General features: G+C 72.4%; 78 protein-coding genes, 1 tRNA gene, 1 pseudogene and 1 riboswitch (1 of these 81 running past the window's edge). Of the genes and pseudogenes, 38 read left to right on the forward strand and 42 right to left on the reverse strand.

From position 1 onward, the window contains the following. Positions 1-870 (forward strand): carbohydrate ABC transporter permease (locus ACFWYW_RS15740; protein ID WP_379640992.1); only part of this gene is annotated, 870 nt, incomplete at its 5' end. Continuing rightward, positions 867-1,685 (forward strand): carbohydrate ABC transporter permease, encoded by an 819-nt coding sequence (locus ACFWYW_RS15745; protein WP_379612325.1) that lies wholly within the window; start codon positions 867-869, stop codon positions 1,683-1,685. The genes ACFWYW_RS15740 and ACFWYW_RS15745, both read left to right, overlap by 4 nt. A 28-nt stretch (positions 1,686-1,713) precedes the next feature. Here ACFWYW_RS15745 and ACFWYW_RS15750 read toward each other — a convergent pair whose 3' ends face one another. Beyond that, complete coding sequence (locus ACFWYW_RS15750) at positions 1,714-2,820, reverse strand: winged helix DNA-binding domain-containing protein (RefSeq protein WP_379612324.1); 1,107 nt, start codon at positions 2,818-2,820, stop codon at positions 1,714-1,716. A gap of 64 nt (positions 2,821-2,884) precedes the next feature. On the opposite strand from ACFWYW_RS15750, the gene ACFWYW_RS15755 reads away from it, so the two are divergent. Then, positions 2,885-6,103, forward strand: coding sequence for a BTAD domain-containing putative transcriptional regulator (locus tag ACFWYW_RS15755; protein WP_379612322.1), 3,219 nt, complete (start codon positions 2,885-2,887; stop codon positions 6,101-6,103). Here ACFWYW_RS15755 and ACFWYW_RS15760 read toward each other — a convergent pair. From ACFWYW_RS15760 to ACFWYW_RS15775, 4 genes are all read right to left on the reverse strand, one after another. Further along, positions 6,070-6,732, reverse strand: a complete 663-nt coding sequence (locus ACFWYW_RS15760) for a hemerythrin domain-containing protein (RefSeq protein WP_379612321.1) — start codon at positions 6,730-6,732, stop codon at positions 6,070-6,072. The genes ACFWYW_RS15755 and ACFWYW_RS15760 overlap by 34 nt on opposite strands. Positions 6,733-6,788: 56 nt before the next feature. Then, on the reverse strand, positions 6,789-10,166 hold the full coding sequence (locus tag ACFWYW_RS15765) for a protein kinase (RefSeq protein ID WP_379612525.1): 3,378 nt from the start codon (positions 10,164-10,166) through the stop codon (positions 6,789-6,791). A 97-nt stretch (positions 10,167-10,263) separates the two neighbouring features. Then, positions 10,264-10,812 carry a GNAT family N-acetyltransferase gene (locus tag ACFWYW_RS15770; protein ID WP_379612319.1) on the reverse strand — a complete coding sequence of 183 codons (549 nt, stop codon included), beginning with the start codon at positions 10,810-10,812 and terminating at the stop codon, positions 10,264-10,266. A gap of 9 nt (positions 10,813-10,821) precedes the next feature. Beyond that, positions 10,822-11,307, reverse strand: a complete 486-nt coding sequence (locus ACFWYW_RS15775) for a shikimate kinase (RefSeq protein ID WP_379612318.1) — start codon at positions 11,305-11,307, stop codon at positions 10,822-10,824. A 30-nt stretch (positions 11,308-11,337) separates the two neighbouring features. On the opposite strand from ACFWYW_RS15775, the gene ACFWYW_RS15780 reads away from it, so the two are divergent. The 3 genes from ACFWYW_RS15780 (at position 11,338) to ACFWYW_RS15790 (ending at position 15,059) form a co-directional block, all read left to right on the forward strand. Beyond that, positions 11,338-11,598, forward strand: coding sequence for a DUF6458 family protein (locus tag ACFWYW_RS15780; RefSeq protein WP_379612317.1), 261 nt, complete (start codon positions 11,338-11,340; stop codon positions 11,596-11,598). 41 nt (positions 11,599-11,639) lie between these two features. Further along, positions 11,640-11,752: riboswitch (TPP riboswitch) on the forward strand. Next, positions 11,745-13,451, forward strand: a complete 1,707-nt coding sequence (gene thiC, locus ACFWYW_RS15785) for a phosphomethylpyrimidine synthase ThiC (RefSeq protein WP_379612315.1) — start codon at positions 11,745-11,747, stop codon at positions 13,449-13,451. Its footprint overlaps the riboswitch before it by 8 nt. 57 nt (positions 13,452-13,508) lie before the next feature. Continuing rightward, a complete protein-coding gene (locus tag ACFWYW_RS15790; RefSeq protein ID WP_379612314.1) occupies positions 13,509-15,059 on the forward strand; it encodes a Coagulation factor 5/8 type domain-containing protein in 1,551 nt (516 codons plus the stop codon). 35 nt (positions 15,060-15,094) lie between these two features. Here the strand turns inward: ACFWYW_RS15790 and ACFWYW_RS15795 are convergent, their stop codons facing one another. Together ACFWYW_RS15795 and ACFWYW_RS15800 are read right to left on the reverse strand one after the other, a co-directional pair. Continuing rightward, positions 15,095-15,244 carry a GPGG-motif small membrane protein gene (locus ACFWYW_RS15795; RefSeq protein ID WP_181019798.1) on the reverse strand — a complete coding sequence of 50 codons (150 nt, stop codon included), beginning with the start codon at positions 15,242-15,244 and terminating at the stop codon, positions 15,095-15,097. 16 nt (positions 15,245-15,260) lie between these two features. Next, on the reverse strand, positions 15,261-15,749 hold the full coding sequence (locus ACFWYW_RS15800; protein WP_379612313.1) for a DUF6328 family protein: 489 nt from the start codon (positions 15,747-15,749) through the stop codon (positions 15,261-15,263). Between the two features lie 86 nt (positions 15,750-15,835). On the opposite strand from ACFWYW_RS15800, the gene ACFWYW_RS15805 reads away from it, so the two are divergent. Beyond that, positions 15,836-16,636, forward strand: coding sequence for an SAM-dependent methyltransferase (locus ACFWYW_RS15805; protein WP_379612312.1), 801 nt, complete (start codon positions 15,836-15,838; stop codon positions 16,634-16,636). On the opposite strand, the gene ACFWYW_RS15810 is transcribed toward ACFWYW_RS15805, so the two are convergent. The 5 genes from ACFWYW_RS15810 to ACFWYW_RS15830 form a co-directional block, all read right to left on the reverse strand. Further along, positions 16,633-17,208, reverse strand: a complete 576-nt coding sequence (locus ACFWYW_RS15810; protein ID WP_379612311.1) for a GrpB family protein — start codon at positions 17,206-17,208, stop codon at positions 16,633-16,635. The two genes, ACFWYW_RS15805 and ACFWYW_RS15810, sit on opposite strands and share 4 nt — an antisense overlap. Positions 17,209-17,220: 12 nt before the next feature. Further along, positions 17,221-18,096 (reverse strand): hypothetical protein, encoded by an 876-nt coding sequence (locus ACFWYW_RS15815; protein ID WP_379612310.1) that lies wholly within the window; start codon positions 18,094-18,096, stop codon positions 17,221-17,223. Between the two features lie 53 nt (positions 18,097-18,149). After that, positions 18,150-20,333, reverse strand: a complete 2,184-nt coding sequence (gene secA2, locus ACFWYW_RS15820) for an accessory Sec system translocase SecA2 (RefSeq protein ID WP_379612309.1) — start codon at positions 20,331-20,333, stop codon at positions 18,150-18,152. Between the two features lie 111 nt (positions 20,334-20,444). Beyond that, complete coding sequence (locus tag ACFWYW_RS15825) at positions 20,445-21,485, reverse strand: DMT family transporter (protein ID WP_379640993.1); 1,041 nt, start codon at positions 21,483-21,485, stop codon at positions 20,445-20,447. A gap of 175 nt (positions 21,486-21,660) precedes the next feature. Next, positions 21,661-22,086: a cupin domain-containing protein gene (locus ACFWYW_RS15830; protein WP_379612307.1), complete on the reverse strand. Its 426-nt coding sequence runs from the start codon at positions 22,084-22,086 to the stop codon at positions 21,661-21,663. Positions 22,087-22,199: 113 nt separating this feature from the next. On the opposite strand from ACFWYW_RS15830, the gene ACFWYW_RS15835 reads away from it, so the two are divergent. Together ACFWYW_RS15835 and ACFWYW_RS15840 are read left to right on the forward strand one after the other, a co-directional pair. Then, a complete protein-coding gene (locus tag ACFWYW_RS15835; protein ID WP_379612306.1) occupies positions 22,200-22,571 on the forward strand; it encodes a VOC family protein in 372 nt (123 codons plus the stop codon). Positions 22,572-22,650: 79 nt separating this feature from the next. Further along, positions 22,651-23,541 (forward strand): DMT family transporter, encoded by an 891-nt coding sequence (locus tag ACFWYW_RS15840; RefSeq protein ID WP_379612305.1) that lies wholly within the window; start codon positions 22,651-22,653, stop codon positions 23,539-23,541. 209 nt (positions 23,542-23,750) lie between these two features. Here the strand turns inward: ACFWYW_RS15840 and ACFWYW_RS15845 are convergent. Next, positions 23,751-24,746: pseudogene (locus tag ACFWYW_RS15845) on the reverse strand (FAD-dependent monooxygenase); the annotation flags it as partial. Here ACFWYW_RS15845 and ACFWYW_RS15850 point away from each other — a divergent pair. Then, entirely contained in the window at positions 24,688-25,233 is a 546-nt protein-coding gene (locus ACFWYW_RS15850) for a TetR/AcrR family transcriptional regulator (RefSeq protein WP_379612303.1), read from the forward strand. The pseudogene ACFWYW_RS15845 and the gene ACFWYW_RS15850 overlap by 59 nt on opposite strands. A 3-nt stretch (positions 25,234-25,236) precedes the next feature. On the opposite strand, the gene ACFWYW_RS15855 is transcribed toward ACFWYW_RS15850, so the two are convergent. Then, positions 25,237-27,603: a hypothetical protein gene (locus ACFWYW_RS15855; RefSeq protein WP_379612302.1), complete on the reverse strand. Its 2,367-nt coding sequence runs from the start codon at positions 27,601-27,603 to the stop codon at positions 25,237-25,239. 24 nt (positions 27,604-27,627) lie between these two features. Beyond that, complete coding sequence (locus tag ACFWYW_RS15860) at positions 27,628-28,191, reverse strand: GNAT family N-acetyltransferase (RefSeq protein WP_379612301.1); 564 nt, start codon at positions 28,189-28,191, stop codon at positions 27,628-27,630. A gap of 105 nt (positions 28,192-28,296) precedes the next feature. Between ACFWYW_RS15860 and ACFWYW_RS15865 the strand changes: the two genes are divergently transcribed. Genes ACFWYW_RS15865 through ACFWYW_RS15875 form a run of 3 tightly spaced genes read left to right on the forward strand, consistent with a single transcriptional unit; the run spans position 28,297 to position 31,687 of the window. Next, on the forward strand, positions 28,297-29,499 hold the full coding sequence (locus ACFWYW_RS15865; protein ID WP_379612300.1) for an acyl-CoA dehydrogenase family protein: 1,203 nt from the start codon (positions 28,297-28,299) through the stop codon (positions 29,497-29,499). Continuing rightward, positions 29,490-30,641 (forward strand): acyl-CoA dehydrogenase family protein, encoded by a 1,152-nt coding sequence (locus ACFWYW_RS15870; protein ID WP_379612299.1) that lies wholly within the window; start codon positions 29,490-29,492, stop codon positions 30,639-30,641. The genes ACFWYW_RS15865 and ACFWYW_RS15870 overlap by 10 nt, the downstream gene beginning before the upstream one ends. Continuing rightward, the gene (locus ACFWYW_RS15875; protein WP_379612298.1) at positions 30,638-31,687 is read left to right on the forward strand and encodes an acyl-CoA dehydrogenase family protein; all 1,050 of its coding nucleotides are present in this window, start codon (positions 30,638-30,640) and stop codon (positions 31,685-31,687) included. Before ACFWYW_RS15870 ends, ACFWYW_RS15875 begins: the two co-directional genes overlap by 4 nt. On the opposite strand, the gene ACFWYW_RS15880 is transcribed toward ACFWYW_RS15875, so the two are convergent. Together ACFWYW_RS15880 and ACFWYW_RS15885 are read right to left on the reverse strand one after the other, a co-directional pair. Beyond that, a complete protein-coding gene (locus ACFWYW_RS15880; protein ID WP_379612297.1) occupies positions 31,667-35,005 on the reverse strand; it encodes a protein kinase in 3,339 nt (1,112 codons plus the stop codon). The genes ACFWYW_RS15875 and ACFWYW_RS15880 overlap by 21 nt on opposite strands. Before the next feature lie 49 nt (positions 35,006-35,054). Continuing rightward, a complete protein-coding gene (locus ACFWYW_RS15885; RefSeq protein WP_379612296.1) occupies positions 35,055-35,648 on the reverse strand; it encodes a TetR/AcrR family transcriptional regulator in 594 nt (197 codons plus the stop codon). Positions 35,649-35,802: 154 nt separating this feature from the next. Between ACFWYW_RS15885 and ACFWYW_RS15890 the strand changes: the two genes are divergently transcribed. The 5 genes from ACFWYW_RS15890 to ACFWYW_RS15910 all read left to right on the forward strand — a co-directional run bounded on the left by ACFWYW_RS15890 (position 35,803) and on the right by ACFWYW_RS15910 (position 44,538). Next, positions 35,803-36,567 carry a nuclease-related domain-containing protein gene (locus ACFWYW_RS15890; protein ID WP_379612294.1) on the forward strand — a complete coding sequence of 255 codons (765 nt, stop codon included), beginning with the start codon at positions 35,803-35,805 and terminating at the stop codon, positions 36,565-36,567. Positions 36,568-36,697: 130 nt separating this feature from the next. Continuing rightward, on the forward strand, positions 36,698-38,200 hold the full coding sequence (locus tag ACFWYW_RS15895; RefSeq protein WP_379612292.1) for a TIGR02677 family protein: 1,503 nt from the start codon (positions 36,698-36,700) through the stop codon (positions 38,198-38,200). Then, a complete protein-coding gene (locus tag ACFWYW_RS15900) occupies positions 38,197-39,327 on the forward strand; it encodes a TIGR02678 family protein (protein ID WP_379612291.1) in 1,131 nt (376 codons plus the stop codon). Before ACFWYW_RS15895 ends, ACFWYW_RS15900 begins: the two co-directional genes overlap by 4 nt. Continuing rightward, on the forward strand, positions 39,327-43,328 hold the full coding sequence (locus tag ACFWYW_RS15905) for a TIGR02680 family protein (protein WP_379612290.1): 4,002 nt from the start codon (positions 39,327-39,329) through the stop codon (positions 43,326-43,328). The genes ACFWYW_RS15900 and ACFWYW_RS15905 overlap by 1 nt, the downstream gene beginning before the upstream one ends. Next, positions 43,321-44,538: a TIGR02679 family protein gene (locus tag ACFWYW_RS15910; RefSeq protein ID WP_379640995.1), complete on the forward strand. Its 1,218-nt coding sequence runs from the start codon at positions 43,321-43,323 to the stop codon at positions 44,536-44,538. The genes ACFWYW_RS15905 and ACFWYW_RS15910 overlap by 8 nt, the downstream gene beginning before the upstream one ends. Here the strand turns inward: ACFWYW_RS15910 and ACFWYW_RS15915 are convergent. Beyond that, positions 44,514-47,600: a bifunctional cytochrome P450/NADPH--P450 reductase gene (locus ACFWYW_RS15915; RefSeq protein ID WP_379612289.1), complete on the reverse strand. Its 3,087-nt coding sequence runs from the start codon at positions 47,598-47,600 to the stop codon at positions 44,514-44,516. The two genes, ACFWYW_RS15910 and ACFWYW_RS15915, sit on opposite strands and share 25 nt — an antisense overlap. A 54-nt stretch (positions 47,601-47,654) precedes the next feature. Between ACFWYW_RS15915 and ACFWYW_RS15920 the strand changes: the two genes are divergently transcribed. The 5 genes from ACFWYW_RS15920 (at position 47,655) to ACFWYW_RS15940 (ending at position 52,193) form a co-directional block, all read left to right on the forward strand. Continuing rightward, the gene (locus ACFWYW_RS15920; RefSeq protein WP_379612288.1) at positions 47,655-48,203 is read left to right on the forward strand and encodes a TetR/AcrR family transcriptional regulator; all 549 of its coding nucleotides are present in this window, start codon (positions 47,655-47,657) and stop codon (positions 48,201-48,203) included. Positions 48,204-48,213: 10 nt separating this feature from the next. Further along, positions 48,214-49,047 carry a DUF72 domain-containing protein gene (locus tag ACFWYW_RS15925; protein ID WP_379612287.1) on the forward strand — a complete coding sequence of 278 codons (834 nt, stop codon included), beginning with the start codon at positions 48,214-48,216 and terminating at the stop codon, positions 49,045-49,047. An 86-nt stretch (positions 49,048-49,133) separates the two neighbouring features. Continuing rightward, positions 49,134-50,873, forward strand: coding sequence for an alpha/beta hydrolase (locus ACFWYW_RS15930; RefSeq protein WP_379612285.1), 1,740 nt, complete (start codon positions 49,134-49,136; stop codon positions 50,871-50,873). A 55-nt stretch (positions 50,874-50,928) separates the two neighbouring features. Then, entirely contained in the window at positions 50,929-51,342 is a 414-nt protein-coding gene (locus ACFWYW_RS15935) for a hypothetical protein (protein ID WP_379612284.1), read from the forward strand. Positions 51,343-51,428: 86 nt separating this feature from the next. Further along, positions 51,429-52,193, forward strand: a complete 765-nt coding sequence (locus ACFWYW_RS15940) for an NAD(P)-binding domain-containing protein (protein WP_379612283.1) — start codon at positions 51,429-51,431, stop codon at positions 52,191-52,193. 1 nt (position 52,194) lies between these two features. Here ACFWYW_RS15940 and ACFWYW_RS15945 read toward each other — a convergent pair whose 3' ends face one another. Both ACFWYW_RS15945 and ACFWYW_RS15950 read right to left on the reverse strand, forming a co-directional pair. Beyond that, a complete protein-coding gene (locus ACFWYW_RS15945) occupies positions 52,195-53,361 on the reverse strand; it encodes an MFS transporter (RefSeq protein WP_379612281.1) in 1,167 nt (388 codons plus the stop codon). 111 nt (positions 53,362-53,472) lie between these two features. Then, positions 53,473-53,793, reverse strand: coding sequence for a CU044_2847 family protein (locus ACFWYW_RS15950; RefSeq protein WP_379612280.1), 321 nt, complete (start codon positions 53,791-53,793; stop codon positions 53,473-53,475). 48 nt (positions 53,794-53,841) lie between these two features. Here ACFWYW_RS15950 and ACFWYW_RS15955 point away from each other — a divergent pair, with 48 nt between their 5' ends. Together ACFWYW_RS15955 and ACFWYW_RS15960 are read left to right on the forward strand one after the other, a co-directional pair. Further along, positions 53,842-57,267, forward strand: a complete 3,426-nt coding sequence (locus ACFWYW_RS15955) for a trypsin-like peptidase domain-containing protein (protein ID WP_379612279.1) — start codon at positions 53,842-53,844, stop codon at positions 57,265-57,267. A gap of 703 nt (positions 57,268-57,970) precedes the next feature. Then, entirely contained in the window at positions 57,971-58,396 is a 426-nt protein-coding gene (locus ACFWYW_RS15960) for a sensor histidine kinase (protein WP_379612278.1), read from the forward strand. Between the two features lie 864 nt (positions 58,397-59,260). Here the strand turns inward: ACFWYW_RS15960 and ACFWYW_RS15965 are convergent. Both ACFWYW_RS15965 and ACFWYW_RS15970 read right to left on the reverse strand, forming a co-directional pair. Then, positions 59,261-59,509, reverse strand: coding sequence for a hypothetical protein (locus ACFWYW_RS15965; RefSeq protein WP_379612277.1), 249 nt, complete (start codon positions 59,507-59,509; stop codon positions 59,261-59,263). Positions 59,510-59,765: 256 nt separating this feature from the next. Beyond that, positions 59,766-59,839 (reverse strand) — tRNA-Lys (locus tag ACFWYW_RS15970). A gap of 105 nt (positions 59,840-59,944) precedes the next feature. On the opposite strand from ACFWYW_RS15970, the gene ACFWYW_RS15975 reads away from it, so the two are divergent. The 4 genes from ACFWYW_RS15975 to ACFWYW_RS15990 all read left to right on the forward strand — a co-directional run bounded on the left by ACFWYW_RS15975 (position 59,945) and on the right by ACFWYW_RS15990 (position 64,486). Beyond that, the gene (locus tag ACFWYW_RS15975; RefSeq protein WP_379612276.1) at positions 59,945-60,775 is read left to right on the forward strand and encodes an AAA family ATPase; all 831 of its coding nucleotides are present in this window, start codon (positions 59,945-59,947) and stop codon (positions 60,773-60,775) included. Then, the gene (locus ACFWYW_RS15980) at positions 60,775-62,109 is read left to right on the forward strand and encodes a VWA domain-containing protein (RefSeq protein WP_379612275.1); all 1,335 of its coding nucleotides are present in this window, start codon (positions 60,775-60,777) and stop codon (positions 62,107-62,109) included. Before ACFWYW_RS15975 ends, ACFWYW_RS15980 begins: the two co-directional genes overlap by 1 nt. Before the next feature lie 66 nt (positions 62,110-62,175). Continuing rightward, positions 62,176-63,429: a lamin tail domain-containing protein gene (locus ACFWYW_RS15985; RefSeq protein WP_379612274.1), complete on the forward strand. Its 1,254-nt coding sequence runs from the start codon at positions 62,176-62,178 to the stop codon at positions 63,427-63,429. A gap of 142 nt (positions 63,430-63,571) precedes the next feature. Continuing rightward, on the forward strand, positions 63,572-64,486 hold the full coding sequence (locus tag ACFWYW_RS15990) for a DUF2332 domain-containing protein (RefSeq protein ID WP_379612273.1): 915 nt from the start codon (positions 63,572-63,574) through the stop codon (positions 64,484-64,486). On the opposite strand, the gene ACFWYW_RS15995 is transcribed toward ACFWYW_RS15990, so the two are convergent. Genes ACFWYW_RS15995 through ACFWYW_RS16005 form a run of 3 tightly spaced genes read right to left on the reverse strand, consistent with a single transcriptional unit; the run spans position 64,483 to position 68,364 of the window. Next, positions 64,483-66,555, reverse strand: a complete 2,073-nt coding sequence (locus ACFWYW_RS15995) for an iron ABC transporter permease (protein ID WP_379612272.1) — start codon at positions 66,553-66,555, stop codon at positions 64,483-64,485. The two genes, ACFWYW_RS15990 and ACFWYW_RS15995, sit on opposite strands and share 4 nt — an antisense overlap. Further along, a complete protein-coding gene (locus ACFWYW_RS16000) occupies positions 66,552-67,544 on the reverse strand; it encodes an ABC transporter substrate-binding protein (protein WP_379612271.1) in 993 nt (330 codons plus the stop codon). The genes ACFWYW_RS15995 and ACFWYW_RS16000 overlap by 4 nt, the downstream gene beginning before the upstream one ends. Before the next feature lie 10 nt (positions 67,545-67,554). After that, positions 67,555-68,364: an ABC transporter ATP-binding protein gene (locus tag ACFWYW_RS16005; protein WP_379612270.1), complete on the reverse strand. Its 810-nt coding sequence runs from the start codon at positions 68,362-68,364 to the stop codon at positions 67,555-67,557. A 114-nt stretch (positions 68,365-68,478) separates the two neighbouring features. Here ACFWYW_RS16005 and ACFWYW_RS16010 point away from each other — a divergent pair, with 114 nt between their 5' ends. From ACFWYW_RS16010 to ACFWYW_RS16025, 4 genes are read left to right on the forward strand one after another with little or no spacing between them, the layout of a single operon-like run. Further along, the gene (locus ACFWYW_RS16010) at positions 68,479-69,174 is read left to right on the forward strand and encodes an SRPBCC domain-containing protein (RefSeq protein WP_379612269.1); all 696 of its coding nucleotides are present in this window, start codon (positions 68,479-68,481) and stop codon (positions 69,172-69,174) included. Then, positions 69,174-69,509: a YciI family protein gene (locus tag ACFWYW_RS16015; protein ID WP_379612523.1), complete on the forward strand. Its 336-nt coding sequence runs from the start codon at positions 69,174-69,176 to the stop codon at positions 69,507-69,509. The genes ACFWYW_RS16010 and ACFWYW_RS16015 overlap by 1 nt, the downstream gene beginning before the upstream one ends. Before the next feature lie 29 nt (positions 69,510-69,538). Further along, positions 69,539-70,774, forward strand: a complete 1,236-nt coding sequence (locus ACFWYW_RS16020; RefSeq protein ID WP_379612268.1) for an RNA polymerase sigma factor — start codon at positions 69,539-69,541, stop codon at positions 70,772-70,774. Next, positions 70,759-71,820, forward strand: coding sequence for a hypothetical protein (locus ACFWYW_RS16025; RefSeq protein WP_379612267.1), 1,062 nt, complete (start codon positions 70,759-70,761; stop codon positions 71,818-71,820). Before ACFWYW_RS16020 ends, ACFWYW_RS16025 begins: the two co-directional genes overlap by 16 nt. 372 nt (positions 71,821-72,192) lie before the next feature. On the opposite strand, the gene ACFWYW_RS16030 is transcribed toward ACFWYW_RS16025, so the two are convergent. From ACFWYW_RS16030 to ACFWYW_RS16085, 12 genes are all read right to left on the reverse strand, one after another. Next, a complete protein-coding gene (locus ACFWYW_RS16030; protein ID WP_379612265.1) occupies positions 72,193-73,977 on the reverse strand; it encodes an amino acid adenylation domain-containing protein in 1,785 nt (594 codons plus the stop codon). After that, on the reverse strand, positions 73,974-74,864 hold the full coding sequence (locus ACFWYW_RS16035; protein ID WP_379612264.1) for a TauD/TfdA family dioxygenase: 891 nt from the start codon (positions 74,862-74,864) through the stop codon (positions 73,974-73,976). The genes ACFWYW_RS16030 and ACFWYW_RS16035 overlap by 4 nt, the downstream gene beginning before the upstream one ends. Positions 74,865-74,866: 2 nt before the next feature. Next, a complete protein-coding gene (locus tag ACFWYW_RS16040) occupies positions 74,867-76,141 on the reverse strand; it encodes an MFS transporter (RefSeq protein ID WP_379612263.1) in 1,275 nt (424 codons plus the stop codon). Further along, positions 76,116-80,000, reverse strand: coding sequence for an amino acid adenylation domain-containing protein (locus tag ACFWYW_RS16045; RefSeq protein WP_379612262.1), 3,885 nt, complete (start codon positions 79,998-80,000; stop codon positions 76,116-76,118). Before ACFWYW_RS16045 ends, ACFWYW_RS16040 begins: the two co-directional genes overlap by 26 nt. Continuing rightward, on the reverse strand, positions 79,997-86,266 hold the full coding sequence (locus ACFWYW_RS16050; protein ID WP_379640996.1) for an amino acid adenylation domain-containing protein: 6,270 nt from the start codon (positions 86,264-86,266) through the stop codon (positions 79,997-79,999). Before ACFWYW_RS16050 ends, ACFWYW_RS16045 begins: the two co-directional genes overlap by 4 nt. Beyond that, positions 86,263-86,448: an MbtH family protein gene (locus ACFWYW_RS16055; RefSeq protein WP_379610453.1), complete on the reverse strand. Its 186-nt coding sequence runs from the start codon at positions 86,446-86,448 to the stop codon at positions 86,263-86,265. Before ACFWYW_RS16055 ends, ACFWYW_RS16050 begins: the two co-directional genes overlap by 4 nt. 28 nt (positions 86,449-86,476) lie before the next feature. Further along, a complete protein-coding gene (locus tag ACFWYW_RS16060) occupies positions 86,477-91,861 on the reverse strand; it encodes an SDR family NAD(P)-dependent oxidoreductase (RefSeq protein WP_379610452.1) in 5,385 nt (1,794 codons plus the stop codon). Next, positions 91,861-95,295: an amino acid adenylation domain-containing protein gene (locus tag ACFWYW_RS16065; protein WP_379610451.1), complete on the reverse strand. Its 3,435-nt coding sequence runs from the start codon at positions 95,293-95,295 to the stop codon at positions 91,861-91,863. The genes ACFWYW_RS16060 and ACFWYW_RS16065 overlap by 1 nt, the downstream gene beginning before the upstream one ends. Further along, positions 95,292-98,279, reverse strand: coding sequence for a thioesterase domain-containing protein (locus tag ACFWYW_RS16070; protein WP_379610450.1), 2,988 nt, complete (start codon positions 98,277-98,279; stop codon positions 95,292-95,294). Before ACFWYW_RS16070 ends, ACFWYW_RS16065 begins: the two co-directional genes overlap by 4 nt. Beyond that, entirely contained in the window at positions 98,276-99,946 is a 1,671-nt protein-coding gene (locus ACFWYW_RS16075; protein ID WP_379610449.1) for a beta-ketoacyl synthase N-terminal-like domain-containing protein, read from the reverse strand. Before ACFWYW_RS16075 ends, ACFWYW_RS16070 begins: the two co-directional genes overlap by 4 nt. Then, on the reverse strand, positions 99,946-101,304 hold the full coding sequence (locus tag ACFWYW_RS16080) for a DUF6002 family protein (RefSeq protein WP_379610448.1): 1,359 nt from the start codon (positions 101,302-101,304) through the stop codon (positions 99,946-99,948). Before ACFWYW_RS16080 ends, ACFWYW_RS16075 begins: the two co-directional genes overlap by 1 nt. Positions 101,305-101,387: 83 nt before the next feature. Continuing rightward, positions 101,388-102,290, reverse strand: coding sequence for a hypothetical protein (locus tag ACFWYW_RS16085; protein ID WP_379610447.1), 903 nt, complete (start codon positions 102,288-102,290; stop codon positions 101,388-101,390). A gap of 545 nt (positions 102,291-102,835) precedes the next feature. Here ACFWYW_RS16085 and ACFWYW_RS16090 point away from each other — a divergent pair. After that, positions 102,836-103,741 carry a 2'-5' RNA ligase family protein gene (locus ACFWYW_RS16090; protein WP_379610446.1) on the forward strand — a complete coding sequence of 302 codons (906 nt, stop codon included), beginning with the start codon at positions 102,836-102,838 and terminating at the stop codon, positions 103,739-103,741. Next, positions 103,738-104,127 (forward strand): hypothetical protein, encoded by a 390-nt coding sequence (locus ACFWYW_RS16095; RefSeq protein ID WP_379610445.1) that lies wholly within the window; start codon positions 103,738-103,740, stop codon positions 104,125-104,127. The genes ACFWYW_RS16090 and ACFWYW_RS16095 overlap by 4 nt, the downstream gene beginning before the upstream one ends. On the opposite strand, the gene ACFWYW_RS16100 is transcribed toward ACFWYW_RS16095, so the two are convergent. From ACFWYW_RS16100 to ACFWYW_RS16115, 4 genes are read right to left on the reverse strand one after another with little or no spacing between them, the layout of a single operon-like run. Beyond that, positions 104,060-106,057, reverse strand: a complete 1,998-nt coding sequence (locus ACFWYW_RS16100) for a hypothetical protein (protein ID WP_379610444.1) — start codon at positions 106,055-106,057, stop codon at positions 104,060-104,062. The genes ACFWYW_RS16095 and ACFWYW_RS16100 overlap by 68 nt on opposite strands. Beyond that, a complete protein-coding gene (locus ACFWYW_RS16105) occupies positions 106,054-108,561 on the reverse strand; it encodes a dipeptide ABC transporter ATP-binding protein (RefSeq protein ID WP_379610443.1) in 2,508 nt (835 codons plus the stop codon). Before ACFWYW_RS16105 ends, ACFWYW_RS16100 begins: the two co-directional genes overlap by 4 nt. Next, a complete protein-coding gene (locus ACFWYW_RS16110; RefSeq protein WP_379610441.1) occupies positions 108,558-109,496 on the reverse strand; it encodes an ABC transporter permease in 939 nt (312 codons plus the stop codon). Before ACFWYW_RS16110 ends, ACFWYW_RS16105 begins: the two co-directional genes overlap by 4 nt. 1 nt (position 109,497) lies before the next feature. Continuing rightward, positions 109,498-111,021, reverse strand: coding sequence for an ABC transporter substrate-binding protein (locus ACFWYW_RS16115; protein ID WP_379610440.1), 1,524 nt, complete (start codon positions 111,019-111,021; stop codon positions 109,498-109,500). A gap of 93 nt (positions 111,022-111,114) precedes the next feature. Between ACFWYW_RS16115 and ACFWYW_RS16120 the strand changes: the two genes are divergently transcribed. The 3 genes from ACFWYW_RS16120 (at position 111,115) to ACFWYW_RS16130 (ending at position 114,785) form a co-directional block, all read left to right on the forward strand. Beyond that, a complete protein-coding gene (locus ACFWYW_RS16120; RefSeq protein WP_379610439.1) occupies positions 111,115-112,062 on the forward strand; it encodes an alpha/beta hydrolase in 948 nt (315 codons plus the stop codon). 95 nt (positions 112,063-112,157) lie between these two features. Beyond that, positions 112,158-113,285, forward strand: a complete 1,128-nt coding sequence (locus tag ACFWYW_RS16125; protein WP_379610438.1) for a PucR family transcriptional regulator — start codon at positions 112,158-112,160, stop codon at positions 113,283-113,285. Between the two features lie 87 nt (positions 113,286-113,372). Further along, positions 113,373-114,785, forward strand: coding sequence for a carboxylesterase/lipase family protein (locus ACFWYW_RS16130; RefSeq protein WP_379610437.1), 1,413 nt, complete (start codon positions 113,373-113,375; stop codon positions 114,783-114,785). Here ACFWYW_RS16130 and ACFWYW_RS16135 read toward each other — a convergent pair. Beyond that, on the reverse strand, positions 114,782-115,343 hold the 3' portion of the coding sequence (locus tag ACFWYW_RS16135) for a TetR/AcrR family transcriptional regulator (protein ID WP_379610436.1). It continues 8 nt past the right edge of the window; the window shows 562 of its 570 coding nt (coding positions 9-570); its start codon lies beyond the right edge, outside the window; the stop codon is at positions 114,782-114,784. The two genes, ACFWYW_RS16130 and ACFWYW_RS16135, sit on opposite strands and share 4 nt — an antisense overlap.

Genomic DNA, 115,343 nt, shown 5'->3' on the forward strand with positions numbered 1-115,343 from the left:
TCACGAGCCAGGCCGTGGGTGTACCTGCTGCCCACGGCGGCCGTGCTCGGGCCGATGTTCGGCTACCCGTTGTACATGCTGGGCCTGCTGTCGGTCTTCGACTACCGGCAGGCCCAGGTCAGCGGCGGGGAGCCGACCCGGTTCCTGGGGTTCGGGAACTACGCGAGGCTTCTGTCGGACGAGCGCTTCTGGAGTGTGCTCGTCCAGACGGTGGTCTTCGCGGCGGCGCTGGTGCTGGCGACGCTCGTCGTCGGCGCCGCGCTCGCGATCGTCATGGACAAGGCCGCGCCGTGGGCGCGCACCACGCTGTCGCTGGCGGCGCTCGGCGCGTGGGCGGCCCCGGCGATCACCGGCTCGACCGTGTGGATGTTCCTGTTCGACGCCGACCTGGGCCTGGTCAACCAGGTGCTCGGGCTCGACGGCTACAACTGGTTCTACGACAAGTGGGTGACGTTCGGCGTGGTCGGGGCCACGGTCGTGTGGCACTCGTTCCCGTTCGTGATGGTGACCCTGTACGCCGGGATGAAGGCGATCCCCGGCGAGGTCCTGGAGGCCGCGGCCCTGGACGGCGCCTCCGCGGTGGGCACCTTCTGGCGCGTGACGATGCCGATGCTCAGGCCGCTGGTGACGATCGTGGTGATCCAGTCGATCATCTGGGACTTCAAGATCTTCACGCAGATCTACGTCATGACCAACGGAGGCGGGATCGCGGGCCAGAACACCGTGCTCAACGTCTACGCCTACCAGACGGCCTTCGGCTCGTCGGAGTACGGCCTCGGGGCCGCGATCGGGGTGGTGATGGCGCTGATCCTGCTGGCGGTGACGCTGGTCTACATCCGCGCGCTCTACCGGACGGGGGAGAAGCTGTGAGGGGCCGCTGGATCGCCAACGCGGTGGCGCTGGTGGTCGCGCTGCTCACGGCCTTCCCGCTCTACTGGATGGCGCTGTCGGCGCTGAAGCCGGCCGGTGAGATCCAGTCGCTGGACGTACGCCCGTGGACGGCCCATCCGACCCTGGAGAACTTCGCCCGGGTCCTGACCGGCGAGGGCTTCGCCCGCTACCTCCTCAACAGCGCGCTGGTGGCGCTGGCCGTGGTGGTGCTGTCGGCCCTGATCGCCTTCCTCGCGGCGGTGGCGGTGACGCGCTTCAACTTCCGCTTCAGGACCACCGTGCTGATCATGTTCCTGATCGCGCAGATGGTGCCGGTGGAGGCGCTCACGATCCCGCTGTTCTTCGTGGTGCGCGACCTTCAGCTGCTCAACACGCTGGGCGCGCTGGTGCTGGTGCAGCTCGCGTTCTCGCTGCCGTTCGCGATCTGGATGATGCGCGGGTTCGTGGCGGCGGTGCCGGAGGCGCTGGAGGAGGCGGCCATGATCGACGGGGCCGGCCGGGCCACGGTGCTCTGGCGCATCCTGTTCCCGCTGGTCGCGCCGGGGCTCGTGGCGACCAGCGTGTTCTCCTTCATCACCGCGTGGAACGACTTCATCTTCGCCAGGACCTTCATCATCTCCGCCAAGGAGAACCAGACCCTGCCCTCGGCGCTGCTCGTCTTCTTCAAGCCCGACGAGAACGACTGGGGCGGGATCATGGCCGCCTCGACGCTGATGACGATCCCCGTGCTGATCTTCTTCGTGGTGGTCCAGCGCAGGCTCGTCTCGGGCTTGGGCGGTGCGGTGAAGAGCTGATCGCGTGAAGAGCTGATTGCGTGAAGAGCTAGGAGCGTGACGCGCCGAGCACGGCGGCGATCTCGTGCCGGTCGCCGGGGGCGAGGAACTCCAGCAGCCTCGCCCCTTCCTCCTCGGCCGCCCGCAGGTCGGCGGGGGCGAACGGCTTCCACTGGTGGATCGTGAGCGTCGAGGCGCCCTTCTCGGTGCTCACCGTCCAGTCGCCCGCGGTGAACCCGTCCACCAGGATGAGCCGCCACTGGACGTTGGCCTTGACGAACGCGCCGCCCACCTCAAGGGCCCGCGGGGTGATGAACCTCGTCCGGTCGGCGTATCCGAGGAAGACGTTGTCGAAGTCATACATGAGCCGCACGGGCACCGAAACATCGGCGGACGGCAGGGTCATGTCCGGCAGGTCGTACAGGACGCGATCGTCCTCGGCGCGGTAACGCACCAGATCCATGCCCTTGACCACGTCGGCCAGCCGGGTCAGCCCCGACCAGGTCTGCACGTCCTTCACCGAGGCCGGACCGAACGCCCGCAGATACCGCCGCACCATCTCCTCGGCGGACATCGGCGGCTCGGAGTTCCCCAGCCACGACTCGGCGGAGGTGTGCGCGATCGGCCCGCTACGCCCCCACAGGCCGCGCGGCGGCACCTGCACCAGCGGCACCAGCCAGCGCACGACCTGGCTCAGCGCGTGCGGGTCGTTGCCCGGCCAGCGCTCCGCCAGCGCCTTGCCCAGCTCGGCGAAGCTCAGCGCCCGCTCCTCCACGAGCGCGCGACCGGCCACCGCCAGCTCGTCGAGGTCGACGCCGGACAGCCGCCTGACGAAGGTCGTCCTGGTGCCCCGCTCGGCCACCGGGTCCAGCAGGGGCCGCAGCGCCAGGCAGTCGCGGGCCGTGACCAGGTGGATGGTCGAGCGTTGCAGCGCGATCCTGACCAGCTCACGGTTGTCCAGCAGCGCGGAGGCGGCCAGCGGGTCGAACCCCTCGATCCGGTTCCACAGCCCGGCGTACCAGGTGTGCGGGGTCTGCGCCTGCAGGCCGAACAGGTGCTCGACCACCTCGACCACCGACAGGTCCGTACGGCGCAGCAGCAGTTGCCGCTCCATCGCGGCCCGGTTGAGCGCCCGGAGGCTGAGGACGGGATCCATGGCCCTACCGTAGAGGCAATCGCGGCATGTCCGCTTCCGCGATTCTGGGTACGGTGGCGGTGTTGTGCTGACCTTCCAGGTGCTCGGCCCGCTCACCGTCCACGTCGACGATGAGCCCTTGGTGCTGGGACGGCCGCGGCAGCGCTCGGTCCTGGCCAGGCTGCTGGCCGCCGGCGGCCAGGTGGTGCCCGTGGACCGGCTCATCGACGACCTCTACGCCGACGAGGCGCCGCCCAAGGCGCTGGCCGCCGTCCAGAGCTACATCTCCAACCTGCGCCGGGCGCTCGAACCCGGCCGCTCGCCACGCTCCACCGGCGGGGTGCTGGTGACGGTACCGCCCGGCTACGCGGTACGGCTGCCCGCCGGCGCCGTGGACGCCTGGCGGTTCGAGAGCCTGGTGCGTGACCCGTCGGCCGACGCCACGACGCTGGCCGAGGCGCTCGCGCTGTGGCGCGGGCCCGCCTACCAGGAGTTCGCCGGTCTGGCGTGGGCCGACGCCGAGGCGGCCAGGCTGGACGAGCTGCGCGCCTCGGCCGTCGAACGGCACGCGGGGGAGCTGATCGGGCAGGGCGGGGCGGCGCGGGCCGTACCGGATCTGGAGGGGCTCGTCGGCGCGTACCCCCTGCGCGAGGGGGCGTGGGCGCTGCTGGCGCGGGCCCTGTACCGATGCGGGCGGCAGGGAGAGGCGCTGGGGGCGCTGCGGCGGGCCCGCGCCCACCTGGTGGAGGAACTCGGCGTCGATCCCGGGCCCGAGCTGCGGCGGCTGGAGGAGGACATCCTCGCCCAGGCCGCCCATCTCAGCGACCGGCCCGCCCCCGCCGCGCCGCCCGAGCGGCCGGTCGTGCCGGTGCGGCCGTACGTGGGCAGGCGCGGGGAGCTGGCCGGCGTGCTCGCGCTGCCCGCGGGGGTCGTGCTGGTCAGCGGGGAGCCCGGCGCGGGCAAGACGGCCTTCATCGAGCAGGTCAGGACCCGGCTCGTGGCGGAGGGATGGGCGGCCGGCTGGGGACGCTGCCCCGAGCACGAGGGCGCGCCGCCCGGCTGGGCCTGGGCCGAGCTGCTGCGGGAGCTGGCCGCCAGGGTACCGCCCGACGACCCCGAGGCGCTGGCTCCCTTGCTGCGCGACGCCGCGGTCCGGGGCGACGCGGCCACCGCGCGCTTCCGGCTGCACCGCGCGGTCGCCGCCTTCGCGGGCGCGGCGGCGGCCAGGCAGCCGCTCCTGATCGTCCTGGACGACCTGCACCGCGCCGACGCCGAGACGCTCGCCCTGCTCACCCACGTCATCGCCGAGAACACCGCCGCCCGCCTCCTGGTGATCGGCTCCTACCGCCACACCGAGCCCAGCGAACGCCTGGCCGACGCCCTGGCCGCGATCGCCGCCCACGGACCGCTGCGCGTCGAGCTGGGCGGGTTGTCGCGGGACGAGGTGGCCGAACTGGTCCGGGTCACCTGCGCACGCCCGGCCGCGCCCGAGGCGGTCGCCGCGATCGCCGAACGCACCGGCGGCAACCCGTTCTTCGTCAGGGAGACCGCGCGGCTGCTCGACTCCGAGGGCACGGTCGCCGTCCCCGCGGGCGTGCGGGAGGTGCTGCGCCGCCGCCTGGCCCGCCTGCCCGCGCAGGCGCGGACCATCCTGCGGCACGGCGCGGTCATCGGCAGGGAGAGCGGCGTCGCCGTCCTCACCGCCGTCAGCGGCGGCGACGAGGAGGCGGTGCTGGAGGCCATCGAGTCCGGCCTGGTCACCGGGCTGCTGACCGAGCCGGAGGCGGGCCGGCTGCGCTTCGCCCACGTGCTCATCCGCGACACGCTCTACGACGACCTGTCACGCATCCGCCGGGCGCGGCTGCACGGCAAGGTCGCCCGCGCGATCGAGGAACACGAGCCGGACGACGTGGCCGCCCTGGCCCACCACTACCTCGCCGCCGCGGAGCGGGCGAAAGCCGTTCACTATGCCAGGCTCGCCGCGCGGCAGGCCGAGCGGCGCTTCGCCTTCGCGCAGGCGGCCGAGCTGTGGCAGCACGCGCTCGACGGCTTCGACGGCACCGCCCGCGAACGCCTGGAGCTCACGCTGGCGAAGGTCTCCGCCCTGGCCAACGACGGGCGGCTGGTCGAGGCCCGCACCCACCGCACCAGGGCGGTGCGCGAGGCGCTGCCGCTCGGCGATCCCGAGCCGCTGGCGCGGGTGATCGTCTCCTTCGACGTGCCGATGTTCTGGAGCAGCAGGGAGTACGGCGGGCTCGACACGGACCTGCTCGCCGCGGTCGAGTCGGCGCTGGAGTCGCTGCCTTCCGGCGACGGCAGGGCCCGCTGCCAGTTGCTGACCACGCTCGCCTTCGAGCTGGAGGGCGAACCCACCGAACGCGGCTACCTGGCCTCCCGGGAGGCCGTCGCCATGGCCCGCCGCCTGGGCGACCCCGGCCTGCTGACCCTGGCGCTGAACGGCCGCCACCACGAGAGCTTCCGCTACGACGGCTTGGCCGAGCGCGAGGAGATCGGCCGCGAACTGCTCACCATCGCCGAGGCCGACGGCACCCTGGAGGTGGTGGCCCACCTGATGCTCATGCAGAGCGCCACCGGCCGCGCCGACTTCGCCGCCGCCGACCACCACGCCGCGCGGGCCACCCGCCACGGCCTCGCGCTGCCCGAGGCCGTGGCCGGCTTCTACCGCGGCCTGCGCGCGGCCCTGGCCGAGGACTACACCGAGGCGGAGCGCCGCTACCGCGCCGCCGCCAGGCAGGCCGGCCGCCTCGGCATGTGGCAGCACGAGGCCGGCGTGCTCCTGCTGGCCCTGTACGGCATGCACCTGATGCGCGGCGACGTCTCCCCGCTGCTGCCCGAGATCGAGCCCTGGACCGGCTACGAACCCTGGCGGGACCAGGTCACCGAGCTCCACGCGCTGGCCCTGTGCCACGCGGGCCGCGCGGACGAGGCGCGGGCCACGCTGTCCGGCCCGCCGAAGCCGATCAGGCGCGACTACTTCTGGCACTTCCTCACCGCCGTCCGCGCCCTGCTCGGCATCGCGCTCGACGACCGGCCGCGCATGGAGTCGGCCTACACCGACCTGCTGCCCGTGGCGGCCCAGCCCGTGGGCGGCACCGGCTACCTGGCCGTCTGGCCCACGGCTCAGGTCCTCGGTGACGTGGCCGCCCACCTGGGCCGTCCCGCGGACCAGCACTATCAGCACGCCCTGGAGATAGCGGAGCGGGCGGGCGTGGCCCCCTGGATCGCCGCCGCCCGCGCCCGCCTCGGCGGTCAGCCGAACAGCAGCCGCTCGCGCCGGGCGTAGCGGCCCCGGGTGAGGGCCAGCAGCACGCGGAACGGCGCGCCCGCGTCGGCCAGCAGCCCGTCCATCTCCTGCTTGGTGGCGTAGCGGGCCAGCCACGGCACGGTGAAGGTCAGCTCCTTGAGCGTGGCCCGCTTGGCCACCTGCTTCTCCACCCACGCGTACGCGTGGTGCGGCACGAACCGGGAGACGATCGGGAACAGGTCGGACTCCTCCTCGGCGATGTGCTCGTCGAGCAGCGCGAGCAGTTCCGCCAGCTCGCTCCCGAGCGTGGCCGGGTCGCCGTGCACGGCGCCGCGGCAGCGGTTCAGCAGCGGCTCCAGCATCTGGTGATCGTCGGTGAACGGGTTGAGGTCCACGGCCCGCCCGGCGGTGCTCTCGATGATGGGCCACAGCAGGTCGTCCTCGTTGGCGTGATGGTGGTCGATCTCGACGAGCAGGCTGGAGACGTACTCGCGCAGGACCGCGACCCGCGCGACGCCCAGCGACCCGGGCCGGGCGAGCAGGGCGGTCAGCCGCCGCAGGTCGGCGAGCATGGCCCGGTGGATGACGTACATCGAGGTCAGGTTGGGCTCGGGCTCCTGCCCGCCGCCGCGGCGAGGCGTGAACGTGGGGATCTGTACGGTGCTCATGCGGTCAGCATGAGCCCCCGCTCTTTCCGTCCTCTGGTGGCGTACTTGTCGCCGGATCAGCAACTGCTGCGGTAGGAGGCCTCGGGGATGAGCTTCGCCCACTCGGCCTCGCTGAGCGCGCCGCCCGCCCGCGCGCACACCTGCTCGGCCGCCAGCAGCGGGTCGATCGGCGACTGCTGCACCTCGCCGCCGGGCTGCACGACGAACAGCCGCCGCCCGTCGTCGCTGAAGGCCATGTCGGCGGGGTAGGCGTCCACCGGCGCCTGGCCGACTTCGCGCAGCGAGTCCGCCTCCCAGAGCTCCACCCGCTCGCCGCCGACGGCCAGCAGCCTGCCGTCGGGGGAGAAGCGCAGGTGCAGGGCGCCGGAGGAGACGGGCGCCGTCCGGCCCTTGCGGGCCGTCAGGTCCCACAGGAGCATGCGGCCGTCCTCGCCGAGCACGTAGCCGAGCGTGCGGCCGTCGGGGCTGAAGGCGACGGCGTCGGGCGCCAGGTTGCGCACCCCGGCGGGGTCGCGGGTGACCCGGCCGCTGCTCAGCTCGACCAGGTCGGCGCCGGCGGCCAGGGTCCTGCCGTCGGGGCTGAAGGCCAGCGCGGAGCTGCCCACGCCGGACAGCGTGCGGGTCTTGCGGCCGTCGCGCACGCTCCACAGGTCGATGTCCGGCCCGCGCACGACCGCGAGCGTGCCGCCGTCGGGCGACAGCCGTACGGCGGAGGGCTCGTGGCCGGTGTCGATGGCGTTGACGCGGCGGCCGGCGGCCACTTCCCAGATCACGACCGGGTCGGCGGCGACGGCCAGCAGGGTGCCGCCGTCGTCGAAGGCGAGGTCGCCGGTGCCCTGGATGCGGCCGATCGGCTGCTTCTTGAGCGCGTCGGTGAGCTTGATCGCGCCGGAGACCTGCAGCGCGGTCACCCTGCCGCCGGGGGAGAGCCGGGCCATGCCCATGCTGACGGCCTCCTCGTCGGGCGTCAGCTCGACGGCGCTGGAGACGTCGACGGAGACGACCGAGCCCGAGCCCTTCACGTAGCGCAGCGCGCGGCCGTCGCCGGAGAAGGCGAGCGCGGCATCGGCCTGCCTGACGGGGTACTGGCCGAGGATGCCGGCGTCGGCCACCCGCCAGAGCTGGGCCTGGTCCTCCAGCCGCTCGGCCAGGAACCTGCCGTCCGGGCTGAAGACCACGGGCAGCAGCGAGCCGCCCCTGCTCGGCAGCAGGCGGCGCCCGCCGGTGGCGGTGTCGACGAGCGTGATCCCCGTGGCGCCGGTGACGGCCAGTTGGGAGCCGTCCGGGCTGAAGGCCAGTGGCAGCTCCGCCCCGCTCTTGGCGACCGGCACGTCCACCTGCACGGTGGCGGTGCGCTTGCGGGAGCGCAGGTCCCACAGCTCGACCCGGCCGCCGTCCTCGGCGGAGCCCAGCGCGGCCCAGCGGCCGTCGCGGGAGACGGCGTAGGTCCGGCCCGTCAGATCGAGCGGGAGCGGCGCGCCGTCGGCGGGGTAGAGCTCGGTCCTGCCCCCGGCGGACAGGGCCAGCAAGCGGCCGCCGGCCAGCAGTTCCACCGCGTCGCCCTGCGGGCGGGCGGCGCCGACCTGCCTGCCCGTGGCCAGCTCGACCGTGCGTACCGTCGAGCCGTCGGAGACGGCCGCCCTGGCGCCGTCGTCGCTGATCGCCTCGACCTGCCCGCCCGGCACCCTGGCCCGGCCGGTCGCCCTGCCGGTGGCGATGTCCCAGGTGACGACCTGGTCGCCGGCCCGCTTGAGCAGGCTCTTGCCGTCGAAGGCCAGGTGGTAGGCGGCCGACGGCACGATCTCCGGATCGGTGAACACGCTCACCTCCGGCTGGGCCAGCGAATGCTGCAGCGCGGTCCTGGCCTCGAAGACCGGCGACAGGCTCCAGGCCGCCACGCTCAGCCGCATCGCCGCCCGCGGGTCCGTCGCGCGCATCGCCTCCGCCCTGGCCGCCACCGCCCGCGCGTTGGCCTGCGCGAGCTGCTCGCTGAGGTCCTGGCTCTGCCGTACGGCCAGCACCGACGCCGAGACGGCGACCGCCAGCAGCGCCGCCATCGCGGCCAGGGCCAGCCCGCGCCGGCGCCCGCGCCGCCTGGCCTGGGCGGCGCTGCGGTCGAGGAAGTCGCGTTCGAGGGCGTTGAGGTCCAGGTGGCGGCGGGTGGTGGCGGCCCAGCCGAGCGCGGTGTCCAGGGCGCTGCCGTGGTAGAGGTCGGCGGCGCGGCGGCGGTGGGCCTGCCAGTGGAGGGCGGCGCCGCGCAGCCTGCCGTGCACGGCCAGGCCGTCGCGGTCGTCGGCCACCCAGGAGCGCAGCCTGGGCCAGGCGTGGTAGAGCGCGGCGCTGGCCGGGGCGACCAGGTCGTCGGAGACGGCCACGAGCTTGCCGGTCTCGGTGTCCTCGGGGGCGACCTTGAGGCTGCGCCGTACCAGGAGACCGGCCTCCGCGAAGTGGGCCAGCACGCCGAGGTCCTCGGCCTCGTCGCGCGGGATGCGGCGGAGCGTCTCGCCGTCGAGCATCCGCAGCAGCAGGCCGGGCACGGCGCGCTGCTGCTCGGGGGTGAGCGCGGCGTAGACCTCCTCGGCGACCTCGCCCAGCGGCCGCTCGCCGCCGAGGCCGTCCGGCGGCTTGACCTCGGCCGCCAGCTCCGCGCCGGCGCTCGGCTCCGCGCTGCCCAGCAGCCCGAGCAGCAGTTCGGGTGCGGTGGGGCGCGCGGCGGGGTCCTTGGCCAGCGCGCGGGCGACCAGCGAGCGCAGCGGCTCGGCCAGGTCGCCGGGGTCGGGGTCGACCGTGAGCACCCGGTGCATGACGCCGCCGAGGCTCTCGGCCTGGAACGGGTCCTCGCCGGTGGCGGCGAACAGCACCACCCCGCCCCAGGCGAACACGTCGGCGGGCGGCCCGGCGCGGCGGCCGGTGAAGACCTCGGGCGCCATGTAGGTGGGGGTGCCGCCGATGAAGCTCGTGCTCGCCCCGTCGGTGGTACGCGCGACGCCGAAGTCGATCACCCGCGGCCCGTCCGGACCGAGCAGCACGTTCTCCGGCTTGAGGTCGCGGTGCACCACGCCCGAGCTGTGGACGGCGGCCAGCGCGGTGGCCAGCGCGACGGCCAGCCTGAGCAGGGAGTCGCCGGCGTAGGGGCCGTGGCGTTCGAGCGCCTGGCGCAGGTTGGGGCCCTCGACGAACTCGCTGACGATGTACGGCCGCTCGGCGTCCAGCCTGGCCTCGACCACGCGGGCGGTGCAGAAGGAGGCCACCCGGCCGGTCGCCGCCGCCTCCTTGGCCAGTTGCCCGCTCAGCCCGCCGTGCAGGACCTTCACCGCGAAGCGGCGGCCCTCGGCGTCGTAGGCGTCGTAGACGACGCCCTGGCCGCCCGCGCCGAGCCGGCCGGCCAGCCAGTAGCCGCCAAGCCGTTCGGGGTCACCGGGCACCAAGCGCATCGTCACTGCCCCTTAGATGCGCACAACGCGGAATTGGTTGGCAGCGGCAACGTCACAGGTCCCTCGCGCGCCTCGAGGGACCCGTGCGTCATGATCATTATGACAGGGGTTTCCACTCCGTCCGCAGCACGGACATCGTCACCGAGTCGTACCACTGTCCCTCCCACAGCAGCGCGTCACGCTGCACGCCCTCCCGCACGAAGCCGACCTTCTCGTAGACGTGTTTGGCGCGGTCGTTGAAATCGTATACGCCCAGCTCGATGCGGTGCAGAGGGGTCGTGGCGAAGGCGTGGCCGAGCACCAGGCGGATGGCCTCGGTGCCGTAACCCTTGCCGAACGCCCGCGCGCCGACCAGCGCGATGCGCAGGTTGCACGACAGGTTGTCCTTGTCGAGCTCGTTGAGCACGACCTCGCCGACGTACCCGTCCGCGGCCATGATGGCCAGGTCGAGCCGGTCCTCGTGGTCGCGTCGCGTGGTGTACCACTCCAGGGCCGCCTTGGGGGAGATCCCGTCGTGGGTGTGGGAGCCCGTGAGCCGGGCGACCTCGGGGTCGTCGCACAGCTCGATCAGGCCCTCGACGTGCTCGGGCCCGACGGGTACGAGGGTCACCCGGTCACCGGCGAGGGTGGGTTTGTTCGCGAACATTTCCCTAATTTATAGAGCCTCGTAAATGGTTGTCGCCGTGTTTTCCGGGGTGGCCGTGGAGACGTCGAGCCGCAGGTCGGCGAGCTGCAGGAAGTACGGCCCGCGCCGCGCCCGCATGGCGGAGGGCGAGAACTCCGGGCGGTGGTCGGACGAGCGCATCCGCTGGGCCAGGATCTCGTCGGGGGCGTCCAGCCAGACCACGAAGGCCGCGCGCAGCGCCTCGCGTACCCGCGGGTCCTCCACGGTGCTGGCCGCCGCCGCGATCACCTGGGGCGGCTCGGTCAGCGCGTGGAGCACGTGCTCGGCCTCCCTCCGGTGCAGCACGTCCGCGCCCTCCGCCTTCGCGATCTCGGCGGCGCTGGCGCCGTAGCGTCCGCGCAGGTACGGGTCGCTGTCGCTGAGCGGCACGCCCAGCTCGCGGGCCAGCAGTTTGCCGACGGTCGTCTTGCCCGAGCCCATGAGCCCGATCACGACGACAGGTTTGTTCTTCGACATGGGGATAGGTGTTTCCTCTGGAGGTGCATTATGACAATCGCCGGAGGCATCATCCTCATCATGCTCGGCGCGATCCTGACCTGGGCGGTCGAGTTCGACCTCGCCGGTCTTGACATCAATGTGATCGGCGTCGTCCTCATGATCGGTGGTCTGGCCGGGTTGCTGTTCGGTCTGTACCGGATGCACGTTACCCGCAGGGTGATCGAGGAGCCGATCTACGAGGACCCGCACGCGCGCCGTACGACGACGGTCTACGAGGAGAGGCGGCGGATCGACGAGCCGCCGCTGTAAAGGGTCTTGTGCGTACCCCGGGTCGCCGGGGTACGGTGGCGCGGTCCGAACGCGGGAGCCCGGTGCAACGGGCTGAGAGGACGGCTGGAGCAGCCGCCGACCGCCAGAACCTGATCCGGGTAATGCCGGCGAAGGGAGTTTGCGCGATGAGTGACGCGCGCTTTTCCAAGATCCATCTCGGTGATCTGCGGGTCCCCATGCGGCGGGTGCACCTGTCGAACGGGACGTCGGTGGAGCTGTACGACACCTCCGGGCCGGACAACCCCGACATCACGCGGGGCCTGCCGCGGTCGCGGGAGGTGTGGGTGCTCGAACGCGGCGACGTCGCCCGCTACGGCGGCCGCCAGGTGCGGCCCATCGACGACGGCTTCAAGGAGCAGCAGGCCTGGGCCCGCGCGAACACCGAGGTCTTCCCCGGCGACGGGCGCAAGCCGCTGCGGGCCACCGGGGCGCCGGTGACCCAGCTCGCCTACGCGCGGCGGGGCGTGGTCACCAAGGAGATGGAGTTCGTCGCGGTCAGGGAAGGAGTGAGCGGCGAGTTCGTGCGCAAGGAGGTGGCGGCCGGTCGGGCGATCATCCCGGCCAACGTCAACCATCCGGAGAGCGAGCCGATGGTCATCGGCCGCAACTTCCACGTGAAGATCAACGCCAACATCGGCAACTCCGCGGTCGCCTCCTCGATCTCCGAGGAGGTGGAGAAGATGACCTGGGCCACCCGGTGGGGCGCCGACACCGTGATGGACCTGTCCACCGGCCGCAACATTCACACCACCCGCGAGTGGATCATCAGGAACGCGCCGGTGCCGATCGGGACCGTCCCGATCTACCAGGCGCTGGAGAAGGTCGGCGGCGTGGCGGCCGACCTGTCGTGGGAGGTCTACCGGGACACGCTGGTCGAGCAGTGCGAGCAGGGCGTCGACTACATGACCGTGCACGCGGGGGTACGGCTGGCGTACGTGCCGCTGACCGCGCGGCGCAAGACCGGCATCGTCTCGCGCGGCGGCTCGATCATGGCGGCGTGGTGCCTGGCCCACCACCGGGAGAGCTTCCTCTACGAGCACTTCGAGGAGATGTGCGAGCTGCTGGCGAGCTACGACGTGGCCTTCTCGCTCGGGGACGGCCTGCGGCCCGGCTCGATCGCCGACGCCAACGACGAGGCGCAGTTCGCTGAGCTGCGCACGCTGGGCGAGCTGACGAAGATCGCCCGCGCGCACGACGTGCAGGTCATGATCGAGGGGCCCGGCCACGTGCCCATGCACAAGATCAAGGAGAACGTGGACCTGCAGCGCGAGATCTGCGACGACGCCCCGTTCTACACGCTGGGCCCGCTGGTGACCGACGTCGCGCCGGGCTACGACCACATCACCTCGGGCATCGGCGCCGCGATGATCGGCTGGTACGGCACCGCCATGCTCTGCTACGTCACCCCCAAGGAGCATCTGGGCCTGCCGGACAAGGACGATGTCAAGACCGGCGTCATCACCTACAAGATCGCGGCCCATGCCGCCGACCTCGCCAAGGGGCACCCCCGGGCGCAGGAGTGGGACGACGCGCTGTCGGACGCCCGCTTCGAGTTCCGCTGGGAGGACCAGTTCAACCTGTCGCTGGACCCGGTGACGGCCCGGTCGTTCCACGACGCGACGCTCCCGGCCGAGCCCGCCAAGACCGCGCATTTCTGCAGTATGTGCGGGCCGAAGTTCTGTTCGATGAAGATCACCCACGATGTCCGGAAATATGCGGAGGAACATGGATTGACGGACTCCGCGGCCATTCAGGCGGGCATGGCGGAGAAGGCGGTGGAGTTCACTGAGAGGGGTGGCGAGGTCTATCTGGATCCGGCGGACCCAAAATAGCGAGTAGGACTCACATTGGGTCTTGACTGGCGTCTGTAAGGAGCCCACGCTGAGGGCGTGATCAGCCGCATACTCGCCGTCCTGGTCGCCATCGCCCTGCTCGCGTTACCCGCCCCCGCGTCATCCCGCAGCGAGCAGCCCGTGAGCGGCTTCATCGACGCGCACAGCCATCTGATGTCCTACGAAGCGTTCGGCGGCAAGCTGCTCTGCGGCAAGCCGTTCGATCCGGGCGGCATCGCCAGGGCTCTGGTCGACTGCCTCGACCACTTCCCGAACGGCGAAGCCGCCTGGTTCGAGAACTTCACCCGCACCGGACAGCCGACCGGCACCCACGACCCGGTCGGCTGGCCCACGTTCAAGAGCTGGCCGGCGCACGACTCGCTGACCCACCAGCAGGCCTACTACACCTGGATCGAGCGCGCCTGGCGCGGCGGGCTGCGGATCATGGTGAACGACCTCGTGGCCAACCGCCAGCTCTGCGAGATCTACCCGCTGAAGACCAACCCCTGTGACGAGATGGGCTCCATCCGCCTGGAGGCCCGCCGTACGTTCGAGATGCAGGACTACATCGACCAGCAGAGCGGCGGCCCCGGCCAGGGCTGGTTCCGCGTGGTCAGGAGCCCGGCCGAGGCCCGCTCTGTCATCGCCGCCGGGAAGCTCGCCGTGGTGCTCGGCATCGAGACCTCCGAGCCGTTCGGCTGCCGGCAGACGCTCGGCATCCCCCACTGCACCAAGGCCCAGATCGACCGGGGCCTGGATGAGATGTACCAGCTCGGCGTCCGCTCCATGTTCGTCTGCCACAAGTACGACAACGCCCTGTGCGGCGTCCGCTTCGACTCCGGCACCCAGGGCGTCATCGTCAACCTGGGCAACTTCCTGTCGTCGGGCCGCTTCTGGCAGACGGAGGCGTGCACGGGACCGCAGCGCGACAACACGATCTCGCCCGCGGTGCTCCCGCCCGAACTGGCCCGCTGGCTGCCGCCCGGCGTCAGCCTGCCCGTCTACCCGCCGGGGCCGCACTGCAACAGACGCGGGCTCACCTCACTCGGTGAGCACATGGTCAAGGGCATGATGAGCCGCGGCATGCTCATCGAGGTGGACCACATGAGCGTCAAGGCCGCCGACCGGACGCTCACCCTCCTGGAGCAGGCCGGCTACGCGGGCGTGATCTCCTCGCACAGCTGGACCGACGCCCTCAACTACCAGCGGATCTACCGGCTCGGCGGCATGGTCACCTCATACGGCCACGGGGCCGAGGGGTTCGCCGACGCCTGGCGCGAGACCAAGCCCCTGCGCGACGCGGCGGGCCGCCCCGGGTTCGGGTACGGCCTCGACGCCAACGGGCTGGGCAAGCTGCCGGGTCCCCGGGCCGGCAGCGCGGTGGCGTACCCCTTCCACTCCCACGACGGCTCGGTCAGCTTCGACCGGCACAGCACGGGACAGCGGACATGGGACTACAACGTGGACGGCGTCGCCAACTACGGCCTGGTGCCCGACTGGATCGAGGACATCAGGTCGCTGGCCGGCGACGCGTTCGTCCAGGACATGGCTCAGGGGGCCGAGGCCTACCTGAGGACCTGGGAAGCGGCTGAAACGGTTGTGAGGTGAGGGTAGGCGGGCCGGTTCTGTCCGGCCCGCCTACCTCACACATTGAAGATGCTGACTCCGCCGGGACCCACGAGGAATCCCAGCACGATGAGGACGATGCCCCACAGGATGTCCCGCCGGGCCAGGATGACGTAGATCCCGGCGACGACGAGGATGACGGCGATGATCCAGAGCAATGTAGCCATGGACCTGCTGCTGCCCTCAGGACTTCTCCTCTAACGTGCCCTTGGTGCGATAGATGTCCGTGATGGGCTGGATGAGCCAGAACCACCCGGCGGTGAGTGCCACCGCGCCGCCGAACAAGGTGGCCGGCCAGGCGTTCAGCACCACTTCGGCCACCATGGCCACGGCCGCGGTCATGGCGACCAGCAGAAACGCCGCTCCCGCGATGCCCAGCGAGTTGGCGCGTTTGATCATGCGCTCCTTGAGCCCGGTGCGGAAGAACACCCGGTGCTGCGCCGCGGGCGTGATGAAGCACACCGACGCCATCGCGGCGCCCATGAGCGCGATGAAGAACAGCCACAGGCCTACGGTGTCCACTTTGCCGAAGCCTTGCTGAAAGGGAACCGTCAGCAGGAAGGCGAAGAGCACCTGAACCCCGGTGACCGCGACGCGCAGGCCCTGCAGCAACTCGGTCAGCTCGCGATCCACCCGTTCTTTGTGGGACTCGCCGTGAGAAGTGTCCGTCATGCTCGGGCGCTACCCCGCAGAGGCGCTGACATACCGGCCGGAGTCTGGATACGATCCGCGGCAACGGAACTTCGGCGGAGCCGCCCATGATCAACGAATGGATTCCACCCGGGGTCGATGCCACCCGGCCGAGCGTGGCTCGTGTATACGACGCGCTGCTGGGCGGCACCGAGAACTTCACCGTGGACCGGGCCGTGGCGGAACGCCTGACCGCCGCGGTCCCCGAGGTGGTCAGCCTCGTCTGGTGCAACCGCTCCTTCGTCGGCCGGGTCACCGACCATCTGGTGCGCGACGCCGGCGTCACCCAGCTCATCGACCTGGGCGCGGGCCTGCCGACGATCGAGAACACCCACGAGGTCGCCCAGTTCGCCAACCCCGAGGCCCGCGTCGTCTACGTGGACCTCGACCCGATGGTGGAGCCGCACGCCCGCTCGATCCTGCGTACCAACCTGCGCGCCACGGCCATCACCGCGGACGCCACGGACGTGGACGCCGTGCTCGGCGACCCCGACCTGCTCGACCTGATCGACTTCTCCCGGCCGGTGGGCCTGCTCATGATGAGCCTGCTGCACCTGTTCCCCGACGAGGACGACCCGCACGGGCTGGTCAAGCAGTACATGGAGGCGCTGCCGCGCGGCAGCTACCTGGCCGCGTCCAACATGATGACCTCCTACAACCCCAAGGCGAAGGCGCTGGAGGCGATGCTGCACGCCACGATGGGGACCGGCCGCTTCCGCACCGCCGAGTCGATCAACCGCTTCTACGACGGGCTGGACATGGTCAGCCCCGGCCTCGTCCACCTTCCCCACTGGCGTCCCGAGGGCAGTCCCGGGCCGCTGGAGACCTGGGAGGAACTCCTGCTGGGCGGCGTGGCCCGTAAGCCCTAAGGGTGGGCCGTCCAGCCGGTCTCGTCCGCCCACGCCTCGGCGACCACGATGACCAGGTCCACGACCGGATCCTTGACGTCGGCGTACTCGCCCGTCTCACGCACCGCCCCGGCCAGCCGCCGCTTGAAGTCCGCATAAGCCGGTACGGCCGCCGGATGCGCCCGGAACCAGTCGCGAAACAGCAGCGCCAGGCGGTCGTTGGGCGCGTCGAGCACCCGCACGTGCAGGTTGACCTCGTCACCGGGGCGCCCCCGCCGGGTCCAGAGCCGCTTGGCCCACCTGGCGGGGTCGTCCTCCAGCCCGGCGGGCACGTGGTCGCGCCGGTACGGCGACATCGTGAACCCCAGCGCCTCCAGGGGCCCGCCGAAGACCCGCTCGGCCTCGTCCAGGTCGAGGACGCTGACCTGGAGATCGAACAGCGGCTTGGCCGCCATGCCGGGGATCGAGGTGCTGCCGATGTGCTCCACGTGTATGGCCACCGGCCCGAGCGCGCGCCGGAGGTCGGCGCACAGGCGCGCCGCCTCCCCTTGCCAGGCGGGATCATGGGGCACGACGACAGGGCGTTCGGTCATCGGGCCAGGGTCTCAGAGGCGGCCGTTGCGCCGCAAAACGTCCACGGCGTTGACGGTGGCGACGCCGCGCCACTCCAGGGCTCCGGCGGGCGAGATCTTCGCGTACTCGACGGTCCAGCCGCCGTCCGCCTTCTGCGCGGCGGCCAGCCGGTCGAGGTCGGCCTCGATCTGGGCCGGCGTGAACAGGGCACGCGCCGGGCGATCGGGGTACGGGGCCAGGTCGAGCGGGGTGAGCTTCTCGTCGGCAGTCCCGCCCTCCACGGGGATCTCGCCGCTGTCCGGGATCAGCTTGGCCAGGCCGTCCAGGAGGGCGGCGGCCTCGGGCTCGCGGTCGTGGACGGCGTCCAGGAAGCGGATGGCGAAGGACAGCACGTAGGCGTGAGGGCGGGAGTCCAGCGCGCGGACGGCGTCCAGGCAGTAGCGGATCGCGCGGGCCGGCCACGGATGCCCCGCCACCGACGGGACGCGCAGGGCCGCCGCCGCGCTCACGGCGGTGATCTGCAGCGAGGAGGTCGTGGCGTCGCCGCCGCCCCACCACGGGGCGGTGCCCGCCCGCACGGTCAGCGGCAGCGAGAACGGCAGGCCGCCGTCGGGCAGCGTCACCGTCTCCAGCCAGTCGCACAGCTGCTCCGCCTGGACGGCGACGATCGGGGCGATCTCGGCGAACACCTCGAAGGCGTGCAGGGCGGCGCCCGGCTGGCTCTCCGGGGAACGCAGGTCGGGCTCCAGGCCCCAGCCGTAGCCGCCGTCCGGGTTGCGGTAGGCGTCCACCGCGGACAGAAGGCCGGCGGGGTCGCCGGAGCCGAGCAGGACATCGAAGCGCCGCCGGTCCAGGACACGCGCGTGCGTGGCCATGAAGTCGGCGGCGGCGGTCAGGTCAACGGTCATGACCCCATCCTTCCCGCCCGCCGCCGGACCGGTCTTGCAAGTTTCCGCCGTGTCTAGCCGCGGCGGGCGGCGGAGGTGACGCGCTTGAGAATGCGGTCCCACTCGGTGCCGAACGGGTTGTCCTGCACCAGGTAGGTCCAGGTGGCGGAGGGGCGCTTCAGGTCGGGCTCCGGCGACTCGAACGCCTCCAGCGAGCGCCGCTCGATCTCGGCCTGCAGCGACTTGTACTCCGCGACCGCCTCGCGGTGGAACTCGTCGATCGGGCTCATCCGGCCGAGCGCCCGCAGGTGGATGCCCTCGCGCAGGTCGGTGAGGAAGGCCAGGTGCTCGGTCCAGCAGGTGTCGATCGCGTGCAGGACGATCTGGCGCGCGGTCTCCTCGCGGGTGTCCTCGGGCAGCGAGTCCCAGCGCTCGGCGTCGGCCTCGGCCAGCGCCTTGGCGGCGGAGTCGGTGTGGAGGACCTTGTCGCGCCACTCCAGGATCAGCTCGCGCTGGTGTTCAAGCAGCCGGGTGTAGCGCCAGGTGTTGCGGTGGATCTCCAGGTTGACGCCTTCGGCCACCCGCTGGGCGTGGCCGACCAGGTAGGCGCCGCGGCGGTGGCGTACCAGGCCGTCGGGGTCGGCGGCGGGCGGGCGCTCGTCCGGGACGAACTGGGTGATCAGGTCGTCCTGCATGCTGACGAAGAAGACCGAGCCGCCCGGGTCGCCCTGGCGGCCGGCCCGGCCGCGCAACTGGTCGTCCAGGCGGCTGCTGACGTGGCGGCCGGAGCCGATCAGGTACAGGCCGCCGAGCTCGGCCACGCCGTCGCCCAGGCGGATGTCGGTGCCGCGGCCGGCCATCTGGGTGGAGACCGTGATGGCGCCGCGCTCGCCGGCCCTGGCGATGATCGCCGCCTCTTCCGCGTCGTTCTTGGCGTTGAGGACGACGGGCTCCAGGTTACGGCGCTGCAGGAGCTTGGCGAGGTTCTCCGACTCGGCCACGTCAAGGGTGCCGATGAGGATCGGGCGGCCGGTGGCGTGCGCCTCCTGGATCTCCTCGACCAGCGCCGCGTCCTTGTCGGGCACGGTCGGGTAGATCCGGTCGGGCTCGTCCTCGCGGATGGCGGGGGTGTTGGGGGGGATGACGGCGACCTTCAGGCCGTAGAACTCGCCGAGCTGCTCGCTGACCGCGACCGCCGTGCCGGTCATGCCGGAAATCTTGGGATAACGCTTGATCAGGCCCTGGATGGTGAGCGAGTCGAGGATCTCGCCCTTCTCGCTGGGCGGCAGCGCCTCCTTGGCCTCCACAGCCGCCTGAAGACCGTCCGGCCAGCGCTGCAGCAGCGCCACCCGGCCGCGCGAGGGGTTGATCAGCTGGACCTTGCCGTCGCGCACGATGTAGTCGACGTCCTTGGCCAGCAGCGCGTGGGCGTGCAGGGCCAGGTTCAGCTCGATGAGCGTGCCCGGCTCGTTCTCGTCGTAGAGCTCGACGTCGAGGATGTTCTCCACGCTGTCGGCGCCCTTCGGCGTCAGGTAGACGTTGCGCGCGCCCTCGTCGATCTCGTAGTGGTAGCCGCGCACCAGCGTGCGCACGAGCGCCGCCATCTCCGGTACGGCGCTGCCCTCGTCGGCCGCCCCCGCCATCACGAGCGGCACCCGGGCCTCGTCCACGAGCACCGAGTCCGCCTCGTCGATCAGCGCCACCTCGGGCTCCGGCACCACGATCGCCGCCGCGTCGGTACGCAGCCGGTCGCGCAGCACGTCGAAGCCGATCTCGCTGACCGGGCCGTAGGTGACGTCGCGGGAGTAGGCGGCGCGGCGCTCCTCGGGAGTGGAGTTCTGCCCGATCCAGCCGACGCTGACGCCCATGGCCTCGTAGAAGGGCGCCATCCACTCGGCGTCACGCCTGGCCAGATAGTCGTTGACCGACATCACGTGCACGCGCTTGCCCTGCAGGGCGTACCCGGCCGCCGCCATCGCGCCGGACAGGGTCTTGCCCTCGCCGGTCGCCATCTCGGCGACGTGACCGTGGAGGAGCGCGAGCGTGCCGAGCAACTGCACGTCGTACGGCCGCAGGCCGAGCGTCCGGTCGGCGGCCTCGCGGGCGACGGCGCAGAACTCGGCCAGATCGTCCATGGACGGCTCGGGCAGCTCGTCGAGCTTGCCGATCCGGTCGGCGCGGGTGTTCGCCGTCTTGACGATCTTCATGTACGGGCTCAGGTTCACCCCTCCTGGACGGTCCAGGAGATTCCTGATCATTCCGGTAATCGAGGCCACGGTTCCTCCAACGCGCGCTCCCTCGGCACCGTTCCCCCTGATTCCCCCGATAAGGGGTCCGGTACGGCAGGCACCGCCGTACCGGACCCTAACTCACCTTTGCCCGTGCACGGTCAGAACCACGACAGCGGCCAGCAGCAGAACGCATCCTGACCAGGCCAGAAGCGTCAGCCTTTCGCCGAACAGCACCACTCCTATCATCGCCGCTCCGACGGCCTCGCCGAGCGAGATGACCGAGACGGTCGCGGCCGGGAGCGCGGTGAGGGAGCGGAAGAACAGCGCGTAGGCCAGGGCCGTCGGGACCGCGCCCAGGAACAGCAGGGTGGCGGCCGAGGCCGGCGTGAACTCCGGCAGGATGCCCCCCGCCAGCGCGAACGGCGCCAGGCACACGGCGCCCACCACGAACCCGCCCACGGCGGTGGTCTCCGGGTCGCCGTTGTGGCGGCGGGAGTAGAGGGTGACGGCGGCGTAGCCGAGCGCGGACAGCAGCGACCACGCCACGCCCGCCGCGGCCCCTTCCGCCGGGCCGCCGCCCGTGAGCAGGGTCAGGCCCGCGAGCGCGGCGGCCAGCGCGATGAGGCCGACGCGGCTGAGGCGCTCGTTCAGCAGGAACCTTCCGCCCAGGGCGGTGAGGACGGGAGTGGCGCCCATCGTGACGACGGTGGCCAGGGCGATGCCGGACTCGGCGATGGCCGCGAAGTAGGCCGCCTGGTACACGGCCATCCCCACCCCGACCACGCAGATCCGCCACACCTTCGCCGGCCTCTTGGCCATCGCCCGGTAACCCGCCGAACCCGCGGCGCCGGTCCGCCCGTTGCCCGCCGTAACAGTGCGCCGGTTTCCGCCGTCGTCCCTTCTCGCCGATGCGGCGCCGAAAAGCGTGCGGCTTCGGGTTTGTCCGGTGTGCCCTGTGGTGCCGAAGAGTCTGGGGAGGCGGGAGTGGCCGTGGTGGGACGGCGTGGGGCGGAGGAGGAGGGGGAGGAGGAAGGCGGCGCCCAGGAGGTGGCGCCAGAACGAGACGGAGACCGGGTCCAAGGTGGTGAACAGGAGCGAGCCGGCGGCGCCGCCGGTGCCCCAGGCGGCTGCGGCGACGGCGGCGTACACCACGCCGCGGCGCGCGGAAATCGGGGTCATGACTGATCTTTCCGGATGAGGTGGATGAGGCCCGCGCGCGGGCAGCGCTCACCACCGGGGCCCAGCCTTGGGGTATCCGGGGAAGGAGGTCAGCCGCCCGCTAGAGGGCGGGCGGCGGGGAGCAGATCAGTCGTCCGTGCATGTCGCCCACCCTAATGGGCCAGGTCCCGGTACTTCATCTGGAATTCGCCCACGCGTCCGTGATCAGGCGGAAGTCGTCCAGGGAGGCCGGACGGCCGTCGATCTGGGTGCCGACCACGTGCTCGCGGAAGAGGGCGTGCAGCCGTACCACCGCGCCGGAGGCGTTGCGGAAGCCGTGCGGCGTCCCCGGCGGGACGAAGATGACGGTGCCGGGCCCCACGAGGCGGGTCTCGTCGCCGAGGAAGGCCTCGGCCTCGCCCTCGTCGATGATGAGCACCTCCTCCCCGGTGTGCCGGTGCAGGGGGATGCCCTCGCCGTCGGCCAGGTGCTCGAAGTTGAGCACGATGTCCTTGACGTAGTCGCCGTCGGCGCGGACCGGGTCCATGACGGGCCAGGTGAGGGAACGCGGCTTGGCGGGGTCGGGGAAGGGCCGGTAGTCGGGCCTGTCGATGATCGTCATGCCTCCGATCGTGGACCCACCCGAAATTTCGCGGAAGACCGCACTTTTTCCTGCTCAAGGCACTTCCACATACCTGACAGAAGATGGCAGGTACGGCGGGCAGAGTAGCCCCCATGACAACCAAGGCCAAACTTCTCGCGTTCACCCTCGACTGCGCCGAGCCCAAGCGGCTCGCCGAGTTCTACCATCAGATCACCGGCTACGAGATCCAGTACTCAGAAGACGAGTACGCCGCCGTCGGCGACGGTACGGTGTCCATCTACTTCGGCCGCGTGCCGGATCGCAAGCCGGTCACCTGGCCGAGTCCCGACAAGCAGTTCCACTTCGACTTCCGGGTTCCGGACGTGGAGAAGGCGGTCGCCGAGTACGTGGAGCTCGGAGCCACGAAGCCCGAGTTTCAACCGGGTGTGACCGAGGAAGGCACCCAATGGGTGGTGCTCCAGGATCCCGAAGGACATCTCTTCTGTGTATGCCCTTCCTCCTAAAGGCTGATCCGGGAGCGGACACCGAGCCATAAGCTGGGTCAATGCTCTTGAAAGGTTCCTTGCCCCTCTGCGGGCGCCCATGACGTGGGTCGGTCTGGCGATTGCTCTGGCAGGGGCACTGGGATACGCGCTCGGCGCGGCGCTGCAACAGTACGAGGCGGTCGCTCAGGGGGCGACGCTCAAGCTCGTCAAACGCCCGCGCTGGTGGATCGGGGGCGTCATCGGGTTCACCGGCGCCAGCCTGCACGCGGTGGCGCTGAGCTTCGCGCCGCTCGTCGTGGTGCAGCCGATCAGCGTGGCCACGCTGGTGTTCGCGGTGCCGCTGGCGGCGTTCATGTATGGGCGCAAGCCGTACAAGGCGGAGATCTTTGGTTCTGTCGCGGTCGCGGTGGGGTTGCTGTGGCTGATGCTGCTTGTTCCGCAGCAGCACGTGACGCCGCGGCTGGGGACGCCGGCGGCGCTCGCGTTCCTGGCGGTGATCGGCGTCGTCGTGCTGATCACGCAGGTGGCGGCGCGGCGGGTCGAGGGGGCGAACAAGGCGCTGCTGCTCTCGGTGGGGGCGGGCGCGGTCACGGCCAGTGTGTCCACGTTCGTACGCGTGGTCGGGGGCGGGCTTGAGGGCGATCTGAGCAGGCTGCTGCACTGGTTCACGCTGGCGGTGCCGGTCCTGCTGATCTGCGCGGTGGTGCTGCTGCAGAAGTCCTACGCGGTGGGATATTTCGGTATCGCCTACGCCGGGGTGCAGGTGATCGACCCGATCACCTCGGTACTGGCCGGCGCGATCCTGCTCGGTGAGCCGCTGCCGACCAGCCCGTCGACCGCCGTGCCCGCGATCATCGCCGCGGCGCTGACCGTCGGCGGCACGATCACGCTCGGCCGGTTGACGCCCGACCACTCGAAGGACCGGCCGGCGAAGGTGGCCGCCAGCCCAGAACCGAGTCCATTGCCCGCAACATCAGATCTGAGCTGAACCGGCCCGCCGCCCTCATGCCGAGATCCCGCAGCCCGATCGCCACCGGGTTGCGGATCTTCGTCACCCTGCAGATCGCCATGGACCTGCGGACGATCTCCGCCGTACGGCCCAGCCGCGCCTCGGTGTAACCGGCCAGGTCCCCCGCCCGCGTGGTGCGCGAGCACGACCGCGTCCTCGATCGCCTGGCAGGCGCCCTGCCCGAGGTTGGGCGTCATCGGGTGGGCCGCGTCGCCGAGCAGCGCCACCCGGCCCTGGTGCAGGCGAGGCAGCGGGGCCCGCATGGAGTACACGTCGTTGCGCAGGATCGCGCCCGGATCCACCGCCTCCAGCATCGCGGGGATCGGCTGGTGCCAGCTCCCGAAGCGCCGCAGCAGCTCGGCGCGCTCGTCGTCGGACCGCCCGCCAGGGGCGGCGAGGTCGGTGGCGTAGAAGTACACGATGTCGCCGGCGAGCTGATGAGTCCCGAACACCAGGCCGGAGCCCCAGCTCTCCGCGCTGTGGACGGTCGCGCCCTCGGGCCGCCGCAGCAGCCCGCGCCAGGCGGTGACCCCCGAGTAGACGGGCTCCGGGTGTCCGGGGAAGAGCCGCCGCCTGGTCCCGGAGCGGATGCCGTCGGCCGCGACGACCAGGTCGGCCCGGAACGTCTCCCGCCCGGTCTCAACGGCGCCGCCCTCGGGGTCCAGATCGGTGACCTCGGTGTTCAGGCGGATGTTCGCCCGGCCGAGTCCGTCGGCCAGCAGGTCCACGAGCACGCGCCGCAGCATGAGCACGACGCCGTCGCCGTAGCGGACCCGCGCGCTTTCCTGCGAGGTCTGTGACAGCCAGCGCCCGTCCGGCTTGCGCACCCCGGCGGCGCCCTGCACACGGGCCAGTTCGCGTACCGGGTCCCCGAGCCCGACGGTGTCCAGGGCGTGCAGCCCGTTCGGGGAGACGGCCAGTCCCGATCCCACGTTCTCCAGCGCGGGGGCCCGTTCCAGAACCGTCACGTCCCAGCCCTTGAGCCGGAGCGCCAGCCCCGCGGTCAGCCCGCCCACGCCGCCGCCGATCACCACTGCCGTCGCCATCGCCCACTCCCTCACTACGCCTGTAGTTCGCGACGGTACTACAGGCGTAGTTTCGACTACAAGTGTAGTATCCGGTGCCGTGAACCGTTCCGAGCTCATCGCGGACACCGCGATCGCATTGCTGTCCGAGCGGGGCATGCGCGGCCTGACCCACCGCGCCGTGGACGAGGCCGCGGGGCTCCCGCCGGGCTCCACCTCCAACCTGGCCCGCACCCGCGCCGCCCTCCTGGAGCTCACGCTGAACCGCCTCACCGTCCTGGAGCGCAGAACGTTCGAAGCGGTGATGGAGCCCGGCACCGACCCGATCGACCTGCTCGCCACCGCCCTCCACAAGCAGCTCCAGGACAGCCGCCGCACGCTGGCCCGTTACGAGCTCGCCCTGGAGGCCACCCGCCGCCCGGAACTGCGCACGATCTACGACGCGGCCGGCAGCCAGTTCCGCGCGCCCGCCACCGCCATCGCCGCCGCCCTGGGCTCGCCCGATCCGGTACGGCACGGCCGCCAGCTCATCGCCTACGCCGAGGGCCTGGTGTTCGACGCGCTGGCCGGGGCTGGCGAGATCCCTTGCTACGAGGACCTGCGCAAAGGCCTCGAAGAGGTCGTGCGCGGCATGACCGGGCGGTGATCCTCAACGCGGGCCGGTGCGCGGCGGCCGGCACAGGCCGCGGAAGGGCAGTTCGGGCAGGTGCTGGGCCCACTCCTCCCGGCTGAGCCCGCCCGAGTCGGCGCAGATCGCCTCGGCCGACCTGGCCGCGGCCACCGGGGCGGCCCGGCGCCCGCCGTCGGCGGCGATCGACAGCACCGTCCCGCGCCCGGCCAGCACCCAGATGCCCGCGCTCGACTGATCGAAGACCGCCTGCACCGGCCGGTCCCCACCGGCCAGCGGCACCTGCCGGTCCACCGTGAGCGTGCCGCTCGCCACCCGCCAGACCCGCACCCGGTCGCTGTCGGTCCCGGCCAGGTACTTGCCGTCGGGGCTGAAGCGCAGCGTGCCCGACGCGGGCTGCAGCGGCGTCGACAGCGTCGGCACCCCGGTCAGGTCGTAGAGCTGCACCCCGTCCTCGCCGGCGATGGCCACCCGCGAGCCGTCGGGGCCGAAGGCGGTGTAGTCGGGCGGCATCCGCTCCAGCCACGGCGCGGGGGTGACCCGGCCCGTGTGCAGGTCGTCGATCACCGAGCGGCGGCCGTCGAACTCCAGCACCCGCCGGTCGTCCGGCCCCACCACCACGAACCGGCCGGCGAACGCCTCCTCGTCCAGGCCGAGGTTCCAGGCCCACCGCTCGCCGTACTCGCTGCCCTCGGCGAACAGGAAGGCACCTCCCGGGCTGAACCACGCCGCGTGCCGGCCCGGCTGGCTGAGCCCCCGGGCGAACCTCACCTTGACCCCACCTTGCAACGTCGTGTCCCAGAAGTAAGTGCGTTCGATGCCGACGAGCGCGAGGTCACGTTCCAGCGACGACCAGGCGATGGCCCGGATCTTCTCCGGCGGGCCGGGCGTGGTGGCGAGCTGCTCACCGGTGAGGGTGTCGAAGATCCGCAGCACGCCGTCGGTCAGGGCGGCCAGCTTCCTGCCGTCGGCGCTCAGCGTGTGCAGCGACCGCTCGGTCGCCGTCGGGTCGGTGAAGGAACCGCTCACCGGGTCGGTGTCGGACTTGGCGAGCTGCCGCTCCGCCTCCGGCACCGGCGCCAGGGCCCAGGAGGTGAAGCTCAGCTTGCGGGCCAGCACCGGGTCGCTCGGCCTGATCGTCTCCGCCCTGGTGGCCGCGACCCTGGCCATCGCCTCGTCGACCTGGCCCTGGGCGGTGCCGTACTGCCAGATCGCGACCGCGAGCACCGCGACCGCCACCGACGCCGCCACGATCCAGCGGCGCCGGCCCCTGCGCCGTCCCGACGTCAGCCCCGCGTCGAGGAAGGCCTGCTCGTCGCCGCCCAGCGTGACGTGCCGCCGCCCGGTGGCCGCCCAGGCCAGCGCCCGGTCGAGCGTGCCGTCGTGGAACAGGTCGGCCTCGCGCCGTCCGCCGCTCTCCCACCGCCGCGCCGCCCGAGCCAGCTCCCGGTGTACGGCCAGCCCGTCGCGCTCGGCGTCGAGCCATTCGTGCAGCCTCGGCCACGCCCGCAGGAGCGCCCCGCAGCCCATGGTCACGCTCTCGTCGTCGCGGGCCAGGAGCCCGGCCTCGCCGTACACCTCAAGCACGCGCTCGATCGCGGCGGCCTGCTCCGGCGTGCGCCCGGCCACGAGCTCGGCCCGCCGGACGGTCACGCGGGTGTCGTCGCCGCGCTCGTCCATGCCCACCAGGCGCAGCAGCACCTCGGGGACGAGTTCCTGCTCGGCCCGGCTGAGCGCGGCGTAGAGCCGCTCGGCGCGGGTTCCGAGCGGCAGGTCGTGCACCGGCTCGGGCGGGAGTAATCGGCCCTGCTGCGACTGCGGCTGGTCCAGCAGCGACATGAGCAGTTGCCTGGCGCCGGGGCGGCGTTCGGGGTCGGCATGGAGGGCGGCGGTGACCAGGTCGGCCAGCGCGAGGTCCAGCTCGGCCAGGCCGCCCGCGGCGAAGGCGAGCAGCCGGCCCCAGGCGCGTACGTCGTCGGCGGGCCCGCACGCGTCTCCGGTGCCGAGGCCGACCAGGCGGGGGCCCGCGTCGGTGAGCAGGACGGCGCCCGGGTCGAGCGCGCCGTGGACGGCGCCGGCCTCGTGGATGGCGGCCAGTGCGGTGGCCGTGGCGGCGGCCAGGCGGTAGAGGTCGTCGGCGGAGTAGGGGCCCCGGGTCTCGACGGCCTGGCGCAGGCTGTGTCCCTCGACGTACTCGCTGATCAGGTAGGTGGCGGCGACCTCGACGACGGCGGCGACGTGCAGGCTCTTCACGCGTCGCAGCGGCTCGGTGTCCTCCGGCGGGACGCACTGGGTCAGGGCACGGCGCAGCCCCGACTCGTCGTAGGCCTCAACGGTGCGCCCACCGAGCCGGATGCCCAGCCAGTAGTCCCCCAGCCGATCATCCATCAGGGATTAGACGCCGCCTTTCGGCTAACGGTTCAGGCGAGCCCGGTGCTCGGGCCACTCCTCTTCGAGGATGCCGAAATAGGCGGAATCGCGCCAGGTGCCGTCGGGGCGTCTGCGGTGCCGGCGCAGGGTTCCCTCGTGGACGCCGCCGATGCGGGCGACCGCCGCCTTTGAGCGTTCGTTGAGGTCGTCGGTCTTGAACATCACCCGGTTGTAGCCGAGGGAGAAGGCGTGGTCGATCAGGAGGATCTTGCAGTTGGTGTTGACCCCGGTACGCCAGGCGGCGCGGCCGTACCAGGTCCAGCCGATCTCGATGCTCTCGTCGAACCCGGGCACGTCCGCGTAGGTCGTCTGGCCGATGGCGCGGCCCCGGTGAATCACGGCGAACGAGACGTGGTTGGCGGTGACGCCCTTGACGATCCGGGCCAGCTCCTCCTTGGTGCGCGGGGTGGGCGCGGGCATCCAGCGCCAGACCTCGTCGTCGTCGCCTCCGGCGGCGAACAGGTCGGGGACGTGGTCGAGGGTGAGCGGTTCGAGCCGGACGACGTCGTTCTCGAGCACGGTGGGAGCGGGCATGCGCGCGGTCATGCGGCTCAGCTTAGAGGGCGGGTTGACCTGGGTTTATGGCCACCTGCGGGGAAATGTGGGAGACCACTGTGGACGGTCATACCGACCGGTCGGTAAGGTCGCGCTATGGACTTCGCCTTCGACAGCGTCACCGAGGACCTGCGCGAGCGCCTGCTCCGCTTCATGGACGAATGTGTCTATCCGGCCGAGGCAGCCTTCGAGGAACAGGCCGCGGAGAGCGGCTGGAGCGCGCCCCCGCTCCTGGCCGACCTCAAGGACGAGGCCAGGAAACGCGGGTTGTGGAACCTGTTCCTGCCCGGGGACCACGGCGCGGGGCTGACGAACCTCCAGTACGCCCCGCTGGCGGAGATCATGGGCAGGTCACCGGCCATCGCGCCGGTGGCCACCAACTGCGCCGCGCCCGACACGGGCAACATGGAGGTCCTCTCCATGTTCGGCAGCGAGTGGCAGCGCAAGGAGTGGCTGCGGCCCCTGCTGGACGGCGAGATCCGCTCCGCGTTCGCGATGACCGAGCCCGACGTGGCCTCCTCCGACGCCACCAACATCGCGACCTCGATCACCCGCGACGGCGGCGAGTACGTCATCAACGGCCGCAAGTGGTTCATCTCCGGCGCCATGAACCCCAACTGCAAGATCTTCATCGTCATGGGCAAGACGGACCCCGAGGCGCCCTCACACCGCCAGCAGAGCATGATCCTGGTCCCGCGCGACACCCCCGGCCTGCACATCAAGCGCGGCATGCACGTCTTCGGCTACACCGACGCCGACCACGGCGGCCACGCCGAGATGGTCTTCGAGGACGTCAGGGTGCCCGCCGAGAACCTCGTCGGCGAGGAGGGCGGCGGCTTCGCGGTCGCCCAGGCCCGCCTCGGCCCCGGCCGCATCCACCACTGCATGCGCCTGATCGGCATGGCCGAGCGGGCCGTGGAGATGATGTGCAAGCGGGCGCTGGCCCGCACCACCTTCGGCAAGCCCGTCGCCCAGCAGGGTGTGGTCCAGGACTGGATCGCCGAGTCCCGCATCAAGATCGAGCAGCTGCGGCTGCTGGTGCTGAAGACCGCCTGGCTCATGGACACCGTCGGCAACCGCGGCGCCCACACCGAGATCCAGGCCATCAAGATCTCCACGCCGATCACCGTGGAGTGGATCCTCGACAAGGCCATCCAGGTCCACGGCGCGGGCGGCGTCTCCCAGGACTTCCCGCTGGCCGGCCTGTGGGCGGGCGCCCGCTCGCTCAGGTTCGCCGACGGGCCGGACGAGGTGCACAAACGTTCTCTTGCCTACCGGGAGCTGAAGAAGTGGATGTAAGGGACAGGATCGCCGGCCTGCTCGCCTCGGCCGACCCCGCCGACCAGGTGGGCTTCCTGCGGGCCCGTTTCGACGCCGGGCTGGCGTGGGTGCACTTCCCCGAAGGGCTCGGCGGCCTCGGCGCGCCCCGCGACCTGCAGCAGGTCGTGGAGAAGGAGCTCGCCCACACCCCGCAGCCCAACCTCGGCCTGCAGGCCATCGGCCTCGGCATGGCCGCGCCGACGATCCTCGCCTTCGGCACCCGGGAGCAGAAGGAACGGTTCCTGCGCCCCCTCTACACCGGCGAGGAGATCTGGTGCCAGCTCTTCTCCGAGCCCGGCGCCGGATCCGACCTGGCCACCCTCGCCACCCGCGCGGTACGCGACGGCGACGAATGGGTCGTCGACGGCCAGAAGGTATGGACCTCGGGAGCCCACCACGCCCGCTGGGCCATCCTCGTCACCCGCACCGACCCGGACGTGCCCAAGCACCGCGGCATGACCTACTTCGTCTGCGACATGAGCGCCCCCGGCGTCGAGGTACGCCCGCTGCGCCAGATCACCGGCGAGGCCGAGTTCAACGAGGTCTTCCTCACCGGCGTGCGCCTGTCCGACGACCTGCGGCTCGGCGAGGTCGGCGACGGCTGGCGGGTCGCCCAGACCACGCTCATGAACGAGCGCGTCGCCATCGGCGGCACCCCGGGCCGCCGGGGCGGCGGCATGATCGGCGTCGTCTCCGACACCTGGCGCTCCAACCCCGGCCTGCGCACCCCCGAACTCCACCAGCGCCTGCTCCAGCTCTGGGTCGAGTCCGAGGTGACCCGCCTGTCCGCGGTACGGCTGCGCGAACAACTGGCCGCCGGCCAGCCCGGCCCCGAAGGCTCCGGCATGAAGCTCTCCTTCGCCAAGCTCAACCAGGAGCTCACCGGCCTGGACCTGGAGCTGCGCCGCGACCTCGGCTACGACGACTGGTCGTTCCGCCGCTCCGAGGACGTCGACATGCTCGGCCGCGGCCCCGGCTACCGCTACCTGCGCGCCAAGGGCAACTCCATCGAGGGCGGCACCTCGGAGATCCTGCGCAACATCGTCTCCGAACGCGTGCTCGGCCTGCCCTCGGAACCCCGCATCGACAAGGACGTGCCCTGGAAGGACCTGCCGCGGTGACCACTCTGCTGTACACGGAGGTCGAGGAGGAGCTGCGGGCCGCCGTCCGCGCGCTGCTGACCGACCGCTGCCCGCCCTCGGCGGTGCTGAAGCGCGTGGAGTCCCCCGCGCCCTACGACCTCGACCTGTGGAAGACGCTCTCCCGCGAGATCGGCGTCGCGAGCCTGCTCGTCCCCGAGTCCTACGGCGGCGCCGGCGCCTCGGCCACCGAGGTGGCCGTCGTCCTGGAGGAACTGGGCAGGGCGGTGGCGCCGGTGCCGTTCTTCACCAGTTCGGTCCTGGCCACCAAGGCCGCGCTGGACACGGGGGCCGCCGGCCTGCTCGGCGAGCTGGCCTCCGGCGACACGACCGCCGCGCTCGCCGTCCCCTTCACCGCGACCCCCTACCGCCGGGCCGCCGCCACCGTGGAGGTGTCCGGCGCGACCCTCACCGGCACGGTCGCGGACGTGGCGGGCGCCGAGGCGGCCGACGTGCTGCTGGTACCGGCCGGTGACGCGCTCTACCTGGTCGAGGCCGGGCACGCGGAAGTCACCACGCGCCCCTCGCTCGACCTGACCAGGCCCGTCGCCACCGTCACCTTCTCCGGGGCCGCCGCCGCGCGCCTCGGGGCCTGCGACGTGGCCGAGGTCCTGCGGTTCGGGGCCGGGCTGCTGGCCTCGGAACAGCTCGGCGTGGCCGAGTGGTGCCTGGAGACCACGCTGGCCTACGTCCGCGAACGCCACCAGTTCGCCCGGCCGATCGGCTCCTTCCAGGCGATCAAGCATCGGCTGGCCGACCTCTGGCTGGACGTGGTCCGTGCCAGGGCCGCCGCGCGCAACGCCGCCGCCGACGGCTCCGGCCTGGCGGTCGCGGTGGCCCAGGCGTGGAACGCGGGCGTGGCCGTACATGTGGCGGAGGAGGCGGTGCAGTTGCACGGCGGGATCGGGATGACCTGGGAGCATCCCCTCCACCTCTACCTGAAGCGCGCGAAGGCCGCCGAGATCGCGCTCGGCACGCCCGGCGACCATCGCGCGGCGCTGGCGGAGCTAGCAGATCTTCCTGGGTGACAGGCCCGGCAGATACCGCGCCCAGGCGGCCGGCGACAGCTCGCCGTCCTGGGCGCAGATGCCGCGCAGCGCCCGTTCCGGGTCCACGGCGATCGTTCGCCGCTGCCCGTCGGCGCCGACCGCCAGGACGTCGGCGCCCTGGGCCAGGACGGGCTCGGCGACCTCCACCGGCTGGCCGAGCCTGGCGCCGGTCCGTACGTCCCAGAGCGTCAGCCCCTCCTGCCCGGCGGCGGCCAGCACGGCGCCGTCCCGCGAGAACATCAGCGCCCGCACCCGCTTCCCGGTCGCCAGCGGCGGGCCGAGCGGGGCGCGCAGGCCGGTGTCCCAGAGCGTGACGTGGCCGAGCGTGTTGCCGGTCGCCGCCATCCTGCCGTCGGCGCTGAAGGCGACCACCCCGGCGGCCTTGCCGTTGGCGTTGGGCACCGACGGCGCGGCGGTCAGCGGGTCCACGGTGTAGACGCGCTCGTCGTCGTACGCGACCAGCAGCAGCCCGTCGGGCCGCCAGGCCAGTCCGGGCCCGCTCACCCCCGCCACGCGGTGTACCTGCCCGGCGGCGTGCAGTTCGACCCAGTCCTTCGAGGCCACGGCCAGCGTCCTGCCGTCGGGGGAGAAGGCCAGACCGGCGACCGGGGAGGAGCTCAGCGTGCTGGTCCTGCTGCTCTCGGCCAGGTCCCAGATGTCCACGGACGGCTGGCCCGGGGTGGCCACGGCCAGGCGCCCGCCGTCCCAGCTGAAGGTCATCAGGGTGGCGGTGCTCGGCAGGGTGGTGGTGAGCCTGCCCGAGTCCCAGAGCGTGATCGTGGTTCCGTCGGCCACGGCCAGGATCCGGCCGTCCCTGCTCAGGGTGCGCGTGCCGGGGCCGAAGGGCGGCTGCGCGGTGGCCGGGACCGTGTAGGTCCGCACCCGGCCGCCCGCGCCGGCGTACCGCACCCCGGACGGCCCGACCACCGGTGCCCGGTCCGTGGCCTCGCGTCCCTGCGGCGAGTCGCGGAGGTGCAGCATGCGCTGCCAGGTTCCGGTCCGCCAGACGGTGACACCCTCCTGGCCGCCCTGGGCGAGCAGGCGGCCGTCGGGGGAGTAGGACAGGGACGAGGCGGCGGGACCGGTGCTCGCCAGCGTCCGGCCGCTGGCCAGGTCGTGGACGCGGGTGCCCGAGGGTCCCGACAGGACGACCGTGGCGCCGTCGGGGCCGAGCGCCCCGGTCGTGACGGCGTCCCGGAGCGCGGCCAGCCATGGCAGGTCGAGTTTGCCGCCGCCCTCCCAGATCTCCGGCGGCCTGGGCGCGACCACGTCACTGGCGACCGAGGTGGCCAGCACCCGCCGCCCGTCCGTGCTCAGCTTGCTCATCGGCCGCGCCGTCACCTGCCCGCCGTCCGTCCGCCACAACACCCCCAAGCCCGACTTGTCGGTCGTGGACAGCGTCTCGCCCTGATACGACAGCGCCAGCGCCGCCTTCACCGGCAACGAGCGCAGCAGGATGCCGGAACGTGTGTCGAACACCCGCACGTCACCCGTCGTCGCGACGGCCAGCGTGGTGCCCGCCGGGTTCAGCGCCGCCAGCCGCGCCGAACGCCCCGCGCCCCTGATCTCCATCAGCAACGTCTTGGCCACCGGGTCCCACACCCGCGCCGTGCCCCCGCGCACCGCCACGAGCCAGCGCCCCGCCTGGTCGAAGGTATACACGGAGTCGGCACCGGCGTCCGGGTCGGCGAACACGTCACGCACGGGGTCCGTCGCCGCCGCCATCAGCGCCGAGCGCGCCTCCGGCACGGGCGCCAGCCGCCACGCCGCCGCGCTCAACTGCCGCGCCGTGATCGGGTCGGTGGTCCGCAGCGTCCCCGCCGTCCCGGCCAGTGCCTTGGCCGTCGTCTCGGAGAGCGCCCGCGTCGCCGTACCGGCCTGCCAGAAGGCCACGCCCGCTACGGCCAGCGCCCCCGCGAGCAGGACCGCGAGCACGCCCGCCGCCACCCCCCGCCGCCGCGCCCTGACCCCGGCCAGCCGCGTCCCGGCCGCGACGAACTCCTGTTCGGTACGGCTCAGCGCCACCATCCGCCGCCCACCGGCGGCCCAGCCCAGGACGGTGTTCAGCCGCTCACCCTGCGGCAGATCCGCCGCCCGCCGTCCCTTCCGCTGCCAGGCCTCGGCCGCCTCGGCCAGCGACCGCCGGACGACCAGCTCACCCCGCTCACCCTCCAGCCACTCACGCAGCCGCGGCCAGGCCCGCAACAACGCCGAGTGCGCCAGCACCACACCCCCGCCATCCCCTCCCGGCACCCCCGGCTGGCCCGCGCCGTTCGGCCCTTCCGGCCCTCTCGGCTTGCTCGCGTCATCCGGCCGTTCCGCGGCACTCGGCCCTCCCTCGCCGCTCGGCTCCCCTTTGCCGGGCTTTCCACTTCGGCTGCCAGGGGTCGGCGGCCGGGTGTGGAGGAGACCGGCGTCGGTGTACCTCTGGATGACCAGGGCGGCGGCGGGCCGGTCGAGGGGGCTGGTGTCGGAGCCGTCGGGGGTCCGGCCGGTCAGGTGGAGGAAGACCGCGGGAGCGGCGTCCTGTTCCGCCCGGCTCAGGCCGGCGTACACCTGCTCCGCCAGCTCTCCCAGCGACGGCTCCGGCGCGTCGGTGCGCAGGCCGCGGGCGGTCCCGGCGCCCTCGGCCAGCGGGTCGCCCGAGCTGTCCAGCAGCTTCAGCAGCAGGTCGCGGGCGGACGGCCGCCGGTCGGGGTTCTCGTCGAGCGCCTGGGCCACCAGGTCACGCAGCGGCGGCTCCAGCGCCGCCCCGGAGCCGGTCTCCTCACCGGTGGCGGCGAACAGCGTCAGGCGCCCCCACGCGTACACGTCGGCCTCGGGCGTCTGGTCCGCCGTCTCGGAGGGACTGCCGGTGGAAGGGGGCAGGCCGAAGTCGATCACCTTGGGGCCGTCGGGGCCGAGCAGGACGTTGTCCGGCGTGAGATCCCGGTGCGCCACCCCGGCCTCGTGGATCGCGGTGAGCGCGGTGGCCGCGCCGGTGGCCAGGCGATGCAGGTCCGCGCCCTGGTACGGGCCGGACTCGCCGACCTTCACCCGCAGGCTCGGCCCGGCCACGAACTCGCTCACCACGTACGGCGTGCCCCCGTCCACCCCGGCGTCCAGCACCCGGGACACGCAGAAGGGCCGGACCCGCCGGGCCGCCTCGACCTCACGCTGGTCCGGCGCGGTGCGCAGTGCCTTGAGCGCGTACCGCTCGCCGTCGTCGTCGTAGGCCTCGTAGACCACACCCTGGCCGCCGCTGCCCAGGCGTCCGGCTATCCAGTAGCCGCCGAGGTGTTCTGGATCCGTCTTCACAAAGACTTAGATGATGCGCAAAATCCGGCGGTTGTCCATGGGTAGGGGGTCACGGCTTGAGGGAGGTCAGGAGGAGTTCGGCGAACTGGCGGCCCACTTCGCCCCCCGACAGCGGCCCGTCGGTGTGGTACCAGCTGCCCAGGTGGTGCACCGAGCCGAAGAAGAAGTCGACGACGATCTCGGCCTGGATGTCCTCGCGGAAGACCCCTTCGCGCTGCCCCTCGGTGACGAGGTCCCGGAAACGCTCGTGGTAGCGTCGGCGCTCGGCCCGCACGCTCTTCTGCGTCTCCGGGGCCAGCAGGTGCATCGACCGGAAGAAGATCTTGGAATCGTCGAGGTTGGCCGTGGTGGTCTCGACCACGTCGGCGGCGGCGTCGCGCAGCCGCTCCCTGACCGGGCGGCGTTCGTCGGCGATCTGCGTCAGCCGTTCCATCTGCATCCGCAGGACCCGCGCGTAGATCTCATGCAGCAGGTCATCCTTGGAGTCGAAGTAGTGGTACATGGCGCCCTTGGTCACTCCGGCGGCGGCCACGATCTCCTGCACCGAGGTGCCCTCGAACCCGCGCTCGGCGAACAGCCTCGTCGCCTCGCTGAGCAGCCGCCGGCGCACCGGCTCATCCTTCCCCGTCACGAACCCCAGCATACCGACTGGTCGGTTGAGCGTCTTGCGCGTGATTCGCGGTGCTATTTCCCTCACCTTAGGGTGGCCTTTGTTTGATATTGGGTATCACGTGACGTGGCGAGGGATCTCCGGCGTGGCAGATCCAAGTATTTCCTAGCAACTCGGGGAGTTTGCCGTGCCTGGTGGCTCGATCTATGTGCAGCAGGACCCGAAGTTCACGGGGTCGTCGCCCCAGTGGTACTACGAGAAGTTCTGGAGGGAGGACACCAGAAACCGTCGTCGCAACCGTGCGATCAAGGCCGCCGTGGGCTTCGCGGCCGGCCTGGCTCTGGCGATCCGCTTCGACCTGCCGTTCCCCGCGCTCTACGCGCTGGGCCTGGCCGGCATCGTGGCGGGCGCCGACTGGTACTGGTACTGGGCGCAGTTCCGCGCCACCGCGGTCTGGCGAGGACGCCGCCGCGGTGAGGCGATCACCGGTAAGACGCTGCGCCGCGCGCTGACCAAGCAGGGTTACCGCGTGCTGGACGGCCGCGCGATCCGCGGCCAGGCCTCCATCGATCATCTGGTCATCGGCCCCGGCGGTGTCTGGATCATCGACAACGAGTCCTGGAGCCCGGACACCGAGATCGCCTCCTACGGCGGCCGGCTGTTCTTCGGCGAGAAGTTCGGCACCAAGGTCGCCAAGGGCCTGGTGGAGACCGGCCACGCGTTCGCCGAGCTCCTCACCAAGGAGACCGGCATCCCGGTCACGATCACCCCGATGGTCGCGGTGCACTGCGGGATGATGCCGAGAGGCGGCCTGCTCACGGCCGAGGGTCTCACCCTCCTCAAGCCGCACCTGGCGCCCCGCATGATCCGGGCGACCTCGTCCGCGGCGCTGAGCACCACGCAGGTGGAACTCCTGGCCCGCATCGCCGCCCGGGAACTCCACCGCATGTGAGCACGTGGGCGCCGTCCGCCGGCGGCGCTTCGCTCGGCCGGTCCATAGCACGGAGTGCGGTTGATCGCATGATGGATACGGTGCGGGTCAATCAGGGTGACACCCGATCGGAATTGTTCACACTAGACATATGGCTCCCGCTCCTCAGCAACCGCAGGCGTTCGCTCACCTGAGCGCGCCCAACGCCGCGTTCTACCGGGAGATCCTGGTGGCGTTCGCGCGGGCGAAGGAGCGGTTCGTGGTCCACCTGCGGCCGGAGGAGGTCGCGGCGGAGCTACGGCGCGACAGCGACGACCAGCTCGCCCAGGCGCTCAAGCGGCTCGTCGACTGGGGCAACCTGCGCTCCGACGCCGACACCGGCAGGGTCTCCTCGGTCGAGGACTTCCACCGCAAACGGCTGCTGTTCCAGCTGACCGCCGCCGGCCAGGCCGCCGAGCAGGCCATCGCCTTCTACGAGGAGGCGATCGGCCGGCGGGGACAACTCCAGGCGGTGGCGCTCGGCGACATCGCCGACCAGCTCCAGGCCCTGGTCACGCTGAGCGGGCAGGACGACCCCGACCCGGCGGGCGTCCACCTGATCCTGATCTCTCTGGCCGAGCGGTTCGCGTCGCTGGCCGACAACGCGCGGGCGTTCATGGCGTCGCTGCGGCGCGCGATCGACTTCGCCGACGGCGACGTGGACGGCTTCATCGCCTACAAGGAGCGGTTGATCGACTACATCAACCGCTTCATCGCCGAGCTGGCCAACTCCGGGGCCCGCATCGCCCGGCTGCTGCTCGAACTGGAGGAACTGGGCCAGCACGGACTGCTGGAGACGGCCGCGCGGCGCGAGGCCGCCGACGCGGTGCCGGACGGCGCCGACGCCGCGGCCGAGTACGCCAAGGTGCTGGCCGGCTGGGAGAACAAATGGCGTGGCCTGCGCGACTGGTTCGTCTCGCGCGACGTCGGCCACCCGTCACAGGCCCGGCTGCTGCGGCAGTCGGCGGTCACCGCGATCAAGCAGCTCATCGACACCGTCGGCCTGCTCAACGAGCGGCGATCCGGCCGATCGGACCGCTCGGCCGACTTCAGGACGCTGGCCAGGTGGTTCGCCGACGCGCCGGACGAGGCCGCGATGCACCGGCTCTGGCGGGCCGCGTTCGGGCTGGCCCCGGCCCGGCATCTGACGATCCCGCCGCAGGAGATCGCCGACGTCCCCGCCTCCACCCCGTGGGCGCAGGCGCCGCCGATCCGGATCTCGCCGCAGCTTCGCCGTACCGGATCCTATGAACGGCGCGGCAGGCCCAACAAGGTGGCCGACCGCTCGCAGGCCCGCCGGGTTCTGCTGGAGCGGGCCGAGCGGGAGGCGGCGCAGACGGCGCGGGCGCGCGAGCGGCTGCGCACGGACGGGCCGGTACTGCTGTCGCGGCTGGGCGTGCTGGACCCGATGGCCTTCCGGCTGTTCCTGGGGCTGCTCGGGGACGCGCTGTCGGCCCGGGGGCCGCACGACACGGAGGTGAAGACCACCACCGGCGACGGTTCGATGGAGGTACGGCTCACGCTGGTGCCGGACGGCGGGATGGTCGCGATCGAGACCGAGGACGGGGTGCTGACCGGCCCCGAGCACGTGATCGAGATCACGGTGGTCGCGTGACCCCCGAGGAGGAGCTGGCCCAGTGCCAGGCGGCGCTGCGCGCCCTGCTGATGAGCCCGCTGCTGCGCGACCCCGAGAAGCTCGTGCTGGTCCGGCGGCACGCCGCCGAGCTGCGCGACTGGCTGACCAGGGAGACCGGCTGGCGGCTCGTCGTGGACGCGGAGTCGGCCCGGTTGTTCAAGGCGGTACCCGACACCCTGGACGCGACCCGTCCCGCGCTCGGCCGGGCGGGCGAGCCGTTCGGGCGGCGGCGTTATGTGGTGCTCTGCCTGGCGCTGTCGGTGCTCGAACGGGCCGACGCGCAGACCACGCTGGGCAAGCTGGCCGAGGAGGTGCTGGACGCGGGCGCCGAGCACGCCTTCACGCTGGGCAGCAGGGCCGAGCGCGGGGACCTGGTGGCGGTGGTCCGTACGCTGCTCGGCTGGGGAGTTCTCGACCGGGTCTCGGGTGATGAGGAGGCGTACCTGGCCGAGACCGGCGACGTGCTCTACGACGTACGGCGCAAGGTGCTGGCCGGGCTGCTCACCGGGCTGCGCGGGCCGTCCACGATCACCGCCGAGTCCTTCGAGGAACGGCTGGCCGAGCTGACGGCCGAGCCGTACGCCGACACCGACGACCTGCGCAACCAGGCGATACGCCGCCGCCTGACCAGGTGGCTGCTGGACGATCCGGTCCTGTACTTCAAGGATCTGGGGGCGGACGAGCTGGCGTACCTGACCTCGCAGCGGCACGCCGTCATCCGCAGGATCGAGCAGGCCACGGGCCTGGTCGCAGAGGTCAGGGCGGAGGGCATCGCCATGGTCGACCCCGACGACGAGCTGACCGACGTACGGCTGCCCGAGCAGCGCACCGACGGCCACGTCACCTTGCTGGTCGCCGAGCGCCTGGCCGCGCTGGGCAGCGCCTCGACCGAGGAGCTCAGGGCGTTCGTCCGGCAGGCGGCGGCCGAGCACACCTCCTTCTGGCGCAAGGGCGTCACCGATCCGGGCGCGGAGGACGGCCTGCTGGCGGTGGCGCTCGGCAAGCTCACCGCCCTGCGCCTGGCGTACGTGGAGGGGAGCCGGGTCACCGGCCTGCCGGCCATCTCCCGCTACGCGCTCGATCCGCCTACGGTCAAAGGAAACTGATGCTGCCCACCCCCGGCGCGGAGCGCTGGAAGCCGCTGCGCGCGGGCCTGGTCGACATGTTCTACTACGACGTCGAGGAGTTCCATTTCCACGACGGCCGCCTGCTGCTGCGCGGCAACAACGGCACCGGCAAGTCGAAGGTGCTCGCGCTCACCCTGCCCTTCCTGCTGGACGGCGAGCTGACCTCGCACCGGGTCGAGCCGGACGGCGACCGGCAGAAGCGCATGGAGTGGAACCTGCTGCTCGGCGGGAAACATCCGCATCCTGAGCGGCTCGGCTACACGTGGCTGGAGTTCGGCCGCCGCGCCGCCGATGGAAGCCAGGAGTTCCGCACGATCGGCTGCGGGCTGAAGGCGGTCAGGGACCGGGGCGTGGTCAGGCACTGGTTCTTCGTCACCCCGCAGCGCGTCGGAGCGGGACTGAGCCTGATCTCACCCACCGGCGTGGCGCTGACCAGGGAGAACCTGCGCGAGGCCGTGGACGGCCACGGCATGGTCTACGACCGGGCGGCCGACTACCGGCGCGCGGTGGACGAGGCGCTGTTCTGGCTGGGCGAGCACCGCTACGAGGCGCTGGTCAACCTGCTGATCCAGCTCCGCCAGCCGCAGCTGTCGAAGCGGCCGGACGAGAAGCTGCTGTCCAGGGCCCTCACCGAGGCGTTGCCCCCGCTCAGCTCCACGCTGCTGGCCACGGTCGCCGACGCCTTCCGCGGCCTGGACGAGGAACGCGACGCGCTGCGCGGCCTGGACGAGGCGCGCAAGGCCGCGGCCGGCTTCCTGGACCACTATCGCGCGTACGCGGCCACGGCCACCAAGCGGAAGGCGGCCGGGCCCAGGCTCACGCAGAGCCGCTACGAGCAGCTCGGCCGCGACCTGGCCGAGGCGGAGCTGCGCCAGTCGAAGGCGGAAGCCGAGCTGGAGTCGGTCGACGACCTGCTCAGCGAGCTGGCCACGGAGAAGAACCTGCTCGACGCCCGCCGTACGGCGCTGCAGCAGAGCCCCGAGATGCGCGACGCGGAGCGGCTGGACCAGACGCGCGAGGAGGCGGGCCGACTGGCCGAGCACGCCCAGCGCACCGGCAAGGAGCTGAGCCGCGCCGACGGCGAGACCGGGCGGCTGGCCCGCCGCGCCGAGACCGCGCGCGAGAAGGCCGAGCGGGCGCAGGAGGAGCACGACACGATCCACCACGCGGCGGCGGACGCGGCGGGCCGGGCCGGGGTCGAGCTGTCCGAGTCCCGGCGCGAGGCCGAGAACGCCGTCGTCCGCCAGGAGCACGCGATCGCCCAGCTTGAGCGGCTGCTGCGGGCGGTGGCCGACGCCGCCGCCGGTGTCACGACGGCCAGGGCCGAGGTCGACCGGCTGACCGGTGAGCTCACCGAGGCCGCGGAGGCGATCGCGCTGGCCGGGCAGGTGGCCGGGGATCGGGCCGCCGAGCTGCTGGACTCCTTCACCGGCTACCTCACCGGGCTGAGCGAGCTGTGGGTGGCCGACCGGGACGGCGTGCTGGCCGTACTCCGGGACTGGGCGGAGAACGCGGCGGGACCCAACCCCGCGGCCGCCGCCGTGGACGACGCGCTGAGACAGGCCACGGCGGCGCTCGCCCGGCGCGAGACGGAGCTGGACGCCGAGCTCGCCGCCGCCCGGCTGGCCGCCGACGAGCTGGCCGTGGAGATCGCCCGGCTGGAGGCGGGCGGCCACGACGCGCCGCCCGCCCCGCACACCCGCGCCCCTCGCGGCGACACCCGGCCGGGCGCGCCGCTGTGGAAGGTCGTGGACTTCGCCGACGGGGTGCCCGCCGATCACCGCGCCGGTCTCGAGGCCGCCCTGGAGGCCTCGGGCCTGCTGGACGCGTGGCTGACCCCGCAGGCCGAGCTGATACTCGGCGACACGGTGATCCTGCGCGGCAGGGTGACCGGGCCGTCCTGCGCGAACGTGCTGCGCCCCGCGATCGACCGCGCCGACCCGCAGGCCGCGGCGCTCGACGACGCGACCGTGCTCTCCGTGCTGGCCGGGATCGGGCTCGGGCCCGGCTCGCCGACCTGGATCGCCACCGACGGCCGCTGGGTCAACGGCCTGCTGGCCGGCGCCTGGCAGAAGGCGGGCGCCGACCACATCGGCGAGGGCGCGCGCGAGTCCGCCCGCCGCGCTCGCCTGGCGGCGCTCGCCCGGGAACTCGCCGACGCCACGCTGCGCGCCGACGACCTCGACCGCGACAAGCAGGATCTCGCGGTACGGCAGGCCGTCCTGGCCGCCGAGCACCGCGCCCTCCCCTCCGACGCCCCGGTCCGCGAGGCCCACGTGAAGCTGGCCGGAGCCCACGAGCACCGCAGGACGATCCACGAGCGCCACCAGCGCGCCGTCGGCGTGATGAACACCCGGCAGGCCGAGCTCGACGCGGCCCAGGTCAGGTCGGCCGAGTTCGCCGGTGACGTGGGCCTGCCGGCCGAGCACGGGCCGCTGGGGGAGATCAGGGCTTCGCTGGCGGAGTACCGGCTGGAGCTGGCCAGGTTGTGGCCGGCCGTACACGCGCTGAACTCGGCCCGCGAGAGCGAGCGTGAGGCCGCGCAGGAGGTCGCGCTCGCGGCCGAGCGGCTGGCCGAGGCGGCGCAGCTGGCCGCGGAGGCGGGGGAGCGGGCGCGGGCGGCGGCCGAGGTGTACCGCTCGCTCGCCGAGACGGCGGGCGCGGCGGTGGAGGAGCTGTTCCGCCGCCTGGAGGAGGTACGGCAGGAGCTGCGCGGGCGCGACCGTGCCGAGAACGACGCCCGCGCCAGGCAGCAGCGGCTGGCGACCGAACGCGGTAAGGCAGAAGGTGTGCGCGAACGGCTGGCCGGCGAGATCGTCGAGGCCACGCGCGCCAGGGACGAGGCGGTGCGCGACTTCCGCGCGTTCGCCGCGACCGGTCTGCTCAAGGTCGCGCTGCCCGGCCGCGACATGCCCGACCCGGCCACCGCCTGGTCGGCCACGCCCACGGTCGTCCTCGCGCGGGCGGTCAACGCCGACCTGGAGGCGGTCGACGACGGCGACGGCCCGTGGGAACGCGTGCAGCGCAAGGTCGCCGACGAGCACAAGCTCCTGTCCGACGCGATGGCCAGGCAGGGCCACTCGGCGGGGCTGACCGTCACGGAAGGCGTCATGATCGTCGACGTGACGTTCCAGGGCCGGGCCCGCGACATCCCCGACCTGGTGGCCGCGCTGGCGGAGGAGACGGCCGGCCGCGCCCGGCTGCTGTCGGCCAAGGAGCGCGAACTGCTGGAGAACCACCTGCTCAACGAGGTCGCCGGAACGCTGCACGAGCTCATCGCGGCGGCCGAGACCGAGGTCGGCAGCATGAACGAGGAACTCCAGTCGCGCCCCACCTCCACCGGCATGCGGCTGCGCCTGGTGTGGAAGACCGCGAAGAACGCCCCGGAAGGCCTCGACCGCGTCCGCGGCAAGCTGCGCCAGACCGTCGACGCGTGGTCGCAGGACGACCGGACGGCGGTCGGCTCCTTCCTGCAGGAACGCATCGCCAGGGAGCACGCCGACAACCCGGCGGCGGGCTGGATCGAGGCGCTGACCAGAGCCCTGGACTACCGGGTGTGGCACGAGTTCGCCATCCAGCGGCTCCAGGAGGGCCAGTGGCGGCCCGCCACCGGTCCCGCCTCGGGCGGCGAGCGGGTGCTGGCCGCCTCGGTGCCGCTGTTCGCCGCCGCGTCCGCGCACTACAAGTCGGCGGGCAACCCGCACGCGCCGCGCCTGGTCGCGCTCGACGAGGCGTTCGCCGGGGTGGACGACGACTCGCGGGCCAAGTGCCTCGGCCTGCTGGCCACCTTCGACATGGACGTGGTGATGACCAGCGAGCGCGAGTGGGGCTGCTACCCGCAGGTGCCCGGCCTGGCCATCGCCCAGCTGTCGCGGCACGACGGCATCGACGCGGTCCTGGTCACGCCGTGGCGCTGGGACGGCAGGGAGCGCCGCCGGGTCGAACGCCCTTCACCGGGAGGAGGCCTGGCCGATGAGTGACCGGCTCGCGCGACTCCTTGGCGGGGACGAGCTGGCGTGGCTGGTGGACCGGGCGCGTACCCGCCTGGAACGCGGCAGGCCCCTGACCGGCTCGGTCTCGCTGGCGGGCGCGACGCACGGCCAGCGGCGGGCGGCCGAGACGCTGCTCGGCCGCCGGGCCGGGAGCGGGGCCTCGCTGTCGGTGTCGCTGGAGGAGGTCGACCGGGTGCTGCGGGCCAGCGGCGCCTGCGACGGCCTCGCCGAGGCGGTCGCGCTCCTGCGCGGCCCGATCCGCGACCTGACCGCCCTGGCCGCCGACCGCGACACCGCCTGGCGCACCGCGTTCGCGGTCTTGGACACGCACCTCGCCAGGCGCGCCGGGGACGGGCAGGATCTCGCGGGGTGGCGGGGCTGGCTGGACTCCTCCGGTCTGGTACGCAGGCTCGCGCCCGAACCCGCCGACGCCGGGTCGCTGCTGGACCGGCTCGTCGCGGTGCTGGCGCGGCTGCCGTCCACGGGCGTGCCGATCGGCCGGCTGGCCGCCGAGACCTGCGGCGACGCGCACGCGCTCGACGACGGCCGCCCGGTGGCGACCCTGGCCCTGTCGGCGGCCCGCGCCCTGGCCGGTCTGCCGTACGCGGCCGAAGGCGGCGCCGACGCCAGGCGGGCGGCCTGGGCGGCGGTCGGGGTGCACCTGGACGAGCTGTCGTCGCTGGTCCTGAGCCTCGGCCTGCCCGGCGACCCCACGCCGGGCGAGCCGCACGTGCGCACGCTGCGCCAGCTCCGCCGCGCGGAACCGATCGCCGCGGGCCTGGTGCGCCTGTGCGAGAACCCGGTCGTGGTGGCCGCCGCCGCGGACGACCTCGGCGCCGCCTGCCCGCCCCTGGTCTGCGTGAACGGCCGGCCGTCCGCGGCCGTCTGGCGGCTGCTCGGCCTGCTGGCCGCCGGGGGATCGTCGTTCGCCTACCACGGCGACTTCGACTGGGGCGGCGTCGCGATCGCCGCGGCCGTCCACGAGCGCGTGGGGTTCACGCCGTGGCGATACGACGCCGCGTCCTATCGGCGGGCGGCCGGTGACGCCCCGCTGGCAGGACGCGCCGTGCCCACGCCCTGGGACCCGCCGCTGTCGGAGGCGATGCGGCGGCGGGCGGTCCGCGTGGAGGAGGAGCTGGTCCTGTCCGAGCTGCTGAGCGACCTGGCCGCGCCTCAGGCGAAGACGTCCTGCTGGTAGCGGCCCGCGGCGTCGAGCGCCGCCAGCCACTCCTCGCCCGGCCGCCCGGTCTTGCCGTGGTGGATGGCGAGGAAGGCCTGCCGTACGGCGGGGGCCATGCGCAGCCCGTCGCCGCAGACGTACACGTGGGCGCCCCGCTCCAGCAGCTCCCACACCCGGTCGGCCTGCTCGGCCAGCGCGTCCTGGACGAGGCGGCCATCGCGCGCGGAGAAGGCGACGTGCGCGTCCGGCGCCCACGCCGCCACGTCCGCGCGGTAGAGCCAGTCGTGCTCCGGATGGCGGCAGCCGGTGAACACCAGGGCGGGCCCGGTGGCGCCCCGCAGCGCCCGGTCCTCCAGGAAGCCGCGCAGCGGGGCGAACCCGGTCCCGGGACCGACCATGATCACCGGCGTCGCCGGGTCGGCGGGCAGCCGGAACGGCGGGGCGGGCACGCGGACGTAGCCGTAGAACACCTCGCCCTCCGCCAGCCCCGCCAGGTACGCCGAGGCCATCCCCCGATACTCGCCCGTCCCCGACCAGGCCGCGCCCTCCACCAGCCCGACCGTGATCCGGATGCGCCCGGGGTCGGCCAGCGGCGAGGACGAGGCGGAGTAGTAGCGCGGCTTGATCGGCCCCGCCAGCTCCAGGAACGCGGGCAGCGGCAGCTCGATCGCGGGGAAGCGGTCGAGCAGGGCCAGCACCGAGACGCGCTTGGCCAGGATCTCGTCGGCGTAGCCCTCGGTCAGCTCCCCGAGCTGCCGGGTGGTCCAGGGGCAGGCGGTGTGCGCGGCCAGCGTGGACAGGTCCGCGCGGGTGGCCACCTGCTGCAGTTCCACGAAGTCGGTCAGCAGAAGGCCGGCGGTGACCGGGGTGTCCAGGGGGAGATGGGTGGCGCCCTGGGCGCGCAGCCGTACCACCTGGTCGCGGGGGACGCGCAGCACACGCAGCGCCCACTCCACCAGCTCGGGGTCGTTCTTGGCGAAGACCGCCAGGTGGTCGCCGGCGGCGTAGGCGACGCCTTCCGGCAGTTCGGCCACGATCGAGCGCACGCCCGCCCGCGGCGCCTCCTTCGAGAAGTCCCACAGCCCTGACGGGTCGCCGGTCAGCTCCTCGTTGGAGACCACCCGCAGCGGCACCGCCCGCTCGGACACGACCGCGGGCCGTACCTCGGCCTCGGTCAGGACCTCCATCTCGTAGCGCGGTCCCGCCGCCTCCGCCGAGGCCGCGTACTCCTCGGCGAGCGCCACCCACAACCGCGCCGTCCACGCCGAGACGTCCCCGTCGAAGTCGCCGTCCGCGTCCGCCTCACCCCTTTCGATCAGGGGTACGGCTCCCGCCGCCACCAGCTTGTCGAACGCCCGGCGGGGGAAGTCCTGGTAGGTGGGCCACTGGGTGTTGCCGCAGCCGAGCACGGCCAGCCGTACGCCGGAAAGGTCGGGAAGCTCTTCCAGCGCGTCGAAGCGCTGGGCGTTGTCGGGCGCGCGGCCGTTGTAGGAGGAGGTGACGACCAGCAGCAGGCCGTCGGCGGGCGGCCGCAGGTCGTCGAGCGTGGTCAGCGTGGTCGCGAAGCTGGCCCGGCCGGCCCGCTCGGCCAGGCGTTCGGCGAGGTCGGAACAGGTGCCGAGGTTGGAGCCGTAGGCCACGGTGAGCGGGGTGCCGGTGACGGCGAGATCCTGCTGCTGTTCGTGCTGTTCGGGGACCGGCTCCTGGGCGGCGCCGCGCTCGTGGGGGCGGCGCTCGCGGACCCGTACCGTGAAGCCGTCCGGCTTGAGGGTGAGGGTCTGCTTGGTCTTGATCTTGTAGGCGGTGGGGTCGGAGACGGCGAACCGGCGCAGGACCATCGCGAGCGCGAGGCGGGCCTCGGTGAGGGCGAACTGGCGGCCGATGCAGGCACGCTCGCCGTTGCCGAACGGTTTGTACGCCGATTTATGGTGATTTTTGCGGTTTTCGGGGAGCCAGCGGTCGATGTCGAACTCCTCCGGCCGGTCCCAGGCCTTCGGGCTGCGGTGCAGCGACGGCAGCACGACGACCGTCTGCTGGCCGGCGCGTACCGGATAGGAACCGCCGATCACCGTGTCCTCGAACGCCGACACCGAGAAGGCGGGGATCGGCGACCACACGCGCAGCGTCTCCTCCAGCACGCGCGAGATCACGTCCAGCTTCATGATCGTCTCGTAGGTCGGCGGGGTGTCGCCGGGCATCAGGGCGTCGACCTCGGCGTAGGCCCTGGCCAGGGTGTGCGGGTCGCGCAGCAGGTTGTACAGGGCGAAGGAGAGCAGGCCGCTGGTCGTCTCGTGCCCGGCGATGAGGAAGGTGATGACCTGGTCGCGGATGTTCGCATCCGACAGCCGCTCGCCGGTGCGCGGGTCGGTCGCCTCCATCATCAGGCCGAGCAGGTCGGAGGCGCCTGACGGCCGCGCGGTGCGTTGCTCGATGACCTCCTCGACCAGGGCCCGCATCGTCTGGATGTCGCGCTCGTAGGCCTCCTGGCGCTTGCGCAGCATCTTGGTGACCACGGGCGGCTGGCGCAGGCGCAGCATCGCCTCGGTCAGCGCCGAGCCCATCGCGCGCAGGAACGGGTGCAGCTCGGGCTGGTCGAAGGAGCGGAAGCGGTAGCCGAAACCGGTCAGCGAGATCGTGTCCAGGGTCAGCCTGGTCATGTCGTCGGACACGGGCAGGTCCTGCCCCTGACGGGCGGCCCAGGAGTCGATCAGCTGGTCGGCGACCTCCAGCATCTGCGGGAAGTAGGCGCGCATCGAGCGCTGGCTGAAGGCGGGCATCAGGATGCGGTGCGCGTGGCCCCAGACGGGCTCGTCGTGCCGGGCGGTGAACAGGGCGTCGCCGCCCAGGTCGCGCAGGAAGGACAGCGGCGGCTGGATGCCCTTGTGGAAACGGCTCTCGTCGCAGAGTTCCTCGACGAGGTCGGGGTCGTAGACGAACAGGACGTCGCTGCCGAGAAGGTTCAGCCGGAACAGGCCCTCCTCGTAACGGGCGGCCAGCTCGTCGAAATAGGCGGCCGGCGAGTGGGCCGGCACCTGAAGCATGTTGCCGAGCAGGGGCAGACCAGGCGGTGAGGGGATCATGGGTACTCCAATGGGTCAGCCATACACCGTATGGCGGACGCTACCATACGGCGTATGGCAGTGAGCGCGCGGAGGGGTGCCCCTCTGACTCCGGAAGAGATCTACGCCGCGGCGTGGCGGCTGATCGACGCGGGCGGCGTGGAAGGGCTGTCCATGCGCAAGCTCGCCGCCGAACTGGACGTCAACCCCATGTCGGTCTACCACCACGTCGAGAACAAGACCGCCCTGCTCCACGAGCTCTGCCTCAGGGCCGCCGGCCGGCTCGCGATCCCCCCCGACGACGGCTCGCCGTGGCAGGACCAGATGCGGGCGCTCGGCCACGCCTACCGCGAACTGGCCCGCCGGCAGCCGTCGCTGTGGCGGTACGTGTTCAACCACCCCGAGGTGATGAGCAGGCAGCAGGGCGGGTTGTGGGAGGTGCTCGACCGCCTCCTGCGCACGGCCGGAGTCCCGGAGGACGAACTCCCACGGACGGCCGAGATCCTCAGCTCGTTCGTCAGCGGCTTCATCTTCTCCGAGTCGACCGGCGGCGTCCGCCCCGACGCCTTCGACGACGCCGTCACCCTGCTGATCGGCGGCCTGGAAGCGTACCTGGACCGGTAACGTCGCATTCATGGATCTACACGTGGGTTGCGCGATGTGGAGTCATTCCCGCTGGGGGCTTCCGCAGGGCGAGCGGCTCGGCTCCTACGCCTTCCGGTGCAACGCGGTCGAAGGCAACACCACCTTCTACGCCACGCCGTCCCGCGCCACCGTCGAGACCTGGGCGGCGCAGACCCCGGCCGACTTCCGTTTCGTGATCAAACTGCCCAAGACGATCACCCACGAAGGCCGACTCGGTGACGTCGGCGACCAGGTCCGCGCCTTCCTGCACGCGATCGAACCCCTCGGCCCCCGCGCCCACGCCCTGTGGGTGCAACTGCCCGGCTCCTTCTCCCCGTCCGATCTGGGCGTGCTGGCCACGTTCCTGCGCCGCATGCCCACGGCTTACAACTACGCGGTCGAGGTACGGCACCGCGCCTTCTTCGACCACGCCCCGTCCATCGGGAACCTGGAGCGGCTGCTGGGTGACCTGGACGCCGAATGGGTGCCGTTCGACACCGTCACGCTCTTCGAAAGCCCGCCGTCCAGCGACGCCGAGCGGGACGCGTGGACCAAGAAACCCCGGGTCCCCCGCCGCTCGCACGCCCTCACCGAACGCCCGATCGTCCGCTACCTCGGCCGCGACGACACCGCCAGGACCGTCGAAGGCTGGCGGTTCTGGGTGGAGACGGCGGCGGCCTGGCTGCGCGAAGGCCGATCACCGACGGTCTTCGTCCACACCCCCGACAACGCCGAGGCGCTGACCCTGGCCCGCCGCTTCCACGACGAGGTACGCGCCCAGCTCCCCGGCCTCTCCCCGCTGCCTGAGCCGGTGGCCGACGAGCCGCCGCTCACCCTGTTCTGACCCGATCAGCCTCTTTTCGGGTCAGGCCTGGGCAAGCCGCTGACCGCCTGAGAAAGAGGCGCCGGGCCTGCCATCCTGGGCCGGTCATGGCGGAGTACGCGGCGGCGCTGGCAGCCTTCCAACGAGTGACGGCCCTGGCCATCGAACACCACGCCGCACTGGACACCGCCGCCCGGCTGATGCACGCGCACGCCTGGGTCGGGGGCGGCGCCACGGCGTTCACGACCGACCTCACGGGACACCGGACCAGGCTCCAGTCCTCCCTGTCCGCCGCGATGCGCGCTATGGCCGACCTGGTCGTACGGCAGGGCGGCCCGAACCCCGCGATCCCCGCCGTGACCACCTCACCGACCGGCGCGAGCGCCCCGGCAGGCGCGTTCCGTGGAATCGACCCGCAGGCGATGGCCACACTGGCATCGGCCCTGGACCAAGCGGCACACACACTCGCGCCGGCCGGTGCCCGCCTGGGTTCCGAACTGACCGGACACGGCCTGTCCGCCCAGCCGGGCCACACCCTCGGCCAGGTGGCCGGCTGGTCTGCGGAAAGCGGCCGGGACCTGCGACAGCGCCTGTCCCGCATCCAGCGATCCGTTCCCTGGAGCACGCTTCCCGCCGGCCGGGCGGCGTACGACCTGTTCGGCGCCCATGCGCCGGGCTCCGCTCAGGTCCGCCGGCTCCTGAACCAGATCGCCGCCGGAGACGCCGGGGCAGTCCGCGCGCTGCTGGCCGTACAGGAAAAGGGACAGGACACAAGCCTGGCCGCCCGCGTGAACGCCTGGTGGCACACCCTGCCCGAGGACTCCCGCCTGACCACCCTCGCCGGATTCGGCAACCTCAACGGCCTGCCCTCCACCATCCGCGACCAGGCCAACCGCCACTGGCTGAGCGCGGAAAAGGCCCGCCTGACCACAGAACTGGAGAAGACGGCCATCGACCACCCAGAACACCTGGGCACCTGGGAGAAGATCGCCAACCAGCTCCGCCGCCTGAACCTCATCGAACAGGAACTCCAGCCCCGCCCCGGCTACCCGAGCCCGCTGCTGCTCGCCTTCGACCTGACCGGCAACGGCAGGCTGATCATCTCCTGGGGCAACCCCGACACCGCCGACATCACCGTCACCAACGTCTCCGGCCTCACCTCCGGACTGGACGCCGCCCACGGCGACCTGGAACGCGCCCGAGCTCTATGGCGCCAGGCAGCGGTAACCGGCGGCGGAAAATCCATAGCCTCCATCACCTGGCTGGGCTACGACGCACCCCAAATCGACCCCGGACTCTTCGATCCCGGCAAATCCGTAGCCTTCCAAGGCGCCGCCGCGAAGGGCGGCGCCGCCCTGGCCTCCTTCACCGACGGCCTGCGCGCCTCCCACCACCCCTCCAGTACGGCCCGCGCGGTCGTCATCGGCCACAGCTACGGCTCCCTCACCAGCGGCCACGCCGCCACCCTCCGCCCAGGCCGCCTGGCCGACGACCTCATCCTGGTCGGCAGCCCCGGAGTAGGCGTCAACCACGCCAGCGAACTGGGCCTCGACCCGAAACACGTCTGGATAGGCGAGGCCGGCGGCGACCCGGTAACCACATTGGGCAGCTTCGGGGCGGATCCGGGGGACGATTCGTTCGGCGCCCGCCGCTTTCCCGTGGGCCGGGAGGTCTACACAGCCGCTCACAGCAGCTATTGGGACGCCGGATCCACCTCATTGCGCAACATGGGCCGGCTCATCAACGGCCAATACGACCATCTGACAACGCCTCGGCCGGGTAGCGGCCAGCCCCAACTCCTCATGCCTGAGATCGACCCCGCCCTGGCCCGCAAGCCGAACAGGTGACGATGTGCTCCGTGCTCTCCTTGCTCTTTTTCTCCTCCTCTTGACGGGATGCGCCGTGAACAAGCCCACTCTCAGCCAGACACAGGCGATTGCCCTCAACGACAAGCTGATCAACGAGACGGTTCAAGCGGTTACTCCCAAACCCAGGCTGGAGGTGATCGCGTCCTTCAACACGCCAAGTGGTTGCCTGGGCGAAGGTGCCTCCGAAAATCAGATCATCGTGAGCCGCGCATACTGGCTGCGCGATGTTCCGAAAGATCAAAATATGGCTATTTCTCGGCAGATTCGGGTGTTCTGGCAGTCTCAAGGTCATCGCATCGTATCCATGGGGAGTAACGGCAATCCGGACCTGAGTGGGGAGACTCAGCCTGACGGCTTCAGGTTGTTCCTTACCTGGGCTGAGGGTGACGATCTCTTTCTCGGTGCATCGTCCACCTGCATCTGGCCCGAAGGAACTCCAGCCCGCTGACCATGACTGATGCCCCGCTCGGCTCCTAGCGGGCCGGGCTCCCGTACCTTGGTCATGAACGGGCTGCCCACGTGAAGGAAGACACCATGAAGCGCATCGGGATCATCGGCGTGGGCGAGATCGGCCGGGCCATCGTGGTGGGTCTGTGTGAGGGAGCGGGGGAGCCGCCCGAGGTGTTCCTCTCCCCGCGGGGAGCGCGCACGGCCGCGGAGTTGTCCTCGTCCTACGACAGCGTGCGGGTGTGCGCGGACAACCAGGCCGTGGTGGACCGCTCCGAGCTGGTCATCATCGCCGTACGTCCCTACGACCGGCAGGAGGCGCTGGCCGGCCTGCGGGTGGACGCGGGCAAGATCGTGGTCAGCCTGATGGCCGGTGTCGGCATCGACGACGTGCGCCGCATGCTCGCCACCGATGGTCCCGTGGTGCGGGCCATTCCGCTGCCGCCCGTACGCGAACGCGACTCCGTGACGGTGACGTGCCCGTCGCACCCGGAGGTGGACGCGCTCTTCGAACGGCTGGGCGGTGCGCTCCCGGTCGAGGACGAGGCGGGCTTCAACGTCTTCTCCGCGCTGACGGGGACGCTGACCACCCACTACTCCTACCTCGCCACGCTCGCCTCGTGGGCCGCCGGCCAGGGCGTGCCCGAGGAGGTCGCGGACCGCTACGTCCGCGGCCTCTTCCAGGGCGTCGGGCGCAGCCTGGGAGACGAGGCCCGCTCCCTGAGTCAGCTCGCGGCCGACCACGAGACCCCGAACGGGAGTAACGAACGCGTCCGAACGACCTGGTTCAACGACGCCAACTCCGAAGCTCTCGGCAAGGTCCTCGACGATCTGCTCGCCCGGCTCAAATAGCCTAGTCGTGGGCGATGTGCAGGAGCTGGCGCCACAGCAGCACCACGAACACCGCGGAGCCGGCGAACGCGAACCAGAACGGCGCCGCCACCCCGAAGCTGGTGGCCAGGATGCCGCCGATCAGGGAACCGACGACCAGGCCGCCGAAGACGCAGATGGTGTTGACGGCGCCCACCCGGCCCTGCAGCTCACGCGGGACCGCCCGCTGGCGGATGGTGACCGAGGTGGTGCCCCAGATGAAGGCGTGCGCGCCGAAGACCAGGAAGATGCCTCCGGCCACCCACGGCGAATGGGTCAGGGCCAGTCCCAGGTGGGTGAGGGTCTCGATGATGAGCCCGATCCGCATCAGCGCGCCGAGGCTGAGCCTGCGGGTGATGGTGCCGTACAGCGCGGTGCCGATGAGACCGCCGATCCCGCTGATGGTGCTCATCAGGCCGAAGCCGATGTCACCGAGGCCGAGCTGGTCCTGGGCATACAGGACGAGCACCGACCAGGCGGCGCCGAACGTGAAGTTGAAGATCAGGATGGTGAGCGCCAGCGTGCGTACCGCCGCGTGCTTGATGGTCCACCGGAACCCGGCGACGAGCTCCCGGATCGTGTCGGGCTTGGGGTCGCCGGCCTGCCGGCCGTGGGGCGGCAGGCTGATCCGGCTGACCAGCAGGACTCCCGCCAGCACCAGCAGCAGCTGGCTGGCGAACGGCCAGGTGTAGCCCACGGCGAACAGCGCGGCGCCGATCGGCGGCCCGGCGAGCTGGTTGAGCGTGATGAACCCGGTGCCCAGGCGGGCGTTGGCGACCACGAGATCGTCCCGGTCGACCATCGTCGGGGTCAGCGTGGCCGTCGCGTTGTCGGCGAACACCTCGGCGACGGCCCTGAGCGTCAGCATGATCAGCGCCGTCACGACCGTCACCGTGCCGGTGGCCAGGAGGACGACGAGGACCGCGAGCACCACCGCGCGGGCCAGGTTCGCGACCATCACGATCCGGCGCCGGTCGTGCCGGTCCGACAGCACCCCGGCGTAGAGGCTGAAGAGCAGTTGCGGGGCCCAGCCCACCAGCGCCGACAGTGAGATCATCAGCGGGTCTCGGGTCAACGACGCGATCAGCAACGGCCCGGCGGCGGCCGCGAGCCCGTCGCCGAGATTCGTCAGCCAGCTCGACGCGAGCAACCAACGAAACCCTGTCCCCAGCCGGGCCGGCAGGACCCGTTCCACCACTCTGATCACGAGCGCAAAACCATACTTTTCATTGCCTACCTGCGGCAATGTGTTTTTCCTCTGTCAGCCGGCCTGTCCCCATTCGAGGACGACCTGGAACTGCGCCTCCGACGAGGTCTTCGCGATGGCCACGTCGGCCTCGCCGGAGATCTTGATACCGAACGTGAGCTCCAGCCGGTCCGGCGGGTTCTCGATGTCGCGCAGCTTGCGCGCGATGCTCTCCACGGCCGGGGTCACGCTGGTGATCGCCGCCTGCAGGGTGCTGCCGGCCTGGCGAAGGGCGCGGCCGGCGCGACCCGCCCGCTGGATCTCCTCGGCTTCCGCGGGCTCGACCTCGACGACCAGCCTGCCGCCGCCGTCCAGCGGTATCTCCACGTAGGTCACGAAGGGAGCGTACGGCAAGCCAGGCCGTTTGGGCTTAGCGTGGTTCGCATGCGGACGAGCGCCCCGAGCGTGGCCGGTGTGCTGGGCCGGGATGGGTGGCCGGTGGGGGCCGCCTTCCCCGTGACCGGCGAGCATCTGATCACCGCGGCCCACGTGGTGAGCCTGGCCGCCGGCCTCGACTTCGAGCTCGATCCCCCGCCGGAGGGCCGCGTCCCGGTGACCTTCCTGACCGGTGGCGCCCGGCTCGACGCCGAGATCATGCTCTGGGACGGGGAACACGACGTCGCCGTCCTCCGCCTCGGCCGGAACGTGGACGTGGCGCCCGCGCCGCTCGTCGACCACGCCTCCTTCGGCGAGCGGGTCGCCATGCTCGGCTTTCCCGACGGCAAGGAGCAGGGGGTGTGGAGCGTGGGTGTGCTCCGCGGCCCCCAGTCGCAAGGCTGGCTCCAGGTCGACGTCGAGGAGGGCAGCCGGTTTCACCTCGAGCGCGGGTTCTCCGGCACACCCGCCTGGCACCTCGATCGCGGCGACGTCGTCGGCATGGTGGTCGCCGCGTGGACGGGCGACTGGCGCAGCGGCTACCTCATCCCCACCGCCAAACTGCTGGAGGCCTGGCCGGGGTTACGCGACGCCGTACGGCCGCTCTCGCCCTTCCGCGGACTGCTGCCGTTCGGGCCCGAGCACACCGCCAGCTTCTTCGGCCGCTCGGACGAGGTCGCCAGGATCGCCCGGCTCGTCGCGGAACGTCCGGTGGTGACGGTAACTGGGCCGTCCGGCGTGGGCAAGTCCTCGATCATCCAGGCGGGCGTGATCCCGCGCCTCCAAGGCCCGGCGGTCGCCCTCTTCCGGCCGGGACAGGGACGGAGCCCGCTGCACGCGCTCGCCCTCGCGCTGACCCATGGGGAAGCGGCCGACCGCCTCACCCGGGCCGACGAGCTCGCCGGGCATCTGGAGCACGGCGCCATGCCGGAGCTGGTCAGCGCGGTTCTCGACCAGCTCGGCGCATCCCGGCTCATCCTGGTCGTCGACCAGCTGGAAGAGGTGCTCTCCGCACCGGCGGAGCAGCGTACCGCCTTCGCCAGAGCCCTGCTCCACGCCGAGCGGCCGAACTCCGCGCTCGGCGTGCTGGCCGCGCTACGGACCGACTACCTGACCCCCGTCCTGCGCGACGCGGAGCTCGCGCCGCTCGCGGCGGGGGAGCGCACCATCAACGTGGGCGAGCTCTCCACCCGCGGCCTGCGTGACGCGGTGCTCGAACCGATCACGCGGATCCCGTTGGTGGACTACGAGCGGGGCCTCGCCGTCCGGCTTCTGGACGACCTCGGGGTGGGGCCTGGACGGCTCCCGCTGCTGCAGTTCACCCTGGCCCAGCTCTGGGAACGCCAGTCGGGCGGGAAGCTGACACACCAGGCCTACGAAGAGATCGGCGGCGTACGCGAAGGCCTGAACCGCTTCGCCGAGCAGGTCTGGGGAGAGTTGACCGCGGACGAGCGGCGGGACGCCGAGCGCCTGCTCATCCAGCTGACCCGCCCGGACCCGGAGGGCCAGGAGATCACCCGGCGGAGCGCGCCGCGCGAGCAGCTCGACGCGGCGCAGTGGGCGGTGGCGCAACGCCTCGCCGTCTCCCGCCTGGTCGTCGTGGAGGAGGGGCGCCGCGCGGACCTCGTCCACGAGGCGCTGGTCACGCGCTGGACCCGGCTGCGGGAGCTCGCCCGGCAGGCCCGCGAATTCCGGCTCTGGCAGGAGTCACTGCGCCGGCGGATCGCGCTCTGGCGGCGGCACGACCGCCTCCCCGCCCGGTTGCTCGCCGGCGCGGACCTCGGCGACGCGCTGCGCCGCCTCAGGCAGCGGCCCGAAGATCTGAGCGAGGAGGAGCGGGAGTTCATCGGGCTCAGCGTACGGCGGCGCCGATCCGTCAGACGGCGGCGCGCGGCCGGCCTGGCCGTGGTGGTGGCTGCCGGGCTCGCCGTCTGGATCCCGCTCAGCGGCGCGGTCTCCGCCAACGCCGCGCAGACCCTGCTCGAACGGGCCGAGCAGCGAGCCGCCACGGACCCCTACGGCGCGGCCCAGCTGGCCATCCGCGCCCACAGGACACGGGACACCCCGGACACCCGCAAGAAGATCCACGAGTTGTACGGCGACGCCCTGCCGCTGGCCCGGATCATCCCCGACACCTCGGTCGGCCTCGTGTCCTTCAAGGGGGAGGCCCGCCCCGGCGGCAGCTTGTCCGGAAAAATCAGCACAGACGGCCGGGCGCTGCTCACCCGCTCCCCGGACACCAGAGTCGTCCTGTGGCGGCTCGGCAACGGCACCGCGTACCCGGTGACTCTGCCCGGCGAGGGCGCCGACGGCGCGAACCACATCGCCCTCAGCGCCGACGGCCGCTACGCCGCCGCCACCTACACCGCCAGGATCGCGGTCACCCCGTACAGCCGGGTACCCGACGGCAGGTGTGTGATCAAGGTGCCTGACTCGCCCACCGCGCACGAAGCCTTCACCGTGGTGCGCACCTGCCTGGTCGTCACCGACCTCGTCCGCATGGCCACCGCCTTCGCCCTTGTGCTGCCGGACAACGTCGTGCCGGGAGCGCTCTCCATCGATCCGGAGGGGCAGAGCGTCGGGCTCGTCACGGCCGTGGCGGGGAAGACCAGCATGATGCGCTGGGACCTGCCCGGCGGCAGGGCGCTGCCCGCGGTTCCGCTGGAGGTGGGCCCCACCGACTCGATCTCGTTCTTCCGGCTCGTCGCCGGCGGTGCCGTACTCGGACATCTGGTCTTTTCCGCCGACACGAAGGCGGGCAGGCAGAACGCGACCGGTCACCGGCTGCTTCGCCTGGCCTTCGACGGCGCCACCACCGTGCTGCACGAGAGCCTGGCGAGCTCCATCGTCACGATGAGCGCGGACGGACGCCGGGTGGCGGCGTTCGAGGAACGTGAAAAGCAGCCGGCGTTCCTCGTCTGGGATGCCGAGACCGGCCGGCAGATCGCCCGGCTGGACGACATGAGCCTCTCGGAGTCGGTCGGCTCGCCCGCCTTCGACGCCACCGGATCCACCCTCCACAACACCTGGCTCGACTTCCCGCTCGCCCAGCCGAGCAGCCTGTCGCTGGAGGACATGCAGGTCTTCGCCACCCAGTTGAGCGACGCGCAGCGGGTCACCCGCTGGTCGATTCCCGGCGGGCAACGTGCCGAGCAGCTCCGCCTGCCCATGGCCTGGCGGACCCTGCTCCCGGTGGGCGACGACGGTTTCGCGCTGGTCGCCGCTGACCAGATCGGGCTCCTGCTGCCCGCGGGCGGGCGGAGCGCCGCCGACCGGCTCGCCGCGATGGCGGCGCGGGGCGCCGAGGTCGCCTCGCCCGGGGTCGAGGCGGAGCTGGCTCATCTGTGCCGGGTGTACGGGGAGCTGGCCGCCGAGTCCGACGAGATCAAGAAGCTGGTGCCGGACGGCGGCCACACCGACCCGCTCTGCCCCTGACGGTCGCCTGCGTGCCGGGTCGGACGGCGGCGGCAGGTGCTGGGGCTGGTGCCGAAGGTCCGGGAGAAGGACGATGGGCGGGTGAATCCCCAGCGGGCGCCGATCACCTGAACAGGCTGTGACCTCGACCTGCCCCAGGCTCAGGACCCGGGTTCGCGCTCGGAACCCTGACCACGGCCCTGGACACCACATGCCGGTACCAGTCGGCCCTGTCCTTCGGCACGACCTCGTCCGTGGACATCCGCACCCACACGACGGTCTCCTCTCACGAAGTGCTGGACCGGGGTTGGGGCACCGTCCGCTACGCTGCCAACCGTTCCGGCACCCTTGCGTACCCGCGGTCGGCCGGTATGTGAACGAAACGCCCTTAAGAGGCGGATGCCCCACTGATCGGTGATCTTGGGGATGATCCCGCATCCGCGGGGTCACAGGTTCTCACCAGCTCAGAAGGACTACGGTGACGGGCTGCTGTGCCAGGCACGCAGGATTCCTGTCCAATCCTTGCACGGACGACTCGCCTGCCTCCGTGTGTGGATATCTATGAGGAAGTTGCCGAGCTGACAGCGCATCGACATGACCGACGCCTGGGAACTGCGCGGTGGGTGGCGCCTCGGTCGACGGCTCGCACGTAGACGATCCCCGTCCTCTTCACCGTGATCTTTGTCCAGTTGGGCTTCCCCTCCGGGAAGAGAAAGGCCACTACGTGACTCAGCAGTTCCAGGAGCACCACACCTGGCCGCAGGACCTCAGGCGCGAGCTGGAAATCCACCTGGCCGACTGGTCTCAGCGCACGGGGATCGCGGTGGAGACCTGGGCCCTGCCTGCGGGACCTGTGTCAGGTCCGGTGGCCGACACCGCCCTGGCCTGCATCTTGGAAGCTCTCTCCAACGTCGAACGGCACAGCCAGGCGCAGACCGTGTCCATCGCCGTGACGGTGAACCGGCGCGACCTGCGCCTCACGGTAAGCGACGATGGCCGCGGCTTTCACGAGGCAGTGGACGGCAAGGGCATGGCCATCATGAGAACGCGCATGGCCGCAGTCGGCGGTTCCTGCTCCATCAACGGCACCCCGGGCGGCGGCACCACTGTCACGGGCGTGATCCCCCGAGCCCGCGACCAGCTGTATTGACGCGATCCGAAAGGGTCGACGCGATGCTGATCTACGGTAGATGCCACCTGCGATCAGTCCGGACGAGTACGCCGGTCACTACAACACGCATCGACCGCACCAGCCCTGCCGGCAACGCCCACCCAACCAAGACAAACACAGCGCCGTAAGGTGTTAGGCGGTGCGATCACGAGAACCACCGAGCCGCGTGACCGACCCGATGAAACGCCGGCTCAGACCACGTGTACGAGTTTTGAAGCGGCACAACCCTGTCGCGCCGTGGTAGTCGACAAAGGAATTCGCGAGGCATTACCTGCGAGTTCTGGACAGAGTCTCGAGGTACCGACGGACGCTTGCGGATTCCTCAGTTCTGCGGGGCGCTTTGGTAAGACTGGAATCAAAGCCTTCCGGCGGCCAGAACTGTATGCACCATTCCTCGACCCCATGTGGAGGAACATCTTCGTCTGGCCAACTCCAGCCGGTTCCCGGACGACGGCTTGCTCTGATCGCCCAGTCGCCGGCGTCTTTACGCAGATCCATGGGAACGGGCGGGGGACCGCTGCCGAACAGCTCGCTCAAGTAGACGAGACCTGAGCTGGAGTAGAAAGACGTGGTCTTACTTCTCTCCCAGGAGCCGGAGATGTCAGGAGGAGGGCCATCCCATAGCTCCAGAACCACCGGGGTATCGTGCCACGGGGCGCTGCTCAGGAATACCGCCCAGTTCAAGGTCGCCTCGAACCAGGAGCCCTGGCTGAGGCGTGCTGAGATCTCCTCCAGGCGAGGCCAGCCAGGTGGCTCGTCCAGCGTCCCCTCCTGATCTCTCAGTAAGAATTCGCTTCTCTCCACTGTGATGACCTCGCGGAGACGTTCAACGAGTTGAGACATTCATTCTCCGTACGTCCCGATGGCGCAGTGTGCGGCCTCCGCGTGGAGACCGCACACAGCGTTTAGGCGGGCGTCACCGTCCACAGGGCGGCTGTTCTTGACCGTCAGTCTCTCTATGGTGGCGACGGCATCTGTGCCCTGTCTCCGTCCTGCGGTGGTCGTCGCCGCGGCGGCGACGGGCGTGTTCGTGTCGGCCTGGATCTGAGCGGCGGTCCGGACGACGTTGTAGACGCGCACCTCGCCGGTCATCAGCGCCTGCGCGACTTGCGCGCCGTTGGAGGATCGATTTCTGCTCGCAGGACTGCTGCACCACCCTGTCCATGGACAGGCCTGGAGGGTGGCCGCACTCGGCGGCTCCGCTGTGCGGGACATGCGGCTGCCGTCACATAAGGAGTCTGAGCTACGGCCGATTTGAGCCGTCAGACCCCTCGCCTGGATGAGGGCAGGGGTCCATGAGAACCGAGAAACCCCAGCTCAGCGCACTGAACTGGGGTTTCGATCGGGGTGCGCCGCCAGGGACTCGAACCCCGGACCCGCTGATTAAGAGTCAGCTGCTCTAACCAACTGAGCTAGCGGCGCTTGCAGAGAGGAATATACCGGGTCCTCCCCACCAAGCGCGAATCGATACCGGACGGCCTCAGCTATTAGAATAAAGTTCGGCCTACCCGCCTCGACAGGAGCGCTATGTTCGACTCGCCCGCCGATGTGTCCGTGCGGCTCGCCGCCGCCAGCTACCTCTCCGACGATTCCATAGCCACCTCCGTCTACCTGGCCGCCGCCCTCGGCAAGCCGCTGCTCGCCGAAGGACCGGCGGGGGTGGGCAAGACCCAGCTGGCCAAAGCCGTGGCGGAGGCGACCGGGGCGACGTTGATCAGGTTGCAGTGCTACGAGGGACTGGATGAGGCTCGGGCACTCTACGAGTGGAACTACAAGAAGCAACTGCTCAGGATTCAGGCGACCAGCACCGATGAGGACATCTTCGGTGAGGAGTTCCTGCTGGAGCGGCCGTTGCTCAAGGCGGTGCGGGCCAGTGAGCCCACGGTGCTGCTCATCGATGAGATGGACAAGGCGGATGTCGAGGTCGAGGGCCTGCTGCTGGAGCTGTTGTCGGATTTTCAGGTGACGATTCCGGAGCTGGGGACGATCGCGGCCGTTCGCCGGCCGTACGTGGTGCTGACCTCGAACGCGACGCGTGAGCTGTCCGAGGCGCTCAAGCGGCGGTGTCTCTATCTGCACATCGCTTATCCGACGCCGGAGCGGGAGCGGGACATCGTGCTCAGCCAGGTTCCCTCCATCCGGGCGGATCTGGCTGAGCAACTGGCGCGGACCGTGGCCACGCTCAGGGCGTTGGAGCTGAAGAAGGCGCCGTCGGTGGCGGAGACGGTGGACTGGGCGCGGACGCTGCTGGCGCTGGGCCGGGACGAGCTGGATGAGGAGACGGTCGCCGCCACGCTCGGGGTGGTGCTCAAGCACAACTCCGACCATGTGCGGGCGGTCAAGGAGCTCGGGCTCTGATGTCGCTGGTCGACAGGCATGTCGGGTTCGTGCACGCGTTGCGCGAGGCGGGGGTGCCGGTGTCGCTGGCCGAGGGGCTGGATGCCGCGCGGGCGCTGCGGGTGATCGATATGTCGCAGCGGGAGGCGCTGCGGGCCGCGTACGCGACCACGCTGATCAAGAAGCCGGGGTATCGGGCCGGGTTCGACGTGCTGTTCGACCTGTGGTTCCCGCCGGTGATCAGCGGGCTGCACGTCCCGGCGGATCAGGACGGCGATCCTCGTGAACGGCTGGCCGGCCTGCTGGTCGACTCCGGCGACGCGGAGATGGCGGAGTTCGCTCGCGCCATGGTCGAGCGGTTCGGACGCCAGCCCGCCGGACCGGGGCGGCAGAACTGGTTCAGCTACAGCGTCCTGCGCGCCCTGTCGCCGGAGACGCTCATGGCGCGCATCCTGCGGGAGGTCCTGGCCGGTCAGGAACGCGGCGGCCTCGCCGAGAAGACGGCCCGGCAACGGGTGAACGCCAATATCGCGCGATTTCAGGATGCGGTGGCGGCGGATGTCCGGCGGCGCATCGCCGAGGACTCCGGCGTCGAGCGCATCGCCCGCTCCACCGTGAAGCCGCCGCTCGACCAGATCGACTTCCTGCGCGTCACCAAGGCGGACCTGGCACGGCTGCGCAGGGAGGTGTACCCGCTGGCCCGCAGGCTGGCGGCACGCCTCACGATCAAGCAGCGGCGCGGCCGCCGGGGACGCCTGGACTTCCGGCGGACCGTCCGTGCCTCGCTGCAGAGCGGCGGGGTGCCGCTGACGACGGTGTTCAAGCCGCCCCGGCCGCACCGCCCCGAGCTGGTGGTGTTGTGCGACACCAGCGACTCGGTGGCGTCGTTCGCACATTTCACGCTGTTGCTCACCTACGCCCTGAGGGAGCAGTTCACGAAGGTACGCGCGTTCGGCTTCGTGGACCGGGTGGACGAGATCACCAGATTCTTCGTCCCCGGCGCTGACGTGGTCGAGGCGATGACCACGCTGGCCAACGAGTCCGACATGATCAGGTTCGGGCGTACCAACTACGGCCACGCCTTCGAGGGCTTCGCTGAGCGGTACGGCGACGCCGTAGGACCCAAGACGTCCTTGCTCATCCTCGGCGACGCCCGCAGCAACTACCAGCCCCCGGCCCTGGACACGCTGAAGGCCCTGACTGCCAAGGCCCGCCACGCGTACTGGCTCAACCCGGAACCCACCGCCCAATGGGACACGGGCGACTCGATCGCCTCTTCCTACGCCACGGTGATCCCCATGCATGAATGTCGAAATGTCCAACAACTGACAGCATTCATCGAGACACTCGCATAAGTCGAGACAGGGGCCCGGGGCTGGGTTACGTTCCCGTCAGACACCCAGTCCCGTCGAGGGGGCACCATGAGCTACACCCTGCTCAAAGGCGAGTTCGTCATCCGCTACCCCGATCTTCCCCGCCAGGGGCCGGAGCCGGACGGCGACACGGTCAAGTTCAAGCCTGACGCCCCCGCGCTGGTCGAGGGCCTGCCCCGCCCCACGGGAACGCCCCCGAAGATCAACGGCCGCGGCATCTCCACCCGCCTGGAGGCGATCGACGCCCTGGAGACGCACTTCGGCGACACCCACCAGGAGTTGCGGGGAGCCAACGCCGCCCGCGACGAACTGCTGCGCCTGCTCGGCTTCACCAACGTGGTCTACTTCCCCGATCTGCCGAACAAGGTCCAGTCGGCCGACCAGGACTCGATCCGCGGCCACGTGCTGTCGAACGGCATCGACGGCAACGGCCGCCTGATCGCCTTCGCCTTCCCCGGCGAGCATCCGGGCGCGGACGGCTCGGCGGTGTTCCTGGACGAGGCCGGAGTGGACCGTTCCGTCAACGCCGCCCTGATCAAGAACGGCCTGGCCTACCCGGCCTTCTACGCCACCCTGCCCGCGAGCCTGCGCGAGCACCTGGCCACGGCCTCGCGTACCGCGCGCGACGGCAACGCGGGCATCTGGCCCAGATCCACCGGCGACCCGAACGGCACCGCCAAGATCGCCGACCTCCACGCCCTGCAGCAAGCGGTGATCTGGCCCAAGCTGTTCCGTCGGCTCGTCCCCTATCTGGCCTCGGGCCGCACGACCTTCGACGGCTTCGACGCGTGGCTGCGCGAGGACCCGGTCAACCGCGACGACCAGCTCTTCCTGCTGCAGAAGGGCGAATACGGCAACATGCACGACGTCGTACGCGCCGCCGGGAACGAGATCCAGCTCACCGCCTGGCCCGAGGACTTCATCATCAGCCCCGACCCGGCCCCGCCCGGCGCGCCCGTCCACCCGAGGCCCGCGGCGATCGGCGACGTCCTCATCGTGGCCGCGCTCCCCGACCCGGTGGGCCCCGACGGGGGCCGCGAGCGCGTCACGCTGATCAACACGACGCCGAGCCCGGTCAACCTGCAGGAATGGGCGCTGCTCGACGCCGCGGGCGGCCGGCACGCCCTGTCCGGCACGCTCGGCGGCGGCGACGTCCACCAGGTGACGCTGAGCGGCGCGCTCCAGCTCGGCAACGCGGGCGACGCGCTGGTCCTCACCGACGGCGCGGGCGCGCTGGTCGACCAGGTCTCCTACAAACCCGAGGCGGTGCTGGCCGGCCGTACGATCTGCTTCGGGCGCTAACCCCCACCCATCCACTACGGCCCAGCCGCCCACCCCCACCCGCCGACGCGGGCGGGGGCCGATCGTGGGGGTCGCTTCTCACGCCGGACACACGCACCACCGCAACGGCCAACCTCGACCGGCCAAGTGGTACCAATGACGGATGATCGGAATGTCGGAGTCCACGACCGCCGAGCGCTACCTCAGCTTCGGCCGGTCGGAGGCGAAGGGGAACTCGCCCGCCTACGCCGCACGCTGCGAGGAGATCGCCGGGGACGCCGCCTTCCTGGCCCTGCTGGATGGGCTGCCCGAGCCGAAACGGCAGCCCAACCTGCTGTTCGCCGCCGTCCGTTTCCTCGGCGGCCCGGTCGACGGCGGGCTGAGGGAGTGGGCCGCCGCCCACTGGGGCGAGGTGACGGCCGTCATGCTGGCCCGCAGCACCCAGACCAACGAGCCGGGCCGGTGCGCGAGCCTGCTGCCGTTGCTGGCCCGGCTGCCGCAGCCGCTGGCGCTGATCGAGGTCGGGGCGTCGGCAGGGCTCTGCCTGTTTCCGGATAAATACCGATACGAGTACTCCGGTCATCCGCCCTTCGGGCCCGCGAGCCCGGTGACGCTGGCCTGCCGTACCGAAGGACCGCTTCCCCAGCGGATGCCGGACGTGGCCTGGCGGGCCGGGATCGACCTCAACCCGATCGACATCACCGACCTCGAGCAGACCCGCTGGCTGGAGGCGCTCGTCTGGCCCGAGCAGCACGAGCGGCTGGCGCGGCTGCGCGCCGCGCTCGACCTGGCGCGGGCCGAGCCGCGGCCCCTGATCGTGCGCGGCGACCTCAACGAGCACGTCGAGGACCTCGTCGCGCGGGCGCCGTCAGGGGCGACCACGGTGGTCTTCCACAGCGCCGTGCTCTGGTACCTCGCGCGGGAGGACCGTGAGCGGTTCGCGCGGACGATGCGGCGGCTGCCGGCGCGCTGGATCTCCAACGAGGCGGAGCCGGGGCGGGAGGGGTTCACGCTGGCGCTGGACGGCGAGCCCGTGGCGCGCACGGGCCCGCACGGCCAGTTCCTGGAGTGGCTCTAGCGGGCGCGGGAGCGCCACAGGAGCCAGACGAAGTACGGCGTGCCGATCAGCGCCGTCACCAGCCCGGCCGGAACCTGGGCGGGCGCGATGACCGTGCGGCCGAGGGTGTCGGCCAGGCTGACCAGGAGCGCGCCCAGCAGCGCGGCCACCGGGAGCACGCGCGCGTGCTTGGCGCCGACCAGGGCCCGCGCGGCGTGCGGGGCGACCAGGCCGACGAATCCCACCACGCCGACGGCCGACACCGCCGTCGCGGTCAGCACGACGGAGGCGGCCAGGGCGGCCAGCCGTACCGGCTCAAGGGGGACGCCGAGCACGCGCGGCGTGTCCTCGTTGAGCGCGAGCAGGTCCAGGTCGCGGCGGAGCCAGGCGATCAGCGGGACGGACACCACCAGCGCCAGCGCGACCGGGATCAGCTGGATCGGCATCCGGCCGTAGGTGGAGCCGGACAGCCAGGTCAGGGCCTTCGCGGTGTTCCAGGGGTCCGACTTGACGATGATCATGACGGTCATCGCCGTGCAGGCCGACTGGACGGCGACGCCGATGAGGACGAGCCGGTCGGAGTTCAGCCCGCCGCGCCAGGACAGCAGGTAGACCAGCCCGAACGCGACCAGTGCGCCCGCGCTCGCCGCGCCCGTCATCGCCCAGATGCCCGCCATCGGCACCGTCGTCAGCAGGGCGATCGCGCCCACTCCGGCGCCGGTGGTCACGCCGAGCACGCCGGGCTCGGCGAGCGGGTTGCGGCAGACCGCCTGCACGGCGGTGCCGGCCACGGCGAGCGCCGCGCCGGCCAGCAGCGCGGCGAGCACGCGCGGGTAGCGCTGGTCGAGGACGTAGGTGAGGGCCCGACCGGTACGGCCCTGCAGCCAGTTGGCCACGTCCCCGGTGAGCAGCCACGTGTCGCCGCCCAGCATGCCGAGCACCGCGGCCCCGGCCAGGAGCGCGAGGCAGAGAGCGACGACGATGAGGAAGGCGGCCCGGGAACGGCCGGCGACCGTGCGTACGGCGGGCGGCTGCCGGGTGGGACCGGCGTCGCGGTAGCGGCGGGCCAGCCAGATCATGACCACCGCGCCCAGCAGCGTCGTGACCACGCCGGGCGGCACGTCCACTCCGGCCTGCGCGCCGAGCACGGCCCGCAGCAGGATGTCGGAGCCGAGCACGATGAGCGCCCCGGCCAGCGCGGACAGCGGCAGCAACGAGCGGTTGCGGTGCAGCCCGGGGATCGACCTGGGCAGCAGCCTCACGATCACCGGCGCGCAGAGGCCGACGAAGCCGATGGGTCCGGCGATGGTCACGGCCGCCGCCGCCAGCACCACGGCCAGCAACGTCAGCACGAGGCGCAGCCTGCGTACGTTGACGCCGAGCACGGAGGCGGTGTCGTCGCCCAGGCCGAGGATGTCCAGCTTGGGACCGGCGGCCATGGCGGCCAGCAGGCAGGCCAGGATGACCGGGCCGAGCTGGGTGACCGCGTCCAGGTCGCTCTGGACCAGCGAGCCGCTGCCCCAGGCGTACAGGCCGGTCGTGCCCTCCTGGAAGAGGATCATGACGAGGTTGGTCAGCGAGCCGAGCGCCAGCGCGGTGGCGGAACCGGCGAGGATGAGCCGGGTGGTGCCGGTACGCCCGCCCGCCGACAACGCCAGCACCAGCGCGGCGGCGGCCAGCCCGCCGAAGAACGCGAGGCCGCCGGAGAGCACGAGCGGCAGCGAGAGGCCGAACGCGGCCGCCGTGGCGACGGTCAGGTACGCGCCGTTGCTGACGGCGAGCGTGTCCGGCGAGGCCATCGGGTTGCGGGCGACCGACTGCAGCAGCGAGCCCGCCGCGCCGAGCGCGACGCCGACCGCGATCCCGGCCAGCAGCCGGGGCAGGCGGGAGGCCAGCAGTACCCTGGCCGCCTCGTCGCTGCGGCCGAAAAGGCCGGACAGCACGTCCATGGCGCCCACCGAGGAGGTGCCCTGGGTGATGTGCACGGCCGAGACCAGCACGAGGGCCGCCAGCGCGAGGAGAAAGACCCCCGCGGTCCCGACCCGCCGCAACGGCGTGATCGGGACCTCGACGGACGTGAGCGTGCTCAAGCGGTGAGGGCCTTGACGAGCGCCTCCGCGTACTGCTTGCACGACGCCGGGCCACCGAAGGTCCAGATGCCGTCGGGCAGCTTGGTGACGCCCTGCTTCTTCACGAACGGCAGCGACTTCCAGATGGCGTTCGAGGCCAGGCCGTCGGCGAAGACGTCGACGCCGTCGGAGGCGCTGTAGAAGAAGCGGGTCTCGGCGTCCTTGAGCGCGGTCAGGCCCTCGACGTCGGTGTTGCCGAGGCCCCAGACCTTGTCGACCTTGCCGCTCCAGGCGTTCTTGAGCCCGAGCCCCTCGGCCACGTCGGAGACCAGCGCGCCCTTGCCGAACAGGCGGACGGAGATCGTGCTGCCTTCCTTCCACCCGTCGGCCATGGCGAACGGCTTGCCCGCGACGCCGGCGGCGGCCAGCTTCTGCTTGCCGTCGGCCAGGGCGGCGTCGAAGTCCGACAGCGCCTTGTCCGCCTCCGCCGTCTTGCCGACCGCGGTGGCGAGCGTCTTGAACTCCTCGCGCATGCGCTGGAAGTTGCCCGTCGCGTCGCTGCCCTTGAAGACCAGCACCGGCGCGATCTTCTCCACCTGGGCCACCAGGCCCTCGTCGTCGGTCTCCATGACGACGAGGTCGGGCTGGAGGGAGGCGATGGAGTCGACGCTCGGCTCGGTACGCAGGCCGACGTCCTTGACCGACGCGTCGAGCGGGGCCGCGGTCACCCAGGTGGCGTAGCCCTTGACGTCGGCGGCGCCGACCGGCATCACGCCGAGGCTGGCCAGCATCTCGGTCTCGCCCCATTCGAGGCTGACGACCCTGCTGGCCGGGCGCTCGAGCGTGATCGGCTTGCCCCGCGCGTCGGTCACGGTGACCGGGGTGGCGGTGGCGGGAGCCGTACCCCCGGGGGTGGAGGACGCGGCGGGAACGGGGGTCTCGGTGGTGCCGCAGGCGCTGAGAGCGGCGATCGCGGCCAGGGCCGCGAGGGCCGTGCGCAGGGGGAGCATGTCTTTCCTGTCAGGTCGCGACGGGCAGGTGCCGGCCTATCGGCCGGGTGCGCACCGTGCCCGTCTGGGGGTCTTGCGTGACGTCGATGCGGATGCCGTAGGCGTCGGTGAGGAGCCCTTCTGTGAGCACCTCGGCGGGCGGGCCGTCGGCCCGTACCCGGCCCTCGTGCAACAGCACGATGCGGTCGGCGATCTCGGCCGCCTGGTTGAGGTCGTGGAGCACGATGCCGATGGCGACGTCGTGCTCGTCGGCCAGGTCGCGGACGAGCTCCAGCAACTCGACCTGGTAACGCAGGTCGAGGAACGTGGTGGGCTCGTCCAGCAGCAGGACGGCGGTGTCCTGCGCCAGGCAGGTGGCCAGCCACACGCGCTGGAGTTCGCCGCCGGACAGCTCGTCCACCGGGCGGCCGGCCATCGCGGCGACGCCGGTCAGCGTCATCGCGCGGGCGACGGCGGCGGCGCCGTCGGGGTCGCCGGCCTTCCAGCGGCCCCGGTACGGGTGACGGCCGTAGCCGACCACGTCGCTGACCTGCACCCCGCTCGGGGTGGGGCGGCTCTGCGCGAGCAGCGTGACGCGGCGGGCGAAGTCGCGGGGCGACAGGTCCAGTGCGGACCCGCCGTCGCCGAACGTCACCGTGCCCGCTTCGGGACGGTGCAGCCTGGCCAGCGCGCGCAGAAGCGTGGACTTGCCGCTGCCGTTCGGGCCCACCAGAGCGGTCACCTGGCCGGGGCGGAGGTCGATACGGCCCTCTTCGACCACGCACGTACCGTGGTAGCTGAGGCGGAGATCGGCTCCGGCCAGCGAGATCTTCCCTGTCACGGGCATAAGGTTAGGCTACCCTTGCCTAAAGTCAATCCTTTGTGACCAGCTGTCGATTTCCGCTCGCCTCGTTTGTCGGATGGGTAAAGCACCGGACGACGAAGGAGACGGAACATGTCCAGAGCGATAGAGGTGCGCTGGCAGGGCGAGCTGGAGGGCACACCGGAGCAGGTCTGGGAGGCCATCACCGTCCGCGCGGACGGCTGGCTGTGGAAGATCGTCTACGAGCCGCGCGTGGGCGGCAGTGAGACAGGACTCACAGCGGCGGGCGGCACCGTGACGGTCTGGGAGCCGCACCGCCACTTCACCACCCGCGGGCCCGACCTCGACGGCTTCAACCAACTCGACTTCGTGCTGGAGCCGCGCGGCGCGAAGACCTTCCTCAGCTACATCCACAACGGCGTCCTGCCCGACGACGACTACGACATCCAGGCCGACGCCTGCCGTCAGCACACCGCCTTCTACAACCACTCACTCGGCCAGTACGTGCGCCACTTCGCCGGCCGCCGCTGCGACTACGTCACCGCGGAGGCCGAGGTGGGCTTCGCCGCCGTCCGCGCCGCGCTCGGCCTGCCGGCCGAGGTCGAAGCCGGTGACAGGGTACGGCTGACGCCCGCCGGCCTGACCCCGATCGACGGCGTCGTCGACTACGCCACGCCCGCCTTCCTCGGTGTCAGGAGCGACGACGCGCTGTACCGTTTCTACGGCCGCGACGTGTGGGGCTGGCCGGTCGGCGTGGCCCACCACCTGTTCGCGGGCGGCGACTCCAGCGCGGACTGGAACGCCTGGCTGGTCAAGGAGGTGGCGTGATGCCCCAGTACGCGGTGCTCATCTTCGAGGCCGTACCGCCCGAGAACCTCCCGCCCGAGGTCATGCAGGGCCACATGGACCTGCCCGGGAAGATCGCGGAGAAGGGCGGCAGGACCATCGCCGGGCTGGCGCTCGACCAGCCGGGCACCGCCACGGTCATCTTCGGCGGCCTGGTGACCGACGGGCCGTTCATCGAGACCAAGGAGGCGCTCGGCGGCGTCTTCGTCATCGAGGCGCGCGACCTCGACCACGCGCTGACGCTGGCCGCGATGACGCCGATCGTGGAGGGCTGCGTGGAGGTCAGGCCGCTGATCGGCTTCGAGGTGGTGAGCTGAGCTCCACGACCCGTTCGGCCGAGCGGGCCGTGGAGGACGCGCACCGCGGCGAGTGGGCCTACGTTCTCGCCGCCACGGTGCGCGTCACCCGCGACCTCGACGCCGCCGAGGAGGCCGTCCAGGACGCCTACGTCCAGGCGCTGCGCACCTGGGCGAAGGACGGCGTGCCTGAACGGCCCGGCGCGTGGCTGACCACGGTCGCCCGGCGCACCGCGCTCAACGCCATGCGGCGCGAGCGGACCCTCGCCGCCAAGCTGCCGTTGCTCGTCGGCGTCGAGGAGGAGACGCCGGAGACGGGCGCCGTGCCCGACGACCGGCTCCGGCTGATCTTCACCTGCTGCCATCCCGCGCTGGCCCCCGAGGCGCGGGTCGCGCTCACGCTGCGGCTGGTGTGCGGGGTGGCGACGCCGGACATCGCCGGGGCCTTCCTGGTCTCAGAACCGACGATGGCGGCCCGGATCACCAGGGCCAAGAAGAAGATCGCGGCGGCGCACATCCCCTACGCGGTGCCGTACGCGGAGGATCTGCCCGTGCGCGTCGACGCGGTGCTGACCGTGATCCACCTGCTGTACTCGACCGGCCACACCGCGCGCTCCGGCCGCGACCTGGTGCGTGACGAGCTCACCGGCCGCGCTCTCGACCTGGCGCGCATGCTGGTCCGGCTGCTGCCCGCCGACCGGGAGGCCACCGGGCTGCTGGCGCTCCTGCTGGTGCACCAGGCCAGGCGGGCCACCCGTACCGACGGGGCGGGGCGGTTGCTGCGGCTGGAGGAGCAGGACCGCTCGCTGTGGGACCGCGAGCTGATCGCCGAGGCCGACCGGCTCATCGTCGGCGCGCTCACCGCGGGAGCGCCCGGCCGCTTCACGCTGCAGGCCGCGATCGCCGCGCTGCACGCCCAGGCGTCCAGCTACGACGAGACGGACTGGCCGCAGATCCTCATCCTGTACGGCGAGCTGCTGCGGATCTGGCCGTCACCCGTGGTCGCGCTCAACCGGGCGGTGGCCCTGGCCATGGTCGAGGGTCCGGCCGCCGCGCTGGAGGCGATCGAGGAGCTGGAGCGCGAGGGCCGCCTGGCCGGGTACCGCTACCTGCCGGCGGCCAAGGCCGAACTCCTGCACCGGCTGGGCCGCGACGCCGAGGCGGTCGAGGCGTACCGGGCCGCGCTGGAGCTCAGCGACAACGCCGCCGAGCAGGAGTTCCTGCAGGAGCGCGCCAGAACTGTCGGTGCCATGTGGCACGGTGTGGAACTGTGGCCCAACCCCTGAAAGAGCTCGTCAACGCCGCCTCCGTCGGGGTCCTCGCCGACGGCCTCGCCGCCTCGCTGCCCGGCTTCGCCCGCGAGCGCTTCGTCCACGAGGCCGTCTCCGGTCTCGGCCCGCTGGAGCTCAAGGACCGCGTGCGGCACGTCGCGAGCACGCTCGGCCTGGTCGCCGGCCTGCCGTTCCCCTCCGTGGCCGCCGCCCTGCGGGCCGGCGCGCCCAAGTTCGACATGTGGAGCGGCTGGCCCGCCACCGACTACGTCGCGCTCCACGGGCTCGGCCACCTCGACGTCGCGATGGAGACGCTGGCCGCGATCACACCGCACGCCACCGCCGAGTTCGCCGTGCGGCCCTTCCTGGAGCGTCACGGGCAGGCCGCCCTGGAGATCATGTACGGCTGGGCGGGCTCGGCCGACGAGCACCTGCGCCGCCTGGCCTCCGAGGGCACCCGGCCCAGACTGCCCTGGGCCACGCGGGTGAGCTGGCTGATGGAACCGGGGCCGACACTGCCGATCCTCAACCGGCTGCGCGACGACCCGAGCGAGTACGTGCGCCGGTCCGTGGCCAACCACGTCAACGACTTCACGAAGGGGCATCCGGAGGCGGCGATCGCGTTGCTGGCCGGGTGGCGGGCTTCGGGCGGGTCTCATGTGGAGAAGGTGGTGCGGCATGCCGTACGAGGGTTGTTGCGTGACGGGCATCCCGAGGCGCTGGGGCTGGTCGGGGCGCGGGCGGGCGGGGGCGCGGTGGAGTCGCTGACGCTGGCTGCCGGGCAGGTGGCGGTGGGGGAGAAGCTGCCGTTCACCGTGGTGGTCACGGCTTCGGAACCCGGGCCGGTGGTGTTGCGCTACGCGGTGTGCCGTGCGGGGTCGCGGCGGGTGTTCCACCTGGGCGAGCGGGTGGCGGGGGTGGCGGGGGAGGCCTTCTCGGTGACCAAGTCCCACTCGTTCCGGCCGGTGACCACCCGTGTGGAGCCTCCGGGGCCGCGCACACTGGAAATCATGGTCAACGGCGTGGTCAGAGCCAGCGCCGCCTTCCACCTCACCCCCTGACCCAAGCCACTCGCACCCCCTGACCCCACAAGCGGCTGAACCCGCCGGTTCCCCCGGCGCGACCGGCCGCGCCCCGGCATTGCCGCCGGAACCCGGTACGACGCCTGCCACGACGGGTTGCACCAGGCCGAACCCCCGGCACGTCCGGCCGTGCCCCGGCGCTGTTGCCGGAACGCGGGGACGGCCGCTGGACCCGATCCGTGATCTGGGACCGCCAAAAGCGGCGCCGCACTCCGGGCGCTTGCCCGCGGGGCGAAAGGCCGTAGCCCAAGGGACGGGCGGAAGGGCTGATCGGGGGCGTGGCGTGGGTCAGGTGGACGGGCTGATCGGGGCGTGGCGTGGGTTGGCTGGGGGTGGGCGTAAGGGGAGGGGTCAGGGTGGGGTGGTGCGGTCGCGGCGGGCCTGGCGGCGGCGGGTCATGCGGTCTGTGGGGTCTGCTGGGTCCGTGGGGGACGGGGGTGGTTCCTGGGTCAGGTGGCGGGCCAGGGCGGCGACGGTGGGGTGGGTGTAGAGGGTGGTCAGGGGGAGACGGCGGCCCAGGGCGGTTTCGAGGTGGAGTTGGACCTTGGCCATCAGGAGCGAGTGGCCGCCGGTGTCGAAGAAGTTCTGGTCTCTGGGCACCTGGGGGAGGTCCAGGGCGGTGCGCCAGGCGGCGGCGATCACTTCCTCCAGGCCGGTGAGGGTGGACGCCCGGGTGACGGGCTGGTGTGTGGGGAGCGCGGCGGTGTCCACCTTGCCGGTCGGGGTCAACGGGAAGGCGCTGAGGGCGGTGAACGTGGTCGGCAGCATGTACTCGGGTAGCACGCCGGACAGGGCGTCCCGGAGCCCGGTGGCGGACTCGGCGATGACGTAGGCGTGGAGGTGTTCGTCACGGGCCACGACGGTCGCCTTGGACACGCCGGGGAGCGCGGACAGGGCGGCCTCCACCTCGCCAAGCTCCACGCGGTGGCCGCGGATCTTGACCTGGCGGTCCAGGCGGCCCAGGTAGGCGATGCGGCCGTCGGGCAGGAGGCGGCCCAGGTCGCCGGTCAGGTAGTAGCGGGTGCCGTCGGGGTCCGTGCCGAACCTGGCGGCGTCCCCGGCGGGCGCGCACCAGTAGTCGGCCAGGTAGGGGCTTCTGATCACGATCTGCCCCTCCGGGCCGGGCGGCTCCAGGGTGACCCGGGTGCCGGGGAGGGGGCGGCCGATGGGGACGACTCCGGCCGGTACGAGGGCGGCGTCGGCCTGGGTGAGGTGGTTCTGGACGGCGAAGGAGATCTCGGTGGCGCCGTAGCCGTTGACGAGGACGCAGGAGTCGCCGAAGTGGCGGCGGAAGCGGTCCAGGTCGGCGCCCACCACGGCCTCGCCGCCCAGCACGATGGCACGCATCCGCGACAGCCGTTCACCGTCCGCGAGCGCATCCACCAGATAACGGAAAACCGTCGGCGTGGAGTGATAAATGGTGATCTCTCGGGCGGCTGCGGCCAGCTCCGACAGGCCCGCCGCCCGCACGTCCACCGGCACCACGCACGCCCCGTTCAGCAGGGCGGAGAACGTGTCGGTCACCGCCATGTCGAAGCTGAACGACGACAGCACGCTGACCCGGTCGGACGGCCCGATTCGCAGGTTGTTCGTGTGGGCGGCGACCTGGAACAACACCCCCCGATGCGTCTGCACGACCCCCTTCGGCTCCCCGGTCGAGCCCGAGGTGAACAGGATGTACGCCGCCGAGTCCGGATCCACCGGCACCCAGCCGGACGGCTCCTCGGCCAGGGCGGTCACGTCCACCACGCGGCACCCCTCCAGCAGCTCACCGGCCAAGGCCAGGTGGCCGGGCGAGGTCAGCACCACGTCCGCGCCTGCCAGGGCGGCCATGCGGCGCAGCCGTACCGGCGGATAGCGCGGATCGAGCGGCACGTAGGCCGCGCCCGCGCCCAATGTGCCGAGGATCGCGGCGATCGTCCGCTCGCCGTGGTCGAGCAGCAGCGCCACCCGCTGCGCCCCGCGCACCGCGGCCGCCACCAGCCCGGCGCGACGGGCGAGTTCGGCGTAGGTGAGGCCGTCGAGCGCGGGCCGGTCGGGGTGGGCACGGGCGGCGGCGAGGAAGCGGGCGGGGATCGACTCGGCCAGCCATTCGGCGCGGAACTCCCGGTGCTCAGGGACGACGAGCGTGCTCACGTCATCGCCACCAGGACCTTGCGCGTGCCGGTGAAGGCGTGCCGGCCGTGCAGGACCAGCATGTTGTCGATCACCAGGACGTCTCCTTCCCGCCACGGCTCGGCCCACTCGCCGGCGCGGGCGACCTCGCGCACGTGGTCGAGATCGTCGGCGGGGATGGGGGTGCCGTCGCCGTAGAGGGCGTGCAGGGGGAGTTCCTCCTCCGACTCGACCAGGCCGAGCAGCGCCTCGGCCTCGTCGGCGGGCAGGGAGGAGACATGCCACTGCTCGGCCTGGTTGAACCAGACCTCCTCGCCGGTCAGCGGGTGCTTCCTGGTGGCCGGGCGCGTCTGCCGTACGCGGAGATCGCCCTCGTCGCTCCAGGTGAACCGCGCGCCCGCCGCGCGCAGGACGGACTCGACCTCGGCGCGGTCGGCGGTCTCGTAGGTGTCCTGCCAGGACTTGCCCAGGCCGAAGCCGCCGTGGAGGTTCTGCAGGTAGGTGACGCCGCGGGTGGTGAAGCGTTCGCGGACCTCGGGGTCGAGCGTGGCCAGCAGTGCGCGGCCGTCCGAGATCGGGGTGGCGCCGCCGGTGTCGGCGGCGTCGAGGCAGCAGAAGAACAGGCGCTCGGGCCACAGCGCCGCCTGCGAGAGTTCGTTGTGCAGGGAGATGCGGTATTCGGCCGGGTACTCGGTGGAGGTCCAGACGCCCTCGTGTACGGCTTCGCGCGGCGAGTTGCCGTGCCGGTAGGTGGTGAACGGCTCGCCGAACTCGCGTACCACCTGATGGAACTCCCCGGCGGACGAGACGCCGAGCCCGCGCAGGAGCACGGCGCCGTGCTCGCGCAGGAGTTCGGCCGTCTTCACCGGGTCGGCGTGGTCGAGCGTGGCGACGGTGGTGGCAGGCATGGTCACTCCTGAGGGGTGGGCATCGCGCGGGTACGGGGCACGGGGGACAGGGCCAGGATGACCACGGGGACGAGCGCCCCGAGCGCGCAGATGATCAGCGTGGGCCGGACGCCGATCCCGGCGGCCAGCAGTCCGGCCAGCGCGGCGCCGACGGGCGCGAAGGCCAGCGCGACGGCGCGCTGCGAGGCCATCACGCGGCCCTGGAGCCGGTCGGGCGTGGCGCCCTGCCTGAGCACGGTGTGGTTGACGCCCGCGATCGGGCCGGTCACGCCGAGCAGGAACTGCGAGATGCCGATCATGGTCAGCGCGAGCCAGAACGGCCCGGTGGCCAGCGCGATGAGGATGAGCGAGCCGTTGCCGACCACGGTCGCCCAGAAGAAGCCGGGCCCCATGCCGATCCGCTTCATCACCGGTACGGCCAGCAGCGACCCGAGAATCGCCCCCGGAGCGCCGACCGCGAACATCACACCCACCCAGTACGGCTCCATGCCCAGGCTCTTGGTGATCCAGAACGGCAGCAGCACCTGGATGCCGGTGAAGAAGAACATGTAGAAGCCGCTGGCGATGACGCCGGGCCGTACCAGAGGCTGCCGCCAGACCCAGACCAGCCCCTCCTTGATCGAGGAGATCACGCCCGGCCGGTCCGCCGAGGGATCCTGCCGCGGCTCCTCCTTCTTGATCAGCGCGCACAGGACCGCTGAGGCGAAGAACGAGACCACGTCGATGACCAGGATCACCGCGGCGCTGACGGTGGTGACCAGCGCGGACCCGAGCGTGTTCCCGGCGATCTTGCCGACCGAGGTGCTGAGCTGCAGCTTGGCGTTGCCGTCGCCGAGCTGCTCGCGCCCCACCAGGAACGGCAGGTGCGACATGTTGGCCACCTCGAAGAACACGTACATGGTGACCAGCACGAACGACACCAAGCCCAGCCAGATGAGGTTGAGCGAGCCGGTCAGCCAGAGCACGGGGATGAGCATGAGCGCGAACCCGCGCACCACGTCCGTGACGATCATCGTGGGCCGCTTGCGGAACCGGTCCGCCCAGAACCCGGCGAACAGGAACAGCAGCATCGGCACCCGCCCGATCGCGCCGAGGAAGCCGAGCTGCTCCTCGGACGCGCTGAGCAGGACGATCGCGACGAGCGGGAACGCCACCTCGGTGACGGCGTTGCCGAAGGCGGAGGCGGTGAACCCGCTCCACAACTTCAGGAAGTCCCTGTGCTTCCACAGGCTGGGCGTCTCGGGCGGCGCATCACTGGCCGTCGTCTCCTGTGCCATGATCCATCCACCTCCTCCATTCGGTTGCGGTGCGGGCGACGTAGGGCGGGAAGAACGAGCTGAAGCGGGCGCCGGGCAGGTAGCCGACGTCGAGCCGGTCACAGACCGCGCGCCAGCCGTAGTCCTCGTCGAGGGAGACGCCGTCCCCCTCGGGGATGAGCAGGACGGCGCGGCCGTCGTAGGGCTCGTGGGTGTAGTGGCCGACGGCGTGGGCGTTGGCGCGGAAGACGTCCAGGTAGCGCCGGATGTAGGCGAGGTCGTCGGGTCGCTGGCGGAGTGTTCCCTCGCTGGAGGCGGCGTTGATGACCGACAGCAGTTGCTCGGCCGGTTCCAGATGCCTGAACTCCTGGATGTCCACGGTGGTCAGCCCGCCGGCCAGCGCGTGCCCCATGAGTTCCAGGTCGTCCTCCAGCGACCTGCGGACGACCGGTTCGTCGGCCGAGGACCAGGCCAGGAAGACGGCCGGCACCTCCTCGCCGTCCGAGCGCAGCCGCCTGGCCACCTCCAGCGCGATGTTGCCGCCGATGCAGAACCCGCCGAGCGCGTAGGGGCCGTGCGGGCGCACCGAGCGGACATAGGCGGCGTACGCCTCGGCCATCTCGGCGATCGTCGCGTGCGGCGTCTCGCCTTCGGCCAGGCCGTGCGCGGGGATCGCGTAGACGGGCTGGTCCTCGCCGAGCGCGGTGGCGAGCGGCTGGTAGCGGAAGACCTCGCCGCCGAGCGCGTGGATGAGGAAGACGGGGGTACGGTCCCCGCCCTCGCGCAGCGGGACGATCCGGCCCTTGCCGACCGGCGTGTCCGCGTCGTGCCGCAGTGCGGCGGCGAGCTGGGCGACCGTGGGCGCGGGCAGGATCGTGGCGACCGGCACCTCCCGGCCGAGGTCCTGGCGCAGCCGCATGGCCAGGCGCAGCGCGAGCAGGGAGTGGCCGCCGAGGGCGAAGAAGTCGTCGCGGATCCCGACCTCCTCCACGCCGAGCACGTCGGCGAAGAGCTTGGCGAGGTGCTCTTCCAGCTCGTCGCGCGGCGCCTCGTACGGCGGGCGCGGCGCCGGAGCCGGATCGGGCAGCGCCTTGCGGTCGAGCTTGCCGTTGGCCGTGGTCGGCAGCCGTTCCAGCGACAGGAACGCGCTCGGCACCATGTGCTCGGGCAGCCGCGCCCGCAGGAACGCGGTGACGTCGGACAGCTCGGCCACGGTGCCGGGTTCGAGCACGACGTAACAGGCCAGCCCGCCCTTGTACGGCACCACGACCGCGCTCCTGATGTTCGGGTGCAGGCCGATCGTGGCCTCGACCTCGCCGGGTTCGACCCGCATGCCGCGGATCTTGACCTGGTGGTCGATGCGGCCCAGGTACTCGACCTCGCCGTCGGGCAGCCAGCGGGCCAGGTCGCCGGTCCGGTAGAGGCGTCCGCCGTCCGGGTGCGGGGTGAACTGGGCGGCGGTCAGCGCCGGCAGCCCCCGGTAGCCGTCGGCCAGCCCGGCTCCGGCGATGCACAGCTCGCCGGGGGTGCCGATCGGGACGCGCCGGGCGTTCCTGTCGAGGATCTCGATGCTGACGCCGGTGATCGGTTTTCCGATGGGGGTACGGCTCTCGCCCGGCCGGCAGGCGTGCCAGGTGACGTCGACGGCCGCTTCGGTCGGGCCGTACAGGTTGTGGAGTTCGACGCCGGGGAAGGCGGTGTGGAAGCGTTCGGCCAGCGAGGTGGGCAGGGCCTCGCCCGAGCAGATCACCCGCCGCAGTGATGGCAGGCTCGGGGTCTCCTCGACCAGGGCCTCCAGCATCGACGGGACGAAGTGCAGGGTGGTCACGGCGTGTTCGCGGATGAGGCGGGTCAGGGCCGCGGTGTCGCGGTGGTCGTCGGGGCCCGCCACGATCGTCCCCGCGCCGGCGATGAGCGGCCAGAACAACTCCCAGACCGAGACGTCGAAGGTGAACGGCGTCTTGTGCAGGATTCGGTCGTCGGGGGTGAGCGGGAAGGCGTCCGACATCCAGAGCAGGCGGTTCACGATGGCCGCGTGGGAGACGACCACGCCCTTGGGGTTGCCGGTGGAGCCCGAGGTGTAGATCACATAGGCCGGAGCATGTGGCGAAATTTCCGGCAACCCACCCCACACGCCTCCGCCCGATGGGGTCGGCAGAAGAGAGGCGGTGGTGGGCTGGGAGGCGGTGGGGGGCACGGTCGTGTGGCTGGGGAAGCGGTTGGCGGAGTCGGTGATGATCACTTGTGCGTCGGCGTCGCCGGTCAGGAAGGTCAGCCGTTCGTCGGGGTAGGAAGGCTCCAGCGGCAGGTAGGCGCCTCCGGCGGCCACCACCGCGTGTACCGCCACCACCAGGTCCACGCTCCGTGGCAGGCACACCCCCACCACCGACCCGGCCTCGACCCCGGCGGCCCGAAGCGCACCGGCCAACCCCCGGACCCGTCCCGAAAAATCGGTGTAAGTCAGGGCGGAGCCGGAAGGCCCCACCACGGCCACCGCATCCGGCGTCCGCTCCGCCTGTGCCGCCAGCAGCGCGGGCAGGGTGCCAGAGACGCCCGGCCCGGTGGCGTTCCACCCGGCGATCACCGCCGCGTCCGCCGCCACGTACCCGCCGCTCTCCCGCGGATCGATGGCCAGGTCGGCGGCGACGTCGGCGAACGCCCGCCGGTAGTACGCGGCCGCCCGCTCGATCTGGTCGGCGGCGAACTGCGTGCGGTCGTACTTCAACGTCAGCCCGAGCCGCCGCGTCCGCGGCGACCAGGTGAAGTTGGCGGCGTAGGCCAGGTTCGTCTGCTCGAAGAACTCGGTCTCCGACACGGCCAGGCCGTCCCCGCCCAGCTCACGGTAGGCCTTGAAGTCCCGGTAGTCGAAGAGCGCGTCGAAGGCCGGGGCCCGTCCGGTGAGCCGCTGGATCTCGAAGAGCGGGTAGTGGCGGTGGGGGTGGAGCGCGACCTCGGTCTCGAAGACGCCTCTGATCAACGCCTCCCAGGTGGGCACGTCGGTGCGTACCCGCAGCGGAACGGTGTTGAGGAACAGCCCGAGCACCTCGCCCGCGGCCTCGTGTTCGGGCCGCCCGTGCGTGACCACGCCGGTGACGGCCTCGCCCTCGCCGGTGAGCAGGGCGAGAACCCGCAGGTGGCAGGCGAGCAGCACCGTGCGCAGCGGCACCCGCAGCCGCGTGGCCGCCTCCGCCAGGCCGGCGACCACGGGCTCGTCCATGGCGACCGGATGGGACACGGCCTGCTCGGTGTCACCGGCCCGGTAGCCGGGCAGCCTCGGAAGGACGCCGTCGGGGGCCTCGTCGAGCAGGTCCCGCCAGAACCCGGCGGTCTTCTCGTCGGCGATCGCCGCCTTCTCCGTGGCCACGAAGTCGCGGAAGCTCGGCTCCAGCGGCTCCACCGGCAGCGGGGTTCCCGCCAGGTGCGCGGAGTAGCGGCGCAGCAGGTCGCCGGTGAGCGTGGAGACGCTCCAGCCGTCCAGGATCGCGTGGTGGAAGCTGAGCCCGAGCCCGAACTCCGCCTCGCCCCTGACCTCCACCGCCACCCGGAACAGCGGCGCGCTCCCGTAGTCGAACGCCCGGCCGCGCTCCGCCTCGCCCCAGGCCCCGATCGGCTCGGCGACCTCGGCCAGCGGCGGCTCGACCTCGTCCCACACGAGCTGGAGCGGTTCCTCGAAGCCGGTGAGGTCGAACGACGTGCGCAGCACCGCGTGCCGCGCCATGACCTCCCGCAGCGCCGCACGCAGCGCCGCGGCGTCGTAGCGTCCGTGCAGCACGAGCGTGAACACGTCGTGGTACGTCGGCGACCCCTCCTGGTAGGAGCTGTGGAACAACATGCCCGCCTGCAGCGCGGTGAGCGGGTAGGCGTCCTGCAGCGCCGTCATGGTCGCCCTCCTTGGAAGCGTTGCTTGATGCGGTCCAGGTCACCGGCCCCGAGCAGGCCGAACGCGGCGCGGGTGGCGCTCTCGGCGGCCGGGCCGCGCTCCAGCGTGGTGGCCAGTTCGCGCACGGTCTGGTGCGTGAACAGCCGCTCCAGGGCCAGCCGGTAGCCGCGGCCCCGCAGCCTGGCCACGACCTTGAGCGACTGGATGGAGTCGCCGCCCAGGGCGAAGAAGTTGTCGTGCGCGCCGACGTCCCCGACGCCGAGCACCTGCGCCCACACCTGGGCGACCGCCTCCTCCTCCGGCCCGGCGGGCGGCTCGTGGACGGGCGCGGCGGCCGGACGGGGTTCGGGCAGCGCGTGCCGGTCGAGCTTGCCGTTCGGGGTGAGCGGCAGTTCCTCCAGCACCGCGTACTGGGCCGGGACCAGATGCTCGGGCAGCCGGACGCGCAGGTGGGCGGTGAGCGCGGGCAGGTCGATCCCCGTCTCGGCGACCAGGTAGCCGACCAGCGCGCCGCGCCGGGCCAGGACCACAGCGGACCTGACCGAGGGGTGCGCGGTGAGCGCCGCCTCGACCTCGCCGGGTTCGACCCGGATGCCGCGGATCTTGACCTGGTGGTCGATGCGGCCCAGGTACTCGACCTCGCCGTCGGGCAGCCAGCGGGCCAGGTCGCCGGTCCGGTAGAGGCGGCCGTGCGGCGAGGGCGTGAACTGCCGCGCGGTCAGCCCCGGCCGCCCCAGATACCCGTGGGCCAGGCCGATGCCGCCGACGCACAGCTCGCCGGGCGCGCCGATCGGGACCCGCTCGCCGTTCCCGTCGAGGATCTCGACGCGGATGCCGGTGATGGGCCGTCCGATGGGGGTACGGCTCTCGCCCGGCTCGCAGGCGTGCCAGGTGACGTCGACGGCCGCTTCGGTCGGGCCGTAGAGATTGTGCAACTCGGTGTCCGGCAGGGCGGCGTGGAAGCGTCCGGCCAGCGAGGTGGGCAGGGCCTCGCCCGAGCAGATCACCCGCCGGAGAGAGGGCAACGCGGGCCGTTCCTCCAGCAGGGCGTCCAGCAGCGAGGGCACGAAGTGGACCGTGGTCACCCGGTGCTCGCCGATCAGCCGGACCAGCTCGGCGGTGTCCCGGTGCGCCTCGGGCCCGGCCACGACCATCCCCGCACCCGCGATGAGCGGCCAGAACAACTCCCAGACCGAGACGTCGAAGGTGAACGGCGTCTTGTGCAGGATCCGGTCCTCTGGAGTGAGCGGGAAGGCCTCGGACATCCATCGCAGCCGGTTGGAGATGGCCGCATGCGAGATCACGACCCCCTTGGGGTTGCCCGTGGAGCCCGAGGTGTAGATCACATAGGCCGGAGCATGTGGCGAAATTTCCGGCAACCCACCCCGTACGCCTCCGCCCGACGCGGTGGGCAGCAGAGAGGCGGTGGACGGCGGGGAGGCGGTGGGTGGGAGAGGGGCGGTGGGGGGTACGGTCGTGTGGCTGGGGAAGCGGTCGGCGGAGTCGGTGATGATCACCTGGGCGTCGGCGTCGCCGGTCAGGAAGGTCAGCCGTTCGTCGGGGTAGGAAGGCTCCAGCGGCAGGTACGCGCCCCCGGCGGCCACCACCGCGTGTACCGCCACCACCAGGTCCACGCTCCGTGGCAGGCACACCCCCACCACCGACCCGACCCCGACCCCGGCGGCCCGAAGCGCACCGGCCAACCCCCGGACCCGTCCCGAAAAATCGGTGTAAGTCAGGGCGGAGCCAGAAGGCCCCACCACGGCCACCGCATCCGGCGTCGCCGCCACCTGCCGGGCCAGCAGCTCGGGCAACGACGGCGACGACGCGAACGAGCCGGTGTCGTTCCACTCCTCGATCAGCGCGTTCTCGGCAGGCGTGAGCAGCGGCAACGAGGAGACCGGCCGGTCCGGATCGGCCACCGCCGCGGTCAGCAGCGCGAGGAAGCGGGCGGCCAGCCGTTCGATCGTGCCCGCGTCGAACAGGTCGGTGCGGTACTCCAGGATGCCGTGCAGCCCGTCCGGCTCCCGCCGCAGATAGAGCGTCAGGTCGAACTTGGCGTGCGCGGTCCCCGACGGCAGCCACTCGAACCGCAGCCCGCCCGCCGACACCGGCGGCCGCTCGGCGTCCTCCAGGCTGAGCATCACCTGCACCAGCGGCGTGCCGCCCAGGTCACGCCGCGGCTGCAGGTCCTCGATCAGCACCTCGAACGGCACCTCGTCGTTGGCGAAGGCCTCCAGCGACGTCGTCCTGACCTGCTTGAGCAGCTCGCGGAAGGTCGGGTCGGCCGACAGGTCCGCCCGGACGGCCAGCGTGTTGAGGAAGAAGCCGAGCAGCGACTCCACCTCGGGCCTGGGCCGGTTCGCGGCGGGCGTGCCGACCAGGATGTCGTCCTGGCCGGAGTGCCGGGCCAGCAGGACCGAGAAGGCCGCGAGCAGCGTCATGAACAGCGAGGCGTTCTCCTCGGCGCCCAGCCCGCGCAGCCGCTCGGCCAGCGGCGCCGGAACGCTGATCGGCACGTTCGCCCCCGCGTAGCTCCGCCGGGACGGCCGGGGCCGGTCGGCGGGCAGTTCCAGCCGCTCGGGCCGCCCGGCCAGCCGCGCCCGCCAGTACGCCAGCTGCGTCTCCCGCAACGGCCCCTCGACCCGGGCCCGCTGCCAGGCGGCGTAGTCGGCGTACTGCACCGGCAGCTCCGGCAGGCCGGGCCGCCGGTCCTCGCCCAGGGCCGCGTAGATCTCGGCCAGCTCGCTCTGGAACAACACCGCCGACCAGGCGTCGTTGACCACGTGGTGCAGAGTGACGAGCAGAACGTGGTCGTCGGCCGCCATGCGGACCAGGTGGGCGCGCAACGGCGGCTCGGTGGTCAGGTCGAAGCGCCGCGATGCCTCCTCCTCCAGCAGCCGCAGGGCCTGAGCCGGTCCGCCGCCGGGCAGCTCGGTGACGGTGAAGGGCGCCTCTGGCTCGTCCTCGATCCGCACGATCAGGTCGTCGTCGCGTTCTTCCAGCCGCGATCGCAGCACCTCGTGGCGGTCGGCGACGCCGAGCAGGGCGCGCGCCAGCCGTACCGGATCGAGGTCGCCGCGCACGCGCAGGCAGACGTGCGTGTTGTAGACGGCGGCGGCCGGTTCGAGCTGGTCGAGGAACCACAGGCGGCGCTGGCCGTAGGAGGCGGGCAGGCCGGTGCCGCGCGGGACCGGCACGACCGGCGGCAGCCGCTCGCCCCGCTTGCTCAGGGCGGCGTCGACCTTCGCGGCGAGCCCGGAGACGGTCGGGTTCTCGAACAGGGCGCGCAACGGCGGCGCGGCGCCGAAGGCGGTCCTGACCCGGCTCATCAGCTTGATCGCGAGCAGGGAGTGGCCGCCGAGCTCCAGGAAGCTGTCGTCCCTGCCGACCGGGCCGCAGTCGAGCAGTTGCCCGAACAACGCGGCGATCAGTTCGTCGGTCGCGCCGGACGGCGGCGCGCCCGCGCTCGCGGCGGCGGCGACCGGCGCGGGCAGGCGGGCGCGGTCGAGCTTGCCGTGCGCGGCCAGCGGCAGCCCGTCCATGGAGACGAAGTGCGCGGGCACCATGTAGTCGGGCAGCCGCTCGGCCAGGTACGCCCGCAGCGCGGCGGCCTCGACCGCGCCGACCACGTACGCGGTCAGCTCGCCGTCGCGGGCCAGGACGGCACACTCGCGCACGGCCGGGTACGCGGCGATCGCCGCCTGCACCTCGCCGGGCTCCACGCGGAACCCGCGGATCTTGACCTGGTCGTCGGCCCGGCCCAGGAACTCCACGGAGCCGTCGGGCAGCCGCCTGGCCCGGTCGCCGGTCCGGTAGAGCCGGGCGCCCGGCACGCCGGAGAACGGGTCGGGCACGAAGACCGCCGCCGTCGCGGCCGGGCGGCCGAGATAGCCGCGGCTGACGCTCACGCCGCCCACGCACAGTTCGCCGGGCACCCCGTCGGGCACCGGCCGCAGGCCGGCGTCCAGGACATATGCCGTGGCGTGGGGCAGCGTGTGGCCGACCGGGGTGGTGGTTCCGGCGCCGTGCGGCGTCTGGTCACCGGCCAGGGCGAGCACGCCGACGGTCGTCTCGGTGGGGCCGTAGTGGTTGACGACCGACCGTTCGGGACCGGCCGCGGCGCGCAGCTCGCGTACCCACTCCCAGCGTGAGGCCTCGCCGCCGAGCACGAGCGTGCGGCGGGGGAGCAGCGCGGCCGGGTCGGGCAGCCCGCTCTGCAGGGCGGCCAGGTGCGACGGCGTGATCTTGTAGATGTCGACGGCCTCGCGGCGCAGGTGCTCGGCGACCCAGTAGGCGTCGGTGGCCAGCTCGCGCGGCACCAGGTGGAGCGTGCCGCCGGTCAGCAGCGCGCCGAAGAAGACGGTGATCGCGAAGTCGTAGGTGAGCGGCTGCAGCATCGACAGGCGGCGGCCGGGCGCGAGGCCGAGCAGGCCGGTGACGCCGGAGACGTAGGCGGTCAGCTCGCCGTCGGCGACGCCCACGCCCTTCGGCCGCCCGGTCGAGCCGGAGGTGTAGATCACGTACGCGAGCTGGCCGGGATGCCGCGCCACCGCGGGCGCCGCCTCGCCGGGCGCGTCGGCCGGGTCGAGGATCGGCAGCCCCGTCTCGGGCAGCCCGGTCGCCCGGCCGGTGACGATCGCGGTCGCCCCGGAGTCGGCGAGCTGGTAGCGCACCCGCTCCACCGGATGCCGCGCGTCCAGCGGCAGGAACGCCGCCCCCGCCTTCAGCACGCCCAGCACCGCGACGGCCAGCTCCACGTCGTTGCCGAGCAGGACCGCGATCGGCCTGTCCTGCCGCGCGTGCGGGGCCAGGAGCGCGGCCAGCCGCCCCGAGCGCCGGTCCAGCTCGCCGTAGGTCAGCGCGCCGCCGTCCGCGTCGGCGACCGCCACCGCGCCGGGCCGCTCACGCACGAGCGCGGCGAACACCTCCGTGACGCTCTTCCGCTCCGGCATCTCCCCGGTACGGCCCCGCGGTTCCTCCCCGGGCAGCAGAATCGGCAGCCGCCCCACCGGAGTGGCCGGATCGTCGAGCACGCCGCCGAGCAGCAGCCGGTACCGGGCGGCGAAGCCCTCGGCCCACTCCGCGTCGAACAGGGCCTTGGCGTACTCCATCCGCCCGCTGATCCGCTCGCCCTCCTCGACGAGGTCGATCAGCAGGTCCACCTTGGCGGTGCCGTTGCGCAACTGGATGTTCTCGGCCAGCGGCAGCAGGTTGAAGACGATCTGGTGCAGCGGCTCGCCGTCGGCGCCCTCGGTGCGTACCTCCTCGACCAGGCGCTCGTAGGGCGCCTCCTGGTTGTCCAGCGCGTCGAGCAGGTTCGCCCGCACCTGGGCGAGCAGGTCGGTGAACGGCACCTCGCGGCGGCAGTCGCCGCGCACCACCACGGTGTTGACCATGATGCCGATCAGCCCGGCGGTCTCGGGCCGGTCCCGGCCGGAGACCGGCGTGCCCACGAGCACGTCCTCGCGGCCGGTCAGCCGCCCGACCAGCGCCTGCAGGGCGGCCAGCAGCACGGCGAACGGCGTCGCGCCGCGGGCCGCCGCCAGCTCGCGCACCCGCCGCGTGAGCTCGGGCGGCAGGTCGAAGCCGACGTCGCCGCCCGCGTGCCGGGAGATCTCCGGGTCGGGGGCGCGCGGGGAGAGCTCCAGCGGGGGCGGCGGCTCGGCCAGCTGTTTCTTCCAGTACGCGAGCTGGTCGGCCAGTTCGCCGTTGTCCCACCGGCCACGTTGCCAGGCGGCGAAGTCGCCGTACTGGATGGGCAGTTCCGGCAGGGTTCTGCCGTCGTAGAGGGCGGCCAGCTCGGTGATGAAGATCTCCACCGAGGTGCCGTCGAAGATGATGTGGTGGAAGAGGAAGAACCCCTGCCACTCGTCCTCGCTCAGCCGGAAGAGCTTGGTCTGCCACAGCGGCGGCCGGTCCAGCGGGATGGGGCGGGCGGCGTCGGCGGCGTGGATCTCCGCCAGCCGCGCCGCCCGCTCGCGCTCGTCCAGCCCGCGCAGGTCGGTCCGCTCGACCTCCACGTGGAGCTCGGGCAGCACGATCTGCGCCAGCTCGCCGTCGCGCAGCTCCAGCCCGGTGCGCAGCGTCTCGTGCCGCTTCACCAGCTCCCGCAGCGCCGCCTCGAACCGGTCAGGGTCCAGGCCGCGCCGCAGCAGCTTGACGAACGCGATGTTGTACGCCGTCAGACCGGGCTCCATCTGGTCCACGAACCAGAGGCGCTCCTGCCCGAACGAGGCGGGGAGCACGTAGCCTTCCATGCTCATCCGCCCATGGCCGTACGCAGGCTGAGCGGCCGCATGTCCGTCCAGACCTGGTCGATGTGGTCGAGGCACTCCTGCCGCGAGCCGGCGAAGCCGGACTCCCGCCAGCCTGCGGGCGCCGGGCGGTCGGCGGCCCAGACCGAGTACTGCTCCTCGTCGTTGATCACTACCTTGAAGTCCGGCATCGCGAGCTCCTTTCCGGGGGGATGAGTCCTAGGACATGCGCCGGGCGACGCGGGGGATCGGCGCCGACGCGGACGGGGTGGCGGCGGGGGCCGCGCCGTCCTGGGCGGCCCTGAGCGATTCGATCTTGGCCGCCATCTGCGCGACGGTCGGCGCCTCGAACAGCGCCCGCATCGGCAGCCGCACCCCGACCGTTGTTCTGACCTGCGCGATGAGCTGGACCGCGACGAGCGAGTTGCCGCCCAGGTCGATGAAGTCGTCGTCGGCGGCGATGTCCTTCACCCCGAGCACACCGCTCCAGATCCCGGCCAGCGTCGTCTGCAGCTCGCCCTCGGGCGCCAGGAAGTCGCCGTCGCGGACCACCCGCACGGCCTCGGCCGCCTGCTCCGGCGCGGGCTCGCCGGCGGAGAAACGCCGCTCGCCCTCGATGATCTCGGCGATCGCCATCGAGCTGATCACCATCTGCGCGCCCGCGTCGGCGGCCAGCGCGCGGCGGAACGCCTCGACGCCGTCCACCGGCCGGATGCCGTCGCTCGGCTCCCCGCTCGCCCCGGCGTAGCTCCAGCCGGTCGGCGCGGCCTCGGGCACGTCGCCCAGCGCGGTCACCGTGCCCGGCTCGACCTGGCGTACCTCGAAGTCCTCGATCTCCACCAGGACCTTGCCTGACTCGTCGATGAGCGTGAAGTTCAGCGCCACCATCCGGCTGTCCTCGCGGAAGTCGCCCATGCGCAGATGGCTGTAGAAGCGGGCGGGCAGCCGGTCGTGGACACGCACGGTCCCGTACGCCAGCGGCATGTAAGAAAGCCCCGTCTGGCGGCCGTCGCCGGTGCCGTAGGAGGTGGCGATGTCGAGCAGCACCGGGTGCAGCCCCCACCGGTCCAGGTCGGCGGCCACCGCGTCGATCGCCTCGACCAGGCCGATCTGCTCGCGCTCGCCGAACCAGACCTGCTCGGGGTGGTGCCAGCTCGGCCCGAAGTTGAGCACGCTGTCGTGGACGCCGACGATCTCCTCGGCGCCGGCCTTGCGCAGCCCGCCCAGCAGCGCGTCCAGGTCCACCCGCGCGGGCGGCCGCTCCTCGACCCAGACGGCGCCGCCCCGGGCGTGCATGCCCTCGTGGGTACGCAGCTCCAGCTCGCCGCCGTCCGCTGTCGTGACCACCTCCACGACCACCTCGCCGGTGGTGCCGGGCCGTACGGCCAGCGGCTTGACGAAGGCCAGGTCGCGCAGTTCGATGATGTGGCCGGGACCGGGGCTGGGCACGACCGCCTCGAACGCGGCCCGCACGCACTCCAGCTGCCCCGTCCCCGGCATGATCGGGACCTCGCCCATCCGGTGCTCGTCCAGCATCGCGTGGGTCTCGGCCGAGACCGGGCCGCGTACCTCGTGGCCGATCCGGCTGCGCAGGATGCCGTGCTCGACGGGCACCGCGGCGGTGACGCCGGCGTTCCTGCCGACGGCGGCCGGGGCGTCGGTGTCGGCGGCCATGCCCACCTCCAGCCAGACGCCCCAGTTGAGTGAGAGGATGCGCGGGCCGTTCCGGCGGGAGCGGGCGAAGGCGTCCTCGAAGGCGTTGCCCGCCGTGTAGTCCACCTGGCCGAAGCCGCCGGCGATGCCGGTCACCGAGGAGCACAGGGCGACGAAGTCCAGGTCGAGGTCGCCGAAGGCGTTCCAGAGGGCGAGCGTGCCGTAGATCTTGGGAGCGAGGACGGCCTGCGCCTCCTCACGTTCCTTCAGCTCGACCATGCCGCCGCCGGGCAGGCCGGCCGCGTGCACGATGCCGTCCAGGCCGCCGAGTTCGGCCACCGCCTCCTCGCGGATCCGGCGCAGCCGTACCGGGTCGGTCACGTCGGCGGCGACGACCTTCACCGAGCCGCCCGCGGCCTCGACCCGCCGGATCGCGGCCGCGGCCCGCGCGGTGCGGGGGTCGCCCTCGCGCAGTCCCGAACGGCTCAGCAGCACGATCCGCGCGCCCAGCCGGGTGCCGAGCTCCTCGGCCATGGTGATGCCGATGCCGCCGGTGCCACCGGTGATCAGGTAGCGTCCGCCGGGCTTGAGCACGTCGCCCGGCACGTCGGCGGGCAGCGGCGCCGGACGGAAGCCGCGCTGCCAGCGCCGCCCGTTGCGCAGGGCCAGCGTGCCCTGCCCGGCGGGCCGGCGCAGCTCGGCCAGCAGCGCCTTCACCGGCGTGCCCGCCGGGTCCAGGTCCAGGTGGCCGACGGTCAGGCCGTCGATCTCGACCGGCGCGACCTGGGCGATCCCGGCCACGGTGGCGTGCTCGGGACGGGTCAGGTCGTGGCCCAGCACGTCCTGGGTGCCGTCGGTGACCACGTCGATCCGCACGCCGGCGGCCACCTGCGCGGCGGCCAGCGCCTGCGTCAGCCAGAGCAGGCTGTAGAGACCGTTCTCCTGCGCGGCGGCCGTCGCGTCCGGGTCTGTCCCGGCCGGGTGACCGGTCAGCGGCCAGGCGTGCACGATCCTCGCCGGTACGCCGCCGTCGTTCACCAGCGCCTCGACCAGCGCGTCATAGCCCGCCCGATCGCCGGGCACGAGCGCGTACCCGTCCGCGAGCCGCGCGAAGCCGGGCCCGGGACGCACGGTGACGACCTCCGTGCCCCCCTCCCGCAACGCCGCGACCAGTTCCTCGCCCCGGCCGTCGCCGGCGAAGACCAGGCACCGGGCGAACCGCTCACCGGCCGCGACCGTCGGCACCTCGTTCCAGGCGGGCACCTCGAACCAGTCGTCCAGACCCCGCGGCCCCGACGGCAGCACCGGGGCGGCGACCGCCTCCGGCGCGGAAGGGCTGAGGAAGTGATACTCCCGCTCGTACGGATACCCGGGCAGCGGCGCCCGCCGTCCCGGCACCGGGATGTCCACCGCGACCCCCGCGGTCCACAACCGCCCGGCCGAGGTCAGCAGCGTCTCGGCCGCGCCCGCCCGCTCGGTCGCCGCGGGCAGGCTGGCCAGCGGCGCCAGGCCGTCCTTCGGCGTCTGCATCCGGGCCAGGCCGGCCAGCTGCTTGCCCGGCCCGCACTCCAGCAGCACCCACCGGCCCTCGGCCAGCAGCGTCGCCACGCAGTCGGCGAACCGCACCGGCCGCCGCAGGTGCCCGGCCCAGTACGCCGGGTCCACGGCCTCCTCCGGGGTGATCCAGTCGCCGGTCACGTTCGACAGGAACGGCAGCCGCGGCGCCTGCCTCGGCACCGCGGCGACCACCTCGGTGAACTCGGCCAGGATCGGGTCCATCATCGGTGAGTGGAAGGCGTGCGAGGTGCGCAGCGCGGTGGTCTTGACGTCCTCGTCCTTCAGCCGGGCCGCGAACGCGTCCACCGCCGCCGCGGGCCCCGCCACCACGCAGACGCCGGGGCCGTTCACGGTGGCGATGCCCACACCCTCGGGCAGCCGCGCCGCCACCCACTCCTCGTCCCGCTGTACGGCCAGCATCGACCCGGCCGGCATCGACTGCATCAACCGGCCACGGGCGCACACCAGGCGTACCGCGTCGGGCAGGGTGAAGACGCCGGCGAGCGTGGCCGCCACGTACTCGCCGATCGAGTGGCCGATCATGGCCGCCGGTTCGACGCCCCAGTGCCGCCAGAGCTTGGCCAGGCCGTACTCGATCATGAAGAGGGCGGGCTGGGTGCGGCGGGTCTCGCGCAGCAGCGCGTCGGACTCCGGGCCGCGGCCGAACATCGCCGCCCGCAGGTCCTCGCCCAGCTCGGCCGCGGCGATCTCGGCGCACTCGTCGATCGCCGCGGCGAAGACCGGCTCCGTCTCGTACAGGTCCGCGCCCATGCCCGCGTACTGGGCGCCCTGGCCGGAGAACAGCAGCGCGACGCCGGGCGCCGGGTCGCCTGCGGTGCCGGTGAGAAAGCGGCGGCGTTCGCGCAGCGCGCTCACCGCGTCGGTCAGGTCGGCGGCGACCACGGCGGCGCGGTGTTTGTAGACCGAGCGGCCCACGTCGAGCGTGTGGGCGACGTCGTCCAGGACCAGGTCCGCGGTCTTCTCCAGGTGGGCGGCGAGCTGGTCGCGGGCGGTGCTCAGGGCGCCGGCCGTACGGGCGGACAGGCGCAGCAGGCGGGGACGGCCCGCGGGGGCGGGACGCGGCTCGGGTGCGGGCGCCTCCTGGAGCACCACGTGCGCGTTCGTGCCGCCGATGCCGAACGAGCTGACCGCCGCCCGCCTCGGCTCGCCGTCCGCCAGCCACTTGGTGGGCGCGGTGACCACGTAGAACGGGCCGGCGTCGAAGTCGATGGCCGGGTTCGGCTCGTCGAAGTTGATGCTCGGCGGGATCATCCCGTGCTCCAGCGTGAGCACCGCCTTGATCAGGCCGATCACGCCGGAGGCCTGGCTGAGGTGGCCGATGTTGGACTTCACCGAGCCGATGCCGCACCAGCCGGTGTCCTGGGCGTCGCGGCCGTAGACGCTGGTCAGCGCGGCCACCTCGATCGGGTCGCCGAGCGCGGTGCCGGTGCCGTGCGCCTCGACGTAGCCGACGGTGCGCGGGTCCACGTTCGCGACGCCGAGCGCCTCCTGGATGACCGCGGCCTGGCCCTCGACGCTCGGCGCCGAGAAGCCCGCCTTGCCGGCGCCGTCGTTGTTGATCGCGTTGCCCAGGATCAGGCCCCTGATGTGGTCGCCGTCGGCCTGCGCGTCGCTGAGCCGCTTGAGCATGATCACGCCGGTGCCGCTGCCCCAGATGGTGCCGTCGGCCTTGGCGTCGAACGGGCGTACGTGGCCGTCGGAGGAGGTGAAGCCGTCCATGGACGGGTAGCCGAGCCCCCACGGGAACTCCAGGCACACGCCGCCGGCCAGCGCCATGTCGCACTCGGCGCTGCGCAGCGCCTCGCAGGCCAGGTGGACGGCCACCAGCGACGACGAGCAGGCCGTCGAGACCGTCATGCTCGGGCCGCGCAGGTCCAGGCGGTAGGAGACGGTGGTGGCGATGTAGTCGATGTTGTTGCTGACCGCCACGCCGACGCCGATGGCGCCGAGCGACTGGGCGGCGTGGGTGCGGATGTTCAGCCACTGGTAGACGCTCGGGCCGGTGCCGGTGTAGACGCCGATGTCGCCGTCGAAGCGGGTGGCGTCGTAACCGGCGTTGAGCAGCGTCGCGTGCGCCTGCTCCAGGAAGACGCGAAGCTGCGGGTCGGCGATCTCGGCCTCGCGCGGGTTCATGCCGAACAGGCCCGCGTCGAAGTACTCCATGTCGCTGATGATCTGGGCGGCGGGCACGAAGGCCGGGTGCTCGACCATCTCGCGGTTGGCGCCCAGCGCGAGCTGCTCCTCCAGCGTGGTCGTGGTCAGCGAGTCGTGGCCGGCGACGAGGTTGCGCCAGAACTCCTCGATGCTGGCCGCGCCCGGCACCCGGGCGCTCATGCCGATGATGGCGATGGGCTCGGCGGCGAACTCCGTCACTAGATCCTCCTGCGCTTCTCCTGCCGGCTCCGGCGGGCCTGGGCGCGCCGGTCGGCTCTGTTCAGTTCTGGCGTGCCGGACTCCCCGTCGAGGAAGGCCGCGAGTCCACGGACTGTCGTGTGCTTGAAGAGGTCGACGATGGTCAGCTCCCGGCCGAGCAGCGCCGCGAGGCGGGCCCTGACCCTGACCATGGCCAGCGAGTTGCCGCCGGCGTCGAAGAAGTTCGCGGTGGCGCCGACCTCGTCCTCGCGGTCGAGCACCTCTCGCCAGACCCGGGCGACCAGCCGCTCGGTCACCGTGACCGGCCGCGACGAGCCGGCCATGGGCGCCGCCCGCGCCGGGCTCTCGCCCGGCGCCTTGCCGGGCAGCTCACGCGCACCCTCGGCCAGTGCGGCGGCGCCGGGCAGTTCGTGGGCGCCGATCGGGGCGTGCGGGTCGGCCGCCGCCGCCGCGAGCAGCGCGCCGTAGGCCGACAGCAGCCGCTCCACGCGCGCGGCCGTGTACAGGTCGGCGTTGTAGACGCAGTCGATCGCGTACGCGCCGTCGCGCTCGACCGCGTAGATCGTCAGGTCGAACGGCGAGCCGGCCACCCCGGGCACCGCCCGCTCCGAGCGCACCCCGGTCAGCGGCAGCCTGGGCTCGGGGAAGTTGTAGACGTTGAACAGCACCTGCACCAGCGGTGCCCGGCCCGGGTCGCGGGGCACGGCGACCGCGTCCACGATCCGGTCCAGCGCCACCGCGTGGTGACCGAGGGCGGACAGGAACTCGCCGGCGGCGGCGCGTACCCGGTCGGCGAAGCTGTCGCCGGCGCCCGCGCGCAGCCGGAGCGGCACCACCTCCAGGAAGAAGCCGACCAGGTCGTGGAACGCCTCGTGCCTGCGGTCGGCCGACGGCGTGCCGACCAGGACGTCGTCGCGGCCGGTGACCCGGCGCACCACCTCGGCGAAGGCGGCCAGCATGGCGGTGGGCGGGGTCGTGCCGAGCTCGACGGCCAGCGTCCTGAGCGCGCCGGCGGTGTGCGCGCCCAGCGTGAGGCTCGCCCGGCCGCCCGCGTAGGTCTGCACCGGCGGCCGGGGGTGGTCGCGGGGCAGGTCCAGCACGACGGGGGCGCCGTCGAGGTGGGTCTTCCACCAGTTCAGGTGGTCCTGGCCGTGCTCGCGTTCCTGGCGGTCGCGCCAGGCCACGTAGTCGGCGAACCGCGCGGGCGGGGCGGACAGGTCCTCGCCCGCATAGGCCCGGCCGAGATCCTCCAGGAACGGGCGCTGCGACCAGCCGTCGAAGACCGCGTGGTGGAAGGTGAGCGCCAGCACGTGCTCCCGCTCCCCGAGCCGCAGCAGCCTGGCCCGCCACAACGGCCCCGCCGCCAGCTCGAAACGATGCCCGGACTCCTGCGCCAGCACCGCCTCCAGCCGCTCCTCGGCAACGTCCTCCACCACCAGCCGCACCGCCGCCGGCGGGTCCACCTCCACGTACGGCACGCCCGCCGCGTCCGGCACCCGCCAGCGCAGGACCTCGTGCCGGGCGATCACCGTGGCCAGCGCGTCGCCCAGCGCGGCCACGTCCAGCGGCCCGTGCAGGCGTTCGGCCAGGGCGAGGTTGTAGGCGGTGGCGCCGGGGGCGAGCTTGTCCACGAACCACAGGCGGCGCTGCGCCGGTGACAGCGCGGGCGGGCTGCCGGTGGGGAGCCGCTCCGCCCGTGGACCCGCGGCGGCGGCGCGGGCCGCGAAGCCGCCCAGGGTCCGCCCGGCGAACACGTCCTCCACGGCGACGGCCAGCTCCAGCGTGCTGCCCACGGCCGCGACCAGGCGCATCGCGGCCACGGAGTCGCCGCCCATGGCGAAGAAGTCGTCCTCCATCGCGGCATCCCGGTAATGCAGCACCTGGGTCCACAGGTCGGCCAGCGCGCGTTCCAGCGGGGTGACGGGCACAGCCGCAGCGACCCCGCCGCCGTCCGGCGTCCGGCCGTTCCCGGCCGAGCCGCCGTCCGGTGTCCGGTCATTCTCGGCCAGGGCGCGCAGGGCCAGGCCGTTCACCTTGCCCGAGGGGGTCAGGGGGAGGGCGGCGAGCCGTACGAGCTGGGCGGGGACCATCGCGGCCGGCAGGCGTTCGGCGCAGTGGGCGAGGAGGTCGGCGGAGTCCGCGTCCGGGCTGCAGAAGGCGACCAGCCGCGGACCCGAGGGTCCGTCCACGGCCTCGACCACCGCGTGCTCGACCGACGGGTGGGCCCGCAGGACGGTCTCGACCTCGCCGATCTCCACCCGCTGCCCGCGGATCTTGACCTGGCGGTCGCTGCGGCCCAGGAAGTGCAGGCCCTCCTCGTCGCGCCTGGCCAGGTCGCCGGTGCGGTAGAGGCGGGCGCCGTGCCCGGACGGGTCGGGCACGAAGCGGTCGGCGGTCAGCGCGGGACGGCCCAGGTAGCCCCTGGCCACGCCGGTACCGCCGAGCAGCAGTTCCCCGGTGCCGCCATCGGGGACCGCGCCGACGGTCTCGTCGAAGACCGCCGCCGTGTAGCCGGGCAGCGGGGCGCCGATCGGAAGGGAGCGCTCCCAGCGGCCGCGCGCCTCGAAGGAGGTGGCCCAGACGGTCGCCTCGGTGGGGCCGTAGCAGTTGAGGAAGCGCTTGCCGGTCGAGGTCCAGCGCTCGACCTGCTCGGGCCCGGGGGCCTCGCCGCCGGTGATGACGGTACGCCACTCCGGCAGCCCGGCCGGTTCCAGCAGGGTCAGCAGCACCACCGGGATCCAGCCCCAGTCCACCCGGTGCTCGGCCACGAACCGTTGCAGCCGGGCAGGGTCGGCCCGGTCGGCGTCCCCGGCGAGCTGCAACGCGCCGCCGGTGGCCAGCGTGACGAAGATGTCCAGCACGGACAGGTCGAACGTGAGCGCGGCGAACCCCAGCGCCCTGGTGTCCGGCCCCGCCCCGGTGTGCCGGGCGAAGCCGTCGGCGAACGCCGCCACGCTGTGCTGCTCGACCACGACGCCCTTGGGCCGCCCGGTCGAGCCCGAGGTGTACAGGACGTAGGCGGCGTTGCCCGGCCCGGCGCCCGACGGCGGGCACGGACCGTCGTCACCGTCATCGGCGCGCACCCGCCGCACGCCGGTGAACCCGGCCGCGGTGTCGTCGTCGACGATCACGGTGGTGATGCCCGCGTCGGCGAGGATCTCCCCGCGCCGGACGGGCGGGCCGTCAGGGTCGAGCGGCACGTACGCGCCACCGGCCCGCAGCACGCCCAGGATCGCGACGATCATCGACGGCCGGCGCCGCAGGCAGACGCCCACCAGCGTCTCGGGGCCGACGCCGAGGGCGCGCAGCCGGACCGCCAGCCGCTCGGCACGGACGGCGAGCTCGCCATAGGTGAGCACGTCCGCCCACTGCCGGACGGCCACCGCGCCGGGCCGCCGCGCGGCACGGGAGAGGATGAGATCAGCCAGGCTCACGCGAGACCTCCGGGAGTCGCGGGATCGACCAGGTGCAGGCGCAGTTCGTTGAAGTAGCCGCGGCCCCGCGCGTCGGGCAGCCACGCCTGCCCGGGACCGGGCAGCAGCTCGGTGATCGTGACCTTCACGCCGTCGCCCGCGCGCGCCTTGGCCGAGCGCAGCATCATGCAGAGCATCGAGGCGTAGAACGGGCTGGTCAGATCGACATAGGTGGGTTTGATCTCGCTGCTCAGCTTGACGAAGACCTGCTCAGGCAGGCCTAGGGCCAGGCGCCAGCGGCGTACGGCGAGGTAGCGCTCGCGCTCGCCGGTCACCTCGGTCAGGCCGCTCTCCCCGGCCGTGGTCCGCCAGGTCTCCCGGGCGACGACGAGGCGGCCGATGGAGATCCGCGGCGTGTGCCCGCCCGCGGCGGCCAGCTTGAAGCCGTCGACCGCGTGGATCGCCAGAAGCTCGGAGAACACCTCGGCGAGCGGCCAGCGCTGCCCGTCCGGCGCGACGGCGACCAGGTCGCCGCCGAGGTCGCGGACCTGGATCGAGGTCGCGGGCAGGATCGTGGCCGGGTCGGCGCCGGGCGCGGCGGTCCAGCCGAGCCGGCGCACGCCGGGACCCGCCAGCGCGCGCGAGACCCTGCCGGTGTGCAGCGGCCAGGTGTCCGGGTAGAGCGGCGCGAGGCGGGCCGGGCCGATGTCGGCGTCGAGGGCCTCGGCGAGCGCGCCGGGGTCCGGGTGGGCGCCGGTGAACACCCAGGTGTCGAACGTCGGCCAGGCCGCGTGCATCTCGCCGAGCACGACGGTGTAGTCGCCCCGGTTGACCGCGTCCGCGTCGGGCGCGCAGATCTGCAGGTCGGGGGCGTGCAACCGGCCCGCCCACCAGCCGGGGCGCGCCGCCGGGAAGGTACGCGCCACCGCCCCGGCCAGCTCGGCGGCGGTCAGCCGTACCTGGGAGGTGTCTTCGGGAAGGTCGTCCAGGCCGAACACCGCGCGCCAGCGGGCGGCGAAGCCGGCCGCCACCTCGTCCACCGGCCGCCGCGCCGAGCCGAACAGAGCGCCCTGGGCCAGGTACCACACGTCGGCCAGCAGGACCTCCCCCTCGGTGTCGGCCCGCAGCTCGTCGTAGAGCTCGCGCAGCGCGGCGCCGTAGACCCTGACCAGTTCGACGGTCAGCCAGCGGGCGGCCTGGAGCATCAGCGCCATCGGCTCGGCGAGGTCGTCGAGGAGCTGACCGCCGAAGACCACGCGCAGGTCGCGGGTGGTGTCCTCGTAGAGCAGGCCGCGACCGGCGTAGGTCTGCCCGGGGCGGCGCACGCTCTCGCCGACGACCGAGGTGAACCGGTCGTTCAGCGCGAGCAGGGCGGTCAGGAGCTCTTCTGGGTCGCCCGCCGCGTCGGCCACCCGGTCACGGGCGGCGCGCAGGTCCTTGAAGACGGCCAGCGCGCCGGGGTGGCCGGCGCGGGTCAGCAGCTTGTGCACGTGCCGCTCGGCCTCCTCGGTGACCGGCACGTTGCCCGTCCAGTCGATCAGCTCGCGCTCGGCCAGCATGTCGAGGGTCAGGTAGACGTCGTCGGGGGACCTGAAGCCGGCCGTGCCGATCAGCTCGCCGGCGATCTCCACGGCGGGCCGCCCGTCGCAGCGGCTCAGGACCGCCTCCTCGGCCGCGGAGATCGGCACGGGCGGGAAGGCCGGGCGCAGCAGTTTGCGTCCGGCCAGGGTCAGGTGCGGCTGGAGGACCGGCGGGTAGCCGCGGCGTACGGCGGGGTCCTCGGCGAGCTTGGCGGCCAGCGCCCTCAGCGCCCAGTCCTCGAAGCGGACGCGGCGGCCGGCCAGCAGGCCGGGGCCGGGCTCGGCGGTGACCGCGGGGCCGTCCGCGCGGATCGCGGCCCAGGTGACCGGGCCGAAGAAGCCGACGCTGTCGTTCTTGGCGGTGTAGCGCTGCCAGTACTTGAGGATGATCTGCTCGCGTTCGCGGCGCTTGTTGTTGCGCTTCTGGCCGGGCCCGCCCTTGACCAGGCCGTCGAGCGCGGCGAGGGCGGTGCGGTTCTGCCAGATGACGGCCTCGCGGAACAACGGGTCCGCGGCCAGCTCGCAGGCGTCCTCGCTGCCGGCGGCGAGCGCGGCGGCCAGCGTCTTGGCGAAGGTCTCCCCGTCGAGTTCCCCGGCGAGGAAGGCGTCGGCGGCCCGCGCGCACTCGGGGGCGGAGAAGCGCGCCAGTCCGTCCGCGGGGAAGCCGGTGCTGCGCAGCACCGCGTCCTTCCACACCGACCAGCCCGTCCCGCCCAGCGGGAGCAGGTGGCGCGGCTGCCTGCCGAGGTCGTGGCAGATCGCGTCCAGGATCTGCGGGGCGCGCTCGTGCACGAAGAAGTGGCCGCCGGGCTCGATCCGCAACTCGAAGCCGGCCGTGCTCTCGCGGCGCCAGCCGTCCACGAGCCCGGGGTCGATGGACGGGTCGTCCCGGCCGGCGAAGGCCGTGATCGGCACCTCCAGCGGGGCCTCGCGCTCGTAGACGTAGGAGTCCAGCCAGGCGAAGTCGGCGCGGAAGACCGGCAGCAGCAGCTCGCGCATCTCGGGGTCGTCGAGGATCTGCCTCGGCATCCCGCCGAGCTCCGTCAGCCGCGTGAACAGCGCCTCGTCGTCCGCCCTGGCCAGCACCGACAGCGGTTCGACCGTGTCGGGCGCGCGGCACGCGCTCACGTACAGCGCCAGTGGCGGCTCCTCGCCGCGCCTGCGCAGCTCCCGTACGACCTCGAAGCCCAGCCGCCCGCCCATGGAATGCCCGAAGATCGCGTACGGCCGGCCGCCCGCCTGCCCGGCGATGTCGTCGGCGAGCTGGGCCACGTCCACGTCCGGCGGCTCCAGGAACCGTGCCTCCCGTCCGGGCAGCGCCACGGGGCGCACGTCCAGCCGGTGCCCGGCGATCGCCGGCCAGGCGCGGAAGGCGCTCGGCGCGCCGCCGGCGTAGGGGATGCAGAAGAGGATGGGGGTGGTCATCGCGGGATCTCCGACCAGTACGTACGTCGCTCGAACGGGTAACCGGGCAGCGGGACCCGGCGGGCGCCGGGATACTCGGGCGGAGTAACGACCTCGCCGCGCAGCCACCGCTCGGCCGGCTCGTACGGGGCGTCGCCCGTCCGGGGAGCCGGGACCACGGTGCCCGGCGCGGCGGTGGCCAGGGCGGCGACGGCGCCGGGGAGGTCTTCAGCCAGGACGGCCGTGCGGTGGGTGAAGAAGCGGCGTCCGTTCCACAGGGTGTGGGCGACGTCGTCGAGGCGAAGTTCGGGATGGGCGGCGAGGTGGGCGGCGAGGGCGGCCGCGAGCCGGGAGAGCGCCTCGGGGGTGCGGGCCGAGAGGGGGAGCGCGTGCCGGCCGGTGACCGGGGGGCGCTCGGGTGGTTCGGGGGGCTGTTCGACGATCACGTGGGCGTTGGTGCCGCCGAGTCCGAACGAGCTGACTCCGGCCCGCCGTACGGGATCCTCCCAGGTCACGGTCTGCTGGGGGATCACGAACGGCACATCCCCCAGATCCGGATTTTTCGTCTTGAAGTGGAGATTGGCTGGAATCAGCCCGGTCTGTACGGCCAGCACCGCTTTGATCAGCCCCACCGCCCCGGCGGCGGCGTCAAGGTTGCCCAGGTTGGTCTTGACCGACCCCAGCACCAGCGGCCCCCGGAACACCCGCGCCAGCGCCGCCACCTCGATCGCGTCGCCCACCGGCGTACCGCTGCCGTGAGCCTCCACGAACCCGATGTCGCCCGGCTTCAGCTCCGCCCCCGCCAGCGCCTCGGCCACCACGGCCGCCTGGCCCTCCAGCCCGGGAGCGGCGAACCCGGCACGGGCCGCGCCGTCGTTGGCGACCGCCCAGCCGCGCAGCACGCCGTACACGTGGTTGCGGTCGGTGAGCGCGTCCTCCATGCGCTTGAGCGCGAGCACCGCGACCCCGCTGCCGTAGGCGGCGCCCTGGGCGGCGGCGTCGAACGCGCGGCAGCGGCCGTCCGGGGCGACCATCCCGCCCTCGACGTGCTTGAAGCGCGGCTCGATGACGCTCACCCCGCCCGCCAGCGCCAGGTCGCAGCGGTAGTCGAGCAGGCTCTGCGCCGCCTGGCAGACCGCGACGAGCGAACTGGAGCAGGCGGTCTGCACGGCCACCGCCGGGCCGGTGAGACCCAGCCGGTAGGCGGCCTGCGCGGGCAGGTAGTCGGCCGCCCAGCCGGGGGCCAGCCGTTCCTCCCAGTCGTCGGGCTGGCCTCCCGCCAGGAGCCGGTACAGGAAGTACCGGTTGACCGAGGAGCCGGCGAAGACGCCGACGACGCCGTCGTAGGAGCCGGGTGCGTGGCCGGCGTCCTCCATGCACGCCCACGCCTGCTCGACGAAGAGCCGCTGCTGCGGGTCCATGCGCACGGCCTCGTCCGCCGGCACGCCGAAGAAGGCGGCGTCGAAGCCGTCCACGCCGTCCACCCGGCCGCCGGACGGCACGTGCGCGGGGTCGGCGATCAGCCGTTCCGGCAGGCCGAGCGCGCGCAGCTCCGCCTCGGTGTAGTCGTGCACGGAGTCCACGCCGTCGAGGAGGTTGCGCCAGAGCTCCGCCACCCCGGCCGCACCGGGGAAGCGGCCGGCCACGCCGACGATGGCGATCTCGTCGCCGGTGTACGAGCCGTCCATCAGCCGAGGACCGCCCGAGCCACGTCCTCGGCGCCGTCCACCATGATCTGGGCGGAGCGGGGCAGCACCTCGTAGTCGGCGGTGGAGTAGCTGCCCGAGCCGTGCACCACCACGTCGCGCGGCGCCTCGACCAGGCCGCGGTCGATCGCGTTCAGCACCCCGGTCAGTGCCATGACCAGCGACCATTCGCGCAGCGTCCGGAAGTCGGCGGGCAGCTCGCGACCGGTGCCGGCGAGCATCTCGCGCAGCCGCGGGTAACGCTCGACGCACTCGGCCAGCGAGACCACGATGCCGTCGCCGCCGTGCCTGGCGATCAGCTCGTTCATGGCCGGCGAGGTGGCCGGGCGGTGGGTGTAGAAGGTCGGGTCGAGCACCTCCGCCGGGTCGTAGGTGACCTGCGGGAAGCGGGGGTCGGCGCTCTGCACGTAGCGCCCGTCCACCGCCTCGTAGACGGGCGCGTTGTCCCGCTCGAAGCCGCCGTGGCGCAGGTTGAGCACCATGTCCGGGGTGCCGAGGTGCTGCACCAGCAGGCTCGCCGGGCGGGCCGCCGGGTCGGCCAGGCCCGCGAGCTCCAGGACCTCCCGGCCGCGGTGGTAGCCGAGCAGGCCGAAGGCGCTGGAGACCGCGTGCGCGTGCAGGCGCGGCCCAGCGTCGGGGGCGGCGCGCTGCTCGAAGAACGCGCGGGCGGTGTCGGCCACCAGGTAGTTGCCCAGCTCCAGCGAGAACCACAGGTTGCCGCCCGCGGCGCGGAACTCGCCCGCGTACTTGTCCGCGAACCGGCGGCCGATGGCCTTGACGTCCTCCGGGTGCTCGCCGCCGTAGACCAGCATCGGGTTGAGCGCGGCCAGGGCCGGATCGGACGACAGGCGCGAGGCGCGCAGCTTGGCCTGGCACGATTCGGGCGCCAGGATGACCACGCGCAGCTCGGCGGGGTCGGCCAGGCCGTGGTCGATCGCGCGCAGCACCGCGTCGCGCAGGGCGGTGCCCTTGTTGGCCGAGGTCGGGGAGAAGATCGTGATCGGCTCGCCGTAGCGGCGGATGTACTCCACCGCGCGGGCCACGATGAGCAGCGAGGCGAACGTCTTCGTGGTGCCGGTGCCCGGGTTGCCGGCCAGGTCCAGGAGGCTGAGGTCGTGCCCGCCGTAGTCGCCGAGCGGCCGCCACGCCGCCGTCGCCACGTCGAGGAAGCCGCGTACGTCGTCGTCGAGCTCCGGCAGCAGGAAGCCGGGGGAGAAGCCGGCCGGCTCCCTGACCGGCTCCGGGTCGGCGACGCAGGCCGCGATCGAGCGGGGCAACTGGTCGTAGAAGTCGGTCAGCAGGTTGGCGGTCGTCTCGACGGTGCTTAAGGAGTTCGGCATGGCGTCAGCGCCCTCTTCCTGGCGATGGTCCTGGTGAGACCGTGGTGGTGCGGCGGTTCCGGGTTCGGGACCGCTGAAGTGGGTCAGGCCGGTTCGCGGCCGGTGTCCTGCCGGCCGGCCGCCGCGCGGCGCAGCCGGGTTCTGAGCTGATCGAGGGCGGCGGTGGCCGGCTCCAGGTCGGTGACGGGGAAGCCGCCGGCGAGGTCGGGTGCGACGGCGGCCAGCTGTTCTCGTGCGGCGGGCGCGAAGGTGACGCGGCCGTCTTCGACGACCACGCCGTCGCGCAGGGCCGCCCGCTGGTTGAAGTCGACCGCCTCCTTCTCCTCCACGCCGTACGGCAGGCGCAGCCGTACCCCCGCGGCGAGCGAGGCGTGGACCGGATACCCGCCGGGCAGCCCCAGCGGTCCTGGCAGGTGGGTGGGCACGTCGTGGCCCGCGACCAGGGCGGCGACCAGCCGGGCGGCGGCCAGGCCGGTGACGTGGTTGAGCTCGGCGCGCCCGGCGGCGCGCTGCGCGGCCAGCAGGCCGCCCACGTCCTCCAGTTCGCGATCCTCTTCCCCGTCTCCGAGCCAGGCGCGCGCCTCCGGGTGGTCGTCCCGTGGCGGATAGAGGTGGCTGTGGTGGGCGAGCATCCGCAGCTCACGCTGGTCGGACAGGCCGAGCGCGGCCTGCGCGCTCGCGGCGAGCAGCGCCGCGTTGCCGACGCCGCACCACAGGGGCAGGCCCAGCGCCGCGGCGAGGGGGTTCACCGCGTCGGGGAAGCAGGCGTTGATCACCCAGGTCCCCGCGGGGACCGCACGGGCGACCCGGAGCGCGGCCTCCGCCTGGAAGGGCAGCGTGACCCCGAATCCCGCCTTTCCCAGGAATTCCGTCCACTTGGAGGGGGAATTCTGGCGTTCCCAGGGTGACTGGGTGGAGGCGGCGACGAGCACGCCATTGGGAACGATCTGACCGAGCGTCTCCGCGAGTGCTTCATTGCTGGTCAAGCTGCTTTTTCGGGCCTCGAAGACGACCGGGGCGCCGGAAAGAGCGGCGCGAGTTGACGACACATAGGTGGCTTCGCGTGTTTTGTCGATGTTACGGCCGAGTATCACAACACGGATCGGGCTGGTCGCGACCACGGCGAGCGAGTAACAGAATGCGCGAGCCAGGCTCCCCGTCCCGACCAGGGCCAATACGGTGGCATCGCTCATGCTGAGCAGGCCTGTTTGAAAATTGAACAAGAAAGGTGGTGCACGATCAGACCCCCAACGGACCGACTGGCGAAGCAGTCGCTAAGGGTGTTTCCCCGTCGGCCACCACCCGCAGTTGGGTGACCGGGCACCCATACTGGTTGTGGGCGATCTGACATGTCAATACCGGGATATGTCGCGATATAAAGTGAGCATCATGGATATTTCGTGGAATGGAGTAGTGGCGTGAGCTGGCATTTCCTTTGGTAAACAAACTTTTCTTCCAGGGGTAATGCCAGGTCAAGGGTGATCATCCTGAGTCGCGGCTCGAACACCGGCCCCGTGGGATACTTCCGGCCATGTTCACCCGAGGCGAGACCGCCCTGACGGTCACCGTGCCCGCCGCCGAGCAGGTCGTGGGCCCGTGGCGGCGGCGCTACGACCCGTCGACCGCCTACGGCGTGCCCGCCCACGTGACCGTGCTCTACCCGTTCCTCGACGCCGCCCGAGTGGACGAGGGCGCGCTGCGCGAGCTGTTCGCCGCCCGCGAACGCTTCGATCTGGTCTTCGAGCGGCTCGCGCGTTTTCCCGGCGTGGTCTACCTGGCTCCCGAGCCGGCGGAGCCGGTCAGGAAGCTCACCGAGGCAGTGGTGGCGCGGTGGCCGCAGGCGCGGCCGTACCAGGGGAAATATGGGGAGATCACGCCGCACCTCACGGTCGGGCAGGGGCTGGACGACGAGGGCGCGGACGCGATCGAGCGCGGCCTGAGCGGGCTGCCGGTGCGGATGCGGGCCAGCGGCGTGACGCTGGAGGTCTTCGACGGCGAGATGTGGCGGCGGCGGGCGTGCTTCCCGTTCGGGGAGGTCGGGGAGGCGGAGTTCGCCTTTCCTGGGCCGTTGCGGGACGAGCTGGTCGCGGCGATCCTGGCCGGGCGCAAGACCGCGACGAGTTCGCTGCTGGCCGACTACGAGCACGAGGACGAGCCCCTGCCGGTGGCGGGCTCCTGGGACGCGCTGATCGACTCGGCCGGGCGGCGCGTGGCGCTGCTGGAGACCACCGAGGTGAAGGTGGTGCCGATCCGGGAGATCGACGACCGCTTCGCCCACGACGAGGGCGAGGACTACGCCGGGGTCGCCGAGTGGCGGGCCGGTCACGAGCGCTTCTGGCTCAGCCCCGAGCACGTGGCCTACCTGGGCCGCGCGCCCGTGATCGACGACGACACCCTTGTGGTGACCGAACGCTTCCGTGTGCTGGAGACCCTGTGAACGACGGAGACTACGGCCTGCCCGGCTCGCTGGCGCGCATCCTCGACGAGATCGCCGGCGAGCGGCGGGCCCAGGACGTGCGCTGGGGCATCCAGGACATCCCCGATGGGACCTCCCCTTCCCGTACGCCCGCCGCCGACGCCGCCAAACGCGAGACCTCGGCCGCGGGTGACGACGGCACGCTGACCTGGCGGCACATCCTGGCCGAAGAGGTGCTTGAGGCGTTCGCGGAGTCCGACCCCGAGGCGCTGCGCACCGAGCTGATCCAGGTCGCGGCCGTCGCGGTCAAATGGGCCCAGGCGCTCGACCGCCGCGCGGTCACGGCGGGAACGTCCCCAGCCCTTCGTGCGACACCCGCCACCCCTCAGGAAACCGGCCGGCCATGAGCGCCACGGCCGCGAGCAGCCCGCCGTTGGCCGGCAGATAGACCGACAGCCCGCCGGGGAACTGCGGCACGTGCCCGGTGGGCAGGTAGTGGTTCTTGCGGGTGTCCATGAGCAGCGCGTCGACCGCGTCGCCCGGACGGCCGAGCCGGGTGGCGCACATGGCCAGCACCGGGTAGTCCCATCCCCACGTGCTCCCCAGATCCCAGGTACGCAGCACGTGGTCGAACGTGGCCGACATGACCCCGGGATCGATCAGCGGGGTGGCGGGCAGGAAGCCGAGCGCCATGAGCATCGACGGGTGGTCGTCGGTCAGCGTGTACGGCTCGGTGGCGACCGCCGCGTACACACCGTCGCGCACCAGCGGCCTGGCAAGACCACGCAGCACCGCGTCCCACCCGGGCTCCCGCTCCAGGCCGAGCCGCTCGCGCCATTCCTGCGCGACCCGCAGGCCCCAGTGCCAGTAGGCCAGCTCGAAGGTGGGGTCGGCGGTGCGGGCCCGGCCGGGGAAGTACGTCTCCTGCGCCGGGACCAGCGGCGGCCCGAGGTGGTGGACGCCGTCCTCGTCCGGCTCGGCGTAGGAGGCCATGAACTCGGCTGTGGCGAAGACCAGGTCGGCGTAGCGTTCCAGCGCCCCGGGCACGCCGTTGTGCCGGAGCAGTTCGGCGTAGTGGATCGGGTGTGGCTGCTGCCAGATGAGGAAGGCGCCGATCGGGCTGGGCGCCTCGCGGCCGTCCCGGCCGACCTGCTTGGGCCAGCGCGCGCCGGCGTACCCCTGCTCCGCGGCGGTCCGGCGGGCCGAGCCCAGGATCTCGCGGTACCAGCCGAGACCGCGTTCGAGCAGCTCGGGCCGTCCCCACAGGACGAAGTGGGCGGCGTGCCACCAGTGCATCTCCAGATGGAACTTGCCGCCCCAGGAGTTGTGCACGAGCCCCGACTCCTGCGGCGGCGCCGACCCCGAGCAGTGCACGGCGGTCAGGTACTGCGAGAGCACCACCCGCCGCTCCAGCTCGCCCGCCCGCGGATCGGCGCTCCCCTCGAAGCTGACCGCCGCGCCGGACATCCAGTACGCCCGCCAGTGCCCGGCCGCCGCCCGCGCCACCGCGTCGAAGGCGGGCGGCTCGTCCGGCGCCTCGGCGGAGAAGGCGGCGCTCAGCCTCAGCTCCGCCGCCCCGGTGCCCACCACCGGGCCGGGCCCCCAGCGCCCGTCGGTCCGCACCCGCACGTGGTAGCGCGCGTCACCGACCTCGCGCACGATCCCGTCCGGCCCGTAGCAGGTGGTCTGCGCCAGCCGCTCGCCCGGGGAGAGCGGATCGGTCTGCCCGGGAAAGGTGATCGCGACGCCCAGCGCACCGGCCGCGAGCAACGGCGAGCGCACCCGCGTGGCGACCACGTCCAGCTCGGGATGGACCACGGTCCGCACCTCGACCGGCTGCCCGCCGAGCAGGAAGGCCGAGCGCACGCTGCCCGTCCACAGGTCGAGCTCCACGCGCGGGTCGGTCAGCTCCAGCGCCGGGTCGAACCGCAGCCCGATCCGCCCGAGATCGAGCCGCCGCGGATTGGCGTACAGCCAGCCGCCCGCGTCGGCGGAGGCCACGCCGTCCGCCCCGATCCGCATCCGGTCGGGGTAGCGCACCGTGCGGGTGCGGGTGGAATAGCCCGTCGCCGCCTCCTCCAGCCGGTACGGCACGCCGGGATCGGTGGAGTACCACCCCCAGCTCGACTGGATCCGCAGCGGCACCGGAAAGTCGTCGGCGTCGAAGACCTGAGGCCTGCGCCGAGGCGGCAGCTCGTGCGCCTCCGGGAACGTCTGCAGCCCGGTCACGTCCACGTTGACCGCGAAGTCGCCGTTGCCCAGGCTGAGCGTGCACGAGGGATGCCAGGACGTGAGCACCACCGAGTGCCGCCGCACCAACCGCTCCCTGTCGATCACGCCTGCTCCTTCGCGGCCAGGCCGAGCCGGGCCGCGCGCCGGGCCGCCTGCCGGTCCGGATCGGGCACCAGCGCCGACAGCAGCAGCCGCCGCGTGTACGGATCACGCGGCTCGGTGGTCACCTGCTCGGCGTCGCCGGTCTCGACCAGCACGCCCCGCGACATGACCGCGACCCGGTCGCTGACGTTGCGCACCACCGCCAGATCGTGCGAGATGAACAGATAGCTCACCCCGGTGTCGCGCTGGATCTCGGTGAGCAGGCCGAGCACCTGCGCCTGCGTCGAGACGTCGAGCGCCGAGACGGGTTCGTCGCAGATGATCAGGCGCGGGCCGAGGGCGAGCGCGCGGGCGATGGCCACCCGCTGGCGCTGCCCGCCGGACAGCTCGCGGGCGCGCCGCGCGCCGGTGCCGGCCGGCAGCTCGACCCGGTCGAGCAGCAGGGCGATGCGCCGGTCGGCCTCCGCCCGGTCGGCCACGCCGTGCGCGAGCAGCGGCTCGACCAGGATGTCGTGGATGCTCATGGCCGGGTTGAGCGAGCTGAACGGGTCCTGGAAGACCGCCTGGATCTGGCGGGCGCGGGCACGGCGGGCGGGAAGTGGCTGCCCGCCGTACCGGATGGAGCCGCCGACGACCGGCGCGAGGCCCAGCACCGCGCGGCCGAGCGTCGTCTTGCCCGAGCCGGACTCGCCGACCAGCCCGAGCGTCTCGCCCTCGCCGACGGTCAGGCTGATCTCCTTGAGCACCCGCACCGGCGGGCGCCGCAGCCCGCGCTGCGGATAGTCCACCCGCAGCCGGTCGATCTCCAGCAGCGGCGCCCCGACCGCCGCGCTCCGCTCCCGCCGCGCGGCGTTGTGCGGGTTGGCCGCCAGCAGCTCCTTCGTGTACGGCTGCGCCGGCTGGGCGAACAGCGTCCGCGTGGGCGCGCTCTCCACGAGGCGCCCGTCGCGCATCACCGTGACCCGGTCGCACATGTCCGCCACCACGCCCAGGTCGTGGGTCACCAGCAGCACCGCCATGTCGCGTTCACCGCGCAGGGAACGCAGCAGGTCGAGCACCTCGGCCTGCACGGTGACGTCCAGCGCCGTGGTGGGCTCGTCGGCCACCAGCAGCTCGGGGTCGCAGGAGATGGCTCCGGCGATGAGCACGCGCTGGGCGGTGCCGCCGGAGATCTCGTGCGGGTAGGCGCGGTAGATGCGCTCGGGCTCGGCGATCCCCACCCTGGCCAGCAGTTCGAGCGCCCGGCGGCGGGCGGCCCGCCCGGACAGGCCGAGGTGCGCGCGCAGCGGCTCGACGAGCTGGCTGCCCACGCGGAAGCTCGGGTCGAGGTTGGACATCGGCTCCTGGGAGACGTAGCCGATGCGGGGGCCGCGGACGCGGTTCAGCTCGCGTTCGGTCAGCTCGGTCAGTTCGGCCCCGGCGAAGCGGACCGAACCGGCGGCGACCCGGCCGCTCGGCGGCAGCAGGCCGAGGGCGGCGAGGACGGTCTGGGTCTTGCCCGAGCCGGACTCGCCGACCAGGCCGACGACCTCGCCCGGCCGTACCTGGAGGTCGACGCCGTCGACGACGGTGACCTCGCCGCCGGCCGTACGGTGCGTGACCGTGAGGCCGGAGACGGCGAGCAGGGCGCCGTCGGCGAGGGCCGGGGCGGGGGAGGAGGCGGCGGGCCGACGGGTAGAGGGGGCGCGGCCCGCCGCCTGGATCGGGGTGTCCTCGAGCGCGTCGCGTACGGCGTTGCCGAGGACCGTCACCGCGAGCACGGTCGCGGCGATGGCCAGACCTGGCCAGATCGACAGCCATGGGGCGCGGAAGACGTTGGCGGCGGCGTCGTTGAGCATCGCTCCCCAGCTCGCCGCGCCGGGCTCGCCGAGGCCGAGGAAGTCGATGCCGGCCTGGAGCAGCAGGGCCGCGCCGAACAGCAGCGGCGCCTGCACGATGATCGCCGAGCGGACCACCGGCAGCACGTGCCTGCGCACGACGCGCAGGTCGGACAGCCCGGACACGCGGGCGGCGTCGATGTAGAACTCGCCGCGCACCCGCATGGTCGCGGCGCGGACGAGCCGGTAGATGGACGGCGAGGCCAGGAAGCCGACGAACGCCATGGTGCCGACGAGGTCCGGGCCCATCACCGCGACGAAGGCCAGAACGACGATGAACGCCGGCAGCGCCATCAGCAGGTTGAACAACCAGCTCGCCACCGCGTCCGCCCATCGAGCGAAATATCCGGCCAGCGTCCCGGCCACGACGCCCATCACCAGCGCCACCCCGGCCGCCAGCAGCGCGCCCGACACGGTGGCACGGGTGCCGTGCAGCAGCCGGCTGAGCACGTCGCGGCCGGAGCCGTCGCCGCCCAGCGGATGCCCGGGGCCGGGACCGGCCAGCGCGGCGCGCAGGTCCACCTCGTCCGGCCCGTACGGCGCCAGCCACGCCCCGGCCACCGCCGCGACCACGACCAGCAGCAACACGACGGCGGCCACGAGCGCGGCGGGTCTTCTGAGAAGGCTCATGGGGTGCGCACCTTCGGGTCGAGCCAGCTCACCAGCAGGTCGACGACCAGGTTGACGGTGAGCACGATGAGCACGCCGACCACCACCACGCCCAGCACCACCGGGATGTCGGAGCGGCTGGAGGCGGCGGCGGCCAGGCTGCCGAGCCCGTTGATCGCGAAGATCTGCTCGACGATGATGGCCCCGCCGAGCAGGCCGATGAACTGCAGGCTGACCACGGTCAGCGCCGTGGGCGCGGCGTTGCGCAGCACGTGGCGCAGCAGCAGCCGGCGCCGGGGCAGGCCCCGGCTGCGCAGCGTGCGCACGTAGTCCTGGTTCAGCACGGCCGCCACCGCGTTGCGGGTCTGCGCCGCCACCGCCGCCACCGACCCGGCGGCGATCGCCACGACCGGCAGCAGCAGTGAACGCGCCCAGTCGGCCGGGCTCTCCGCGAACGCCACGTACCCGGTCGCGGGAAGCCACCGCAACTGCACCGCGAACACGATGACCAGCAGCAACGCCACCCACATCCCCGGTACGGCGAAGCCGAGCGCCGCCGCGACCTGCAGGGCCCGGTCCAGCCAGCCGCGCCGCAGCGCCGCCGCCATGCCGAAGGCGATGCCGGTCACCGCCGAGACCAGCGTCGCGATGACCGCCAGCGAGACCGTGATGGGCAGCCGGGCGGTGATCGTCTCGACCACCGGCAGCCCGGTGAACCACGACACCCCCAGATCCCCCCGTACGGCCCCGCCCAGCCAGTCCAGGTAGCGCACGCTGACCGGCCGGTCCAGCCCGAGTTCCACCCGCTTGGCGGCGACCTGCTCGGGCGTGGCCGTCATGCCGAGCAGGTTGTGCGTGGGGTCGGGCACCAGCGTGGTGAGCAGCGAGGTGAGCGCGGTGATGACGACGAGCAGGACGCCCGCCGCGATCAGCCGCCGCGACAGCAGCCTGAGCACCTCAGCCCACCGGGTGGTAGTCGCGCAGGAAGACGAAGATCTGGTCGGCCGCGGCGTCGATCCTGACCTTGTCCTTCTTCCAGACCATGAGGTTGGTGGCGGCGTACAGCGGGGCGAACCACGCCTGCTCCACCACATGGGTGTTGAGCTCCTGGAACAGCCTGCCGCGCTCGGCCTCCTCCGCGACGGCGATCCGGTCCATGAGCTTGGCGACCACCGGGTCCTCCACATGGAACGGGTTGAAGACCCCGCCCTTGGCCAGGAACAGCGAGGCGTCCAGCCAGTTCTCGGTGGCGGTGTAGGTGTACATGAAGGCCGGGTAGGTGCCGGCCAGGTACTGCTGGGTGATCAGGTTGCTGGAGACCGGCTTGTACTTCACCTTGATGCCGATCTGGCCGAGCTGCTGGGCGACGATCGGGTACAGCGCGGGCACGTAGGTGTTCTCGCTGGGCAGGGTGAGCTCGAAGCCGTCCGGGTAGCCCGCCTCGGCCAGCAGCCGCTTGGCCTTGTCCGGGTCGTAGGGGTAGCGGGAGTTGAGCGCGGCCAGGTAGGCGGGGGTGCCGGCGGCGAACATCTGGGTACGCCGGTCGCCGTTGCCCTTGTCGACCGCCTTGAGAATGCCCTCGGCGTCGAGGCCGTGGTTTATGGCCTGCCGTACCTTGACCTTGGCCAGCGGGGGAGCGAGCTTGCCCGCGCGGTCGACGATCCACATGCCCATGATCAGGCCGGGCATCTTCCTGTGCTCCAGGCCCGCGCCCTGAACCTGCGGCAGGCTGGCCATGGGCACGCCGCCGGCGTCGACCTGGCCGCTGAGCGCGGCGTTGGCCATCGCGTTGGTGTCGGGCAGCGCCTTCATCACCAGCTTGTCGAAGCCGAACGTTGCCGGCAGGGAGTACTTGGGGTTGCGGGTGAAGGTGTAGGACGTGCCGCGGGTGCTGGCGTTCAGGTCCAGCACGTACGGCCCGCTGCCCACCGGGTTGGTCTTGAGCGTGGCGAAGGCCTTGGGGCTGGCGATCATGCCGGGCACCATCGAGAGCTGGTAGAGCAGGCCGGGATCGGGCTTCTTGAGCTTGACCGTCAGCTCGGCCGGGCCGGTGGCCTCGACGCTCGCGATGCCGGCCAGCGCCGACTGGGTGGCGCCCGGTGTGCTCAGCCCGCGGTCCAGGTTCGCCTTGACCGCGGCGGCGTCGAGCGCGGTGCCGTCGGAGAAGGTCAGGCCCTCGCGGATGGTCATGGTCAGCGTGGTCTTGGGCTGGTCGTAGGCCCAGGTGGTGGCCACGCCGGGCGAGACGGAGAAGTCGGCGTTGAGCGTGGTCAGGGACGAGTAGACGGCCTGCAGGTAGCCCAGGGAGTTGCCCCCGGCGCCGACGGCTGGGTCCCAGGACGAGACGTCGGCCGCTACGGCCAGGGTGAGCATGCGCTCCGCCGTGGCGGCGCGTTCGGCAGCGCCGCCGGAACATGCGGTGCCCGTGACTGCGAGGGCGACGGCCGCGGCCGCCAAGGCCGTCCCGCGAGATCTCGGCATCGGAACCTCCTCGGATGGGGGTGTGGCGAGGCTAACAAAAACTACCTATCAATTGGTAGGCTTTTGGTAACGATGCCGATCCGAGGAGTTCACATGCCCGTCGACCCGCAGATCGCCCCCCTGATCGCCATGATCCACTCCCAGCCTCCGGCCCCCCACGACCCCGTCGCCCGCCGCCGCATGAACGCCGAGCGCAAGGCGGAAGGGGTCAACCCCTATGGCGACTACGTGCAGGTGGAGCCCGAGATCGCGACGGTCTTCGAGGAGAAGGTCAAGGTCGCCGGCCCGGACGGCGAGATCACCGTGCGCGTGTACCGGCCGGCGGAGGAGAACGCCGGGGCGATGGTGCTCTTCCACGGCGGCGGCTGGCTGATGGGCACGATCGACGACAGCGACCGCCGCTCACGCGCCATCGCCGCGGGCGCCGGCGTCGTGGTGGTCAACGTGGACTACCGGCTGGCGCCCGAGTTCCCCTTCCCCGTTCCCGCCGAGGACTGCTACCGCGCGTTCGAGTGGACCGTCGAGCAGGCCGGGCGGCTCGGGTTCGACCCCACGCGGGTGGGCGTGGGCGGCGAGAGCGCCGGCGGCAACCTGAGCGCGGCCGTGTCGCTGCTGGCCAAGGAGCGGGGCGGGCCCATGCCGGTGATCCAGGTGATGGAGATCCCCGCCTTCGACCTGACGATGTCCTCACCCACCGTGGAGACCTACGCCGAGGGGCACGTGCTGACGAAGTCCGAGTTGGAGTGGTGCGTGGGCACCTACCTGTCCGGGCACGACGCCACCGACCCCATCGCCTCGCCGCTGCACGCCGCCGACCTGACCGGGCTGCCGCCCGCGGTGATCCTCTCGGCCGAGTGCGACCCGCTGGCCGGCGACGCCCGCCGCTATGCCGCGCGGCTGGCCGAGGCAGGGGTGCCGGTGACCTTCCGCGAGTTCCCCGGGCACGTCCACGGCTCACACACCCTGACCGGGATGCTGGCCTCCTCACGCGAGTGGCGCACGACCGTCGTGAACGCGGTCACCGCCATCATGACCCCCTGACCTACAGCGGACCTGCGGTGCGGACCCGCGTCGTACGTGCCGTTGACCTGGGCTCATGTGCGGTGGCACAAGGGATGGCCGTTATGCTGCCGCACATGGGTGACCCACGGATCGCGCTCCTGGCCGCCGAGCTGCTGGAGGACGTGGAGGGGCTCGCCGACCGCATGTTCGCCGCCATCGTGGCCGAGGACGAGACCTACGCGGCCATGCCGGCGGAACGGCTGGCCGAGGTGCGCGAGTACAACCGGCGCAACCTCGACGAACACCTGCTCGACCTGGCGGAACAGCGTCCCGTCAAGGCCGTGGCGTCCAGGGAGACCGCGCGCCGCCGGGCCGAGCAGGGGGTGCCGCTGGGCACGGTGCTGCACGCCTACCGCATCGGGTTCCGGGTGGTCTGGGAGAGTCTGGTCGAGCGGGCCATGGCCGCCCCCGGCTACCCGGTCGAGACGCTCGCCACCTCGATGACCGAGGTCTGGTCGCTCATCGACGGCTACTCCGTGGCGGTCACCGACAGCTACCACGAAGCCATGCTGGAGCTGGCCAGGCAGGACGAGCGCGAGCGCCAGGTGCTGCTCGACGCCCTGATCGAGGGGCGGGTCACCGACTGGAGCGTGCTGGGCGGCAGCGCGCACGCGCTCGGGCTGCCGGCGCGCGGGCCGTACGTGTGCGTGGTGGCCGACCCGGCGGTGCCGTTGTCCACGATCGGGCTGCGCGGCGCGTGGCGGCTGCGTGCCGACGACCAGGTGGGCATCGTGGCCGACTCGGGCGCGGTACGGGCGGCGCTGGCCGGGCGCGGCAGGATCGGGATCAGCGCCCCCTACGAACGGCTGCCGCAGACCGCCGCCGCCTTCCGCCTGGCCAGGCTCGTGTGGGCGGGACTGCCGCCGGGCAGCAGGGAGGCGGCCACGGTGGACAGCCGCCCGATCGGCGCGCTCGTCGCGGCCGCCCCCGACCTGGCCGAACGGGTCACCGCCGCGGTACTCGGCCCCGTACTCGACCGCCCCGACGCCGAGGCCCTGCTGGAGGTGCTGTCGGCGTGGATGGAGAGCGGTGAGTCCACCTCGGAGCTGGCCCGAAGGCTCTACTGCCACCGCAACACCGTCCGCAACCGGCTGAGCAGGATCGAACGCCTCACCGGCCGGTCGCTGGAGCGCCCCGGGGACGTGGCCGCCCTGTACGCCGCCCTGATCGGCCACCGGCTTGTGCCAGCGCCCAAACCCTGACCGGAAAGCCGTGTCTATGGCCCAGTGCCGTTAGAACGAGATTCCAGGAAAATGGGGCCATCGCCCTTATCGCTGAAGGCAGGCGCCATGGAGATCATCGTCGAGACCCGGCCGGGCAAGCTGCGCGGCCAGCTGGAGGATGGCGTCGCCGTCTTCCGCGGCGTGCCGTACGCCGCACCGCCCTTCGGCGAGCTGCGCTTCCGCGCGCCCGAGCCGCCGCAACCATGGGAAGGCGTGCGCGACGCGCTCGCCAACGGCCCCACGGCGGCCAAGCGCGGCTACCGCCCGCCGCTGGACGAGATCCTCGCCGAGGTGGCCATCCCGGGCGAGGACTGTCTCAACCTCAACCTCTGGACGCCCGGACTCGACGGGCGGCGGCCGGTCATGGTGTGGATCCACGGCGGCTCCAACCGCAACGGCTCCAACGCCGTCCCCCTGTACGACGGCGGCGCGTTCGCCCGCGACGGCGTGGTGATGGTGGCGATCAACTACCGGCTGGGCGTCGAGGGCTGGGCCAGTTTCCCCGACGCGCCGGACAACCGCGGGCTGCTCGACCAGATCGCCGCGCTGACCTGGGTGCGGGAGAACATCGAGGCGTTCGGCGGCGATCCGGACAACGTCACCGTCTTCGGCGAGTCGGCCGGCGCGATCGACCTCGGGGTACTGCTCGGCGTACCGGCGGCCCGGCGGCTGCTGAACCGGGCGATCATCCAGAGCGGCGGGCCCGCCGCCGGCCATCGCGCGGCCGTCAGGAAGGCGACCGGCCAGATCGCCCGCCGCCTCGGCGTGCCCGCGACCGCCGCCGCCTTCGCCGACGTGGACCAGGAGCGGCTGCTCGACGCGCAGGCCGCGGTCATGAGCAGGAGCGGCCTGGCCGGCGGGCCCGAGCTGGGGCCCGTGATCGACGGCGAGCTGGTCGCCGGGCCGCCGGAGGAGAACGTCGACCCCGAGGTGGAGGTGCTGATCGGGCACACCACGGAGGAGTACCGGCTGTGGTTCGTGCCGAACGGCGGCGTCGACCGTATGGGGCCGCTGATGGCGCGCCTGGCGATGCTCAAGATGGGGGTGAAGGGGCGGGTCTGGCGCGGCTACCAGGCGCTGTACCAGGGGGCGAAGCCGGGCGAGGTGTTCGGGCTCGTGCTCACCGACCGCCTGGTACGGCTGGCCAACCGCCGCCTGGCCGAGGGACGGCCGATCGGGCGCACGTGGCTGTACGAGTTCGCCTGGCGCTCGCCCGAGCGGGACCTGGGCGCGGCCCACGCCATGGAGATCCCGTTCGTCTTCGACGCGCTGGCCATGCCCGAGTCGCGCTTGATGGTGGGGGAGAACCCGCCGCAGGGCCTGGCCGACGAGATGCACGCGGCGTGGGTGCGCTTCGCCACCACCGGGGAGCCGGGCTGGCCCGCGTGGAACCCCTCGACCCGGCCGACGATGGTCTTCGACGCCGAATCGGCGGTCGTGGAGGACAATCGCGCGGAGGTGCACGCCCTCTGGGTTTAGGGCAGGTCGTGCTGGAGCGACAGCGCGTACGCCTCGATGCGCTCGACCAGGTCCACCTGCTCGGGATCCAGCAGCCATTGGGTGGCCAGGCCGTCGAGCGTGGCGATGATCTCGGCCGCCTTGCCCTCCGGGTCGAGGTCCGCCCGGATCTCGCCGCGCTCCTGGCCCGTCCGCAGCGCTCCTGCCACCAGGGCGCGCATCGCCCGGTAGCGCTCGCGGAAGTACTCGTGCGCGGGCGCGCCGGGCTCCAGGTTCTCCGCCACCAGGACCGCGAACAGCTTGGTCAGCCCGCGTTCCTCCCGGTTGCGCCGGGCGAAGGCGGGCATCTCGCGGATCGTGTCCAGCCCGCCGAGCGCCGCAGCCTCGCGGGCGAAGTCGAGGCTCCTGCCGTCGCGCCATTCGATGACCGCGCGCAGCAGGCCCTCCTTGTTGCGGAAGTGGTAGAGCAGCCCCGGCTCGGTGATGCCCACACGCTGGGCGATCTCGGTCATCCCGGTGCCGCGGAAGCCGGTGCGGGCGAAGAGTTCGGCGGCCACGGCCGCGATCTCCTCCTTACGG

The sequence above is a fragment of the Nonomuraea sp. NPDC059023 genome, from assembly GCF_042740095.1.
Classification (GTDB): domain Bacteria; phylum Actinomycetota; class Actinomycetes; order Streptosporangiales; family Streptosporangiaceae; genus Nonomuraea.

Bases quoted from the DNA above. Each gene is read 5' to 3' on its own strand.
- ACFWYW_RS15965 (WP_379612277.1), bottom strand. From the start codon at position 59,509: ATGACCGGCGAGGTGCGCGTCTACAACGTCGTCCGGACCGCCGCTCAG.
- ACFWYW_RS15780 (WP_379612317.1), top strand. From the start codon at position 11,338: ATGACAATCGCCGGAGGCATCATCCTCATCATGCTCGGCGCGATCCTG.
- ACFWYW_RS15760 (WP_379612321.1), bottom strand. From the start codon at position 6,732: ATGAGCACCGTACAGATCCCCACGTTCACGCCTCGCCGCGGCGGCGGG.
- ACFWYW_RS15765 (WP_379612525.1), bottom strand. From the start codon at position 10,166: ATGCGCTTGGTGCCCGGTGACCCCGAACGGCTTGGCGGCTACTGGCTG.
- ACFWYW_RS15985 (WP_379612274.1), top strand. From the start codon at position 62,176: ATGAGCTACACCCTGCTCAAAGGCGAGTTCGTCATCCGCTACCCCGAT.
- ACFWYW_RS16080 (WP_379610448.1), bottom strand. From the start codon at position 101,304: ATGCCGAACTCCTTAAGCACCGTCGAGACGACCGCCAACCTGCTGACC.
- ACFWYW_RS16120 (WP_379610439.1), top strand. From the start codon at position 111,115: ATGCCCGTCGACCCGCAGATCGCCCCCCTGATCGCCATGATCCACTCC.
- ACFWYW_RS15980 (WP_379612275.1), top strand. From the start codon at position 60,775: ATGTCGCTGGTCGACAGGCATGTCGGGTTCGTGCACGCGTTGCGCGAG.
- ACFWYW_RS16075 (WP_379610449.1), bottom strand. From the start codon at position 99,946: ATGGACGGCTCGTACACCGGCGACGAGATCGCCATCGTCGGCGTGGCC.
- ACFWYW_RS15955 (WP_379612279.1), top strand. From the start codon at position 53,842: ATGCGGACGAGCGCCCCGAGCGTGGCCGGTGTGCTGGGCCGGGATGGG.
- ACFWYW_RS16050 (WP_379640996.1), bottom strand. From the start codon at position 86,266: ATGAGCATGGAAGGCTACGTGCTCCCCGCCTCGTTCGGGCAGGAGCGC.
- ACFWYW_RS15910 (WP_379640995.1), top strand. From the start codon at position 43,321: ATGAGTGACCGGCTCGCGCGACTCCTTGGCGGGGACGAGCTGGCGTGG.
- ACFWYW_RS15860 (WP_379612301.1), bottom strand. From the start codon at position 28,191: ATGACCGCGCGCATGCCCGCTCCCACCGTGCTCGAGAACGACGTCGTC.
- ACFWYW_RS16090 (WP_379610446.1), top strand. From the start codon at position 102,836: ATGTTCACCCGAGGCGAGACCGCCCTGACGGTCACCGTGCCCGCCGCC.
- ACFWYW_RS15810 (WP_379612311.1), bottom strand. From the start codon at position 17,208: ATGACCGAACGCCCTGTCGTCGTGCCCCATGATCCCGCCTGGCAAGGG.
- ACFWYW_RS15930 (WP_379612285.1), top strand. From the start codon at position 49,134: ATGGCGGAGTACGCGGCGGCGCTGGCAGCCTTCCAACGAGTGACGGCC.
- ACFWYW_RS15840 (WP_379612305.1), top strand. From the start codon at position 22,651: ATGACGTGGGTCGGTCTGGCGATTGCTCTGGCAGGGGCACTGGGATAC.
- ACFWYW_RS16130 (WP_379610437.1), top strand. From the start codon at position 113,373: ATGGAGATCATCGTCGAGACCCGGCCGGGCAAGCTGCGCGGCCAGCTG.
- ACFWYW_RS16115 (WP_379610440.1), bottom strand. From the start codon at position 111,021: ATGCCGAGATCTCGCGGGACGGCCTTGGCGGCCGCGGCCGTCGCCCTC.
- ACFWYW_RS16070 (WP_379610450.1), bottom strand. From the start codon at position 98,279: ATGACCACCCCCATCCTCTTCTGCATCCCCTACGCCGGCGGCGCGCCG.
- ACFWYW_RS16040 (WP_379612263.1), bottom strand. From the start codon at position 76,141: ATGGCACAGGAGACGACGGCCAGTGATGCGCCGCCCGAGACGCCCAGC.
- ACFWYW_RS16000 (WP_379612271.1), bottom strand. From the start codon at position 67,544: ATGCTCCCCCTGCGCACGGCCCTCGCGGCCCTGGCCGCGATCGCCGCT.
- ACFWYW_RS15800 (WP_379612313.1), bottom strand. From the start codon at position 15,749: ATGACGGACACTTCTCACGGCGAGTCCCACAAAGAACGGGTGGATCGC.
- thiC (WP_379612315.1), top strand. From the start codon at position 11,745: ATGAGTGACGCGCGCTTTTCCAAGATCCATCTCGGTGATCTGCGGGTC.
- ACFWYW_RS15815 (WP_379612310.1), bottom strand. From the start codon at position 18,096: ATGACCGTTGACCTGACCGCCGCCGCCGACTTCATGGCCACGCACGCG.
- ACFWYW_RS15805 (WP_379612312.1), top strand. From the start codon at position 15,836: ATGATCAACGAATGGATTCCACCCGGGGTCGATGCCACCCGGCCGAGC.
- ACFWYW_RS15925 (WP_379612287.1), top strand. From the start codon at position 48,214: ATGGATCTACACGTGGGTTGCGCGATGTGGAGTCATTCCCGCTGGGGG.
- ACFWYW_RS15915 (WP_379612289.1), bottom strand. From the start codon at position 47,600: ATGATCCCCTCACCGCCTGGTCTGCCCCTGCTCGGCAACATGCTTCAG.
- ACFWYW_RS15835 (WP_379612306.1), top strand. From the start codon at position 22,200: ATGACAACCAAGGCCAAACTTCTCGCGTTCACCCTCGACTGCGCCGAG.
- ACFWYW_RS16010 (WP_379612269.1), top strand. From the start codon at position 68,479: ATGTCCAGAGCGATAGAGGTGCGCTGGCAGGGCGAGCTGGAGGGCACA.
- ACFWYW_RS16105 (WP_379610443.1), bottom strand. From the start codon at position 108,561: ATGAGCCTTCTCAGAAGACCCGCCGCGCTCGTGGCCGCCGTCGTGTTG.
- ACFWYW_RS16015 (WP_379612523.1), top strand. From the start codon at position 69,174: ATGCCCCAGTACGCGGTGCTCATCTTCGAGGCCGTACCGCCCGAGAAC.
- ACFWYW_RS15895 (WP_379612292.1), top strand. From the start codon at position 36,698: ATGGCTCCCGCTCCTCAGCAACCGCAGGCGTTCGCTCACCTGAGCGCG.
- ACFWYW_RS15830 (WP_379612307.1), bottom strand. From the start codon at position 22,086: ATGACGATCATCGACAGGCCCGACTACCGGCCCTTCCCCGACCCCGCC.
- ACFWYW_RS15770 (WP_379612319.1), bottom strand. From the start codon at position 10,812: ATGTTCGCGAACAAACCCACCCTCGCCGGTGACCGGGTGACCCTCGTA.
- ACFWYW_RS15975 (WP_379612276.1), top strand. From the start codon at position 59,945: ATGTTCGACTCGCCCGCCGATGTGTCCGTGCGGCTCGCCGCCGCCAGC.
- ACFWYW_RS15750 (WP_379612324.1), bottom strand. From the start codon at position 2,820: ATGGATCCCGTCCTCAGCCTCCGGGCGCTCAACCGGGCCGCGATGGAG.
- ACFWYW_RS16055 (WP_379610453.1), bottom strand. From the start codon at position 86,448: ATGCCGGACTTCAAGGTAGTGATCAACGACGAGGAGCAGTACTCGGTC.
- ACFWYW_RS16035 (WP_379612264.1), bottom strand. From the start codon at position 74,864: ATGCCTGCCACCACCGTCGCCACGCTCGACCACGCCGACCCGGTGAAG.
- ACFWYW_RS15920 (WP_379612288.1), top strand. From the start codon at position 47,655: ATGGCAGTGAGCGCGCGGAGGGGTGCCCCTCTGACTCCGGAAGAGATC.
- ACFWYW_RS15795 (WP_181019798.1), bottom strand. From the start codon at position 15,244: ATGGCTACATTGCTCTGGATCATCGCCGTCATCCTCGTCGTCGCCGGG.
- ACFWYW_RS15825 (WP_379640993.1), bottom strand. From the start codon at position 21,485: ATGACCCCGATTTCCGCGCGCCGCGGCGTGGTGTACGCCGCCGTCGCC.
- ACFWYW_RS15855 (WP_379612302.1), bottom strand. From the start codon at position 27,603: ATGGATGATCGGCTGGGGGACTACTGGCTGGGCATCCGGCTCGGTGGG.
- ACFWYW_RS15775 (WP_379612318.1), bottom strand. From the start codon at position 11,307: ATGTCGAAGAACAAACCTGTCGTCGTGATCGGGCTCATGGGCTCGGGC.
- ACFWYW_RS15865 (WP_379612300.1), top strand. From the start codon at position 28,297: ATGGACTTCGCCTTCGACAGCGTCACCGAGGACCTGCGCGAGCGCCTG.
- ACFWYW_RS15990 (WP_379612273.1), top strand. From the start codon at position 63,572: ATGATCGGAATGTCGGAGTCCACGACCGCCGAGCGCTACCTCAGCTTC.
- ACFWYW_RS15885 (WP_379612296.1), bottom strand. From the start codon at position 35,648: ATGCTGGGGTTCGTGACGGGGAAGGATGAGCCGGTGCGCCGGCGGCTG.
- ACFWYW_RS15940 (WP_379612283.1), top strand. From the start codon at position 51,429: ATGAAGCGCATCGGGATCATCGGCGTGGGCGAGATCGGCCGGGCCATC.
- secA2 (WP_379612309.1), bottom strand. From the start codon at position 20,333: ATGATCAGGAATCTCCTGGACCGTCCAGGAGGGGTGAACCTGAGCCCG.
- ACFWYW_RS16125 (WP_379610438.1), top strand. From the start codon at position 112,158: ATGGGTGACCCACGGATCGCGCTCCTGGCCGCCGAGCTGCTGGAGGAC.
- ACFWYW_RS15905 (WP_379612290.1), top strand. From the start codon at position 39,327: ATGCTGCCCACCCCCGGCGCGGAGCGCTGGAAGCCGCTGCGCGCGGGC.
- ACFWYW_RS16045 (WP_379612262.1), bottom strand. From the start codon at position 80,000: ATGACGGCGCTGCAGGACGCCTACCCGCTCACCGCGCTGCAGGCGGGC.